The organism is Nocardia sp. NPDC050717, assembly GCF_040654275.1.
Classification (GTDB): domain Bacteria; phylum Actinomycetota; class Actinomycetes; order Mycobacteriales; family Mycobacteriaceae; genus Nocardia.
Genome location: NZ_JBFAHR010000019.1, coordinates 1 through 94,582, shown reverse-complemented (window position 1 = coordinate 94,582; position 94,582 = coordinate 1). Strand labels below are relative to the sequence as shown.

At 70.2% G+C, this 94,582-nt stretch carries 95 protein-coding genes and 2 pseudogenes; 62 read left to right on the top strand and 35 right to left on the bottom strand.

Annotated elements, in window-relative coordinates:
• Window positions 1-190: 190 nt before the first annotated feature.
• A complete protein-coding gene (locus tag AB0H56_RS28510) occupies window positions 191-667 on the bottom strand; it encodes a YbaK/EbsC family protein (RefSeq protein WP_357168841.1) in 477 nt (158 codons plus the stop codon).
• A 106-nt stretch (window positions 668-773) separates the two neighbouring features.
• Here AB0H56_RS28510 and AB0H56_RS28505 point away from each other — a divergent pair, with 106 nt between their 5' ends.
• From AB0H56_RS28505 to AB0H56_RS28485, 5 genes are all read left to right on the top strand, one after another.
• On the top strand, window positions 774-1,595 hold the full coding sequence (locus AB0H56_RS28505) for a crotonase/enoyl-CoA hydratase family protein (protein ID WP_357168839.1): 822 nt from the start codon (window positions 774-776) through the stop codon (window positions 1,593-1,595).
• Window positions 1,596-1,686: 91 nt separating this feature from the next.
• Window positions 1,687-2,181, top strand: coding sequence for a MarR family transcriptional regulator (locus AB0H56_RS28500; RefSeq protein ID WP_357168837.1), 495 nt, complete (start codon window positions 1,687-1,689; stop codon window positions 2,179-2,181).
• On the top strand, window positions 2,178-3,857 hold the full coding sequence (locus tag AB0H56_RS28495; RefSeq protein ID WP_357168835.1) for an MDR family MFS transporter: 1,680 nt from the start codon (window positions 2,178-2,180) through the stop codon (window positions 3,855-3,857). The genes AB0H56_RS28500 and AB0H56_RS28495 overlap by 4 nt, the downstream gene beginning before the upstream one ends.
• A gap of 123 nt (window positions 3,858-3,980) precedes the next feature.
• On the top strand, window positions 3,981-4,208 hold the full coding sequence (locus tag AB0H56_RS28490) for a hypothetical protein (protein WP_357168833.1): 228 nt from the start codon (window positions 3,981-3,983) through the stop codon (window positions 4,206-4,208).
• Window positions 4,209-4,330: 122 nt separating this feature from the next.
• The gene (locus tag AB0H56_RS28485) at window positions 4,331-7,294 is read left to right on the top strand and encodes a BTAD domain-containing putative transcriptional regulator (protein ID WP_357168831.1); all 2,964 of its coding nucleotides are present in this window, start codon (window positions 4,331-4,333) and stop codon (window positions 7,292-7,294) included.
• 193 nt (window positions 7,295-7,487) lie between these two features.
• Here AB0H56_RS28485 and AB0H56_RS28480 read toward each other — a convergent pair whose 3' ends face one another.
• Window positions 7,488-7,976 (bottom strand): inorganic diphosphatase, encoded by a 489-nt coding sequence (locus AB0H56_RS28480; protein WP_357168829.1) that lies wholly within the window; start codon window positions 7,974-7,976, stop codon window positions 7,488-7,490.
• A 162-nt stretch (window positions 7,977-8,138) separates the two neighbouring features.
• On the opposite strand from AB0H56_RS28480, the gene AB0H56_RS28475 reads away from it, so the two are divergent.
• The 4 genes from AB0H56_RS28475 (at window position 8,139) to hpt (ending at window position 12,599) form a co-directional block, all read left to right on the top strand.
• Entirely contained in the window at window positions 8,139-9,587 is a 1,449-nt protein-coding gene (locus AB0H56_RS28475; RefSeq protein WP_357168827.1) for a D-alanyl-D-alanine carboxypeptidase, read from the top strand.
• Between the two features lie 12 nt (window positions 9,588-9,599).
• Window positions 9,600-10,658: a zinc-dependent metalloprotease gene (locus tag AB0H56_RS28470; RefSeq protein ID WP_357168825.1), complete on the top strand. Its 1,059-nt coding sequence runs from the start codon at window positions 9,600-9,602 to the stop codon at window positions 10,656-10,658.
• 252 nt (window positions 10,659-10,910) lie between these two features.
• The gene (gene tilS, locus AB0H56_RS28465; protein WP_357168823.1) at window positions 10,911-12,026 is read left to right on the top strand and encodes a tRNA lysidine(34) synthetase TilS; all 1,116 of its coding nucleotides are present in this window, start codon (window positions 10,911-10,913) and stop codon (window positions 12,024-12,026) included.
• Window positions 12,027-12,047: 21 nt separating this feature from the next.
• Window positions 12,048-12,599, top strand: coding sequence for a hypoxanthine phosphoribosyltransferase (gene hpt, locus AB0H56_RS28460; RefSeq protein ID WP_110041409.1), 552 nt, complete (start codon window positions 12,048-12,050; stop codon window positions 12,597-12,599).
• Between the two features lie 110 nt (window positions 12,600-12,709).
• Here the strand turns inward: hpt and AB0H56_RS28455 are convergent, their stop codons facing one another.
• The gene (locus tag AB0H56_RS28455) at window positions 12,710-13,297 is read right to left on the bottom strand and encodes a TetR/AcrR family transcriptional regulator (protein WP_357168821.1); all 588 of its coding nucleotides are present in this window, start codon (window positions 13,295-13,297) and stop codon (window positions 12,710-12,712) included.
• A gap of 121 nt (window positions 13,298-13,418) precedes the next feature.
• Between AB0H56_RS28455 and AB0H56_RS28450 the strand changes: the two genes are divergently transcribed.
• A complete protein-coding gene (locus tag AB0H56_RS28450) occupies window positions 13,419-14,246 on the top strand; it encodes an SDR family NAD(P)-dependent oxidoreductase (RefSeq protein ID WP_357168819.1) in 828 nt (275 codons plus the stop codon).
• Between the two features lie 3 nt (window positions 14,247-14,249).
• Here AB0H56_RS28450 and AB0H56_RS28445 read toward each other — a convergent pair whose 3' ends face one another.
• Window positions 14,250-16,163 carry a serine/threonine-protein kinase gene (locus AB0H56_RS28445; protein WP_357168854.1) on the bottom strand — a complete coding sequence of 638 codons (1,914 nt, stop codon included), beginning with the start codon at window positions 16,161-16,163 and terminating at the stop codon, window positions 14,250-14,252.
• A gap of 97 nt (window positions 16,164-16,260) precedes the next feature.
• Complete coding sequence (locus tag AB0H56_RS28440) at window positions 16,261-18,573, bottom strand: serine/threonine-protein kinase (RefSeq protein WP_357168852.1); 2,313 nt, start codon at window positions 18,571-18,573, stop codon at window positions 16,261-16,263.
• 283 nt (window positions 18,574-18,856) lie between these two features.
• Here AB0H56_RS28440 and AB0H56_RS28435 point away from each other — a divergent pair, with 283 nt between their 5' ends.
• Window positions 18,857-20,191: an amidase family protein gene (locus AB0H56_RS28435; RefSeq protein WP_357168850.1), complete on the top strand. Its 1,335-nt coding sequence runs from the start codon at window positions 18,857-18,859 to the stop codon at window positions 20,189-20,191.
• Here the strand turns inward: AB0H56_RS28435 and AB0H56_RS28430 are convergent.
• The 3 genes from AB0H56_RS28430 to AB0H56_RS28420 form a co-directional block, all read right to left on the bottom strand.
• Window positions 20,188-21,084 (bottom strand): LysR substrate-binding domain-containing protein, encoded by an 897-nt coding sequence (locus AB0H56_RS28430; RefSeq protein WP_232996226.1) that lies wholly within the window; start codon window positions 21,082-21,084, stop codon window positions 20,188-20,190. The two genes, AB0H56_RS28435 and AB0H56_RS28430, sit on opposite strands and share 4 nt — an antisense overlap.
• Window positions 21,085-21,471: 387 nt before the next feature.
• On the bottom strand, window positions 21,472-23,022 hold the full coding sequence (locus AB0H56_RS28425; protein ID WP_357168817.1) for an aldehyde dehydrogenase family protein: 1,551 nt from the start codon (window positions 23,020-23,022) through the stop codon (window positions 21,472-21,474).
• Window positions 23,023-23,070: 48 nt separating this feature from the next.
• Window positions 23,071-23,343, bottom strand: coding sequence for a DUF2277 domain-containing protein (locus AB0H56_RS28420; RefSeq protein WP_110041402.1), 273 nt, complete (start codon window positions 23,341-23,343; stop codon window positions 23,071-23,073).
• 62 nt (window positions 23,344-23,405) lie between these two features.
• On the opposite strand from AB0H56_RS28420, the gene AB0H56_RS28415 reads away from it, so the two are divergent.
• On the top strand, window positions 23,406-24,263 hold the full coding sequence (locus AB0H56_RS28415; RefSeq protein WP_110041401.1) for a DUF1266 domain-containing protein: 858 nt from the start codon (window positions 23,406-23,408) through the stop codon (window positions 24,261-24,263).
• 24 nt (window positions 24,264-24,287) lie between these two features.
• Here AB0H56_RS28415 and AB0H56_RS28410 read toward each other — a convergent pair whose 3' ends face one another.
• Window positions 24,288-25,223 carry a hypothetical protein gene (locus AB0H56_RS28410; protein ID WP_357168814.1) on the bottom strand — a complete coding sequence of 312 codons (936 nt, stop codon included), beginning with the start codon at window positions 25,221-25,223 and terminating at the stop codon, window positions 24,288-24,290.
• Window positions 25,224-25,499: 276 nt separating this feature from the next.
• On the opposite strand from AB0H56_RS28410, the gene ftsH reads away from it, so the two are divergent.
• From ftsH to AB0H56_RS28315, 19 genes are all read left to right on the top strand, one after another.
• The gene (gene ftsH / locus AB0H56_RS28405; protein ID WP_357168812.1) at window positions 25,500-27,857 is read left to right on the top strand and encodes an ATP-dependent zinc metalloprotease FtsH; all 2,358 of its coding nucleotides are present in this window, start codon (window positions 25,500-25,502) and stop codon (window positions 27,855-27,857) included.
• Between the two features lie 178 nt (window positions 27,858-28,035).
• Window positions 28,036-28,626, top strand: coding sequence for a GTP cyclohydrolase I FolE (folE, locus tag AB0H56_RS28400; RefSeq protein ID WP_357168848.1), 591 nt, complete (start codon window positions 28,036-28,038; stop codon window positions 28,624-28,626).
• The gene (gene folP / locus AB0H56_RS28395; RefSeq protein WP_357168810.1) at window positions 28,623-29,492 is read left to right on the top strand and encodes a dihydropteroate synthase; all 870 of its coding nucleotides are present in this window, start codon (window positions 28,623-28,625) and stop codon (window positions 29,490-29,492) included. The genes folE and folP overlap by 4 nt, the downstream gene beginning before the upstream one ends.
• The gene (gene folB / locus AB0H56_RS28390) at window positions 29,489-29,911 is read left to right on the top strand and encodes a dihydroneopterin aldolase (RefSeq protein ID WP_357168808.1); all 423 of its coding nucleotides are present in this window, start codon (window positions 29,489-29,491) and stop codon (window positions 29,909-29,911) included. The genes folP and folB overlap by 4 nt, the downstream gene beginning before the upstream one ends.
• Complete coding sequence (gene folK, locus AB0H56_RS28385; RefSeq protein WP_357168806.1) at window positions 29,908-30,435, top strand: 2-amino-4-hydroxy-6-hydroxymethyldihydropteridine diphosphokinase; 528 nt, start codon at window positions 29,908-29,910, stop codon at window positions 30,433-30,435. The genes folB and folK overlap by 4 nt, the downstream gene beginning before the upstream one ends.
• Window positions 30,429-30,902 carry a DUF3180 domain-containing protein gene (locus AB0H56_RS28380; RefSeq protein ID WP_357168804.1) on the top strand — a complete coding sequence of 158 codons (474 nt, stop codon included), beginning with the start codon at window positions 30,429-30,431 and terminating at the stop codon, window positions 30,900-30,902. The genes folK and AB0H56_RS28380 overlap by 7 nt, the downstream gene beginning before the upstream one ends.
• Before the next feature lie 68 nt (window positions 30,903-30,970).
• The gene (locus AB0H56_RS28375; RefSeq protein WP_357168802.1) at window positions 30,971-32,134 is read left to right on the top strand and encodes a DUF6779 domain-containing protein; all 1,164 of its coding nucleotides are present in this window, start codon (window positions 30,971-30,973) and stop codon (window positions 32,132-32,134) included.
• A 205-nt stretch (window positions 32,135-32,339) separates the two neighbouring features.
• Window positions 32,340-33,254 (top strand): DUF2520 domain-containing protein, encoded by a 915-nt coding sequence (locus AB0H56_RS28370; protein ID WP_357168800.1) that lies wholly within the window; start codon window positions 32,340-32,342, stop codon window positions 33,252-33,254.
• The gene (panC, locus tag AB0H56_RS28365; RefSeq protein WP_357168798.1) at window positions 33,254-34,210 is read left to right on the top strand and encodes a pantoate--beta-alanine ligase; all 957 of its coding nucleotides are present in this window, start codon (window positions 33,254-33,256) and stop codon (window positions 34,208-34,210) included. Before AB0H56_RS28370 ends, panC begins: the two co-directional genes overlap by 1 nt.
• A gap of 14 nt (window positions 34,211-34,224) precedes the next feature.
• Window positions 34,225-34,644, top strand: coding sequence for an aspartate 1-decarboxylase (panD, locus tag AB0H56_RS28360; protein WP_218720630.1), 420 nt, complete (start codon window positions 34,225-34,227; stop codon window positions 34,642-34,644).
• Window positions 34,645-34,663: 19 nt separating this feature from the next.
• Window positions 34,664-35,446 (top strand): type III pantothenate kinase, encoded by a 783-nt coding sequence (locus AB0H56_RS28355; RefSeq protein ID WP_357168795.1) that lies wholly within the window; start codon window positions 34,664-34,666, stop codon window positions 35,444-35,446.
• A 162-nt stretch (window positions 35,447-35,608) separates the two neighbouring features.
• Window positions 35,609-36,205, top strand: coding sequence for a cysteine dioxygenase family protein (locus AB0H56_RS28350; RefSeq protein WP_357168793.1), 597 nt, complete (start codon window positions 35,609-35,611; stop codon window positions 36,203-36,205).
• A gap of 8 nt (window positions 36,206-36,213) precedes the next feature.
• Window positions 36,214-36,636, top strand: coding sequence for a rhodanese-like domain-containing protein (locus AB0H56_RS28345; protein ID WP_110041447.1), 423 nt, complete (start codon window positions 36,214-36,216; stop codon window positions 36,634-36,636).
• Window positions 36,637-36,905: 269 nt separating this feature from the next.
• A complete protein-coding gene (lysS, locus tag AB0H56_RS28340; protein ID WP_357168846.1) occupies window positions 36,906-38,372 on the top strand; it encodes a lysine--tRNA ligase in 1,467 nt (488 codons plus the stop codon).
• 115 nt (window positions 38,373-38,487) lie between these two features.
• A complete protein-coding gene (locus tag AB0H56_RS28335; protein ID WP_110041387.1) occupies window positions 38,488-38,850 on the top strand; it encodes an Lsr2 family protein in 363 nt (120 codons plus the stop codon).
• Between the two features lie 253 nt (window positions 38,851-39,103).
• Window positions 39,104-39,718, top strand: a complete 615-nt coding sequence (locus AB0H56_RS28330) for an FHA domain-containing protein (RefSeq protein ID WP_110041446.1) — start codon at window positions 39,104-39,106, stop codon at window positions 39,716-39,718.
• 117 nt (window positions 39,719-39,835) lie between these two features.
• Window positions 39,836-40,438 carry an anthrone oxygenase family protein gene (locus AB0H56_RS28325; protein WP_357168791.1) on the top strand — a complete coding sequence of 201 codons (603 nt, stop codon included), beginning with the start codon at window positions 39,836-39,838 and terminating at the stop codon, window positions 40,436-40,438.
• Window positions 40,439-40,518: 80 nt separating this feature from the next.
• Entirely contained in the window at window positions 40,519-41,460 is a 942-nt protein-coding gene (locus AB0H56_RS28320) for a lipase (RefSeq protein ID WP_357168789.1), read from the top strand.
• A 250-nt stretch (window positions 41,461-41,710) separates the two neighbouring features.
• A complete protein-coding gene (locus AB0H56_RS28315) occupies window positions 41,711-44,278 on the top strand; it encodes an ATP-dependent Clp protease ATP-binding subunit (RefSeq protein WP_280304095.1) in 2,568 nt (855 codons plus the stop codon).
• Window positions 44,279-44,384: 106 nt separating this feature from the next.
• On the opposite strand, the gene AB0H56_RS28310 is transcribed toward AB0H56_RS28315, so the two are convergent.
• Window positions 44,385-45,185 (bottom strand): LLM class flavin-dependent oxidoreductase, encoded by an 801-nt coding sequence (locus tag AB0H56_RS28310; RefSeq protein WP_357168787.1) that lies wholly within the window; start codon window positions 45,183-45,185, stop codon window positions 44,385-44,387.
• A gap of 8 nt (window positions 45,186-45,193) precedes the next feature.
• A complete protein-coding gene (locus tag AB0H56_RS28305; RefSeq protein WP_357168786.1) occupies window positions 45,194-45,457 on the bottom strand; it encodes a hypothetical protein in 264 nt (87 codons plus the stop codon).
• Between the two features lie 133 nt (window positions 45,458-45,590).
• Between AB0H56_RS28305 and AB0H56_RS28300 the strand changes: the two genes are divergently transcribed.
• The gene (locus AB0H56_RS28300) at window positions 45,591-46,427 is read left to right on the top strand and encodes an AraC family transcriptional regulator (protein WP_357168784.1); all 837 of its coding nucleotides are present in this window, start codon (window positions 45,591-45,593) and stop codon (window positions 46,425-46,427) included.
• 1 nt (window position 46,428) lies between these two features.
• Here the strand turns inward: AB0H56_RS28300 and AB0H56_RS28295 are convergent, their stop codons facing one another.
• The 3 genes from AB0H56_RS28295 to AB0H56_RS28285 form a co-directional block, all read right to left on the bottom strand.
• The gene (locus AB0H56_RS28295; RefSeq protein WP_357168782.1) at window positions 46,429-47,619 is read right to left on the bottom strand and encodes an MFS transporter; all 1,191 of its coding nucleotides are present in this window, start codon (window positions 47,617-47,619) and stop codon (window positions 46,429-46,431) included.
• A 77-nt stretch (window positions 47,620-47,696) separates the two neighbouring features.
• Window positions 47,697-48,161, bottom strand: coding sequence for a YfbM family protein (locus AB0H56_RS28290; RefSeq protein ID WP_357168780.1), 465 nt, complete (start codon window positions 48,159-48,161; stop codon window positions 47,697-47,699).
• Window positions 48,162-48,188: 27 nt separating this feature from the next.
• The gene (locus AB0H56_RS28285) at window positions 48,189-48,647 is read right to left on the bottom strand and encodes a DUF1877 family protein (RefSeq protein ID WP_357168778.1); all 459 of its coding nucleotides are present in this window, start codon (window positions 48,645-48,647) and stop codon (window positions 48,189-48,191) included.
• Between the two features lie 123 nt (window positions 48,648-48,770).
• Here AB0H56_RS28285 and AB0H56_RS28280 point away from each other — a divergent pair, with 123 nt between their 5' ends.
• A complete protein-coding gene (locus AB0H56_RS28280) occupies window positions 48,771-49,415 on the top strand; it encodes a vWA domain-containing protein (protein ID WP_357168776.1) in 645 nt (214 codons plus the stop codon).
• Between the two features lie 15 nt (window positions 49,416-49,430).
• Here AB0H56_RS28280 and AB0H56_RS28275 read toward each other — a convergent pair whose 3' ends face one another.
• Together AB0H56_RS28275 and AB0H56_RS28270 are read right to left on the bottom strand one after the other, a co-directional pair.
• On the bottom strand, window positions 49,431-50,111 hold the full coding sequence (locus AB0H56_RS28275) for a response regulator transcription factor (protein WP_357168774.1): 681 nt from the start codon (window positions 50,109-50,111) through the stop codon (window positions 49,431-49,433).
• The gene (locus AB0H56_RS28270; RefSeq protein WP_357168772.1) at window positions 50,108-51,547 is read right to left on the bottom strand and encodes a histidine kinase; all 1,440 of its coding nucleotides are present in this window, start codon (window positions 51,545-51,547) and stop codon (window positions 50,108-50,110) included. Before AB0H56_RS28270 ends, AB0H56_RS28275 begins: the two co-directional genes overlap by 4 nt.
• Window positions 51,548-51,772: 225 nt before the next feature.
• On the opposite strand from AB0H56_RS28270, the gene AB0H56_RS28265 reads away from it, so the two are divergent.
• The gene (locus AB0H56_RS28265) at window positions 51,773-52,672 is read left to right on the top strand and encodes an ABC transporter ATP-binding protein (RefSeq protein WP_357168770.1); all 900 of its coding nucleotides are present in this window, start codon (window positions 51,773-51,775) and stop codon (window positions 52,670-52,672) included.
• Window positions 52,669-53,529 carry an ABC transporter permease gene (locus AB0H56_RS28260; protein WP_357168768.1) on the top strand — a complete coding sequence of 287 codons (861 nt, stop codon included), beginning with the start codon at window positions 52,669-52,671 and terminating at the stop codon, window positions 53,527-53,529. Before AB0H56_RS28265 ends, AB0H56_RS28260 begins: the two co-directional genes overlap by 4 nt.
• Before the next feature lie 70 nt (window positions 53,530-53,599).
• Here AB0H56_RS28260 and AB0H56_RS28255 read toward each other — a convergent pair whose 3' ends face one another.
• A complete protein-coding gene (locus AB0H56_RS28255; protein WP_357168766.1) occupies window positions 53,600-54,193 on the bottom strand; it encodes a helix-turn-helix domain-containing protein in 594 nt (197 codons plus the stop codon).
• 109 nt (window positions 54,194-54,302) lie between these two features.
• Between AB0H56_RS28255 and AB0H56_RS28250 the strand changes: the two genes are divergently transcribed.
• The 4 genes from AB0H56_RS28250 (at window position 54,303) to AB0H56_RS28235 (ending at window position 56,276) form a co-directional block, all read left to right on the top strand.
• Window positions 54,303-54,956 (top strand): NAD(P)H-dependent oxidoreductase, encoded by a 654-nt coding sequence (locus AB0H56_RS28250; protein WP_357168764.1) that lies wholly within the window; start codon window positions 54,303-54,305, stop codon window positions 54,954-54,956.
• Window positions 54,953-55,273 (top strand): multidrug efflux SMR transporter, encoded by a 321-nt coding sequence (locus tag AB0H56_RS28245; RefSeq protein ID WP_110041373.1) that lies wholly within the window; start codon window positions 54,953-54,955, stop codon window positions 55,271-55,273. The genes AB0H56_RS28250 and AB0H56_RS28245 overlap by 4 nt, the downstream gene beginning before the upstream one ends.
• Before the next feature lie 124 nt (window positions 55,274-55,397).
• Complete coding sequence (locus AB0H56_RS28240) at window positions 55,398-55,778, top strand: SRPBCC domain-containing protein (protein ID WP_357168845.1); 381 nt, start codon at window positions 55,398-55,400, stop codon at window positions 55,776-55,778.
• A 60-nt stretch (window positions 55,779-55,838) separates the two neighbouring features.
• Window positions 55,839-56,276, top strand: coding sequence for an OsmC family peroxiredoxin (locus tag AB0H56_RS28235; protein ID WP_357168762.1), 438 nt, complete (start codon window positions 55,839-55,841; stop codon window positions 56,274-56,276).
• 60 nt (window positions 56,277-56,336) lie between these two features.
• Here the strand turns inward: AB0H56_RS28235 and AB0H56_RS28230 are convergent, their stop codons facing one another.
• The 4 genes from AB0H56_RS28230 to AB0H56_RS28215 all read right to left on the bottom strand — a co-directional run bounded on the left by AB0H56_RS28230 (window position 56,337) and on the right by AB0H56_RS28215 (window position 58,337).
• Window positions 56,337-56,807 (bottom strand): hypothetical protein, encoded by a 471-nt coding sequence (locus AB0H56_RS28230; protein ID WP_357168760.1) that lies wholly within the window; start codon window positions 56,805-56,807, stop codon window positions 56,337-56,339.
• A 36-nt stretch (window positions 56,808-56,843) separates the two neighbouring features.
• Window positions 56,844-57,626, bottom strand: coding sequence for a CbtA family protein (locus AB0H56_RS28225; protein WP_357168758.1), 783 nt, complete (start codon window positions 57,624-57,626; stop codon window positions 56,844-56,846).
• Window positions 57,617-57,817 (bottom strand): CbtB-domain containing protein, encoded by a 201-nt coding sequence (locus AB0H56_RS28220; RefSeq protein WP_067977397.1) that lies wholly within the window; start codon window positions 57,815-57,817, stop codon window positions 57,617-57,619. Before AB0H56_RS28220 ends, AB0H56_RS28225 begins: the two co-directional genes overlap by 10 nt.
• Before the next feature lie 196 nt (window positions 57,818-58,013).
• Complete coding sequence (locus AB0H56_RS28215; protein WP_232996257.1) at window positions 58,014-58,337, bottom strand: antibiotic biosynthesis monooxygenase; 324 nt, start codon at window positions 58,335-58,337, stop codon at window positions 58,014-58,016.
• Between the two features lie 71 nt (window positions 58,338-58,408).
• On the opposite strand from AB0H56_RS28215, the gene AB0H56_RS28210 reads away from it, so the two are divergent.
• On the top strand, window positions 58,409-59,152 hold the full coding sequence (locus tag AB0H56_RS28210) for an alpha/beta hydrolase (RefSeq protein ID WP_357168756.1): 744 nt from the start codon (window positions 58,409-58,411) through the stop codon (window positions 59,150-59,152).
• 235 nt (window positions 59,153-59,387) lie between these two features.
• On the opposite strand, the gene AB0H56_RS28205 is transcribed toward AB0H56_RS28210, so the two are convergent.
• Window positions 59,388-60,263 (bottom strand): A/G-specific adenine glycosylase, encoded by an 876-nt coding sequence (locus AB0H56_RS28205; protein ID WP_357168754.1) that lies wholly within the window; start codon window positions 60,261-60,263, stop codon window positions 59,388-59,390.
• A gap of 90 nt (window positions 60,264-60,353) precedes the next feature.
• On the opposite strand from AB0H56_RS28205, the gene AB0H56_RS28200 reads away from it, so the two are divergent.
• Window positions 60,354-60,977 carry a carbonic anhydrase gene (locus tag AB0H56_RS28200; protein WP_110041365.1) on the top strand — a complete coding sequence of 208 codons (624 nt, stop codon included), beginning with the start codon at window positions 60,354-60,356 and terminating at the stop codon, window positions 60,975-60,977.
• A gap of 59 nt (window positions 60,978-61,036) precedes the next feature.
• Window positions 61,037-61,726 carry a hypothetical protein gene (locus tag AB0H56_RS28195; RefSeq protein ID WP_357168753.1) on the top strand — a complete coding sequence of 230 codons (690 nt, stop codon included), beginning with the start codon at window positions 61,037-61,039 and terminating at the stop codon, window positions 61,724-61,726.
• Window positions 61,727-61,892: 166 nt separating this feature from the next.
• Here the strand turns inward: AB0H56_RS28195 and radA are convergent, their stop codons facing one another.
• A complete protein-coding gene (radA, locus tag AB0H56_RS28190) occupies window positions 61,893-63,293 on the bottom strand; it encodes a DNA repair protein RadA (RefSeq protein WP_357168751.1) in 1,401 nt (466 codons plus the stop codon).
• Between the two features lie 77 nt (window positions 63,294-63,370).
• Window positions 63,371-64,042, bottom strand: coding sequence for a hypothetical protein (locus AB0H56_RS28185; RefSeq protein ID WP_357168749.1), 672 nt, complete (start codon window positions 64,040-64,042; stop codon window positions 63,371-63,373).
• A gap of 372 nt (window positions 64,043-64,414) precedes the next feature.
• Between AB0H56_RS28185 and carD the strand changes: the two genes are divergently transcribed.
• The 6 genes and pseudogenes from carD to AB0H56_RS28155 all read left to right on the top strand — a co-directional run bounded on the left by carD (window position 64,415) and on the right by AB0H56_RS28155 (window position 69,186).
• Window positions 64,415-64,903: an RNA polymerase-binding transcription factor CarD gene (gene carD / locus AB0H56_RS28180; RefSeq protein WP_019044685.1), complete on the top strand. Its 489-nt coding sequence runs from the start codon at window positions 64,415-64,417 to the stop codon at window positions 64,901-64,903.
• 1 nt (window position 64,904) lies between these two features.
• Window positions 64,905-65,582, top strand: a pseudogene (ispD, locus tag AB0H56_RS28175) (2-C-methyl-D-erythritol 4-phosphate cytidylyltransferase); the annotation flags it as partial.
• 170 nt (window positions 65,583-65,752) lie between these two features.
• Entirely contained in the window at window positions 65,753-66,226 is a 474-nt protein-coding gene (ispF, locus tag AB0H56_RS28170) for a 2-C-methyl-D-erythritol 2,4-cyclodiphosphate synthase (protein WP_357168747.1), read from the top strand.
• A gap of 126 nt (window positions 66,227-66,352) precedes the next feature.
• A complete protein-coding gene (cysS, locus tag AB0H56_RS28165; RefSeq protein WP_357168745.1) occupies window positions 66,353-67,756 on the top strand; it encodes a cysteine--tRNA ligase in 1,404 nt (467 codons plus the stop codon).
• A complete protein-coding gene (rlmB, locus tag AB0H56_RS28160; RefSeq protein WP_357168743.1) occupies window positions 67,756-68,742 on the top strand; it encodes a 23S rRNA (guanosine(2251)-2'-O)-methyltransferase RlmB in 987 nt (328 codons plus the stop codon). The genes cysS and rlmB overlap by 1 nt, the downstream gene beginning before the upstream one ends.
• Window positions 68,743-68,907: 165 nt before the next feature.
• Window positions 68,908-69,186, top strand: coding sequence for a DUF4190 domain-containing protein (locus AB0H56_RS28155; protein WP_357168741.1), 279 nt, complete (start codon window positions 68,908-68,910; stop codon window positions 69,184-69,186).
• Window positions 69,187-69,190: 4 nt separating this feature from the next.
• Here the strand turns inward: AB0H56_RS28155 and AB0H56_RS28150 are convergent, their stop codons facing one another.
• The 7 genes from AB0H56_RS28150 to kstR all read right to left on the bottom strand — a co-directional run bounded on the left by AB0H56_RS28150 (window position 69,191) and on the right by kstR (window position 77,384).
• Window positions 69,191-69,997, bottom strand: a complete 807-nt coding sequence (locus tag AB0H56_RS28150) for an enoyl-CoA hydratase-related protein (protein WP_357168739.1) — start codon at window positions 69,995-69,997, stop codon at window positions 69,191-69,193.
• Between the two features lie 40 nt (window positions 69,998-70,037).
• A complete protein-coding gene (locus tag AB0H56_RS28145; RefSeq protein WP_357168737.1) occupies window positions 70,038-71,210 on the bottom strand; it encodes an acyl-CoA dehydrogenase in 1,173 nt (390 codons plus the stop codon).
• 65 nt (window positions 71,211-71,275) lie between these two features.
• Entirely contained in the window at window positions 71,276-72,142 is an 867-nt protein-coding gene (locus AB0H56_RS28140; protein WP_357168735.1) for a metal ABC transporter permease, read from the bottom strand.
• Window positions 72,142-72,987 (bottom strand): ATP-binding cassette domain-containing protein, encoded by an 846-nt coding sequence (locus AB0H56_RS28135; protein WP_357168733.1) that lies wholly within the window; start codon window positions 72,985-72,987, stop codon window positions 72,142-72,144. The genes AB0H56_RS28140 and AB0H56_RS28135 overlap by 1 nt, the downstream gene beginning before the upstream one ends.
• Window positions 72,988-72,996: 9 nt before the next feature.
• A complete protein-coding gene (locus tag AB0H56_RS28130; RefSeq protein WP_357168843.1) occupies window positions 72,997-73,860 on the bottom strand; it encodes a zinc ABC transporter substrate-binding protein in 864 nt (287 codons plus the stop codon).
• Window positions 73,861-74,013: 153 nt separating this feature from the next.
• On the bottom strand, window positions 74,014-76,584 hold the full coding sequence (otsB, locus tag AB0H56_RS28125; RefSeq protein ID WP_357168731.1) for a trehalose-phosphatase: 2,571 nt from the start codon (window positions 76,582-76,584) through the stop codon (window positions 74,014-74,016).
• Between the two features lie 185 nt (window positions 76,585-76,769).
• Window positions 76,770-77,384: a cholesterol catabolism transcriptional regulator KstR gene (kstR, locus tag AB0H56_RS28120; protein ID WP_019044699.1), complete on the bottom strand. Its 615-nt coding sequence runs from the start codon at window positions 77,382-77,384 to the stop codon at window positions 76,770-76,772.
• A gap of 124 nt (window positions 77,385-77,508) precedes the next feature.
• On the opposite strand from kstR, the gene AB0H56_RS28115 reads away from it, so the two are divergent.
• The 6 genes from AB0H56_RS28115 (at window position 77,509) to AB0H56_RS28090 (ending at window position 84,566) form a co-directional block, all read left to right on the top strand.
• Window positions 77,509-79,632, top strand: a complete 2,124-nt coding sequence (locus tag AB0H56_RS28115; protein ID WP_357168729.1) for an acyl-CoA dehydrogenase — start codon at window positions 77,509-77,511, stop codon at window positions 79,630-79,632.
• 4 nt (window positions 79,633-79,636) lie between these two features.
• Entirely contained in the window at window positions 79,637-80,716 is a 1,080-nt protein-coding gene (locus AB0H56_RS28110; RefSeq protein WP_357168727.1) for an acyl-CoA dehydrogenase family protein, read from the top strand.
• Entirely contained in the window at window positions 80,701-81,864 is a 1,164-nt protein-coding gene (locus AB0H56_RS28105; protein ID WP_357168725.1) for an acyl-CoA dehydrogenase family protein, read from the top strand. Before AB0H56_RS28110 ends, AB0H56_RS28105 begins: the two co-directional genes overlap by 16 nt.
• A gap of 14 nt (window positions 81,865-81,878) precedes the next feature.
• On the top strand, window positions 81,879-82,838 hold the full coding sequence (locus AB0H56_RS28100; RefSeq protein WP_357168723.1) for a bifunctional MaoC family dehydratase N-terminal/OB-fold nucleic acid binding domain-containing protein: 960 nt from the start codon (window positions 81,879-81,881) through the stop codon (window positions 82,836-82,838).
• Between the two features lie 106 nt (window positions 82,839-82,944).
• The gene (locus AB0H56_RS28095; RefSeq protein WP_357168721.1) at window positions 82,945-83,367 is read left to right on the top strand and encodes a MaoC family dehydratase; all 423 of its coding nucleotides are present in this window, start codon (window positions 82,945-82,947) and stop codon (window positions 83,365-83,367) included.
• On the top strand, window positions 83,364-84,566 hold the full coding sequence (locus tag AB0H56_RS28090) for a lipid-transfer protein (protein WP_357168719.1): 1,203 nt from the start codon (window positions 83,364-83,366) through the stop codon (window positions 84,564-84,566). Before AB0H56_RS28095 ends, AB0H56_RS28090 begins: the two co-directional genes overlap by 4 nt.
• A 5-nt stretch (window positions 84,567-84,571) precedes the next feature.
• Here the strand turns inward: AB0H56_RS28090 and AB0H56_RS28085 are convergent, their stop codons facing one another.
• Window positions 84,572-84,790, bottom strand: a complete 219-nt coding sequence (locus AB0H56_RS28085; RefSeq protein ID WP_357168717.1) for a DapH/DapD/GlmU-related protein — start codon at window positions 84,788-84,790, stop codon at window positions 84,572-84,574.
• Between the two features lie 54 nt (window positions 84,791-84,844).
• On the opposite strand from AB0H56_RS28085, the gene AB0H56_RS28080 reads away from it, so the two are divergent.
• A complete protein-coding gene (locus tag AB0H56_RS28080; protein WP_357168715.1) occupies window positions 84,845-85,279 on the top strand; it encodes an NUDIX domain-containing protein in 435 nt (144 codons plus the stop codon).
• 96 nt (window positions 85,280-85,375) lie between these two features.
• Here the strand turns inward: AB0H56_RS28080 and AB0H56_RS28075 are convergent, their stop codons facing one another.
• Complete coding sequence (locus AB0H56_RS28075) at window positions 85,376-85,978, bottom strand: transcriptional regulator (protein WP_357168713.1); 603 nt, start codon at window positions 85,976-85,978, stop codon at window positions 85,376-85,378.
• A 65-nt stretch (window positions 85,979-86,043) separates the two neighbouring features.
• On the opposite strand from AB0H56_RS28075, the gene zapE reads away from it, so the two are divergent.
• The 6 genes from zapE to AB0H56_RS28045 all read left to right on the top strand — a co-directional run bounded on the left by zapE (window position 86,044) and on the right by AB0H56_RS28045 (window position 91,370).
• Window positions 86,044-87,000: a cell division protein ZapE gene (gene zapE / locus AB0H56_RS28070; RefSeq protein WP_357168711.1), complete on the top strand. Its 957-nt coding sequence runs from the start codon at window positions 86,044-86,046 to the stop codon at window positions 86,998-87,000.
• A gap of 130 nt (window positions 87,001-87,130) precedes the next feature.
• Window positions 87,131-88,069 (top strand): DUF4129 domain-containing protein, encoded by a 939-nt coding sequence (locus AB0H56_RS28065; RefSeq protein WP_357168709.1) that lies wholly within the window; start codon window positions 87,131-87,133, stop codon window positions 88,067-88,069.
• 70 nt (window positions 88,070-88,139) lie between these two features.
• A complete protein-coding gene (locus AB0H56_RS28060) occupies window positions 88,140-88,634 on the top strand; it encodes a hypothetical protein (protein ID WP_357168707.1) in 495 nt (164 codons plus the stop codon).
• A 17-nt stretch (window positions 88,635-88,651) separates the two neighbouring features.
• Complete coding sequence (locus AB0H56_RS28055; protein ID WP_110041341.1) at window positions 88,652-89,614, top strand: MoxR family ATPase; 963 nt, start codon at window positions 88,652-88,654, stop codon at window positions 89,612-89,614.
• Complete coding sequence (locus AB0H56_RS28050; RefSeq protein WP_357168705.1) at window positions 89,611-90,885, top strand: DUF58 domain-containing protein; 1,275 nt, start codon at window positions 89,611-89,613, stop codon at window positions 90,883-90,885. Before AB0H56_RS28055 ends, AB0H56_RS28050 begins: the two co-directional genes overlap by 4 nt.
• A complete protein-coding gene (locus AB0H56_RS28045) occupies window positions 90,882-91,370 on the top strand; it encodes a hypothetical protein (protein ID WP_357168703.1) in 489 nt (162 codons plus the stop codon). The genes AB0H56_RS28050 and AB0H56_RS28045 overlap by 4 nt, the downstream gene beginning before the upstream one ends.
• 59 nt (window positions 91,371-91,429) lie before the next feature.
• Here AB0H56_RS28045 and AB0H56_RS28040 read toward each other — a convergent pair whose 3' ends face one another.
• Window positions 91,430-92,290, bottom strand: a complete 861-nt coding sequence (locus AB0H56_RS28040; RefSeq protein WP_357168701.1) for a MaoC/PaaZ C-terminal domain-containing protein — start codon at window positions 92,288-92,290, stop codon at window positions 91,430-91,432.
• An 84-nt stretch (window positions 92,291-92,374) separates the two neighbouring features.
• Window positions 92,375-94,057 carry a 3-oxosteroid 1-dehydrogenase gene (kstD, locus tag AB0H56_RS28035; RefSeq protein WP_357168699.1) on the bottom strand — a complete coding sequence of 561 codons (1,683 nt, stop codon included), beginning with the start codon at window positions 94,055-94,057 and terminating at the stop codon, window positions 92,375-92,377.
• Window positions 94,058-94,322: 265 nt separating this feature from the next.
• Here kstD and AB0H56_RS28030 point away from each other — a divergent pair.
• Window positions 94,323-94,582: pseudogene (locus tag AB0H56_RS28030) on the top strand (2-keto-4-pentenoate hydratase); the annotation flags it as partial.

Genomic DNA, 94,582 nt, shown 5'->3' with positions numbered 1-94,582 from the left:
GCCGGGTGGTTTGCACGTGGGTGGGCACCCCCCGGCGCCCGGAGCGGCGGGACGGCCGCGACCCGCCGACTGCGTCGGCGGACCCTCCTCGAGGTCGGGTCGTGGTGGTTGCTAGGGCGCGAGCGGCTGCGAACGGCCGCCGCCGTCTCGGCTGCCGAGGCTGCCTGCGCCCGTCGGCCGCCGTGACGGCTCAATCCACCTGGATCGGCAGACCCGCGGTGATGCGGACGAGTTCGCGGAAGTTGGTGCGGAACACCGTGTTCGGGTGGCCGCCCGCGGCCCAGACCTCCGTGTGTTCGGAGAGGGCGGTGTCGACCCAGGTGGGCAGGTTGGTCGGGTGGCCGACGGGGGCGGTGCCGTCGATCGGCTGGCCGGTGACCCGCTCGACGAGTTCGGCGGGGGCGGGCCGGAGGGTGCCTTCCAGGCGTTTGCCGGTGCGGACCAGGTCGACGGTGTGATGGCCGGCGACCAGGAGCAGCACCGGATCGTTGTCGAGCAGGAAGACCTGGGAGGTGGTGATCGCGGTCGGGTGGGCGCCCAGCGCGCGGGCGGCATCGGCGGCGGTGGGCGCGGGCGTCTCGGGCGAGACGATGACGCCGTGATGCCCACGGGCGATGAGCGTGTCGGCGACGCGGCATGCGACCGCCGGAAGAGACGACCTGCGCATGAATCCAGAGTAGGTGGATTGCGGGAAAGATGCCGGGGGAGTGGGAATTCGGGGTGCCGGGCAGGGCACACGCGCACAGCTGACCTCGCGCCAATAGACTCCTCGCATGACTGATTGGCAGGCCTTCACCGTCGAGATCGCCGACCACGTTGCCCAGCTCACGCTGACCGGGCCGGGCAAGGGCAATGCGATGGGACCCGACTTCTGGCGCGAGCTGCCGGAGATTTTCCGCGAGCTCGACGCCGACCCGCAGGTGCGCGCCGTCGTGCTCACCGGCGCGGGCAAGCACTTCTCCTTCGGGCTCGACCTGGCGGCCATGGGCGGCATGCTCGCGCCGGTGCTGGCCGACGACGCGAAGGCCGCGCCGCGCACCGAGTTCCTCAAGGTGGTTCGCGGCATGCAGGATTCGGTGACGGCGGTCGCCGAGTGCACCAAGCCGGTGATCGCCGCGGTCTCGGGCTGGTGCATCGGCGGCGGCCTCGACCTGATCGCGGCCGCCGACATCCGGCTCGCCAGCGCGGACGCCAAGTTCAGCCTGCGCGAGGCGAAGGTGGCGATCGTCGCCGACATCGGTTCGCTGCAGCGCCTGCCCGGCATCATCGGCGAGGGCAACCTGCGCGAGCTGGCCTTCACCGCCAAGGACATCGACGCGGCGCGGGCCGAGCGGATCGGCCTGGTCAACGAGGTTTTCGACGACCAGGAGGCCGTGGTCGCGGCCGCGCACGCGATGGCGCGCGAGATCGCCGACAACCCGCCGCTGGTCGTGCAGGGCATCAAGGACGTGCTCGAGCACCGCACGGCCCCCGCGGTGGCCGACGGCCTGCGCTACGTGTCGACCTGGAACGCGGCGTTCCTGCCGTCGAAGGACCTCACCGAGGCCATCACGGCGGTGTTCCAGAAGCGCGCGCCCGAGTTCAAGGGCGAGTAAAGGCAGATCCAACGGTTGCCCCGGCAGCCGTTCTGTCTACATACTTGCATCACACAACTATTTGATTGATGCAAGTAAAGGTGAGATCAACGTGAGTGAGCACGAGCCGGCGATCGACGCGATCGCGATCCAGCTCGTCCGGCTGCACCGGCTGCGCGATCGGGCACTGGCCCAGATCAAGGACCATTCCGGCATCGACCCCGCGGGTTTCGTCGTGCTGTTCCGGCTGGTCTGTGACGGACCGATGCGCTCGGGCGCGCTCGCCGAGGCGGTCCATTCGGACGCGTCGACGGTGAGCAGGCAGGTCGCCCAGCTGGTGGAGCGGGGCCTGGTGCGCCGCACCGCCGATCCCGACGACGGCCGCGCCACGGTACTCGAGGCGACCGAAGCCGGCCGCGAGACCGCCGACCGGATCCGGGCCAGACGCCGCGAGTCGATCGCCGTCGTCACCGAGGACTGGTCGAGCGAGGATCGCGCGGCCTTCGCCGCGCTGCTCACCCGCTTCGTCGCCGACTACGACGCGGCCCGCCCTGCCCTGACCCGCTCGCCCGCGCTGAGCGCGACCACCGGGGAGGACGAGTCGTGACGACCACCGTCGATCCGGCGACCGACTCGCCCGCGGGCTTCACCCATCGCCAGATCCTGACCATCCTGTCCGGGCTGATGCTCGGCATGCTGCTGGCCTCGCTCGATCAGACGATCGTGTCGACCTCCATCCGCACCATCGCCGACGATCTGCACGGCTATTCGCTGCAGGCGTGGGCGACCACGGCCTACCTGATCACCGCCACGATCAGCACCCCGCTCTACGGCAAGCTCTCGGACATGTTCGGCCGCAAGCCGTTCTTCCTCGCCGCGATCGGGCTGTTCGTGCTCGGCTCGCTGCTGTGCTCGCTGGCCACCTCGATGTATCAGCTGGCGGCGTTCCGCGCCTTCCAGGGCCTCGGCGCCGGCGGCCTGATGTCGCTGGCGCTGGCGATCACGGGTGACATCATCAGCCCGCGCGAAAGGGCCCGCTACCAGGGCTATTTCCTCGCGGTGTTCGGGATCTCGAGCGTGCTCGGCCCGGTGCTCGGTGGTCTGCTGGCCGGGCAGGACGCCATCCTGGGCGTCACCGGCTGGCGCTGGGTGTTCCTGGTGAACGTGCCGCTGGGCCTGCTCGCGCTGGTGGTGGTGACCAGGGTGCTAAAACTGCCGCGCAATCCGCACGCCACCCACCGGATCGACTTCCTCGGCGCGGTGATCCTGGCCATCGGGCTGGTGCCGCTGCTGATCGTCGCCGAGCAGGGTCGCGAATGGGGTTGGGGCAGTACCGGATCGGTGATCTGCTACGTCGTCGGTGCGCTCGGCCTCGCCGGTTTCGTCGCGGTGGAGAAGTTCATGGGTGATGCCGCGCTGATCCCGCTGCGCATCTTCGGCAACGGCACCTTCGCGCTCGGCGTGGTGATCTCGTTCGTCGTCGGCTCGGCCATGTTCGGCGGCATGCTGTTGCTGCCGCAGTACCTGCAGGTCGTGCGGGGCGCCGGCCCCACCGAAGCGGGGTTGCAGATGCTGCCGCTGGTGCTCGGGCTGATGCTCGGTTCCATCCTGTCGGGCCGGTTGATCTCGAAAACCGGCCGCTACCGGGTGTTCCCGGTGATCGGCGCGGCGACGCTGACCGCCGGGCTGTTCCTGCTGCACCTGCTCGACGCGACGAGCCCGCTGGGCCTGGCGATGGTGTACATGGCGATCACCGGCTTCGGCCTCGGCAACCTGATGCAGCCGCTCACGCTGGCCCTGCAGAACGCGTTGCCGCCCAGGGACATGGGCGTCTCCACGGCGGCGGCGACCTTCTTCCGGCAGATCGGCGGCACCCTGGGCGCCGCGGTGTTCCTGTCGATCCTGTTCTCCCTGCTCACCCCGAACATCACCGAGCAGATGGAGAAGGCGGCGAGCGATCCCGCCTATCAGCAGGCCGTCGTCGCCGGCGCGCAGAGCGCCGACCCGGCCGACGCCGCGCTGTCGAAAGGTCTGCTGGCCCACGACACCTCGGCCGCGGGCACGGTCCTGAGCGACAGCTCGATCATCCAGCAGCTGGATCCGACCCTGGCGAAGCCGTTCCAGGTGGGCTTCGCCGACGCGATGTCGACGGTGTTCCTGGCCGCGACCGGGGTCGCGCTGCTCGCCCTGATCCTGGTGCTGTTCTGGAAGGAGGTGCCGCTGCGCATGCAGGGCGGCATCCAGGCGGCGGGTCGGCGCGAGGACACCGGGGAAGGGAGCTGAGCCGGGGTGGGGAAGGTGGTAGTGCCCATGGTGGGGTGAAAGTCCCCCTAGGGGTGGCTGTTTCGGAGCGTCCGGGTCCATAGCGTTCGTTACGTCGAAAACGAACACAGAGGAGTACCCGAAATGCGTATCAATAACACCATCGCCGCCGGACTGCTGGCCCTGGCGACCGTCGCCGGGGTGTCGACGGTCGCCGCGGGCACGGCGTCCGCCGGACCGGAGGGCACCTACTACGGCACCTACGCGACCCTCGCCGCCTGCCGGGCGGACGGCGAGTCGTCCTACACCGGCGGCTACTACTGGGAGTGCGTCGAATACTGGGACGGCTGGGACCTCTATATCTGGTACTAGTCCTCCGTGCGAAGGGGCATCCGGCGCGACGCCGGGTGCCCCTTCCCGCGTTCGGTGGGACCGGAACCTGGGCAATTGGCTAGATTGTCGGTCTGAGTTCCCCCGGAGAGAGATTTGTCCGCATGCTGAAGTTCGCCGTGCTCGGTGAGATCCGTGCCTGGCGCGGCGGGACCGAGCTCGACCTCGGCTCCCGCCAGCAGCGCGCGCTCCTGGCCGCACTGCTGCTGCGGACCGGTCGATCGGCGACCGTCGACGAACTCATCGACGACGTCTGGGGCGAGAACCCCACCGCCAGCGCCGTCGGCGCGCTGCGCAACCACATCCTGCACCTGCGCCGGGTGCTCGAACCCGAGCGGGCGGCTGGCGCGCCGCCGAGCGTGCTCGTCGCCCTCGGCGGCGGCTACGCGCTGCGGGTGCCCGCCGGCTGCGTCGACATCGAAGAGGTCGACGAACTGCTGGCCGACCTGCACACCTCCGATCCGGGTGCCGCGCGCGAGGTCGTCGACGCCGCCCTGCGACGCTGGACCGGAACACCGCTGGCGGGCCTGCCCGGTCCGTTCGCCGAACGGCAGCGTGCCCACCTCGTCGACCGGCGCCTGCTCCTGCGCGAGCAGCGCGCCGAACTGGACCTGCGGCGCGGCCGCTATGTCGAGGCGGTCGCCGAGCTCACTCCGCTGTGCGCCGAACACCCGCTGCGGGAACGGCCGCGCGGCCTGCTGATGACGGCGCTCTACCACTCCGGCAGGCAGGCCGAGGCGCTGCGCGTCTACGCCGACACCCGCCGCGACCTGGTCGACCAGCTCGGCATCGAACCGGGCCCCGAACTCGCCGAGCTGCACCGCCGCATCCTCGCCGGTGAGCTGGCCGCACCCGTGACGCCGACGCGGCCGCGGGTGACGCAGCGGGTGGCGCAACTGCCCGCCGACGTCGTCGACTTCACCGGGCGCGGCGACGTGGTCGACCTGCTCGCCGAGCGGCTCACCGCCGTCGGCACCGGCGTTCCGGTCTGCACGATCGGCGGCATGGGCGGCATCGGCAAGAGCGCGCTGGCCGTGCACGTGGCGCACAAGGTGCGTGACCGGTTCCCGGACGGACAGCTGCACGTCGACCTGCACGGCTTCGCCGCCGACCGGGCGGGCGGGGCCACCGCCGCCGACACCCTCGGCGATTTCCTGCGCGCGCTCGGCGTGCCGGAGGGCGAGCTCGCCGGTGGCGCGGCGGAGCGGGCCGCGCAGTTCCGCAGCAGGCTCGACGGCAAGCGGGTGCTCGTCGTCCTCGACAACGCCCGCTCGGTGGACCAGATCGCGCCGCTGATCCCGGGCACGGCGGGGTCGGCCGTGCTGGTCACCAGCCGGTCGGCGCTGCCGGAGCTGCCGGGCAACACCGCCGTGCGGCTGGACGTGCTCACCGACGCGGAGGCGCACAGCCTGCTGGCGGGTATCGCGGGTCCGTGCCGGATCGCCGCCGAACCGGAGGCCGTCGCCGCGGTGCTGCGCGCGTGTGGCGGGCTGCCGCTGGCTGTGCGGATCGTCGGGGCCAGGCTCGCCGCGCGCCCGGCCTGGACCGTGCACACCCTGGCCGAGCGGCTGCGCGACACCGAGCAGCGGCTCAGCGTGCTGCGCACCGGCGAACTCGCCGTGGAACTGGCTTTCCGGATCAGCTACGACCAGCTCGACGCCGGGCACGCGCGCGCCTTCCGGATGCTGGCGGTGCCCGAGGTCGGCGAGATCTGTACCGAGGGCGCGGCCGCGATCCTCGGCGTCGACGTGCTCGACGCCGAACAGGTGTGTGAGGACCTGGTCGATCTGAATCTGCTGGAGACCACCGCGCCGGGCCGCTACACCTATCACGATCTGCTGCGCCTGTTCGCCAGGGAACTGCCGGCGACCGGGCAGGCCGATCCGCCGCTCACCGCGCTGCGCAGGCTGCTCGACTTCTACCTGGCCACGGTGAAACACACGGTGGCCGTGTGCAATCCGGGCACCCGGCTGCCCGAGCACCTGCGGCCCACCACGGCGCGGGGCATCCGGTTCGCCGACGAGCACGCCGCCGGGGCCTGGCTCGTCGAGCAGCGCCACAACCTGGTCTCGCTGTATCGCCAGTGCGCTCAGACCGGCGGGCCCGTCCTGGCCCCCGCCGCCGATATCGCCTGGGCCACGGCCGAACTCATCGATGGTGGCGCGAACTGTCTGGAAGTCGCGCGGGCGCTGGAGGAACTGCTCGACGCCGCCCTGCGCACCGGCGACCGCTCGGTGGAGTGCCGGGTGCGGGTCGCCCTCGGCGCGCTGTTCGCCTATTCGCTCGGCGCGCTGCGGCAGGGACGCGACCACCAGCGGATCGCGCTGTCGCTGGATCGCGGCACCATCAGCGACGCCAGGCTCACCGCGTTCGCCGCGCAGCTGTTGTCGTCCTCGACCCGGCGCGGCACCGAAACGGCCGCCCCGCTCGCGCATTCGGCCAGGGCGATCCGGCTGGCCAGGCGGATCGGCGACCGGGCCATCGAATGCGCCTGCCTGGTGCACGAGGTGAAGACGCTCTCCGACGCGGGCGAGTACGCGGCGGCCCGCGAACGCGCGATCACGGCCAAGGCGATGGCGGCCGAGCTGGGCAATCGTTCGCTGGAGGTGATGGCGACCCACGAACTCGGCGTCACCCTGGTCTATCAGGGCGAGACGGCCGAGGGCGTGCGGCTGTGCACGGAGGCGGTCGCCTCGGCGCGGCGCGGCGGGATCGAACTGCGGCTGGGCTGGGCGCTGTCCCGGCTGGCGCACGTGCTGTTGATGGCGGGCCGGGCACCGGAGGCCGAGCCGGTGGTCGACGAGGCGATCGAGGTGCTCACCCGGGCCATCGGCCCGCTGACCAGGGCGCGGGTCCTGGTGCTGCAGGGGCTGATCAAGCAGGCGATCGGCAGGCCCGCCGCGGCCGAGGAGTCGTTCCTCGCCGCGGCGGAGGCGTTCGAGTCGATGCAGGACCCCCACCTGACCCACGAGCGCCTCGACGCCGAGCTGGAGGCTCCGGTGATGGCCCTGCTGCACGACCACCTCGCCGCGCTGCGCGCCCGCCGCGACATCATCGCGGCGTCATAGTGGCATCATCGCGGGCCCGAATCGGGTTGCGGCGGTGGCGAACATCTGTGTTCACGCGATAGATTGGGTTACGTACACCGGTATTCGCGCAGGCGAGCCGCGTCGTCGCCGGGGGGTCGGCGGCCCGGACCGGGTAACGAGAACGGGAAGCCCGAACCAGGTTCGGACTTCCCGTTTTTCGTACGAGCTCGGCTCAGTGGCCGGATTCCTTCAGCCGCGCGAAGGACTCGTCGATGATCTTCTCGGCCTCGGCGCGGTCCAGCCACTCCGAACCCTGGACGTACTTGCCCGGCTCGAGATCCTTGTACCGCTCGAAGAAGTGCTTGATCGCGGACAGCTCGAACTCCGAGACGTCGGACAGATCCTGGATGTGATCCCAGCGGGGGTCGCCCGCGGGCACGCACAGCACCTTGTCGTCGCCGCCCGCCTCGTCGGTCATCCGGTACACGCCGACCGGGCGCGCCTCGACGATCACGCCGGGGAACACCGACTCCGGCAGCAGCACCAGCGCGTCCAGCGGGTCGCCGTCCTCGCCGAGGGTGTTCTCGATGAAGCCGTAGTCGGCCGGGTAGCCCATGGAGGTGTACAGGTACCGGTCGAGCTTGACCCGGCCGCTCTCGTGATCGACCTCGTACTTGTTCCGAGAGCCCTTGGGGATCTCGATGGTGACGTCGAACTCCACGCCATCTCCTTGCTTCGAGTGCTTGTCGTAGCCGAATCGCCAGATCGTTCTGGGGAACCGTTGCGCAACGAGGATAGTGTGGTGTGCTGGTACACCGGTGCGGCAGGCGGCCAAGGCGCGCAGTCGAGCAGTGTCGGACGGCGTTGAGGGAGAGCGACGGGCGTGATCGGTCGAAGCGAGGAGAATTCGGGACCGCGCTCGCGCGGTACCCGCTGGATCTGGCTGTCCGCGGTGGTGGTGGCGTTGTTGCTGATCGCAGGGGGTTTCGCCGCGATCGCCAAGCCGTGGACCCCGGAGTTCCGGCACGGTGGGCTCACGATCGCGGACGCGCCGAGCACCGAACTGCCGGGCGCCGCGGTAGCCCCGGCCCGATCCGACGCCCCCGCGCCCACGGTGGCCGGGATCGCCGCCGCGCTCGCCCCGGTGGTCGGCAGCCCCGATCTGGGCGCGTTCGCCGGACAGGTGACCGATCCCACCAGCGGCACGGTGCTGTGGAGCCAGGATCCCGCCAAGGCGATGATCCCGTCGTCGACGGCCAAGATCATGCTGACGGCCGCCGCGCTGCTCACCCTGCCCGACGACCAGCGGGTGGCCACCAAGGTCCTCGCGGGCGCGCCGGGCGAGCTGGTGCTCGTCGCCGGAGGCGACCCGACCCTGACCAACACCACCGACGGCGGCTACTACACCGACGGGCCACGGATCGCCGATCTGGCCGCCCAGGTGAAGGCCGCGGGCAGGCAGGTCAGCGCGATCGTCGTCGACACCACCGCCTACACCGGGCCGACCCTGGCCTCGGGCTGGGACCCGATCGACATCCCCGAGGGCTCGATCACCCCGATCGAACCGATCATGCTCGACGGCGGCCGCTTCGATCACACCGCCGACTACTCGCCGCGCACCTCGACGCCCGCGCTGGACGCGGGCCGGGCACTGGCCGCCGCGCTCGGTGTCGATCCTGGCGCGGTGCGGGTCGGCCCGGCGGACCGCACGGGTGTGGAGATCGCGAAGGTGGAGTCGGCGCCGCTGCGAGTCCGCCTGCACGACATGATGATCCACTCCGACAACGTGCTCGCCGAGACCATCGGCCGCGAACTGGCCGTGGCCACCGGGCACGAGGCCTCCTTCGCCGGCGCCGTCGCGGCCACCACCGCCGCGCTGACCAGCGCCGGATTCGATGTCAGCGGACTGCATCTGGCCGACAACAGCGGCCTCTCGGTCGACGATCGGGTGCCGCCGCGGCTGCTCGACTCCATCGTGGCCACCGCGGCCGAGCCCACCGGCGCCGCCGCCGTCGTCCCGGCGGGCACCCAGGCCAGGCCCGAAACCGATCCGCGCGCAGCGGCTCTCGCGCCGCTGCTCGACGACCTGCCCGTCGCCGGTGGCACCGGCACGCTCGCGCCGCGCTTCGTCACCCAGAACCGCCAGGGCGCGGGGTGGGTGCGGGCCAAGACCGGAACTCTGAGCGTCGCCAGCGCGTTGGTCGGGTATGTGCTCGACCGTGACGGCCGGGTATTGACCTTCGCGCTCATGTCCAACGACCGGCTGCCGGAGGTCAGCAGGCCCGCCCTCGACGCGGTGGCGGGCGCCCTGCGCGACTGCGGTTGCAACTGAGAGCGGGTGGCGATGACCGAGGACATGCGCACGAACTCCGGCTTCAGCGGTGCGGTGGACTGGCGGCTGGCCGCCCGCACCGGCGCCGTGCTCGCGCCCGCCGGACCGCGCACCTCCCGCCGCAACGCCGAACAGATCGTCGCCGAACTGGCCGAGGCCTCGGTGCGGGCCGAGGGCCCGGTGCGCGAGGTGAGCGGACTGCTCGACGACCGGCCGGTGCCCGAGGCCAGGATCGTCGACCGGGCGGGCTGGATCTCGGCCGCCGCGGAGTCGATGGCCGTGCTCACCGGCACCGAGGCCACCAGCGCCACCGGCAAGCTCGTCGGTAAACCGGCGGGCGTGCAGGCCGGGACCATGCTGGCCTTCCTGTCGACCGCGATCCTCGGCCAGTACGACCCCTTCACCGGCGCGGACGGCACGCTGCTGCTGGTCGCGCCCAACATCCTGCACGTGGAGCGGGCGCTCGGCGTCGATCCGTCGGACTTCCGGCTGTGGGTCTGCTTGCACGAGGTGACCCATCGGGTGCAGTTCTCCTCGGCGCCGTGGCTGGCCGACTACATGCGCACCAATGTCGACATTCTCAGCGAGGTCGGCGAGGAACCGATGAGCGAGCTCCTCGGCCGCCTGCTCACCGAGGTGAAGGCCCGGCGCACCGGTGAGAACGCCGACGACCCCAACAGTCGCGGCGTCGTCGGCCTGCTGCGTGCCGCGCAAGCGCCGCCGCAGCGCGAGGCGCTCGACCGGCTGCTGATGCTGGGCACCCTGCTCGAAGGGCACGCCGATCACGTGATGGACGCCGTCGGCCCCGCCGTGGTGCCCACGGTCGCCGACATCCGCGCGGCCTTCGACCAGCGCAGGAAGAAGCCGACCAACCCCATCCAGCGGCTGCTGCGCGCGCTGCTCGGCGTGGACGCGAAGGTCGCGCAGTACGTGCGCGGCAAGAAGTTCGTCGACGCGGTGGTCGAGCGGGTGGGCGTCACGGAGTTCAACACGGTGTGGACGAACGCGGAGACGCTGCCGCGCCTGGACGAGGTGGACCATCCGGAACGCTGGATCGCCCGGGTGCTGTAGCCGGGACCGTGGCGAGCACCGTGTCGGTGGGACCTGAGCCGACGTCCGCCGGTCGCATCGAAACAGCGCCGCGGACCCTGTGTGTGGCGCGCAAAAGCCGCTCGGGCGCTGCCGCCGTCTTCGTGATGGATCTCGGTAACCTGCTCACATGAGGATGCCGGTGTGCGCGACCGTGGCGGCGCTTCGTCGCTGGGGTTCGCCCCGCGGCGGCGGGAACCCGGATGTCGCCGATCCGGCGACAGAGGTCGGTCGATGACGGTGCGGCTGCCGGAGACCCCCGCGGTGTTGGCTGTGCGGCGGGGGGTGCGGGAGTGGGTGGCCGCGCGGGGTGGGCGAGTGCCCGTTGTCGTCGGGCTCTCGGGTGGAGCGGACTCGCTGGCGTTGGTCGCGGCCGCTGTCGTGGAGGCGGGGGAGGTGACGGCCGTGGTGGTCGACCATCAGTTGCAGGACGGGTCGGGGGAGGTGGCCGCGGGCGCGGCCGCGCAGGCGGTGGCGCTCGGCTGTGTGGACGCGGTGGTTGTTCCGGTCGAGGTCGGGCGGAACGGGGGAGTCGAGGCGGCGGCGCGGGCGGCTCGGTACGCGGCGCTGGAATCCGCGCGGGCGGGGCGGCCCGTACTGCTCGGGCACACGCTCGACGATCAGGCCGAGACCGTGCTGCTCGGGCTGGCCCGCGGGTCGGGTGGGCGGTCGATCCAGGGGATGGCGGCGTGGAACGAGCCGTGGGGGCGGCCGTTGCTCGGTGTGCGGCGGGCGCAGACACGGCGGATGTGTGTCGACCTGGGGATCGAACCCTGGGAGGACCCGCACAATCTCGACCCGGCCTACACCCGGGTGCGGCTGCGGACGGAGGTGTTGCCGCTGCTCGAAGACGTCCTCGGCGGCGGCGTGGCGCAGGCGCTGGCCCGCACCGCCGATCAGCTGCGCGACGACGGTGAGGTGCTCGACGCGCTCACCACCGACCTCCTGCGCGCCGCGAAAGCCGGCCGCACGGAGACCGAAGGCGGGCGCGATTCCGGTGCGGGCGGACCGGTCGAGTCCGGGCGTGGCGGCCGCCCTCGCAGCGATGGGACATCGGTGACCGCCGCCGGCAGTGGCCCCGCCGACACCGATCGCCCGAGGCTCTCACTCGAGATCCTGACCACTGCGCCCGCGGCCCTGCGCCGCAGGACGATCCGGGCGTGGCTCGCCGAACAGGGGGTCAGCGGGTTGTTGAACGCCCATTTACAGGCGATCGACGAGCTGGTGAGCGACTGGCGCGGGCAGGGCGGGGTCGCCGTGGCGGGTGGGGGCAGGGACCACAGGTTGGTCGTGGCGCGCGAGCATGGCACGCTGACGGTACGCGCGCAGCCGCGTCTCGATGCCACATAACACGAAGGGACACCCACTTCCGTGTACGGAGACGACATCGCTTCGGTGCTGATCACCGAAGACCAGATCAAGGCCAAGATCGAGGAACTTGCCGAGCTGGTCGCCAAGCGGTACCCGCCGGACGCGCCCGAAGGCGATCTCCTGCTGATCGGTGTCCTCAAGGGCGCGATCTTCTTCATGACCGATTTCGCCAGGGCCCTGCCGATCCCGACGCAGCTCGAGTTCATGGCCGTGTCGTCCTACGGTTCGTCCACCTCGTCCTCCGGTGTCGTGCGCATCATGAAGGACCTGGACAAGGACATCGCCGGGCGCAATGTGCTGATCGTCGAGGACATCATCGACTCCGGCCTCACGCTGTCGTGGCTGCTGCGCAACCTGGCCACCCGCAACCCGGCCTCGCTCGAGGTGGTGACCCTGCTGCGCAAGCCCGACGCGCTGCGCACCCCCGTCGAGGTCGCGCACGTGGGCTTCGACATCCCGAACGAGTTCGTGGTCGGCTACGGCCTCGACTACGCCGAGCGCTACCGCGACCTGCCCTACATCGGCACCCTCGACCCGAAGGTCTACTCGTAATTTTGGAGCGCTGGCGCGCTCGACGGGACGGCCGCGACCGCCGCTGGCGCGGCGGACCCTCCTCGAGGTCGGGTCGTGCGGGGCTGGGTTGGGTGGTGCGTCTCGGCCGGTCAGGTGAACGCGCGCAGTACCGAGTCGACCAGGGCGTCGGCGAAGGCTTCGTCGAGCGGGCCGGAGCGCGGTAACCAGCGCTGGGTGATCGGCCCGTAGAGCAGGTCGACCATCAGATCCAGGTCGGCGTCGGCGCGGATCTGGCCGGCGTACCGCGCCTTCGCCAGCCGCCGGACCTTCGCGGCGTGCACCGGCTGTTCCAGCTGCTCGCGATACTGCGCGGCGAGCCCGGGGTCGTTGATGACCTCGGTGAGCACCGCGCGGATGGGCGCGTCGAAGGCGGGGTCGGCGAACTCCGCGACCGTGGCGCGCAGCACCGTCTTCAGGTCGGCGGCGAGGTCGCCGGTGTCCGGCAGTTCGATGGCGCCCTCGGCGTCCGCGCTCTGCGCGAGGATCGCGTCGAAGACCACCGCGCCCTTGGACGGCCACCACCGGTAGATCGTCTGCTTGCCGACGCCGGCGCGAGCGGCGATGGCCTCGATGGTCAGCTTCGCGTAGGCGACCTCGCCGACGAGTTCGCGGGTCGCGCTCAGGATCGCCGAGCGGGACCGCTCGCTGCGGCGGGTGCTGTCCGGGGTGCGTGCCATGGCCGCGAGTCTAGCCCGAATTGAAACGAGACGTTCCGTCTTGACAAGCGAACGACCGCGCGGCATCCTTGGTGACATCGAAGCGAGACGAACCGTCTCGTCGCACTCGAAGGAGACTCGCATGACCCGCGCAGCCGAAACCCGCACCTGGTTCATCACCGGCGCCTCGCGAGGGCTCGGCCGGGCCTTCACCGAGGCGGCCCTCGCGTCCGGCGACCGCGTCGTCGGTGTCGCCCGCGATGTCGCCCCGCTGGCCGATCTGGTCGCCGCCGCCGACGGCAGACTGGTCACCTTCCCGCTCGACGTCGCCGACCGCGCCGCCGTCTTCGCCGGGGTGCGCAAGGCGTTCGACACGTTCGGCCGCCTCGACGTGGTCGTCAACAACGCGGGCGGGGTGGTGCTCGGCATGCTCGAGGAACTCACCGAGCGGCAGGCCCGCGACCACCTCGACGTCAACTTCTTCGGCGCCCTGTGGGTGAGTCAGGCGGTGGTGCCGCTGCTCCGCGAGCAGGGCTCCGGCCACATCCTGCAGGTCTCCTCGATGGGCTCGGCCGGCGGCTTCGCGGCGACCGGCGTGTACGGCGCGGGCAAAGCGGCCCTCGACGCCATGACCGAGGCGCTGGCCATGGAGGTCAAGCGGTTCGGCATCGCCGTCACCATCCTGCAGCCCGGCGGCTACGAGACCGGCCTGTTCACCAGCGGACTCACCATGACCGAGCACAACCCCGCCTACGCCGAACTGCGCACCTGGCTGGAGCAGATGTGGAGCGAGTCGAAGGACGCCGACCCGGCCCTGGCCGCCGAGGTGGTCCTGCGCATCGTCGACATGCCCGAACCGCCCAAACGCGTCATCCTCGGCGACGCGGCCTTCGGCATGGTCGCCGACCTGACCGCCGCCCGCACGGCCGAACTCACGAAGTGGGAGCACCTGAGCAGGCAGGCGGGGTGAGGATCAGGTTCCGACCACGCGCAGCAATGCGCGGATGTCGGCCTCGATGAGGCGGAAGACGACATAGGAGAACACGAAACCGATCACCCCGCCCACGCAGATCGTGCGGAGCGGGGTGATCGTCGTCAACAGGTCCGGGACGGGCAGAAAGGTCGCGCTGGCGACGATGAGCAGCGGAATCGACGCCGCGACAACGAGGTAGCGACGACACCGCTCGGCCAGTGCGATCAGTGATCGACCGTCGTCGCGAAAGTCCTTGCCGTGGTGCAGAAACAGCGGATAGACGCAGCGCACCAGGTACAGCGTGATCAGGAAGAGCGGATAGGTCATGGCCACCGCGGCGCAGATCGCGGCCACCAGCAGCAGATGCACGACGATGCGCACCGGCAGCGCTCCGTCGGCCACCCCGATCGTGACGGCGTAGATCACCCCGGCGGCGACCCAGAGTGCGAACACCACCGCGACGGCCATGTGCCCGAACCGGAGACAGTCCCGGCGCGCGCGCTCCAGCGCCCCGGGTGCGCAGGCGAGGCCCGCGCGGAGCCTTCGCGGAATCGTCAACAGCCGTCGTCCCAGGTAGATCAGGGCCGCGCCACCCGCGGAGAAGAAGACCAGATTGGTGAGATCGGAGACCTCGCGTTGCGTCGCACGGGTGGCGGGGTCGAGCCGGCTGTGGATCAGCGCGGTGTTCAGCTCACGCTGGTAGTAGGCGGCCAGCACATTCGGGACAGCGATCGACAGCGCCAGGATCAGAAACAGATACGGCCGCAACCGCATTCGCCAGCTGCTCGTCGGGGGATCGGTGAGCCCGCGGGCGTGCTCGTCAAGGCACAGTTCGAACTGCATCGCCAGCGCGCCACCGTCGGCCCAGCGGTCCGCACGATCGAAGGCCAGGCAGGTCAGCAGGACTCGCAACAGCGCAGGCGGGCAGTCGGCGGGCACTCGGTCCAACGCTTCCCGCGGTACACCCGCGGTACGGAGGCGCAGTGCCGTTCCCAGGGCGAAGGCACCGACGGCATCGGGCTGAGCGGCGGTGGCGTGCGGGAGCGCCGTCGCGGTGACGGTGGATGGACCGCCGGCGAGAAACGCGGACCGCGCGACGGCGTCGATGGCGATCGTGTCGTCGAAAGGTTTGCTGCCGGTAAGTAATTCCCACAGCAGCACGCCGAGGGAGTAGATATCGGCGCGCGTGTCCAGGTCGGCCGCGGATCGGGGACAGGCGGGGTGCGCGGCTTCGAGCTGTTCGGGTGCCATGTAGGTCAGCGACCCGCCGAAATAGGCGGCCGGGCAGCTGTCGGCGACGGCGCGGTTGTAGCTGATGTTGAAGTCGGCGAGCTTGGGCACGCCCTCCGCGGTGAGCAGGACATTGGCGGGTTTCACATCGCGGTGCAGCACGCCTTTTCCCGCGGCGTAGCCGAGCGCCGCCGCCAGCTTGCTGCCCAGCCAGGCGACGGTCTCCGGCCAGCTCAACCCCGCGATCTCGGCGCGTACGGCCGAATCGGTCGGCCGGATCTCCCCTTTCTCGGTCATCGCGGAGTCGACCGCGTCGAGCAGCAACCGGCCGCTCCGTTCGGCGGGCGGCGTGGCGCGCACCCAGCGCAGGACACCCAGCAGGGTGCCGCCGGGCAGGAACTGCATGTACAGCAGCCGCAGATCCGGGGAATCGGCGACGGGCGAGTCGAGGGTGTCCTGATCGAACACCCGCACGATGTAGTCGTGGTCGAGCTGGGCCAGGGTTTGCGGCTCGTCGCCGCTGTCCGCGGAGATCTTCACCGCCACCAACCGCTGCATCGACCGCTGCCGGGCCAGGAACACCCGTGCGAACGAACCCGCTCCCAGTTCGGTGAGCAGCTCGAAATCACCGATCCGGCCGCCGACCTCGATGCGGTCGAGTCCACGGCGATCGGTCGGGTGCATGTCCGCGGTGCGGTCGAGTGCGGGCCTGGTCGCTTCGGTGGTACTCGTCGGGCTCACGGACGGGGGTACGGGGCGGACGCGCCCGTGGTTCATCCGATCAGCTGACAACTCGCTCGAGCGCGGCGAGGTCGGCCTCCAGGGCGCGGAACAGCAGGTAGGAGCCGATGAAGGCGACGATGCCGCCGACACAGAGCACCCGGACGGCGACGATCACCTGCGGGATGTCGCCCGGCGGCAGGAACGTGACGCCCGCGACCGCGAGCAGCGGCACCGAGGCCGCGATGGCCAGGTACCAGGTGCAGCGCCTGGTCAGCGCGCGCAGCCAGACGCCGTCGTCGACGCTGATCTCGCCGTGCCGCAGGAAGATCGGATAGATGCAGCGCACCAGATAGAACGTGACGAGGAAGAACGGGTAGGCCACCGCGATCGCGCCACACACCAGCAGCGACGCGAGGAAGTGGACGACGGCGCGGCTGGGCACATCACCGGACGACAGCCGCAGGGCGATCGGGAAGGTGATCCCGGAGATCGCCCACAGCGAGAACGCCACGATGACGAACTGGTCGCCGAGCCGCAGGGTGTCGTGTCTGGTCCGGCGCAGCGTCGCCGGGTCGTAGCGTTTCCCGTGCCGCATGCCGCGCGGCACCGACAGCACGAACCGGGCCAGATACAGCAGCACGACGGTGCCCAGCGGGAAGAACACCAGGTTCACCCCGGCGGTGATCACCACGAACGACTGCTGCGCGGTCTCGCTGAGCCTGCTCACCACCAGCGTCTGGTTGTGCACGATGTTGTACCAGGAGGCCAGCGCGTTCGGCACGCCGACGGCGAGCACCATCACCAGCAGCGGCACCCGGCGCATCCGGAACTGCCAGCTCCGCGGCGGTGGGTCGACGAGGTTGCGGGCGCGCTCGTCCAGGCACAGGTCGAACTGCTTGGCCAGGACGGCGCCGTCGGGCCAGCGCCGGTCCCGATCGGGTTCAAGGCAGGTCAGCAGGACGCGGCGCAGGGCGGCGGGGCAGTCGGGCGGCAGCCGGTCGAGCGCGGCGGTCTCGACGCCGCCGGTGCGCCGCTCCAGCATCGCCTCGAGGGTGGTCTCGTCGCCGCTGCCCGCGGCCGCGGCGGTGCTGTCGTCGAACGGTTTCGCGCCGGTGAGCAGCTCCCACAGGACGACGCCGAGGGAGTAGATGTCGGAGCGGGTGTCCAGGTCGGCGGCCGAACGTGCCAGGCCGGGATGGCACGCCTCCAGCTGCTCGGGCGACATGTACGACAGCGAGCCGCCGAAATACGACACCGGACTGGTGCCCTCGATCTCCCGGCTGAAGCTGATGTTGAAGTCGGCCAGCTTCGGCACGCCCTCGGCGGTGAGCAGGACGTTCGCGGGCTTCACGTCGCGGTGCAGCACGCCGTGCGCGGCGGCGTAGTCCAACGCCTCGGCCAGGCGCCTGCCCAGCCAGGCGACGGTCTCCGGCCAGGTCAGCTCGGCCAGCTCGGCGCGCACGCTCGAGTCGGTCGGCCGGATCTCGCCCTTCTCCTCCATGGCCGCGTCGACCGCGTCGAGCAGCAGTTTGCCGCTGCGTTCGGCGGGCGGTGTCGCGCGGACCCAGCGCAGCAGGCCGAGCAGGGTGCCGCCGGGCAGGAACTGCATGTACAGCAGCCGCAGCCTGCGCTTGTCCGAGGGCGCGGCGCCGGTGTCGAGCAGCCGCTGATCGAAGACGCGCACGATGTAGTCGTGGTCGAGCTGGGCCAGGGTCTGCGGTTCGGTGCCGCGATCGGCGGAGATCTTGACCGCGACCAGCCGTTGCATCGAGCGCTGCCTGGCCAGGAAGACCCGGGCGAACGCGCCGGTGCCGAGCCCGGTCAGCAATTCGAAATCGTCGATGCGCTGGCCGATTTCGATGCGGTCCAGCGGCGCGAACACACCCGGCGAGGAGTCGGCGGCGGTCGCCACCGACGTCGCTGTCGCGGTGAGATCGAGCTCGGGCGTGGTCACCTCAGTAGTACGAGTCACCTCGGCCGGATGGTTCACGGTGGGGTCGGCGCGGTGCGTGCTCTGCTCGAGTTCGTCGGTGTTGAGCAGCCCGCGCAGGCTCGACGCCTGATCCGGGTATTCGCGCAGGCACTCGCGGGGGTCGACGCGCTCACCGCTGTGCCTGCGGATCACGAATTCCTCGAACACCAGTCCGGCGGGCAGCGACGCACGGTCGAGTTCGGGGAACTCGGCGCAGTAGGTGTCGAGGCGCTTGCGGACGATGTCGGCGCCGGCGTGGTGCAGCCAGCGATTGCGCAGGTCGACGCGGATCAGCTCGTGCAGCGCCTGCCTGCGCAGGGTGCGCGCGTCGGGGAGGAATTCGGCGATCTCGGGCGGCCGCTCGGCCGAACCCCACGCCTCGGCGAACGCCTCGACCATGTCGGCGCGCACATTCGTCGTCCGACCGTCGGACTGGTCGCCGTTTCCGGTGTTGTCGCTCATGCCCGCACCTCGCTGGCGCTCGCCTCCGGCATGACCGGTTCGCGCCACACCGTCACCATCGGCCCCCAAGCCCTCTCCGAATGATAACTTGCGCATTCACGGCAGATCACCCGAATCTCGAGACCATGCGACGGGGGCGAATCCGCAGATGCACGAAGACCTCACAGCGGTAGCATGGGAGTCCGTCGACGACGACGGCGTGACAGACGCTGAGGTGACGATGGGTGCCCAGGCCTATCCCATCGGCGGCCCGGCGGCGGCGCTGGCCGCCCGGGTACGCGCGGGCACGATCACGCCTGTCGACGTGGTGACCGAGGCCTTGACGCGCATCGCGTCGGAGAATCGAAAAATCAACGCGTTCACCGTCGTCCGCGCCGAGCAGGCGCGCGCCGAGGCGCTGGAACTTGCCGCGCGCGACGACCTGGACGAGCTGCCGCTGGCCGGGGTTCCGATCGCGGTGAAGCAGAACATCGGGGTGGCGGGGGTGCCCACTCGGACGGGTTCCGCGGCGACCGCCACCGATGCGGTGACCGCCGATCATCCGGTGGTGGCGCGGCTGCGGGCCGCGGGCGCGATCGTCGTCGGGGTGACGGCGATGCCCGAGCTGGGCCTGTGGGCCACCACCGACGAGGACGGCACCGTCACCCGCAATCCGCGCGATGTCGGGCGGTCGGCCGGTGGCTCCTCCGGCGGCGCGGCGGCGGCGGTGGCCGCGGGGCTGGTGCCGATCGCGCACGGCAACGACGGGCTCGGCTCGATCCGGGTGCCCGCGGCGGCGTGCGGTGTCTTCGGGATCAAGCCGGGCAGGCAGGTGGTGCCCGCCGGGATCGGCGCCGACTCGTGGGCGGGCATGGCCGAGAACGGCGTGCTCGCGACGACCGTCTCCGACGCGGCGCTGGCCCTGTCGGTGCTGGCCGAACGCTCCGACCTGGCCGAGCTACGCGCACCGCACCGACTACGCATCGGACTGGCCGTGGCTCCGCCGTCGCGGCTGGTCCGGATGGATCGGCACTGGACGGCGGCCGCGCGCACCGCGGGCGCGCGGGCGGCGGCGGCCGGGCACCTGGTGGAACCGATCGACCTGCCTTACGGTGACTCGGCGCTCGCCATGCTGCTGCGCTGGCCGAGCGTCGGGTTGGCCGACGCCGAGCGACTACCGAATCCCGACCTGCTGCAACGCCGGACCAGGCGGCACCTGGCCGTGGGCCGGGTGATCCGCAGGCTGCGCCTGGTCCGGCCGGGGCAGGTCGACCGGATCGAAGCGGGCATGGTCGACTTCTTCGAGAACTTCGACGTGGTGATCACTCCGACGCTCGCCGCGCCGCCACCGAAAGCCAAGCGCTGGAGCACCCGCGGCTGGGCCGCGAACGTCCTCGCCTCGGCGCGCTACGCGCCCTTCACCGGCGTCTGGAACCTGCTGGGCTGGCCCGCCGCCTCGGTGCCGATGGGCACCCATCCCGAGGCGCACACCCCACTGGCGGCGCAACTCGCCGGCCCGCCGGGAAGCGAGGCCACCTTGCTCGGCCTCGCCGCCCAACTGGAGCTGACGAACTAGACCGCGATGGCCTGCGGCTGCTGCTGCGGCTCGGAGAACCCGCCGTCGACGGCGCGACCGGCGAATTCCAGGATGGTCGGGCGGGTGTCGTCGGCCCGCCACGCGACCGCGAGCTCACACGGGGTGAGGCCGGTGACCGGACGCGCGGTCAGGCCGGGCCAGCGGTACATCGGCACGTTGTTCTCGGCGAGCAGGCAGACACCGAGGCCGAGGCTCACGGCCTCGAGCTTGTCCTCGGGGGTCGCCGCCTCGGCGCCGATCTTGGCGGCGCGGCCGCCGCGGGCGTCGTTGCCGAGCCAGAAGTCGCGCACCGCGCCGGCCTCGGTGGGCAGGGCGATGAACGGCTCGTCGAGCAGGTCGGCGAAGTCGATCGCCTCCTGCTCGGCCAGGGCGTGGTTCTCCGGCAGCAGCACCCAGCGCGGCTCGGTGCGCAGCACCTGCCAGCGGTAGCGGTTGGGGTCGGGCAGCGGCAGCCACACCAGGGCCAGGTCGGCCTGGCGGCCCGCCAGGCCGCTGGACGGGTCGTTCCAGGAGGCGGCGTGCAGGGCGAGGCGGTGGCCGCTGGCGCTCTCCAGGTCGTTGAGCAGACCGCGGCCGAGCGCGGACTGGATTCCCACGCGCAGCACCTCACCGGCCTCCTGCAGGGAGACGTTGGTGACCTCCCAGAGTTCCAGGATCTTGCGTGCGCCTTCGAGCAGTTCCTTACCGGCGACGGTGAGGGCGACACTGCGCTGGTTGCGGTCGAACAGGACCACGTCGAGCTGGCGTTCGAGCTGGCGGATCTGGCGTGACAGCGTCGGCTGAGCGATGTGCAACCGCTGAGCGGCGTTGGTGAAATGCAGTTCCTCAGCGACGGCGACGAAATACCGCAGATCGCGCAAATGCGGGTCCATAGCACCTTGCTATCAGAATCGGTCGGGAAATTCCAGCCAAAACGGGCAAGGAAGTTCGCGGAAGTGGATCAAAACAGTCACCAGGTTGGTATCGGACAGCATATGGCCTGGCATGTAGCACTGCATCATTGAGGCGTCATTGTTGTGCGATGCCCGAGGATCGGTCGGCGTCGCGCGCGGGGCTGGGCGTTTGACCAGCAAGAATGCGGCCGGACTCACAGGAATCGGCGGCGCGGAGCGGGTGCTCCGGGGCCGGGTCCGCGCGGCAAAACGTACCGCTGACCACTGTTCTCGCCGCCATCAAGATCAATGAGTGACTTTGGTCACAAAGAGGTTTTGCGGCTGGGAATCCGGCCGCGACGAGCGATCGCCGCGGCCGGATCGCGACTACCGCTCCTTCTTCAGCCGCAACACCGCGGGCAGGTCGATGCGGCGTATACCGCGCGCGCCCGCCGCCCGCATCGCCGCCACCGCGACGACCAGCTTGTTCATGTCGTACGGGTACCAGAACAATTCCTTGCTCATGGTCGGCAGCTTCGGCTTGGTCATCGCCTGCGCGCGGCAGTACTTGCGCAGACCGGCCGCGCCGCCCCAGCGCGCGCCCACACCGGAGAGACCCCAGCCGCCCATCGGCATCGCCGGGTTGAACAGGTTGGCGAACACGTCGTTGATGTTCACCGCGCCCACGTTCAGCTGCCTGGCCACCCGCTCGCCACGCGCCTTGTCGCCGGTCCACACCGAGGCCGACAGGCCGTAGATCGAGTCGTTGGCCAGCCGGACCGCCTCGGCCTCGTCGGCCACCTTCATCACCGGCAGGGTCGGCCCGAAGGTCTCCTCGGCGACACAGGACATCGAATGGTCCACGTCGACCAGCACGGTCGGTTCGAAGAACGTGCCGACCCCCGTGCGCTTGCCGCCCGTGGTGACCCGTGCGCCCGCGGCGACGGCCTCGTCGACGTGGCGCTGCACGATCCGCACCTGGTTCTCGTTGGCCAGCGCGCCAACGTCGTGCTTCGACGCGCGGCCGTCGGCGCCTTGGCGCAGGGCCGCGACGGCATCGGTGAGCTTGGCGACGAACTCGTCGTAGACCGGCGCCTCCACGTAGACGCGCTCCACCGAGATGCACACCTGACCGGCGTTGAACATGCCGCCGAAGGCGATGCCGTGCGCGGCGCGGTCGATGTCGGCGTCGGCCAGTACGATCGCCGGGTCCTTGCCGCCCAGCTCGAGGCTGTAGGGCACCATGCGCTCCGCGCAGGCGGCGGCGATCCGGCGACCGGTGGCGGTCGATCCGGTGAACTGGATGTAGTCGGCGTTCTCGACGACGGCGGCACCGGTCTCACCCGCGCCCGTGACCACCTTGAACACCGGCGGAGCGCCGATCTCGGCCCAGCCGCGCGCCAGCTCCACCGCCGACAGCGGCGTCACCTCCGAGGGCTTGAGGATCACCGCGGCGCCCGCGGCCAGCGCGGGGAACACGTCGATCGCCGGCATCGCCAGCGGGAAGTTCCATGGGGTGATCACACCGACCACCGGATACGGGCGGTAGGCGACGGTCAGCGACTTCACCCTGGCCAGCGGGCTGTGCGGGGACGGGTGCTCGTCGGCGAGGAACTTGCCCGCACGGCGCGCGTAGTAGCCGAGCAGGTCGACCGCGAAGGCCGGATCGATGAGCGCGTCGACGCGCGGCTTGGCCGTCTCGGACTGCAGCACCTCGGCGAGCCGCTCGGTGTTGTCGATGAGCCAGTCCTGCATCTTCAGCAGCCAGCGCTTGCGGCCCTCGGGACCGATCGCCTCCCATTCCGGCTGGTACAGGCGCAATTCGCGAACCGCCGCCGCGACCTCCTCTGGCGCGACGATCGGGACGGTGCCGGTGCGCTCACCGGTCGCCGGATTGCGTACTTCGATCACGGCCGCGGTCTGGTCGAGTTCAGTCACTGGAGTGCTCCCACTGCGTTGTGTGCTTCAGTTCACTTCACTAAAGCACTATCCCGCTTCCTGTGCCGCGGCGTCTCTGGCCGCGATCCGGCGCAGCGGCGGCTCGGTGGGCGGCGGCACCCGGCGATCGGGAAGTTCGGCGAGCAGTGTGGTCGTCGCCGCGGCGATGGCGGCTACGGCCTTGTCGACGGCGGGCTTGGTGGTGCTGCTCAGCCCGGAGATGCCGCCGACTTTGCGAACATATTGCAAGGCGGCAGCGTAGATCTCCTGCTCGGTGGCGGCAGGCTCCAGACCACGCAAGACGGTGATATTTCTACACATGTCAGAACCATAGACCTGTGTGACAGGTCACGCGAGGCATCCGCGGCACTAGACTCGGCCCCATGCCTGCCAGGGGAGTACCAGCGCTGACCACCTTTCCGTATCCGGAACTAGACGAGCGCGAGGAAGACCACTGGTCCGGCGCCGGTGTGAGCGACGACGAACTGCGCGCGCTGGCGCTCGGCGCCTTCTACTCCACGCGCTGGGACGCCTTCCACGACGCGATGCTGCTCGGCCCCGAACGCGAGCATCCCCTCGGCGACCGCCGTGAACTGGCCATCGACACGCTCACCGGCGCCTGGGGCATCACCGACGGCACCGAGGCGCGCGCGTCGATGGAACAGCTGCTCGAGGGCATGCACGCCCCGCTCTACGCGCTGGTGCACCCGCTGGTGATGGCCTCCATCAACGCCAGCGAACGCGACCGCTTCGGCGAACGCGCCGACCGGCACCGCGCCTTCCTGCGTCAGGTCGGTTCGTTTCGGGGGATGGACAACCCGGAGGCACTGGTCCGCGACTACGACATCTGGGCGCAGGCCATCAAGATCGGGTTCACCGAGCACCTGGCCCGTCCGCTGCCCAACGACATCCACGCCTGGGACCTCGCCCGCGTCGTCGCCGTCGCGCGGATGGCGTTCACCGCCGGCTACCTCGAGGCCGATGTGGCCTGGGAGTACGTCATGCGCGCGCTCCCGCCCGCCCAGCGCCGCTACCGCAACTGGCGCCAGTTCGGCGACGCCTACCTGGCCGGCTGGACCTACTGGCAGGCCACCGAGGACCTGGCCGAACTGAAGAACGGCGGCGTCGACCGCCGGATGGAACTGCTACGCCTGTGGACCCGCCCCACCAGCCCGTGGCGCCGCATCGAGCTCAACGAGCCGGAGCAGAAGACGGAGACCGAGGTGACCGAACCGAACTGACCGCAGTCCGGTTCGGCCCGGTCGCTACAGGCTGCGCAGGATGCCGCGGCCGTAGCGCTGGAACTGGGTGTCGTCGACCATCCCGAGCGAGTGGCGTTCCACCAGCAGCTCCCACTCCGCGTAGAGCTGGGACACGCCCGGGTCGGCCGGGCCCGCCGCACCGTCGGCGGCCTGCCTGCGCACCGCGAAGTTGACCGCGCAGGTCACCCGCTCGGTGTCGGCCCGGTCGACGCCGGCGAAGTGCAGCGTGCGATTGCCGTCGCTGACGTCCATGCCCGAGCCGCCGCCGTGCCTGGTGTCGATCTCGCCGGGGGCGGAGCGTGCGCCTTCGACGGTGCGCGCGCCGAGAATGGCCGGCACGGGCAGTTCGTGCGCGTAGCGCTCGCCGCCGATGGCGATGAACAGCAGGCGCGTCGTCGTCGCGGCCAGCAGACCGGTGCCGTTGCCCGCCGGGGGCGCCGCCACGGCGATCGCGGTCTCCAGCACGTACTCGTCCGGGGTGACGTACCTGTTCAGCGCGTTGACGGCGGCGCGCGACTCCCGGCGCGGCGCCATCCTGCGCACCGCGCGCTCGACATCGGCCCTGGTCGGCCCCGACTTGCCCCACTCCGGCGGGGGCGGGGTGAGATCGGGCGCGGCCACGTCGATGCGCTTGGTCGCCATGATCTGGTCGTTGATCCGGTCGACGATGCCCAGTGCGGCGGGCACGTCGTGCTCGGCGATGAGGACCGGCAGCGGGGTGCGGTCGGCGGGCACGCCGGTGAGCACCGGGGTGGGATACCGCAGGTAGATCTCGATCACCACCGCGTCGTCGGCGCGGCGGTTCAGCCGCACCTTGAGCAGGTCGGCGATGGGAACATCGAGTACCCGCTCGCCGTCGGTACCAGGGCGGAGAACGGTGAGCCGTCCGCGTCCGTGGCGCAGAATCGCTGTGGGTGTGCGTAGCTCGACGATGTCCATACCCCCTGCGCTGTAGTTGTGTCGTCGCCCACGATATGGCGGGCATGACATGATTGTGGCCACTTGCAACAACACGTCCGAGGTATTCGGGAACCTCCCTCGTGCCTCGAGCGTTTACCAGTGCAACTGCACCAGCAGCCGAACTGCGCGATGTATCGAACTAGACCGTACGCGGTAACGTGGCATGTCCGCATCCGAAACCCGCCGATCTCGACGCTTCGCTAGGAACACCCGGAGAAATAACCGGAAAGGACTGGGCCGTCCGGCCGACGCTCTATGAACCGCAAGACAGTGTTTCGCACTTTGGCGATCATCTCGGGCATCATGCTCATGATCTGGCTGTTCAGCTTTCTCAGCGATGACACGCGCGGCTGGGAGAGTGTCGACACTTCCGTGGCGCTCAGCCAGCTGGAAGACAAAGCCAACGTCAAGAACGTGCAGATCGACGACAAGGAGCAGCAGCTCCGGGTCGAACTGAACAATGGCAACGAGGCGACGAACAACAACAGCAAGATCGTCGCCAAGTACCCGGGCGGCGGTGAGAACTCGGCCAAGGTCCTCGATGCCGTGCAGAAGTCCGGCGCTCCGTACGACACGGTCGTCAAGCAGGAGAGCTGGCTTTCCCAGCTGCTGCTGTTCATCGTGCCGATGGTGCTGCTGGTCGGCCTGTTCATCTTCGTGATGTCGCGGATGCAGGGCGGTGGCCGCGGCGGCATGATGGGCTTCGGCAAGTCGAAGGCCAAGCAGCTGTCCAAGGACATGCCCAAGACCACCTTCGCCGATGTGGCCGGCGCCGACGAGGCCGTCGAAGAGCTGTACGAGATCAAGGATTTCCTGCAGAATCCGGCCCGCTACCAGGCCCTCGGCGCCAAGATCCCGAAGGGCGTGCTGCTCTACGGCCCGCCCGGTACCGGTAAGACGCTGCTCGCGCGCGCCGTGGCAGGCGAGGCGGGCGTCCCCTTCTTCACCATCTCCGGTTCGGACTTCGTCGAGATGTTCGTTGGTGTCGGCGCCTCCCGCGTGCGCGACCTGTTCGAGCAGGCCAAGCAGAACAGCCCCTGCATCATCTTCGTCGACGAGATCGACGCGGTCGGCCGCCAGCGCGGCGCCGGCCTCGGCGGCGGCCACGACGAGCGTGAGCAGACGCTGAACCAGCTGCTCGTCGAGATGGACGGCTTCGGCGACCGCACCGGCATCATCCTGATCGCGGCGACCAACCGCCCCGACATCCTCGACCCCGCGCTGCTGCGTCCGGGTCGTTTCGACCGGCAGATCCCGGTCGGCAACCCCGACCTGGCCGGTCGCCGCGCGATCCTGCGGGTGCACTCGCAGGGCAAGCCGATCGCGCCCGACGCCGATCTCGAGGGCCTGGCCAAGCGCACCGTCGGCATGTCCGGCGCCGACCTGGCCAACGTCATCAACGAGGCCGCGCTGCTCACCGCGCGTGAGCACGGCGCGGTGATCACCGGTGAATCGCTGGAGGAATCGGTCGACCGCGTGATCGGTGGTCCGCGCCGCAAGAGCCGGATCATCAGCGAGCACGAGAAGAAGATCACCGCCTACCACGAGGGCGGCCACACCCTGGCGGCCTGGGCGATGCCCGATATCGAGCCTGTCTACAAGGTGACCATCCTGGCCCGCGGCCGCACCGGCGGCCACGCCATGACGGTGCCCGAGGACGACAAGGGCCTGATGACCCGCTCGGAGATGATCGCCAGGCTGGTGTTCGCGATGGGTGGCCGCGCGGCCGAGGAACTGGTGTTCCACGAGCCGACGACCGGCGCGTCCTCCGATATCGACCAGGCGACCAAGATCGCCCGCGGCATGGTCACCGAGTACGGCATGAGCGCGCGCCTCGGCGCCGTGCGCTACGGCCAGGAGCAGGGCGATCCGTTCCTCGGCCGCTCGATGGGCACCCAGTCCGACTACTCGCACGAGGTGGCCCGCGAGATCGACGAGGAGGTGCGCAACCTGATCGAGGCCGCGCACACCGAGGCCTGGTCGATCCTGAGCGAGTACCGCGAGCAGCTCGACGCGCTGGCGTCCGCGCTGCTCGAGCGCGAGACCCTGCACCGCAAGGACCTCGAGACCATCCTCGCCGGTGTCGAGAAGCGGCCGCGGATCACCGCGTTCAACGACTTCGGTGACCGGCTGCCCTCGGACAAGCCGCCGGTGAAGACGCCGGGCGAGCTGGCCGCCGAGCGCGGCGAGCCGTGGCCGCCGGTGCAGCCGGTGCCGCCCGCGCCGGTGCCTGCCGGCGCGCCGCTCGAACCCGCCAACGGTTACCCGGCCCAGCCGCCGCAGTACGGTCAGCCCGCGCCGCCGGCCAGCGGGTACCCGCTGCCCGCCGGCGCGCCGACCCAGGCGTTCCCGCGCCAGGGCGGTACGCACGGTTCGCGCCCCGACTACGGCGCACCGGCCGGTTGGTCGGCGCCGGGGTGGCCGCCGCGCGAGGAACAGCCGCAGCAGCAGCCGCCGCAGGGGCAGAGCGGTGCGTGGGCGCAGCCGGAGCAGCCGCGGCACGGCGGCGGCTTCCAGCCGTGGGGCGAGGCGCCCGCCGCGCCGCCGCAGCAACCCGCGCCCGGCACCGAGCCGGAGAACAAGGACTGGGAAGGGCCGAACGGCCGTCGCTGACGGACGGCCGACTACGCTCGACCGTCTGACGCCGGACAGGACCGGCGGAAAAGCCGGAACGATCCGGCGGTGTGGAGGTACGGAGAAGGTGTCGGCCGACAAGAAGGTCGCTGAGCCAGTGCGGAACGGCCAGCTCGCCGATCCGGCGGGCGAACTCGGCGCGAACAGCCCGGCGGAGCTGACGGCGCTGGCGACGGGACGACAGTTCGACCAGGCCAGGGCCGAGGCAGCGGTCAGGGAACTGCTGCTCGCCGTCGGCGAGGACCCGGACCGGCCCGGCCTGCTCGACACCCCGGCCCGGGTCGCGCGCGCGTACCGGGAGATGTTCGCCGGGCTCTACACCGAGCCCGACGAGGTTCTGGCGACGACCTTCGACGAGGGTCATCAGGAACTCGTGCTGGTCCGCGACATCCCGATGTTCTCCACCTGCGAGCACCACCTGGTCTCCTTCCACGGCGTCGCGCACGTCGGGTACATCCCCGGCACGCACGGCCGCGTCACCGGTCTGTCCAAGCTGGCCCGCGTCGTCGACCTCTACGCCAAGCGCCCGCAGGTGCAGGAGCGGTTGACCAGCCAGATCGCCGATGCCGTGATGCGGCGGCTGGATCCGCGCGGCGCGATCGTCGTCGTCGAGGCGGAGCACCTGTGCATGGCCATGCGCGGCATCCGCAAGCCGGGCGCGAGCACCACCACCTCGGCGGTGCGCGGCCTGCTGCAGACCAACGCCGCCTCGCGCGCCGAGGCGCTGGACCTGATCCTGCGCAAATGAGCCAGCACCTGGTGACCGCGCGGGACGGCCGCTCGTGTGTGGTCATGGGTGTGGTGAACGTGACCGGCGATTCGTTCTCCGACGGCGGCCGCTATCTCGATCCCGAGCTGGCCGTCGCGCACGGCATCGCGCTGTACGAGGCGGGCGCCGACATCGTCGATGTGGGCGGTGAGTCGACCAGGCCGGGCGCCGACCGCGTCGACCCGGCCACCGAGGCCGCCCGGGTGGCGCCGGTGATCCGCGCGCTGGTCGCCGCAGGCGTGCCGACCAGCGTCGACACCATGCGCGCCGAGGTCGCCGCTGCCGCGCTGGACGCGGGCGTGTCGGTGATCAACGACGTCTCCGGTGGTCGCGCCGATCCGAACATGGTGAAGGTCGTCGCCGAGTCCGGCGCGCCGTGGATCCTGATGCACTGGCGCGCAGGCGCCGACTACCGGCACACCGGCCCCGCCGATCACTACGACGACGTGGTCGCCGAGGTGCGCGCCGAACTCGGCGCCCAGGTCGAGCTCGCCGTCGCCGCAGGCGTCGCGCCGGAGCGCCTGATCCTCGACCCCGGCCTCGGCTTCGCCAAGAACGCCGAACACAACTGGGAACTGCTCGCCGCGCTGCCCGAGCTGGTCGGCGCGGGTCTGCCGATCCTGATCGGCGCCTCCCGCAAGCGGTTCCTCGGCGCACTACTGGCCGACGCGTCCGGCCCGCGCCCACCGGACGGCAGGGAAACCGCCACGGCCACCGTCTCCGCGCTGGCGGCGACGCACGGCGCGTGGGGTGTGCGGGTGCACGATGTGCGTGCCTCGCTGGACGCGATCGCCGTCGTCGACGCGTGGCGCCGCGCCACCGCCGCCCGAGGAGTCGCCCGATGAACTCACCGTTGCTGCCACCGCCCGCGGGCCGCCCCGCGACCTCGCGCATCGAACTGCGCGGACTGCGCGTCTTCGGCAGGCACGGCGTCTTCGACTTCGAGCGCCGCGACGGCCAGGAATTCGTCGTCGACCTGACGGTCTGGGTCGATTTCGCGGCGGCCGCCGCCTCCGACGACCTCGCCGACACCGTCGACTACGGCGCCCTCGCCGAGCGAGCGGTGCGCATCGTGGCCGGTCCGCCGCGCGATCTGATCGAGACGGTGGTCTCCGAGATCGCCGACGATGTGATGGCCGATCCGCGGATCGAGGCGGTGGAGGTGGTGGTGCACAAGCCGTCCGCGCCGATCCCGCACACTTTCGCCGATGTCCGCGTGGTCGCCACCCGCTACCGCACGGTGCAGCCGGGGTCGCGTCGATGAGTCGCGCCGTGCTGTCGATCGGGTCCAACCTCGGCGACCGGCTCGCGCATCTGCGCGGCGTGGTCGCGGCGCTGGGGGAGCGGGTGTGCGCGGTCTCGCCGGTGTACACCACGGCCCCGTGGGGCGGTGTCGAGCAGGACGACTACCTCAATGCCGTTGTGCTGGCCGAGGATCCGGCCTTCGACGACTACGCCTGGCTGCGCTTCGGCCAGGATCTGGAGCAGGCGGCGGGCCGGGTCCGCGAGGTGCGCTGGGGTGCGCGCACCCTCGATGTCGACGTGGTGAGCTGCACCGACGCGAGCGGCGCCGCCATCGTCCGCGACAGCGACCCCGCGCTGATCCTGCCGCATCCGCAGGCCAACAACCGGGCCTTCGTGCTGGTCCCGTGGCTCGAGGTGGAGCCGTCGGCGGTGCTGAACGATGTCCCGATCGTCGACCTGCTCGCCGGGCTCGATCCGGCCGAGCGCGCCGGTGTGGTGCGCACCGATCTCGTGCTGCGCGACGAGAGCGCCCGCCCGTGTTGAAGCCGACCCGGGTCCTCGACCTCGCGCTGAACGTCGTGGTGGCCGCCGCGGTCGCGTGGATCGGCACCCGCTTCGCGTATTCGACGTTCCCGTCCATCTCGGTGGCGGCGGGCGCCTCGCTGCTGCCGGTCGCCGCGATCGAGGCGGCGCTCGGGTTCGTCATCAAAGCCAAGATCGCCGAGGAGAAGATCGGCGACGGCCCGAAGGAACTGCATCCGATCAACGTGGCGCGCACGGTCGCGCTGGCCAAGGCCTCGCTGCAGGTGGGTTCGCTGGCCGCCGGGGTGTGGCTGGGATTCCTGCTGTGGGTATTCCCACAGCGCGGCACGCTGACGGCGGCCGCCGCGGATTCGCCGGGTGCCGTGGTCGGCATGTTCGCCGGTTCTGCCCTGGTTGCTGCGGCCTTGTGGTTGGAGTATTGCTGTCGCGCGCCGGAGGAACCGCCGGACGAGCCCGCTACCACCTAGCAATTTGCGAATGGAATCACCGCGATCTTTGGTGGGCCGACCAGCAGTTTCCGGCTACCCTGGCCCACATGGTTTCACCCTCCCGTAGCTCAACGCCCCGTCGACGGCGGGACGACGCGGGAAAGCTCTTCATCGGCGTGCTCATCCTGCTCGGTCTGACAGCAAGCGTTTTCCTGATCTTCAGCGAGAACGTCCAATATGTACGCGTAGGCCTGGTAGCGGCGCTGTGGGCGGCCGTGATCGGCGCGCTCGCGGCCACCAGGTACCGCAAGGAAGCAGCGGTCGACCAGGCCAAGGCGCGCGATCTCCAGACGGTGTACGAGTTGCAGCTCGAGCGTGAGATCAACGCGCGGCGCGAGTACGAGATGGGCGTCGAGGCGCGGGTGCGCGCCGAGGTCGGCGCCGACGCCTCGGAGATCGCGGCCCTGCGCGCCGAGCTGGCGCTGCTGCGCCAGAACCTGCAGGCCCTCTTCGACGGCCCGCTCCCCGAGGAACAGCCCGCTCTGCAGGCCGACGCGGTCCGGATCGATGCCCTGCCCGCCGCCGATTTCGACGCCTTCGACGACGCGGATCAGGAATTTACGGATAGCCCGGTGGATGCCAACGCCGCCTGGTTCGGCCCGTGGCAGCAACCGCCCAGCGCACTGAAACCGGTGTTCATGCAGCCGGTTTCGGCCAACTTCGCCGACCCCTACGACGACCCGGTGACCGCAGAGACCTCCGCGGTCCAGCTCGACGACTACGCGGAGGCCCAGAAGGCCGAGCAGGCGTCGCAGCCGGCGGCCAACGGCAAGACTCCGCCCCCGCGACTGTCGGCGCCGAACACCCGCAGGGTCGACAACGACGGCAATCCCATCGCCGACCCGGAGACCGACGGCAAGCCGGCGTCCGCCCCGGCCACGGGCGACTTCCCGGTGACGCCCGCCCAGGTCACGGGCGACTTCCCCGCCGCATCCGTCCCGACCGCTCCCGCTCCGACCGCGGCAGGCGGCGCAGCGGCTTCGGCCCCCGCGGCACCTACGCCGGTCGAGGACGCACCGACTCCCGGCACGAGTACCGCCACCCCCGCCGAGGGCGACGCGGTGGCACCGGCCCCGAAGCCGACCGCCGCCACCCCCACCGTGGGCACCAGCTCCCGCCGCCGCCGTCGAGCCGAAGAGGAAGGCGCCCCCCGCCTCTCGGTCGCCGACATCATGGCCAACCTGCAATCGGAGTCCAGCTCGCGGTCCTGACCAGCCGGAACGGGCGAAGTCCTGGTCGGCGGGCTCCCGTGCGCCGCGGGGCAAGAGCGTCGTAGATCACGTGATGGCCCCATGGCGGCGCCCGGGCACCGCCCGATATCCTCGATCCGTACGTCCGGTACCCGCCCAGCGGGACTGGAACGCAATCGAGAGGACAACGTTGACCTCGAGAAGTGTCAATTCCGATGGCGCGAACGTGGGTGTCGACCCAGCGCCCGCACGACTGACGGTGGGAATCGTCTCGGCGGGACGAGTGGGTTCGGCGCTGGGTGTCGCGCTCGAGCGAGCCGGCCACGTGGTGTTCGGTGTCGCCGCGATCTCCGATGCCTCCGTGCACCGGGCGCGGACGCGGCTGCCCGATTCCCAGATCCTGCCGGTGGAGCAGATCGCCCAGCGCAGTGAGCTGTTGCTGCTCGCCGTCCCCGACGCCGAGCTGGCCGGGCTGGTGCGCGGACTCGCCGCGGCGGATGTCGTGCGCCCCGGCACGATCGTGGCGCACACCGCGGGCGCGCACGGTGTCGGCGTGCTGGCCCCGCTCACCGACAAGGGCGCGCTCGGGCTGGCCATCCATCCGGCGATGACCTTCACCGGCCACGACGAGGACATCGACCGCCTCGCCAACGCCTGCTTCGGCGTCACCGCCGCCGACGAGGTGGGGTACGCGATCGGGCAGGCCCTGGTGATCGAGATGGGCGGCGAACCGGTCCGGGTGCCGGAGGAGCAGCGCACGCTGTACCACGCGGCGCTCGCGCACGGCGCCAATCACCTGGTGACGGTGATCGTCGACGCGGTCGCCGCACTGCGCTCTGCCCTCGACGGGCCGGGCCTGCTCGGCCAGCCCCTGGTCGACGAGCAGCCCAACGGCCTGCCCGAACGCCTGCTCGCCCCGCTCGTCTCGGCCGCGCTCGACAACGCGCTGCGCCGTGGCGGCGCCGCGCTGACCGGTCCGGTGGCCCGCGGCGATGTCGACGCGGTCGCCGCGCACCTGTCCGCACTCGAGTCGGTGGACGAGCGCCTGGCCGCGGCCTACCGTGCCATGTCGCTGCGCACCGCCGAACTGGCAAAGACCAATCCGGCCCTGCTGGAGCTGCTCGCCGAGAAAGGCCACTGATGGAACCCAGGCAAGTGCATCACCACGAGGGTGGCGCCAGGGCGACCGGCGCGTACCAGCCCGGCGTGCTCACCGTCCACCACGACCCCGAGGTCCTGGCGACGATCACCAAGACCCTGCGCGGCGCCGGCCGGACCATCGGTTTCGTACCGACCATGGGCGCGCTGCACGAGGGCCATCTACAGCTGATCCGCCAGGCGAAGCTGACCAATCAGGTCGTGCTGGTCTCGATCTTCGTCAACCCGCTGCAGTTCGGCGTGAACGAGGATCTCGACGCCTACCCGCGCACCCTCGACGCCGACCTCGAACTGCTCCGGTACGAGGGCGTCGACCTGGTGTTCGCGCCGTCCGCCTCCGACATGTACCCGGAGGGCCCGCGCACCACGATCATGCCCGGCCCGCTCGGCGCCGAGCTCGAGGGCGAGACCAGGCCCACCCACTTCGCCGGGATGCTCACCGTCGTCGCCAAGCTGCTCAACCTGGCGCACGCCTCGGAGGCGTACTTCGGCGAGAAGGACTACCAGCAGCTCACGCTCATCCGGCAGATGGTGCGCGACCTGAACATGGACGCGAAGATCGTCGCCTATCCGACGGTCCGCGAGCCCGACGGCCTCGCGCTGTCCTCCCGCAACCGCTACCTCGACGCCACCCAGCGCGAGGCGGCGCTCGGCATCTCGGCCGCGCTGGCCGCCGGTCGCCACGCCGCCGGCCTCGGCCCCGAGGCGGTCGTCCGGGCCGCGCGCGGCGTGCTCGACGCCGTCGACGGCATCGAGGTCCTCTACCTCGAACTGCGCGACTCCAACCTCGGCCCGGCGCCGGAGAACGGAAACGCTCGGCTGCTCGTCGCGGCCAAGGTCGGGACGACCCGGCTGATCGACAACGCCCCGATCGTCCTGGGCGCCCAGCTCGACGGGCACCCCGACGCGAACTCCCTGCCTGCCTCGCAGGCGCACTGAGAAAGGCCACCACGATGTTGCGCACCATGATGAAGTCGAAGATCCACCGCGCCACGGTGACCCACGCCGACCTGCACTACGTGGGCTCGGTGACCGTCGACCAGGACCTGCTCGACGCCGCCGATCTGCTCGAGGGCGAACAGGTCTGCATCGTCGACATCGACAACGGCGCCCGCCTCGAGACCTATGTGATCGCGGGCGAGCGCGGATCGGGCGTGATCGGCATCAACGGTGCCGCCGCCCACCTCGTGCATCCCGGTGACCTGGTCATCCTCATCGCCTACGGCCAGCTGGACGAGCAGGAACTGCGCGACTACGACCCGAAGGTGGTCTTCGTCGACGACCGCAACCGCCCGGTGGAGCTCGGTTCGGACCCGGCGCACGCGCCCGAGGGCTCCGGCCTGACCTCCCCGCGCTCCCTGTCGTTCGCCTGAGCGCGGCGGGGGGACAGCGATGCTGCTGACGATCGACGTCCGCAACACCGGTATCGAACTCGGCCTGTTCTCCGGCAGCGGCGAGCACGCGAAGCTGGTGCGGCACTGGCGGATCCACACCAATCCGCTGCTCACCGCCGACGAGTTCGCCATGCAGGTGCGCGGCCTGGTCGGTGACGAACTCGACCAGGTGGTCGGCGTCTCGGCCCTGTCGACGGTGCCTCCGGTGCTGCGCGAATTGCGCACGATGCTGGCGCGCTACTGGGCGCATGTGCCGCACGTGCTGGTGGAACCCGGTGTGCGGACGGGCATTCCGCTGCTGGTGGACAATCCGAAGGAAGTCGGCGCCGACCGCATCGTCAACTGTCTCGCCGCGTTCCGCCGCTTCGGCGGTCCGGCGATCGTCGTCGATTTCGGCACCGCGATCTGTGTGGACCTGGTCTCGGTGAAGGGCGAGTTCCTCGGCGGGGTGATCGCGCCGGGCGTGGAGATCTCCACCGAGGCCCTGGTCGAGCGCAGCGCGCTGCGCCGGGTGGAGCTCACCAGGCCGCGCTCGGTGCTGGGCAAGAACAGCATGGAGTGCATGCAGTCGGGCGCGGTGTTCGGTTTCGCGGGCCTGGTCGACGGCCTGATCGACCGCATTCGCGACGAGTTCGACGCCTTCTCCGGCTCCGATGTCACCGTGGTGGCCACCGGGGCGGGCGCGCCGCTGATCGTCCCGGAGTCCGAGACGATCGACCAGCACGAGCCGCATCTGACCCTGACCGGCCTGCGGCACGTCTACGAGCGCAACAAGAAGTAGGTGTGGCGCAGCTCATTTTCGCCGTGGCGCGCGAGAGCTGCTAAACTCACGCTCGTGTATTTCCGTGTGAGCACCCAGGAGTGTTGTCGAGGCTGACCTGCCTCGATCGTTCGAGGCTGACGTTTTCCCCTCGACCGATTCACACCTCCTGGAGATTCGCTCATGCGTTCTTCTGTCCTTTCCCTTTCCTCCGCGCGCGACGGCTACTCCGCGACACCCCCGCTCGACCGGGCGGTGGCTTCCGCGTTGCCGACCCGCCTGCGCCCCGCTGACCTGCTGCGTCTCACCGACGAAGGCGCCGAAGACGTCCTCGCGGGCCGCTACGACCACCTGCTGCCCGCCGACGGGCTCTGGCCGACCGAGGAACGCTGGGCGACCCGCCTGATCGCCGACGACGAGGTCGATGTCTGGCTGATCAGCTGGACGCCGGGAAAATCCACGGAATTGCACGATCACGCCGGTTCGCTCGGCGCGCTCACCGTCCTGTCCGGCGCGCTCTCGGAATTCCGCTGGAATGGCACGGAGTTGCGCAGGCGCACGCTGGCCGCCGGTGATCAGGCCTCGTTCCCGATCGGCTGGGTGCACGACGTGGTGCGCGCGCCCGCCGCCGTCGAATCCGTCGGTCCGCTCGATCCCACGCTGAGCGTGCACGCCTATTCCCCGCCACTGTCGGCGATGTCCTATTACGAGGTGACCGGCCACGGGACGCTGCGCCGCACCAAAACCGTCCTCACCGACCAGCCCGAAGGTGACCTGTGATGAGCCGTTTGACTATTGATCAGATGCTCGAGAACGCCCGTGCCGAGCTGCGCAGGCTCTATGTCTACGACCTGCCCGCCGCATTGGCCAGGGGCGCGATTCTGGTCGACATCCGCCCGGCGGCGCAGCGGGTTCGGGAAGGTTCACTCCCCGGCGCGCTGGTCATCGAGCGCAATGTCCTGGAATGGCGACTCGATCCGACCTCGTCGGCGCGTTTGTCGCTCGCCGTCGATCACGACGTGGAATGGATCATCTTCTGCTCCGAGGGCTACACCTCGTCGCTGGCCGCGGCGTCGTTGCAGCAGCTCGGTCTGCACCGGGCCACCGATCTCATCGGTGGCTATCAGGCACTGAAGTCGGCGGGGATGACCTCGGTCGCCGTCGCCGCGCCGCATTTCGCCCGCGAGCTGAATGCGCTCGCCGCGCTCTAGCGTGTACCGCCTCGCGGCGCCGGTCCGAGTTGCGGTGTCCACGTGCGGGTTCGGGCCCCGCTGAGCTGGGATTGTATTTCGGTTGTGTGACGTGGATTGCACTGCGCCGAGGAATGGTCGGGGCGTTGTCGGCCGACCGCCGAGATCGGTGCGGGCGGGGCGCATAGCATTTGCGTGACACGCTACTGTTATCGGATGTGAGCACCCCTAACCCCGCCGAATCCGGCCGCGCCGTCAGTTCCGCCGTGGACAGTGATGTCCCCGAGCAGATGCGGATTCGCCGGGACAAGCGGGAACGGCTGCTCGCCGAGGGCGGCGAGGCCTATCCGGTGGTGGTGCCGCGCACCCACACGCTGGCCGAAATCCGCGCCGCCTACCCGGATCTGGAGCCCGATACCCAGACCGGTCTGCAGGCCGGGATCGCGGGCCGCGTCATTTTCGTCCGCAATACGGGCAAGCTGTGTTTCGCCACCCTGCAGGAGGGCGACGGCACCAAGCTGCAGGCGATGATCAGCCTCAACGGTGTCGGCGCCGACGCGCTGGCGGCCTGGAAGTCCGACGTGGACCTCGGCGACTTCGTGTACGTGCACGGCGAGGTCATCTCCTCGCGGACCGGTGAATTGAGCGTCATGGCCGACTCCTGGTCGATGGCGGCCAAGTCGCTGCGCCCGCTGCCGGTGGCGCACAAGGAGATGAACGAGGAGTCGCGCGTCCGACAGCGCTATGTCGACCTGATCGTGCGTCCAGAGGCCAGGGAAATGGCCCGCACCCGGGTGAACGTGGTCCGCGCCCTGCGCACCGCGCTCGAGCGCCGCGGTTTCCTCGAGGTCGAGACCCCGATGCTGCAGACCATCCACGGTGGCGCCGCCGCGCGCCCCTTCGTCACCCATTCCAATGCGCTGGACATGGACTTGTTCCTGCGTATCGCGCCGGAGCTGTTCCTGAAGCGCTGCGTGGTCGGCGGCCTGGAGAAGGTCTTCGAGATCAACCGGAACTTCCGCAACGAGGGCGCCGACTCCACGCATTCCCCGGAGTTCGCGATGCTGGAAACCTACGAGGCTTACGGCACCTACGACGACTCGGCGACGATGATCCGGGAATTGATCCAGGAAGTCGCGCAGGAAGCATTCGGCACCCTCGTGGTGACCCTCGCCGACGGTACGGAATATGATCTCGGCGGCGAGTGGACGACCGTCGAGATGTATCCGTCCCTGTCGGAGTCCATCGGTGTCGAGGTGACCCCGGAAACGAGTGTGGAGGAATTGCTGGCGCTCGCCGATCGGGTGGGTCTGGAAATTCCGGCGGGCAAGGGCTACGGCCACGGCAAACTTGTCGAAGAACTGTGGGAACACGCGTATGGCGACAAGCTGTACGCGCCGACTTTCGTCCGGGACTTCCCGGTGGAGACCTCACCGCTGACCCGTCAGCATCGCAGCAAGGCCGGCGTCACCGAGAAGTGGGACCTCTATGTGCGCGGCTTCGAGTTGGCAACGGGCTATTCGGAGTTGGTCGACCCGGTGATCCAGCGCGAACGGTTCGTCGATCAGGCGAGGCTGGCCGCCGCCGGTGACGACGAGGCGATGGTCCTCGACGAAGACTTCCTCGCGGCGATGGAACACGGCATGCCGCCGACCACCGGAACCGGTATGGGAATCGACCGGTTGTTGATGGCACTGACCGGTTTGGGAATCCGGGAAACGATCCTGTTCCCTATTGTCCGGCCGAGTAGTCGCTGACCAGTAGATTTGCGAGCCGATGGGCTCGTGTTGGAATTTTCGTATTTAGAGGTATTCTTGCCTCGGGTATTCGGCCTGGAGGCAGGCTTGACGATTTCGAGAGGACGTTCATCTCATGGCAAAGAAGGTCACCGTTAGCCTGATCGACGATGTCGACGGTGAGTCCATCGCGGACGAGACCATCGAGTTCGCTATCGACGGTGTGTCGTACGAGATCGACCTGTCCGAGGCCAACGCGGCCCGGCTGCGCGAAGGCCTGGACGAATGGGTCGCCAACGCCCGTCGGGTGAGTGGCCGTCGCCGCACCAAGGCGGCAGGCGCCCCCGCTCCGCAGGGCAAGAGCCGCGTTTCCATGGATCGGGAACAGAGCGCCGCAATTCGTGAATGGGCTCGTCGCAAGGGCCACAAGGTCTCCGCTCGCGGTCGTATCTCGGCCGATATCACCGAGGCCTACAACAAGGAAGTCGGCAAGGCCTGAGCTCGACCGCGGTCCGGGATCGCTTCGGCTCGATCCCGGACCGGCCTCGCGGAGCCGATGCCCACTCCGGTCGGGGCAGGCGACGGGTCTCTCTCGTGGAGATAGACTGATGTTCGTGCGCAAGGTTTTTCAAGTCGGCCGCGGCCGACCATCCGACCTGGTCCGGCGAGTACATGGGTAACTCGTCGGGCAGGGGCGATCTCGCACGGGACCGGCCTGATTCGTGGAGAGGCGGGATGACGCTGTGACCGCGATGGCCAGTTCTTTTCTCCGGTATACCGATGACACGGGGCGTCAGCACGAATTGTCCCTCGACCCGGAACGGCAGCGTTTCACCATCGGCCGCAATGTGCAGGCCGATCTCGTCCTCGGTTGGGACGCTGAAGTCTCGAGGCTGCACGCCGCGGTGGAATATCTCGGCGCGCACTGGACCATCGTCGACGACGGACTTTCCCGCAACGGCACCTTCGTCAACGGCGAACGGCTGATCGGCCGCCGCCGCCTCAGCCCCGGTGACCGCATCCGGGTCGGCACCACGCTCGTGCACTTCTTCGATTTCGGCGGCGTCGTCGACGACGCGACGCACACCTCCTCCGGTTCGATACCCACCATGCGTTCGCTCACCGATACCCAGCGCGCGGTGCTGATCGCGCTGTGCCGTCCGTACAAACACGGCACCGGTTTCGCGACGCCCGCCTCGAATCAGCAGATCGCCGAGGAATTGTTCCTCTCGATCGATGCGATCAAGACCCATCTGCGCGCCCTGTTCGCGAAGTTCGGGGTGGAGAATCTGCCGCAGAACCAGAAGCGCACCCGGCTGGCCGCGCTGGCGATGCAGAGCGGGATGATCTCCGACCACGATCTGTGAGGCGGCGACGCTCGCGCAGGTTCGTGAGCGTCTGAACGATGTCGGTGTGGCGCGTGACACGGTTGACTTGGTCGTAACGCCGGAGCGGGGCTCCGGGACGACGAGTCAGGAGACATCATGTTCGCAGTTCGGATGGCCGCCATCGTGCTGGCGGTGCTCAGCACCGGGCTGATCGCCGGCGTGTTCTACGCCTACGCGATCTCGGTGATGCCCGCGCTCGCCCGGACCGGGGATCGCACGCTGATCGAGGTCATGCAGAAGGTGAACGTCGTGATCATCAATCCGTGGTTCATGCTCGGGTTCATGGGCACGGTCGGCTTCACCGCGCTGGCGACGGTGCTGAGCCTGGGATCGCAGCATCGCGCCACGCTGGTCTGGCTCGGAATCGCCTTGGCGCTCAATGTGATCGCCTTCGGCGTCACCGTCGCGCTGAACGTGCCGCTCAATGACGCGCTCGACGCGGCGGGCGACCCGGCCGCGATCATCGACGCCGCCGCCGTGCGCGCCGACTACGAGGCGGCGTGGGTGCGCTGGAACATCCTGCGGGCCGTGCTGCACACCGCGGCCTTCCTGGTGCTGTGCGGCGCGCTGTTCGCGGCGGGGGTGCAGCAGGGCAAGTCCAGCATCTCGGCCACCGGTGTCGTTGCCGCGCAGCCGGTTTCGCAGACGATGACCGCACCCCAGGCCGGTGGCTACGGCACCGCGCCGTACCGGCGATGACGGCAATCGGCCGATAGTGCCCCGCGATCGCTAGAACGTGTTCCAGAATGCTGGAACACGTTCTAGTGAGGAGTCGTCGCATGCGACGTAGTTCGAGATCGTTGCTGGTTCTTGCCGCCGCCGCCCTGCTGACCTGGGCGAGCGCGCACACCGCCACCGCCGAGACGTACCCGGTGGACTACAACTTCTTCGCCGGCATCGCGCCGGAACTCGCCAACCCCGGCGGATCACTGCCCGGCGCGAATGATCCGGACTGCGTGCCCTCGGCCGAGCATCCGAATCCGGTGGTGCTGTTGCACGGCACCGGCGGTGGGGCACAGACGAATTGGGGTGTGTACGCCCCGCTGCTGGCCAACGAGGGGTACTGCGTGTACTCGCTCACCTATGGCCAGTACGGGCTGCCGTGGCCCGTCTCGGCGATCGGGGGCATGCGGCCGATCGAGCAGAGCGGCCGCGAGGTGTCGGCGTTCGTCGATGACGTGCTCGCGCGCACCGGCGCCGCGAAGGTCGACTTCATCGCCCACTCGCAGGGCAACATCGTCGGCAACTACTACATCAAGCGGCTCGGTGGCGCCGCGAAGGTCGACAAGCTGGTCGGCATCGCCCCGCCCTGGCTCGGGACCAACGCGTTCGGCGCCGGCGACATCGCCACCTTCAGCCGGGCGCTGGGTGCCGGGCCCGCCTTCGACGCGGTGTCCTCGTCGCTGTGCCAGGCCTGCGGGCAGATGTTCAGCGGCTCGCCCTTCCTGACCGCCCTCAACGCCGACGGGGTGTACAGCCCGCAGGTCAGCTATACCAACATCGTGTCCTCGATCGACGAATTGGTCGTGCCGTACACCTCCGGCCTGGTGCCGGGGCCGAACGCCACCTCGATCGTCGTCCAGGACGGGTGCGCCCAGGACTACTCCGAGCACATGGCCATCGCGGGCAGTCCGCGGGCCGCCGCGCACGCGCTCAACGCCCTCGATCCGGCCAGGCGGGCACCGGTACCGTGTGAGTTCGTGCCGCCGTTCACCGGCTGAGCCGTCACCCGTCCGCCATATTTCGCTGTAGGCAAAACTCGCGGGGAAACGAATGCCGCGACGTGCGCGTTATGAGTGAATGACCATGTTGCCGCCGGTCATCAATAGGGTGGACCGGCGGCGGCGGAATCCCCTGCCAACTAGAGTGGATGGCGGGGGCCGCAACCCCCGGGCTTCATGGCAGGCTGACGGCGACAGTTGTCGGTCGGCGTCTGTTGCCAGAATGTCGGAGCAGGAGAGTGAGGGAGCGATGTTCGAGAGGTTCACCGACCGCGCGAGGCGTGTCGTTGTCCTGGCCCAAGAAGAGGCCCGGATGCTCAACCACAACTACATCGGCACCGAGCACATCCTGCTTGGGTTGATCCACGAGGGCGAGGGCGTGGCGGCGAAGTCGCTGGAGTCCCTTGGCATCTCGCTGGAGGGTGTGCGCAGCCAGGTCGAGGAGATCATCGGTCAGGGCCAGCAGGCGCCGTCCGGTCACATCCCCTTCACCCCGCGCGCGAAGAAGGTGCTGGAGCTGAGCCTGCGCGAGGCGCTGCAGCTCGGCCACAACTACATCGGTACCGAGCACATCCTGCTCGGTCTCATCCGCGAGGGCGAGGGCGTCGCCGCCCAGGTTCTGGTCAAGCTCGGTGCCGACCTGAACCGCGTCCGTCAGCAGGTCATCCAGCTGCTGTCCGGGTACCAGGGCAAGGAGCCCGTCGAGGGTTCCGGCTCGCGCGGTGAGGCGGGCACTCCGTCCACTTCGCTGGTGCTCGACCAGTTCGGCCGCAACCTCACTCAGGCCGCGCTCGAGGGCAAGCTCGACCCGGTCATCGGCCGCTCGAAGGAAATCGAGCGCGTCATGCAGGTGCTGAGCCGCCGCACCAAGAACAACCCGGTCCTGATCGGTGAGCCCGGTGTCGGTAAGACCGCGGTCGTCGAGGGCCTGGCGCAGGCCATCGTCAACGGCGAGGTCCCCGAGACCCTCAAGGACAAGCAGCTCTACACCCTCGACCTGGGTTCCCTGGTCGCGGGCAGCCGCTACCGCGGTGACTTCGAAGAGCGCCTGAAGAAGGTGCTCAAGGAGATCAACACCCGCGGCGACATCATCCTGTTCATCGACGAGCTGCACACGCTCGTCGGCGCGGGTGCCGCCGAGGGCGCCATCGACGCGGCCTCGATCCTGAAGCCGAAGCTGGCCCGTGGCGAGCTGCAGACCATCGGCGCGACCACCCTCGACGAGTACCGCAAGTACATCGAGAAGGACGCCGCCCTGGAACGCCGCTTCCAGCCGGTGCAGGTCGGCGAGCCGACCGTCGAGCACACCATCAACATCCTCAAGGGTCTGCGCGACCGCTACGAGGCGCACCACCGGGTCTCCATCACCGACGGTGCCCTGGTCGCCGCCGCGACGCTGGCCGACCGCTACATCAACGACCGGTTCCTGCCGGACAAGGCGATCGACCTCATCGACGAGGCGGGCGCGCGCATGCGCATCCGCCGGATGACCGCGCCGCCGGACCTGCGCGAGTTCGACGACAAGATCGCCGACGCCCGCCGCGAGAAGGAAAGCGCGATCGACGCGCAGGACTTCGAGAAGGCCGCGCGCCTGCGCGACAAGGAGAAGCAGCTCGTCGCCAAGCGCGCCGAGCGGGAGAAGCAGTGGCGTTCGGGTGACCTGGACGTCGTGGCCGAGGTCGACGACGAGCAGATCGCGGAGGTGCTGGCCAACTGGACCGGTATCCCCGTCTTCAAGCTCACCGAGGAGGAGACCACCCGTCTGCTCCGCATGGAGGACGAGCTGCACAAGCGGATCATCGGCCAGGAGGATGCCGTCAAGGCCGTCTCCAAGGCGATCCGCCGCACTCGCGCCGGCCTGAAGGACCCGAAGCGTCCGTCCGGCTCGTTCATCTTCGCCGGTCCGTCCGGTGTCGGTAAGACCGAGCTGTCCAAGGCGCTGGCGAACTTCCTGTTCGGCGACGACGACGCGCTCATCCAGATCGACATGGGCGAGTTCCACGACCGCTTCACCGCCTCGCGCCTGTTCGGTGCCCCTCCCGGGTACGTGGGCTACGAGGAGGGCGGCCAGCTCACCGAGAAGGTGCGCCGCAAGCCGTTCTCGGTGGTGCTGTTCGACGAGATCGAGAAGGCGCACCAGGAGATCTACAACACCCTCCTGCAGGTGCTCGAGGACGGCCGTCTCACCGACGGCCAGGGTCGTACGGTCGACTTCAAGAACACCGTGCTGATCTTCACCTCGAACCTGGGCACCTCCGACATCTCGAAGGCTGTCGGCCTGGGCTTCACCCAGTCCAACGCCGAGGGCTCGAACTACGAGCGGATGAAGCTCAAGGTCAACGACGAGCTGAAGAAGCACTTCCGCCCCGAGTTCCTCAACCGCATCGACGACGTGATCGTCTTCCACCAGCTCACGAGCGAACAGATCGTGCAGATGGTGGACCTGATGATCGGCCGCGTCGCCAAGCAGCTGAAGAACAAGGACATGGCGATCGAGCTCACCGACCAGGCCAAGGCCCTGCTCGCCAAGCGCGGCTTCGACCCGGTCCTCGGTGCCCGTCCGCTGCGTCGCACGATCCAGCGCGAGATCGAGGACCAGCTGTCGGAGAAGATCCTCTTCGGCGAGATCGGCCCCGGCCAGACCATCGAGGTCGACGTCGAGGGCTGGAACGGCGAGGGCCAGGGCGAGGACGCCAAGTTCACCTTCGCGGGCAAGACGAAGCTGACCAAGGCCGCCGCGGGCGACGACAAGCCCGAGGTCGTCCTCACCGGAGCAGGCGAGGGCACCGCGCCCGATGCCGCCGCCTCCGGCGAGTAAGTCAGCGGAACTCGAAAGGCCCGCCCCTGGAATTCCAGGGGCGGGCCTTTTCGTCGTGCCGGGGGCTAGCCGCAGGAACCTTCTCCCGTTGATCTCGTCGAAACTGTCAGCGGGCGCCGACACGGGCGGCCGCCATGATCGGGGCGAACGCGTCGGCCAGTTCGCCGGGCACGATCAGTTCGTCGACTCCGTACCGGGTGCGGCGGGAGCGCAGGACGTCCACAGCTTCCTGGGGATCACTGGGGAGAAGTCCCACGGCACCCGCCGCGCGCAGGGCGTGCGCGGTGTGGCCGAGCCGGGCACTGAGCCACACCGGCAATCGCTCGCCGATCCCGACGGCCTGGAGGGTGAACCGCACCTCGCGGTCGGTGTGCGCGGTGACCGTGGCGACCATGCGGGCGAGGTCGTCCTCGGTGGCGTCGGGCGCCGCGGCCAGCAGGATCCGATCGGCGGTGCCGGCCGCCGTGGCCAGCATGCGCGGACCGCCGGCGGCGATCACGATCGGCGGCGCCGGGTCAACTTCGGCGCGCACGGCCGCGATCGTGCGGACCATGTGTTCGCGCCGCTCGCCCGCCGAACCCCAAGGCAGACCGAGCCTTTCGGCCTCGCGCTGGGCATCGGGGCGACCGCTGCCGATGCCGAGCTCGAACCGGCCGTCCGAAAGCAGTTGCAGCGCGGCCACTTCCCGCACGGTCGCGCCGGTCGTACGCAACGGGTCGGCCAAGACGTTGGGCCGCAGCCGCAGCGTGGTGGTCACCGCGGCCGCCGCCGCGAGGGCGGGCAGTGGCGAGGGGGTGAACAGGGTGTCCGGCAGCAGCACGGTGTCGTAGCCCTGCTGCTCGGCCTCGGCCACCGCGCGCGTCCACTGGGTTCCGGGGCTGGGCGTGAGAATGATGCCGAATCGCATGGCGGGCCCTAACTCTTCTTGCGCGGCTCGGTGAGCACCGCGAGTCGGCTCCGGTACTCGGTCTCGCTGATCTCACCGCGAGCGAATCCGGTGCGCAGTGCCTCGATGCCGCCGCCGCGGTGGGCGTATCGCCTGCGCGCGAAGAAGATCAGCGCGACCACGGTGAGCCAGAACAGCAGCGGGAAGATCCAGAAGAACGGCCAGGGGTGCCAGCCGCCGTCGTAGTGGTCGGCCAGCAGGGTCAGTGTCGTGGTGGTGTCGAAAGTGTTCATGTCCTCAGCCTGCTCGCGCCCGCGGCCGGTGACATCGGCCGCGCGGCGCGATCCGGGGTACGTCAGCGGGCGTAGCGCGCGTGCGCTCACCCGGCGAATCAGCTTGGTACCGTGAGGCGGTTGGAGGTGTGTGGTGACGCTGATCGAAACCGGTGCCGATGGCCTCGACGAGGTACTCGCCGCGCTGCAGTGGCGGTATACCGGACGCGACGAGTTCGTGCTGCCGGACGGCGGGGTGGCGCATCTGGTGGGCGAACCGGTCGCCCTGCTGGTGCTCGACGGGCTGATCCGCGTCGAGGGGCTGACCGCCACCCGCGATCTGGCGACCGGAGACTTCCTGTTCGTCCCCCGCGCCGAACGTTTCGCGATCACCGCGCCCGCGGCATCGACCGTGCTGTGCGTGCGGCTCGCCTCGCTCGGCGCGGACAGCGTGCTCGCGGCGCTGCCGTCGCGGATCTGGCTCACCGATCTGCCCGGCCAGGTACCGCTGGTGGCGACGATGTTCGGCCATCTGGTGCGGGAGTGCCCCGACCCGGCCGGCGTGCAGGGCGATCGGGTCGTCACCTTGATCGCGTCGATGGCGATCGAGAACTGGTACGCGCGCGGTTGCGCGCCGGAACAGTGGTTGCTGCGGGTGGACGAGCCAGGGGTGGCGCGGGCCGTCGCCGCCCTGCACGCCGATCCGGGAAAGGACTGGACGGTGGAGGCGCTGGCCAAGGTCGCCCTGGCCTCTCGCTCCGGGTTCGCCGCGCGCTTCCAGGCGGCGACCGGACTCACGCCGGGGCGGTACCTGACGCGCCTGCGTGTCGAGCGCGCCCAGCGGTTCCTGGCCCAGCCGGACGCGTCGGTCGGCGCGGTGGCGCGCCGCCTCGGCTATCGCTCGGAGGCCGCGTTCGGGCGCGCCTTCCGACGGCACACCGGCCGCACACCGTCGGAATGGCGGCGTGCGGCCGTGCGGTCCGCAGGGTAGGTCAGCGGGCGGCGCGGGGCAGCGAGCTCCGGATGAGGACGCCGCCGACCAGCGCGGCGATCGCCGCCAGCGTGTAGGTGGCGGTCAGCCCGACGGTGTCCACGCCGAGCCCGCCGACCGCGGAGCCGAGGATGATGGCCAGCTGGAACCCGCCCACCACCAGCCCGCTGCCCGCCTCCACCCGGTCGGGCTGTACCCGCGACAGCCACACCTGGATGACGTTCAGGATCCCGCCGAACGCGGCACCCCAGATCAGCACAGCGGCGTAGCCCAGAGCAGGCACGGCGGCGGAGGCGATGACGGCGAGCAGGGCGGCACCGATCGTCGTCGGCACGGCGAGCAGCAGGACGTTCAGATACCGATCGGTGAGCGCGCCGAGCACGAAGTTGCCGATCAGCCCGCCGACACCGAACAGGGCGAGCAGCACGGGAATCACCGTCGGACCAGCGCCGAGCAGTTCGGCGAGCGCGGGCCGGATGTAGGTGTAGCCCGCGAAGTGTCCGCCGATCACCGCGACCACGCTGACCAGCCCCAACGCGACACTCGGCACCCTCAGCACCGCGCCCATGGCGGCGAAGCCGACGCCCTTGCTCGGCGCGATCGGCGGCAGCATCAGCCGCGCGGCCACGGCGGCGGCCACGGTGACCACGGCCGCGACGACGAAGGTGGTCCGCCAGCCCGCGTACCCGCTGAGCAGCACCCCGATCGGCACCCCGGCGACGGTGGCGACGGTGGTGCCGCCGTTCACGATCATCATCGCCTTCCCGAGCCGTGCCGCGGGCACCAGCTGGGCGGCGATCACCATCGCCATCGACCAGTACCCGCCGACGGCCACCCCGAGCAGCAGCCGCGCGAGCAGCAGCGTCGCGATGTTCGGCGCCAGCGCCACCACGATGTTCGAGATCGCGGCGCCGACGGTGAGCACCACCAGCAGGGTCCGCCGATCCACCCGGGGGAACAGCGCGCCGAGGCCGAGGGCCGCGAGCAGCGCGGTCAGCGCCGTCACGCTCACCGACAGCCCGACGACGCCCTCGCGTACACCCAGGTCGTCGGCGAGCACGGTGAGCACACCGGGCGGCAGGAATTCCGCGGTCACCAGCGAGAAGCTGCCGAGGAACATGGTCAACAGCGCGGGCCACGCCCGGCGCTGGGTCTCCGGTGCCGCCGGGGCGGCCGTCGTCGTTGTCGTCATGCCTGATGCAACAAGGACGCGTCCCGCCGCTCCCGCCCCAAACGCCGACGCGGCCGCCTCAAACGCCAGAGTTGGTGTCAGCCGAAGTGCTGGAGGAATCCGGACCCGCGGTCGGCCGCGTACGCGAACACGTCGACCAGCCCGTAGTAGTGATGCCGGAGGTACCGCAAGCCGTCGTCACCGTCCCTGACCCAGATGTTGGGGTACAGACGCGCGGCGTCCATCGCCGCCGGGTCGTAGAAGAGTGCGAGTTCGTCGAAGGGGAACTTGTTCAGCCGCCGCGACGCGTCGGCGACGTCGTCGGGGCTCCACGCGAAGTAGTTGTCCCTGGCGAGCGGCCTGCCGGTATAGAACAGGTCGACGCCGACGCGAGCTTCCGTCAAGAGGTATTCCAATCCCGCCCAGGCCTTGTCCAGATACCCGCTCGGCTCGCCCTGCGGGCTTTCCAGCTCATCCAGAAACTCGTCGAGCACCTCTGTCACCGCGCTGATCCGCTCCAGATCCGCCGCGCTCACCCTGGTGAACGACATGATCAACCCCATACCATTTCTCCTTGTCGCCAGTAGTAACTATTCGAATCGGGCCAGCGCCGCCGAATCGGTGGTGGCGGCGTGGGTGAAGAAGATGCGCAGGACGTCGTAGGCGTCGCGCAGATAGCCCAGGCTCCACTCCTGGTCCCAGATGTCGGGGAGCGCGCCCTCCTCGTCCATCAACTCCGGCGAGAAGTGTTCGGCCAGCTGGTCGAAGGGCGTGGCGGCGAGAACCGCCGCGGCGATGGCGATCTCGTCGGGCGACCAGACCGTGAGGCAGTCCTCGCGGGTGCTCGTCTCGTCTTCGCGCAGCAGGTCGAAGTCGAGGGCCGCGGTCAGCAGGCAGCGCAGCCCGTCCCAGGCCTTGTCGAGGTCGCCGCTGGGCAGATCGTCACGCTCGTGCAGTGATTCGAGCAGCTCGTCGGCGGTGTCGGGGGCCTCGGCGAGCAGGGCCGCCTCGGCTCGGGTGATGCGGGAGAAGACATAGACCAGGCCCATGGGAACGACGGTCGCAACGGGTGCTTGGCGATACCTTTTCGCCCGCTTGCGGTGGCATTCGCGGGTCGGTGGTCCGGCGTACGGTGGGAATCGTTCACGGAAAACAAGCACGGGGGTGTGGGTATGACGGATTCCAATCGCTCGCTGATCGCGGTGCTGCTCGACCGGTCCGGGTCGATGCAGACGATCAAGGCCGATACCGAAGGCGGGCTGGCCGCCTACTTCGAGCAGCAGCGGGCTGTGCCGAAGACCATCGACGTGACGCTGGCGCAGTTCGACACCAGCTACGAGGTGGTCTACGCCAATCGTCCGCTGGCCGAGGTGCCGCCGCCGAATCTGGTGCCGCGCGGGGGAACGGCGCTCTACGACGCGATCGGCAAGCTGGTCACCGATGTCGGCGCCGAACTGGCCGCGCGGCCGGAGCACGAGCGGCCGGGCACGGTGATCGTCGTCGTCCTCACCGACGGCCACGAGAACTCCAGCCGGGAGTGGACCAACGAGGCCGTGCGCTCGCTGATCAAACAGCAGGAGGAGCGCTACGACTGGACCTTCCTGTTCCTCGGCGCGAACATGGACGCGGTCGCCATCGGCACCAATCTCGGCATCGCCCCCGGTCAGGCCATCACCTACGCCGCCTCGCCCGCCGGCGTGGCAGGCGCGTTCGGCGCGGCCGCCGCGTACTCGCGCCGGGCACAGGCCGCCGCGCCCGGAGCGCCGCGCGCCGAGTTCACCGAGGAGGAGCGGCGCGGGGCGAACCCCGGGGTCTGATTCCCGGTCGCGCCGCTACTGCCAGCCCGGCCGGACCAGGCCGGATTCGTAGGCGAGGACGACGAGCTGGGTGCGGTCGCGGGCACCCAGCTTGGTGAGAATGCGGCTGACGTGGGTGCGCGCCGTGGCCGGGCTGAGGTAGAGGCGCGCGCCGATCTCGGCATTGGTCAGGCCCTCGGCCACCAGCGCCATGACTTCGCGTTCGCGGTCGGTGAGCTCGGCCAGTGCGGCGGGCGGCGGCTGCTTCGCGTGGGTCGCGAACTCGGCGAGCAGCCGCCGGGTGACGCCGGGGGAGAGCAGCGCGTCGCCTGCCGCGACCACGTGCACCGCGCGCAGCAGATCCGCGGGTTCGGTGTGCTTGACCAGGAATCCGGCGGCGCCGGAACGGATCGCCTCGAAGACGTACTCGTCGAGCTCGAAGGTGGTCAGCACGACCACGCGCACCTCGGCGAGCTGCGGGTCGTCCGCGATCATCCTGGTGGCGGCGAGACCGTCGAGGATGGGCATGCGGATGTCCATCAACACCACATCGGGCACGAGCGCGCGCGTCATCCGCACGGCCTGCTCCCCGTTCTCGGCCTCGCCGACGACCTCGATGTCGTCCTGGGCGTCGAGCAGCGCTACGAATCCGCCGCGCACCAGCGCCTGGTCGTCGGCGACCAAGACCCGGACTGGCTGGGGCGGAGGCTGGTTCATGCGGTCGGCTCCCCGCTCGCGGAGGCGCCGGGGACCGAACGGGCCGTGTCCGACCGGCGCGCGGCCGTATCCCGGGTCGCGCCCGGCTGACTCGCGTTCTCCGCTCGGCCCGCGCTCGCTGCCGTGCCGGTACCCGGTTCGCCCGCGGCCTTCCCCGGACCGGGCGGCGTCGTCTGTTCGGTCACGTCCGGCGCCGACATCGCCCGCGTGGGTAATCTGGCCGCCACCCGGAATCCGCCGGACGGTTTGGGCCCCGCGGTGAGCGCGCCGCCGAGGGCGTGGGCGCGCTCGCGCATCCCGATGATGCCGTTTCCACCCGGCCCACCTCGGGGCGCGACACCGGTGGGGCGGGTGTTGTCGACGGTGATGTCGACCGAGGTGGGGGTGTAGCGCAGGGTGATCAGCGCGCTCGCGCCCGGCGCGTGCCGCACCACGTTCGTCAGCGATTCCTGGATGATCCTGGCTCCGGCCACATCGATCACGCTCGGCAGCTTCTTGGGGGTGCCGATGATCTTGGTGTCGACGCTGAGCCCGGCCGAGCGCGTGCGCGAGAGCAGCGCCTCGAGGTCTTCGAGGGTGGGGGCGGGCATGCGCGGCGCCGGGCGCGGCGGCTCGGGCGCTGCGGTGGGCGCCTGCGCCTCGGCCGCGGGGGCGATCTCGTCGACGACGGGCGCGACCGGTGCGCCGCTGCGGATCGCGTGCAGCAGCGTGTGCACCTCGGTGAGCGACTCCTTGGAGGTGGTCTTGATGGTGGCCAGCGCGGCGGCGGCCTGCTGCGGCTTGCGGTCGAACAGTTCCAGCGCCACCGAGGCCTGCACGTTGATCAGCGAAAGGCTGTGCGCCAGAACGTCATGCAGTTCCCTGGCGATCGCGAGACGTTCCTCGCTGGCCGCTCGCGCCTGCTGGGCCTGTTTGTCCCGTTCGGCGGCCTCGGCGCGCTGCCTGCGCGCGAGCACCACCGCCCGGCGGGACCGGATCCCCTCGGCGATGCCGATCAGCACGCCCAGCCAGGCGAGCAGGCCGAAGATCGGCCAGGCGCCGGTCTCGTGGCCGAGCAGCGCCGGCACCGGCCACACCATCGTGAGGAAGCCGATGGCCACGATCGGATACGTGCGCCAGCGCGACCCCTGCACCGCGGCGGTGAGGAACGCGATGACCAGCGAGAGGAAGATCGGTCCGTACCCGTAGTCGCGCAGCACGTAGACCACGGCGGCGAACAGGGCCACCAGCAGCACCGGTTCGGGCAGCAGTCGCCGGAACCCGAGGGCGATGGGACCGGCGAGCAGCAACAGATACGCGAACGCGTCGAGGGAACGCACACCCGTCTGATGCGCGTTGGCGCCGGAACTTCCGGCGAGCTGGATCACCGCAACCACCGCCGCGAGGCCCCAGTCGACGACGACCGAGCCACGCTCCCATTTCGCAGACGCTCCCACCCGATTCACCCTATTGCGTAGCGGCCGCGCTCGCGTCGGCCTGCGCGCGTAATTCCGGGGCAGCTCCGTACCGGGGCCGGTCGGCGTGGCGAACGGCCGGCATCGAGCCGGGGCCGGCCCGTGGTGTCGGTGGCATACGCCGACATCGCCTGCGCCGCGCGGCGTAGTGCCGAAGCCGCTCGGCGACGGATGTGGTGGACCGGGTCGGGCGCCGATTCTGAGTCCATGAACGATTCCCTCGTGGTCACCGACGGGCTGACCAAACGCTACGGCGAACACCTGGCCGTCGACGCGGTGAGCATGCGTGTCGCGGCCGGCGAGATCTACGGCTTCCTCGGACCCAACGGCGCGGGCAAGACCACCACCCTGCGCATGCTGGCCGGACTCATCCGGCCCACCTCGGGGACAGCGACCGTGCGCGGCCGCACGCCGGGCGATCCGGCCGTGCTGCGCCGGATCGGCGTCCTCATCGAGGGCCCCGGCTTCTATCCGTACCTGTCCGGCCGCGACAACCTGCGGGTGCTCGCCCGCTACCGCGGCCACGACGGCGCCGCGGTCGAGGCGGCGCTCGCGCGGGTCGGCCTCGCCGACCGGGCGGACGACCGCTTCCGCACCTACTCGCTCGGCATGAAACAGCGCCTCGGGGTCGGCGCCGCCCTGCTCGGACACCCCGACCTGCTGATCCTGGACGAGCCGACCAACGGCCTCGACCCCGCCGGACTGGCCGAGATGCGCACGCTCATCGTCGATCTCGCCGCCGACGGTCACACGGTGCTGCTGTCGAGTCATCAGCTGGCCGAGGTGCAGGAGATCTGCCATCGGGTCGGCGTGATCTCCGGCGGCAGGCTGCTCGCCGAGTCGACGGTCGCCGAATTGCGCGGCACCGCATCGCTGCTCGTGCGCGCCGAGCCGGTGAGTGTCGCCGCCGCGGCGATCGGCGCCGTGGTCGACGCGCCGGTGCGCCCGGCCGGTGCCGGCCTCCGGGTCGAGACGACGGCCGCGGCGGCTCCTGCCGTGGCCCGCGCGGTCCTCGCGGCGGGCGCGGACCTGCTGGAACTGCGCGTCGATGAGAAATCCCTGGAAGAAGTGTTCTTCGAGATGACTGCCGCGGAGGTGGCGAAATGACCGGTGTGCCGAACGAACTGTGGTCGACCATGCGCGCGGAGGCGGTGCGGCTGGGCCGATGGCCCGCGTTCTGGATCATCCTGGGCACCTGGGTGCTGCTGAACCTCACCTTCGCCTACCTGTTCAACTACCTGGCCTACACCTCGGGGGAGAGCGGCGGGATGTCGGACGGCCTGCCGCGCGATGTGCTGCTCGGCCGGCTGCTCCCCGCCGCGGTGCCCGAGGTGTTCACCCAGGGCATGGCCATGTTCGGTGGCGCTTTGATGCTCATCCTCGGCGCGCTGGCGGTGGGCAGCGGGTACGGGTGGGGCACCTGGAAGACGGTGTTCACCCAGGGACCGCGGCGCGCGAGTGTGGTCGGCGGGTTGCTGCTGAGCCTGCTCGTGGTGGTGTTCGCGCTGGTCGGCGTGGCCTTCGTGGTGGACGTGGGGGTGGCCTCGCTGATCGCCGTCACCGAGGGGCAGGCGATGACGTTGCCTTCGGTCGACCGGTCTCTGCTCGGAATCGCCACGGGCACAGCCATTCTGAGCATGTGGACGTTGGCGGGCGGCCTGATCGGCGCCATCGCCCGCGGCCCCGCGCTGGCGGTGGGCCTCGGGTTGGTCTGGGTGCTCGTGGTCGAGAATCTGCTGCGCGGGGTGGCGGGCATCTTCGGCCCGATCGAGGTGGTCACCGACCTGCTGCCCGGAACCGCGGCCGGTTCGCTGGCGGGTGCGATGCGTTCGGTCGACGGCCCGGCGACACCCGGGGTCCTCGACATCCTCACGCGGGGAGAGTCTTTCGTGGTTCTCGCGGTGTACCTCGTCGTCTTCGCCGGCGGCACCGTCTGGCTGGTGAGCCGCCGCGACCTGGCGTGAAACGCGCGAACTGCTGGGCCGCTGCTACCCGGTGCGAGCTGCGCGGGTCGTGGCGGCCCGGCCCGGCGGGTCAGCCCAGTAGCCGGTGGGCAAGGGTGTGCAGACCCTCGGTGATCTGTTCGGGGGTAAGCCCCCGCTCGCGCTGATGCAGATAGACCTCGGCGGCCAACGGCGCGAGCACCGCGTCGACCAGCGAATCAGGCTGTGCGACATCGCCGTCGACGAGCAGCGCGCGCACGTGCGCGGCCCAGAATCCGTACGCCCCGGTGGCGAAGCGCGCACCACCGGTTTCCGCGCCGAGTACCAGATGCGCGTGGGCTGTGAGCAATTCGATCATCGCCGCGTAGAAGGCGGCGAGCCGCTCACCGGGTGGCGCGCCGGGGCCGAGGGGCGGCGCGCCACGCATGAGCTGTTCCTGGAGGGCGCGCTCGTGCTCGTCGAGCAGGGCGACGGCGATCGCGGTGCGGTCGGGGTAGCGGCGGTAGAGGGTGCCGCGGCCGACGCCCGCCGCCTTGGCGATGTCGTCCATGGTGACCGTGCGCGGGTCGTTGGCGGCGAAGAGTTCGGCCGCCGCGCTGAGCACCTTGGCCCGGTTGCGGGCCGCGTCGGTGCGCTCGGCGGGCGGGGGCGCGGCGCCGGTGAGCAGGTCGGATCGGGGCTCCATGGCTTCGACTGTAGCCCAGCGGAGAATATGTGGACAAGGTGTCCACTTGTCGTCTATCGTCGTGGAATCAGCGAAGTGGACGTAACGTCCAGTTATGGGAAGGGTTCCGATGACTCACCTCCTGCACCTCGACGCCAGCGCGCGCACCACCTCGGTCAGCCGTCGGCTCGGCGCGGAATTCGTCCGCGCCTGGCGGGCCGCGGCGCCCGGGGGCGAATACACCTACCGCGATCTGTCCGCCGAGCCGACGCCCTTCATCGGCGCCGGGTGGACCGAGCTGTGCGACGCCGTGCTGGCCGCGGGCGCGACCGACCTCGACCGGCTGCCGGAGCTCGCGAGCACGCCCGCGGCGCGCGCGGCCTGGCGGATCGTCGAACCGCTGCTGGCCCAGCTGCTCGCCGCCGACGTGGTCCTCATCGGCACGCCGATGTACAACTACTCGATCCCGGCCGCGCTCAAGGCCTGGCTCGACCAGGTCACCTTTCCGCGAATGTCGTTGGGGCACCGCAGGTTCGTGGTGGTCAGCGCCCGTGGCGGTGCCTACTCGCCGGGCGCGCCCAAGGCCGCGTTCGACTACCAGGAGCGCTACCTGCGCGACTTCTTCGCCGGGCACTTCGCGGTGACCGACACGGTGTTCGTGCACGCCGAGCTCGCCAATGCCGTCCAGGACCCGAACCTGGCCCACCTGCGCGCCGAGCACGAGTCCTCGCTCGCCGCCGCCCTCACCGAAGTCACCACGCTGGCAAAGGATTACGTGCGATGAGTTGGATCGTGCTCGGACTCGCGGGTCTCGTCGAGATCATCTGGTCCCAGACCATCAAGCCCACCGAGAACTTCACCAAACTCGGCCCGACCCTGCTGTGCGTCGCCCTCGGCTCGTTCGCGGTGTACCTGCTGGCCAGGGCCATGCAGACGCTGCCGGTCGGCACTGCCTACGCCGTGTTCACCGGGATCGGGGCGCTCGGCGCGATCAGCCTCGGTGTCGTCGTGCACAAGGATCCGCTCAGCGCGGGCCGGATGCTGGCGCTGGCGCTGATCCTCGGCGGCATCGTGCTCGCCCGCGTCACCAATCCCGAGTGACGCTGGCGCGCACCCGATGCGGTGATCGGCCGGTCGCGGCCGGTAAGGTCGGCTGATGGACCAGTCAGCCGTTCGCCCCCCGGACCTGTCTGCGCGACCGCACGAGCTCACGGTCGAGCGCGTGATGAAGGCACCTCCCAGCCTCCTCTACGCGGCCTGGACCAAGGGCCTCGACCTGTGGCTGGCCGTTCCCGGATCGGTCCTCGGGCGACCCGGCGTGAACGAACCGCTCTACTTCGACACCGGCACCGCCGACAAGCGCAACCCGCACTACGGCCGTATCCTGCTGCTCGAGCCGGATCGCCGGATCGAGTTCACCTGGGTCACCGCCGCCACCGAGGGCGTGGAGACCGTCGTCGCCGCCGAATTCCGGAAACAGCCCCGCGGCATCCGCCTGCGGCTGCGGCACTCCGGTTTCCCCACCGAAGCCATACGCGACCTGCATCAACAGGTGTGGCCGGAGAAGCTGGAACGGCTCGACGAAATCACCAGCACCGCACCCTGAGCCACGCGCCGGCGAGTACCTTCGGACACGTCCCACACCGCACACACGAAGGAAGTTGATATGCCGACTCGTAGCGCACGCACACTCTGGGCAGGCGGGCTGCAGGATGGATCGGGGCAGGTCGAGCTGGTCAGTTCCGGTGCAGGCAAGTTCGATGTGAGTTTCCCGCGGCGCGTGGCCGACGCGGCCGACGGCACCAGCCCGGAGGAGCTGCTCGGCGCGGCGCACGCGTCGTGCTACTCGATGGCGCTCTCGGCCGAGATCGCCAACGTGGGCGGGACGCCGGAGAGCCTGGACGTGACCGCCGACGTCACCCTCGGGCCCGACCCGGCGGGCGGCTTCCGGATCAGCAAGATCAAGCTCACCGTGCGGGCCGTCGCCGCCGGTCTCGACGCCGAGGGCTTCTACACCGCCGCGACCGCAGCCAAGAACGGCTGCCCGGTCAGCAAGGCCCTCGCGGGTGTGGCCGAGGTGGAGCTGGACGCCGAGCTGATCTGATCCCTGATCGGTGACCAGACTCTGGCGCAGCCGGCAGACCGGCTGCGCCAGGGGAATCGGTCAGCGCTGGGTGAACCAGCGGTGCGCGGCCGGGGTGTACATCGCGGGGATCGCGATCACCACCGCCACGATGTGCACGGCCCGGCAGCCCGCCAGCACGGCGGAGGACGGCGCCATGTCGGTGAACAGCGCACCGTAGTCGTCGGTGGACAGCAGCACCGCGAGGGGCTCGATGATCAGCGAGAGCAGCCCCACCACGCCGATCCCGACGGTCAGCAGCGCGCGGGCCACCCGGCTGCCGCGCACCATGTACAGGGCGACGGCCGCGACGACGAGATAGATGGCGAGCCGGGGGAGCAACCCCGCCGCCGTCGCGCCGAACTCGCCACCGCCGCGGGTCGCCCGCAGCAGTCCTTCCGCGGCGCCCGCGGCCAACGCGGTCATCAGCGCGCCGAACGCGACGCCGACCGCGGTGGGCCGGTGGCCGGAAACGGATCGATAGGCGGAAACAGAACGGGCAGTGTCGGTCATGAATCCGACACTGCCCGGCTGGTGTACCGGGGCGAATCACCCCGCGGTAGCGACCGCGCCCGATACGGGAGTGCTACGCCGCGAGGCGAATTCGGTGAGCGCGGCGAAGGCCAGGCCCAATGCCGCCCACAGCGTGGTGGTTTCGGCGAGCGAGGCCACCCGGAAACGCCAGAGCAGCGTCGCGGGGAAGTCCTCGGCCACCTCGTTCACCCCGGGCAGCAGTACATACCCGAGCGTGGTGACCAGCACGAACGCCCCGACTCCCGCGATCAGCCGCAGCGAGTCCAGCTGCCCGGCCAGCGCCCGATACGCCGCGACCGCGGCCGCGACAGCGAGCAGACCGAGCACGACCGCGGCGACCCACAACCAGGTGCGCTCGTTGATCGTCTCCGGATCACCGACCGCGGGCGGGTTCGCCGGGTACTTGAAGAACGGCACCGCCACGATCGCTGCCCACGCGAGCACCGCGGTGGCCAGCGCCAAACGCGGTCCGGGCAGGTCGGTGAACCGGCGCGCGAGATTCAGCACGGCCGCGAACAGCGCGCCGAAGGCCATCCCGGCCAGGCCGAGCGCGAGGAACTGACCCGCCTTCTGCCCGGTCCGGCTGACCAGCGGTTCGTCCTCGCCACCGTGTGAATGCCCGGCCGGCGCTTCCGCACCGCCGTGATGATCGGTGGTGCCCGCCTCTTCGATGGCGATCGCGGCGTCCACCTGGGGCTCGCCGACGAAGTAGCCCACTGTGGCGGCCAGCAGACCGGCGATCAGACCGGCGAGCAGGCCGCGCAACAGCAGGGTCTTGAGTGATCCGGTCAGTGGCACGGAACACCCAGCAGATGACGTCCGTCATGCATCAGCTCATGCAGAAACATCCCGCTACGCGAGACGGCGCCCTGATCGAAACCGACCAGGTACAGGGTGAGCAGTGCGAGCAGAACGACACCTGCCGTGACGAGCACGGTCGCCAGGGTGTCCAGGCCGGTGGACCGGCTGGGTGAATGCGCGATGGCCATTCGGGTTCCTCCTCAGGGATACGCGTCCCATGGTCGAGCGATACGCGGGTGCCGGTGTCTGGCTTTACAGTGGCGCGACCGCTCCGGATTCACACCGGAATTACCGCGCACCCACGCGTGTTTTCACCCGAACTGTGACAGTCGCGGACCATGCACGTCAATACGCGCACCCGCGTGCCCTGGGGAAACGCCGTCGTCAGGCCTTGGCGGGCACGTCGAGGACGACCTCGAATTCCAGCAGCGAGGCACCGGTCGACACCGGCTTGGGCCGCTCGCCCTCGCCGCCATGACCCGCGTGCGCGGCCCGCGCTGGCCCGTCGCGCCACGCCGCGAAGGATTCCTCCGAATCCCACTGGGTCACCACGAAATACCGGTTCTCGCCCGCGGTCGGACGCAGCAACTGGAAGCCGAGGAAACCGGGGGAGTTCTCCACCGCGTGCGCACGCGCGGCGAAGCGCTTCTCCAGCTCCGGGCCGGCGCCCTCGGGGATCTCGATCGCATTGATCTTCACAACAGCCATGCCGCCGACAATACGACCGCTCGGCGAACAACCCGGTTCCGGTATGCGCCTGCGCTGGCACAATCGGGCGGGTGTTGTACGACGAAGGTGGGACCGGCGTCCCGATCCTGCTGCTGCACGGCCTGATGGGCAGCGCGCGCACCTGGACCGATCAGCTGCCGTGGCTGCGCGACTTCGGCCACGTGTACACCGTCGACGCCGCGGGCCACGGCCGGACGCCGCCCGCCGAGCTCACCACCGAGGCGTTCGTGGCCGATCTCGCCGAGCTCACCGCGGGGATCACCGAACCGATGGTCGTGATCGGGCATTCGATGGGCGCCATCCATGGCTGGGTCTTCGCCGCCACCCACCCCGAGCGGGTACGCGCGCTCGTCGTCGAGGACATCGCCCCTGATTTCACCGGACGCACGGCCGCGCACTGGGCCGAGCTGATCCACTCCTGGCCCCAGCCCTTCCCCGACGACCGCGCGGTGCTGGACTATTTCGGACCGGTCGCGGGCGCCTACTTCCTGCGCGCGTTCACCTCCGCCGCCGACGGTTATCGTCTGCACGGCGAGGTCGACACGTTCCGCGCGATCTCCGAGGAGTGGGGCGTGCGCGACTTCTGGGCCGAATGGAAGTCCCTGCGCATGCCCGCGCTGCTGATCGAGGGTGAGTACACCATCACCCCGCCGGGCCAGATGCGCACGATGGCGGAGCTGAACCCCGCCGCCGAGTACGTGCTGGTCGAGGGTGCCGGTCACCTGGTGCACGACGAGCGGCCGGATGTGTATCGCGAGCATGTCAGCGGGTTCCTGCAATGGGTGCTCGACTGACTTGCTCACCCGATTCAGCCGGGCGCTCGGGTGCACGACCAGCACCCTTCCACCGGGAGCACCCGGATCTGGTCGCGGAGATCGACGCGTTCGGCCCCTGGGCGGCGGTGTTCGGTCGGCGTAGACGAGACGATCGGTGGATTCTCAGCCGAGCGCACGGAGTCAGCGGGACCGGCGCGGTCGCGGCGTCGGGTTGCGCGCGAACCGGATCGCCGCGCTCGGACCTCGCTCGCGGCTAATTCGCTCCGCCCTCGCCTGCCAGGGCGAACAGTCCGTCGTCGGTCTGCTCGATCAACCCGTCGACGAGCAACGAGTCCAATGCCCGCGCGCGCTGGCCGGGGTCGCGGGTCCAGGCCAGATCCAGACGCACCCGCTCGACCGGACCCGACGCGTCGCGCAGCACATCGAGCAGCCGCCCGCGCGCTTGCCGGTCGGTGCCCTCGTACTTCTGCACCTTGCGGACCACTTCGCCGACCGGCTTGCCCGCGCTGACCCACGCGCAGGTGGGCAGCGGGCAGGCGGCGCAGTCGGGGTTGCGCGCGGTGCAGACCAGCGCGCCGAGTTCCATCAGCGCGGCGGAGAACTTCGCGGCGCGCGGCACCGAGGCAGGCAGCAGTGCTTCGGTCTCGGCGAGGTCGCGCGAGGACGGGTTGCCGACCTCGCGGCCGTGCACGGCGCGGGCGACGACGCGTCGAACATTGGTGTCCACCACCGGAACTCGCTGTCCGTAGGCGAAGCAGGCCACCGCGCGGGCGGTGTACGCGCCGATTCCGGGCAGGCTCAACAGCACATCGACGTCGGCGGGCACCACATCACCGTGCTCGGTCGCCAGCACCCGCGCGCACTCGTGCAGCCGCAGCGCCCGGCGCGGGTACCCGAGCTTGCCCCACGCCCGCAGCACCTCGGCCTGCGAGGAGGCCGCCATGGCCGAGGGCACCGGCCAGCGCGCCACCCACTCCCGCCAGATCGGCTCGACCCGCACCACCGGGGTCTGCTGCAGCATGATCTCGCTCATCAGGATGTGCCACGCGGTCGCCTCCGGCTTGCGCCACGGCAGATCGCGCGCCGTCTCGCCGAACCAATCCAGCAGGACTTCCGCGTCGATACTCACTGTTCCCGTTCCGCCTCGGCCAGGCACTCGTTGCCGACGCGTAACGCGCCGGACTCGCTGGTAACCCACGGCCTGTGCACAATGGTCGCTATGCCTGGTTCCAATCCGATAAGTGCCTGGAAGTCGCTGCGCGAAGGCAACGAACGCTTCGTCAACGGCACTCTGATGCATCCTAGCCAGGGCGCCGCCGACCGGGCCAAGCTCGTCAGCGGCCAGCATCCGCACGCGATCCTGTTCGGCTGCGGTGATTCCCGCGTCGCCGCCGAACTGATCTTCGACCAGGGGCTCGGCGACATGTTCGTCGTGCGCACCGCCGGTCACGTGGTGGACAGCTCCGTGCTCGGCTCGATCGAGTACGGCGTCGAGGTGCTCAACGTGCCGCTGATCGTCGTGCTCGGCCACGACAGCTGCGGCGCGGTGAAGGCCACCATCGACGCGCTCGACGGCGGTGAGGTGCCGGGCGGATTCATCCGCAGCGTCGTGGAGCGGGTCACGCCGTCGATCCTGGTCGGGCGCCGCGAGGGCCTGTCCTCGATCGACGAGTTCGAGGCCAGGCACGTGGTGGAGACCAGCAGGCTGCTCATGCAGCGGTCGATGATCATCTCGCAGAAGGTCGCCACCGGGCAGTGCGCGATCGCGAGCGTCACCTACAAACTCGAGGACGGACGCGTGCACCTGCGCCGGGTCGTCGGCAATATCGGCGAGACGGTCTGAAACCCCGACACGCCGAGGTCATCGAGCGCTCGTCCGCGCGGTGCGCTTACCGTTGAGGCGTGCTGGAACCGAATGGACCGTTGCCTCCCGAGATCTACTGGCGTCGCCGGGCACTCGCCATCGGCGTCATCGTCGTCGCGCTCGCGATCGTGATCTGGCTCGTCACGATGGTCGCGCGTGGCGGGGACTCCTCGGGGGACAACGCGGCGGCCACCACGACCTCGGCCACGACGAGCAGTGCCGAGTCGAGCACCAGCGCGACCGAGTCGAGCAGCACCACCGCGACCAGCGGTTCGGCGACCAGCTCGGCCACCAGCGGCGCGCCGGCCAGTTCGACGGCGGCGCAGCCGGCCGCCGAACCCTGCGGCGATCAGTCGCTGGCCTTGAAGGTGACGGTCGGCCAGCCGACCTACCGCGTCGGCGACCAGCCCGCCTTCGGCACGGTGATCACCAACATCTCCTCGGCGGCCTGCTCGCGGGATCTGGGGCCCGGCCCGCAGTTCCTGGTGTACACGCTCGACGGCCAGCGCCGCCTGTGGGCGAGCAACGACTGCAATCCCGACGGGCCGCCCGAGGTGAAGACGCTCAAGGCGGGCGAGCAGCTGTCCTACAAGGGCACCTGGTTCGGCACCACCTCCCAGCCGGAGTGCGCGGGCGAGCGGCTGCAGGTGCCCGCGGGCGCCTACATGGTCGTCGCTCAGCTCGGCGCCGTTCGCAGCGCGGCGGAGCCTTTCAATCTGGCCGACTGAACGGGCCACGCACCCGCTTCTCCAGCGGGACCTGGCATTGTGCGGGTGCGCTATAACTCACATGTTCGAGTTCGGTTGATTTGCAGGGTTCGCAAGATCGGTGTCGACGTCAACCGTCGTTGGCGGGGAATTGTGCGATTTCACCGATAACGGAGGTTTGCCCGGGTTATTCCACCGGGACGGCTTCTTTGGCTGCGCGGGATTTGCGGAGCGAGGCCAGTCGCAGTGCCGAGCGCAGATCGCCGACCTCGTGGATGCGCATGGAACCGATCTTGGTCCGCTCCGATCCGGGCGGAACGAGGGCGGTCGTGAAGCCCAAGCGCTCGGCCTCGGCCAGCCGCCTGGTGAGCCCGGTGACCTTGCGGACCTCCCCGGCCAGCCCGACCTCGCCGAGGATCACCCAGCCCGCGGGCAGCGCGATATCGGCCTCCGCGGAGGCGATGGCCAGCGCGATGGCCAGATCGGCGGTCGGCTCGACCAGGCGCATGCCGCCGACCGTCGCCGCGTAGACGTCGTGCTTGCCGAGGAACACCCGGCCCCGGCTCTGCAGCACGGCCAGCACCATCGCGACGCGGTTGTAGTCCAGGCCGCTCACGGCCCGGCGCGGCTGCGGGATCTCGGTCTTCACGGTGAGGCCCTGCACCTCGGCGACCAGCGGCCGCTTGCCGTCCATCGCGACGGTCACCGCGGTGCCCGGCACGGTGTCGGTGCGGTGGTGCAGGAACAGCCCGGACGGATCGTCGACGCACGCGATGCCGTCCTCGTGCAGTTCGAAGCAGCCCACCTCGTCGGCGCTGCCGAACCGGTTCTTGATGCCGCGGATCATCCGCAGCGTGGAGTTCTTGTCGCCCTCGAATTGCAGCACCACGTCGACGAGATGCTCGAGCGTGCGCGGCCCGGCGACGTTGCCGTCCTTGGTGACGTGCCCGACCAGCAGTACGGCGATGCCGCTGGCCTTGGCCAGTGACGTCAGCGCCGCGGTCACCGCGCGGACCTGGGTGACACCGCCGATCACCCCGTCCACCTCGGGGGCGAGCATCGTCTGCACCGAGTCGACCACCAGCAGCGTCGGCCGCACCTGCTCCACGTGGCCGAGCACGATCGACAGATCCGACTCGGCCGCCAGGTACACCCGGTCGTGCACGGCCCCGGTGCGGTCGGCGCGCAGCCGCACTTGGCCCGCCGACTCCTCGGCGGTCACATACAGCGAGGTCTCGCTGCGCTGCGCGGCCCACCGGTGGGCGACCTCGAGCAGCAGGGTCGACTTGCCGACGCCCGGCTCACCCGAGAGCAGCACCACCGAGCCGGGCACCACGCCGCCGCCGAGCACCCGGTCCAGTTCGCTGACCCCGGTCGAGCGCGCCTGGGTGACCTTCGCGTCGATCTGCGACAGCGGCGCCGCCGCCGTGCTCGGCAGCATCGCCCGCCGCCCTGGCGCCGCGGCGGCCGCCGACACGGCCACCTCGTTCACGGTGCCCCAGGCGCCGCACTCCGGGCACTTGCCCACCCATTTGGACACCTCGTGCGAGCACGAGGTGCACCGGAAGACAGCTTTGGTCTTGGCCACACGCGCACCCTACGGACCGGCTCCGACAAAAAGAAAAGCCGCCGCGATCACCGCGACGGCTTTCCTCGTACGGGGAATCAGTGCCCGCCCGCGCCCTCGGGGGCCGGGCCGGACAGCTCGTTCTCGACGCGCTCGCTGGCGGCGGCGTCGACCGGGACGGCCACCTGCACGGTGCCCGCGTCCTTGAAGTTGAAGGTGACGTTGTAGGTCAGGCCCGGGTGGATCTTCTGGGTCAGACCGGTGATCTCGATCGTGCCGGGCTTGGCGGCCGGATCGTTGGACGGTGTGTCACCGGCCGTGGTCGGCGCGGCCGAGGTGGTCGGGGCGGCCGAGGTCGTGGTGCCGTGGTCGTCGGCGGGCTTGGCGCCTGCCGCGGTGGTCCCGGCGACCACGGTCTGCTGCGGCGCCAGCACGAACTTGGTGTCGCCGCTCGGGCCGGTCAGCTTCACCGGGCCCAGGTCGGTGGTGACGCTGGTCAGCTCGTCGGTGACCGTCTCGCTGTCGTTGATGATCGACAGCGCGATGACGGCCTTGCCGCCCTTGTCGTGCTCGGCGGACGCCTCGGGGTACACGATGTGCACGTTGCGCAGGGCGATCGCGCCGACCTCGGCGTTGTTGCCGTTGATCGCGGCGGCCTGCGACGAGGTCTGGGTGTGCTGGCCGGCACTGCAGCCGCTCAGGGCGATGCCCGCGGCAGCGGCGAGGGCGGCAACCGTCGCCATGCGACGTCGCGCCGACGTGGCGGTCACAGCTTTCAGGGCAGTCACGGTTTGTCCTCCATGTCGACCGGGCTCACTCCGTCCACCGGGGGTGGATCGGAGGGTAGTAACTAGGCAGCGTAGTAGTTCGCTTCGCGCGCGTGGCGTCCGGGCTCGCGACGCGCGGGCGCGGAAGTAACAGTTCGGTGTCTCGGGGCCGATTGCCGGATCGATGCCGGACGGGCGGTGCGCGAGGACGACCCGCTGTGCTGGTGGTTAACCCGTTCTGGCACAACGTGATGCACAACAAATTCGGGTTGTCAACCCCTACGATGGCCTCGTTGTGGCCCTGACCTGCACAGTTGATCGCGCCGTTATCGAGTCGCATGTTAAACTGTGAACATCGAAAGGGGCACGGGACACATGATTTTTAAGGTCGGAGACACCGTCGTTTACCCCCACCACGGAGCGGCGCTGATCGAAGCAATCGAGACCCGCACCATCAAGGGTGTGCAGAAAGAGTATCTGGTCCTGAAGGTCGCGCAAGGCGACCTGACCGTTCGGGTTCCCGCGGAGAACGCCGAATATGTCGGCGTCCGCGACGTCGTCGGCCAGGAAGGTCTCGACCGCGTCTTCCAGGTGCTGCGCGCGCCACACACGGAGGAGCCGACCAACTGGTCCCGCCGTTACAAGGCCAACCTCGAGAAGCTCGCCTCCGGCGATGTGAACAAGGTGGCCGAAGTCGTGCGCGACCTGTGGCGTCGTGAGCAGGACCGCGGCCTGTCCGCCGGTGAGAAGCGGATGCTGGCCAAGGCCCGTCAGATCCTCGTCGGTGAGCTCGCGCTCGCCGAGGGCACCGACGACGGCAAGGCCGAATCGCTGCTCGACGAGGTCCTCGCCGCGGCTTCCTAGAGTGCGATCTGTCGTAGCACTGGTTCCTGCCGCCGGTCGTGGCGTGCGCCTGGGTGAATCCACCCCGAAGGCGTTCGTCCCGGTCGGCGGCATACCTATGGTCCGATTGGCTGTCGACGGGCTGATCGCGTCCGGTGCCGTGCACCGCGTCGTGGTCGTCGTGCCCGCCGACCTGGTCGAATCCGCGACCGCTCTGCTGCCCGCCACCTCACTGACCGGCGGTTCGATGCCCCCTGTGCCGGTGCAGGTCGTTGTCGGCGGCGCCGAGCGCACCGACTCGGTGCGCGCCGGGATCGCGGCCGCGCCCGATGCCGCGTTCTATCTCGTGCACGACGCCGCTCGCGCGCTCACCCCGCCGGCGCTGATCGCGCGGGTGGCGGCCGAGCTGCACGCCGGCAGTCCCGCCGTCGTCCCCGCCCTGCCCGTCGTGGACACCGTGAAATCGGTCGACGACGCGGGCGTGGTGACCGGCACTCCCGACCGCGCGCACCTGCGCGCCATCCAGACACCCCAGGGCTTCGACGCCGAGCTGCTGCGCCGCGCCTACGCCACCGAGGTCGGCGCCACCGACGACGCGGGCCTGGTCGAACGCCTCGGCGCGGCCGTGCGCACCGTGCCGGGCGACCCGCTCGCGTTCAAGATCACCACTCCGCTCGACCTGCGACTGGCCGAATCGCTGTGCGCCGATCGGTCCGCCACCGCGGTCGACCCCGCTGGTGTGGCCGAGACCGCTTCGTCGACCGGCGCGGATGCGCCTGCGATCGAGGGCGGTGCCCCGCTCCGGGGGGAGTCCACGGGCGTGGCGGCCACCGCCGACGCCGCGGATCGCGGTACCGAGGCGGTCGCGCGATGAGAGTCGGTATCGGCAGCGATGTGCACCCGATCGAGCCGGGTCGCCCCTGCTGGATGGCCGGTCTGCTGTTCGAAGACGCCGACGGCTGCGCGGGTCACTCCGACGGCGATGTCGCCGCGCACGCGCTGTGCGACGCGTTGCTCTCCGCCGCCGGCCTGGGTGACGTGGGCGCCGTCTTCGGCGTCGGCCGCCCGGAGTGGGCCGGTGTCACCGGCGCCGCCATGCTCACCGAGGTCCGCAGGCTGCTGGCCGAGGAGGGTTTCACCGTCGTGAACGCCGCCGTGCAGGTCATCGGCAACCGCCCGAAGATCGGCCCGCGCCGCGCCGAGGCGCAGAAGGTGCTCGGCGAACTGCTCGACGCGCCGGTCTCGGTCTCCGGCACGACCACCGACGGCCTCGGCCTGACCGGCCGCGGTGAGGGCGTCGCCGCCATCGCCACCTGTCTGCTGGCGGACTGTCCGCGGCCCTGACGGGCTCCGGCAAATCCGCCGCCACACCCGCTGCTCCGCCCGGCCCCACCGCGCTCGCGGATTTCCGGTGAGCCACGAACCGGCCGGTCATCCGCACGCCCATCCCACCGACTAGGATCGAATGCCGTGACCTTGCGCCTTTTTGACACCGACACGCGGACCCTGCGGGAATTCACCCCGCTGGTCCCCGGCCGTGCCTCGGTGTATCTGTGTGGGGCCACCGTGCAGGGCCAGCCCCATATCGGGCATGTGCGCAGCGGCGTCGCGTTCGACGTGCTGCGCCGCTGGCTGCTCGCGCACGACTACGACGTGTGGTTCATCCGCAATGTCACCGATATCGACGACAAGATCCTGAACAAGGCCGCCGAGGCGGGCCGCCCGTGGTGGGAATGGGCCGCCACGCACGAGCGCGCCTTCGATTCGGCCTACGAGGTGCTCGGCGTGCTGCCGCCCTCGGCCGAGCCGCGCGCCACCGGCCACATCACCCAGATGGTCGGGCTGATGGAGCGGTTGATCGAGCGCGGGCACGCCTACGCCGCCGACGGCGACGTCTACTTCGACGTGCTGAGCTGGCCGAACTACGGCGAACTGTCCGGCCACAAGCTCGACGACGTGCACCAGGGCGAGACCCCCACCCGCGGCAAGCGCGACCCGCGCGATTTCACGCTGTGGAAGAGCGCCAAGCCGGGCGAGCCGAGCTGGCCCTCGCCCTGGGGTCCCGGCCGGCCCGGCTGGCACCTGGAATGCTCGGCGATGGCCGAGTTCTATCTCGGCCCCGAATTCGATATCCACTGCGGTGGAATGGATTTGATTTTCCCGCACCACGAGAACGAGATCGCTCAGTCCAAGGCGGCCGGCGACGGGTTCGCGCGTTACTGGCTGCACAACGGCTGGGTGACGATGGGCGGGGAGAAGATGTCGAAGTCGCTCGGCAATGTGCTCTCGGTACCGAATGTGCTCAGCCGGGTGCGCCCGGTGGAATTGCGTTTCTATCTGGGCAGCGCGCATTACCGCTCGATGCTCGAATACTCCGACAAAGCACTCGACGACGCGGTCGCCTCGTATCAGCGCATCGAGGCATTCGTCCATCGCGTGCTCGATCGCGTCGGCGAGGTCCCGATCGGTAAATGGACCGATGCATTCGCGGCCGCGATCGATGACGATCTCGCGATTCCGAAGGCGCTGGCCGAAATTCACCACGTGGTGCACGAGGGCAATCGCGCGCTGGAGGCGGGCACGGTGGACACGGCGGCCGAATTGGCCGGTCAGGTCCGCGCGATGCTCGGCATCCTCGGCGTCGACCCGCTCGACCCGCACTGGTACACCGCCGCCGACAATTCGGCGGCGCTCGACGCGCTCGATGTGCTGGTCCGCTCCGAGCTGGATCGCCGGGCGAGCGCTCGGGCGGAGAAGGACTGGGCAGCAGCCGATGCCGCACGGGATCGGCTCGTCGCAGCGGGTATCGAGGTCACCGATACCCCGCAGGGGCCGGAATGGTCGCTGGGCGCATCTAGCGGAAAGGCGAACTGATGGCAGGCAATTCACAGCGACGCGGAGCGATCAGGAAGGGCGGCACCAAGAAGGGTGCCGTCGTCGGCTCCGGCGGCAAGCGCCGTCGCGGCCTCGAGGGCAGGGGCGCGACCCCGCCCGCCGAGGCGCGCACCAAGCACCCCGCCGCCAAGCGGGCCGCCGCCGCGGCGAAAGCCAAAGCGGCGCAGCAGAACCGGCCGTCCGGCAAGTCCGGGGTGCCGCGCGTCGGGCGCAAGTCCGACGACGGTCCCGAGCTGGTGCTCGGCCGCAACCCGGTGCTCGAATGCCTGCGCGCCGATGTCCCGGCGACCGCGCTCTACGTGGCCGTCGGCACCGAGAACGACGAGCGGCTCACCGAGAGTGTGCAGCGCGCCGCCGACATGGGCATCTCGATTCTCGAGGTGCCGCGCACCGATCTGGATCGGTTGAGCGCCAACGGCATGCACCAGGGCCTGGCCCTGCAGGTGCCGCCGTACCGCTACGCCCACCCCGACGACCTGATGGACCGCGTGAAGACCTCCGGTGAGCCGGGGCTGCTCGTCGCGCTCGACAACATCTCCGATCCGCGCAACCTGGGCGCCGTCATCCGCTCGGTCGCCGCGTTCGGTGGCCAGGGCGTGGTGATCCCGCAGCGCCGCAGCGCCAGCGTCACCGCGGTCGCGTGGCGTACCAGCGCGGGCGCCGCGGCCCGGCTGCCCGTCGCCAGGGCCACCAACCTGACTCGCACCCTGAAGGACTGGGCCGCGCAGGGCTTCCAGATCGTCGGCCTCGACGCGGGCGGCGACACCACCCTCGACGACTTCGACGCCAGCGTGCCGACGGTCGTGGTGGTCGGTTCCGAGGGCAAGGGCCTCTCGCGCCTGGTCCGCGAGAACTGCGACTCGATCCTGAGCATCCCGATGGCGGGCCCGGTGGAGTCCCTCAACGCCTCCGTCGCGGCGGGCGTAGTCCTCGCCGACATCGCCAGACAGCGCAGGGCTATCTGAGCGCTGGCGCGGCCGCGACCCGCCGCTGACGCGGCGGACCCTCCTCGAGGTCGGGTCGTGCGGGGCCGGGTTTTCGTCGTCGTGTGTCGCGGCCTCGATCGGGGTGAGTTCCGTTCCGCGCGTAGTACCGCGTCAGCGGCCCTCGTGCACAGTAGAATTCGGTGCGTGGCGATTCCGAATCAGCCGATCGGTGAGACGGTCGAGCACCCGCAGGCGAACCTGATCCTCGTGCTCGGGCTGCTCAGCCCGTTCTGCTGTGGGATCTTCGGGCCGATCGCGTGGGTGCTCGGGAAGCGGGCGCTCAACCAGATCGACGAGTCCTATGGCGCGCTCAGTGGGCGTTCGCAGGTGATGATCGGCTACATCGCGGGCATCATCGGCACCATTCTCATGGTGCTGTTCGCGATGCTGTACCTGGCCGGGTCCTGCAACGGAAACTTCTGACGCGTCAATCCAACCCGGGGCGCTCGGTGACGGCGTCGCCGGCGGGCCACTCGGCGCTGATGCTGCCGGACCACTTCGGCGCGCGTCGTTCCTTGAACGCGGCCATGGCCTCGCCGCCGTCGACGCTCTTGGCGACGTGCGCGTTGAGTTCGGTCTCGAGCTGACCGACCATCGTCGGCGTCGTCATCCCGAGGCTCTGCCAGATCAGCCGCTTGGTCAGCGCCACCGGGAGCGGGGCCGGTCCGGTGGCGATGTCGTGGGCCACGGCCATGGCGGTGGGCAGCACCTCGCCCGCGGGCAGGCTCGCGTTGGCCAGACCCATCGACTTGGCCTCGTCGCCGTCGAAGGTGCGGCCGGTGAGCATGATGTCGGCGGCGTTGGCCAGGCCGGCCAGGCGCGGCACCGTCCAGTGCGCGTAGCCGTCGGCGAGCACGCCGCGGCGGACCTGGCTCAGGCCGTAGACGGCGTCGTTGGCGAAGTAGCGCAGATCGCACTGCAGGGCCAGCGCCAGGCCGATACCGACGGCGTGCCCGTTCACGGCGGCGATCACGGGCTTGCGGACCTGCCACGGCGGCGGATCGAGGGTCGCGCTCACCTCGCCCGCGCGGGCCGACAGATCCGCGCCCGCGCAGAACGCGGGCGCGGTGCCCGTGATCACGACGGCGCGGATCGCGTCCTCGAGGTCGCACCGGCGCAGCGCGGCGCTCAGCTCGGCCGCCATCGTCGGCGTGACCGCGTTCTGCTGCGCGGGACGGTTGAGGGTGAGCACGGCGACACCCGCCGCGACATCGACGAGCAGTTCCGAACTCATGGGGCGAATGGTACTAGCCGCCGCCGGATCGGAGGTGGCTTCACTCCCGCAGCAGGTGCCGTCCGATGGCGTATTTGTGCACCTCGGTCGGCCCGTCGTAGAGGCGGAAGGCGCGCATGTCGCGGAACAGCATCTCCACCACCGTCTCGTCGCTGATGCCGATCCCGCCGAGCACCTGCACGCAGCGGTCGGTGACCTTGAACAGCTCCTCGGACACGTACGACTTGGCCATCGAGGACTCGTGTCTGGCCTGCTCGCCCTTGTCCATCAGCCAGCAGCTGTGCCAGATCGTCAACCGGCACTGGTGCAGGGCCACCTCGTTGTCGGCCAGCATGAACGACACGCCCTCGTGCTCGCCGATCGGCTTGCCGAAGGCGGTGCGGGTGCGCGCGTAGTCGAGGGCGATGCTCTGCGCCCGTTCGGCCGCGCCCAGCCAGCGCATGCAATGGGTCAGCCGGGCGGGCGCCAGCCGCAGCTGGGCGTAGCGCAGGGCCTGCCCGGTGCGGCCGAGCACGGCCGAGGGCGGCAGGGTGAGGTTCTCGAAGCGCACCACGGCGTGCCCGCCGACGTAGTTGCGGTCCATCGTGTTCATGACCCGCTCGATCACGATGCCCTCGGCGCCGCCGTCGGCGAGGAACAGCGTTGGCCCCGCCGGCACGTGCGGGTTTTCCGCGAGCTTGGCCATGATGATCCAGGTCTTGGCGCCGTCGGCGCCGGTGATCAGCCATTTGCGCCCGTTGATCACGTAGTTCTCGCCGTCGAACACGGCCTCGGTGCTGAGCTGACCGGGGTCGGAGCCCGCGCCGCCCGGCTCGGTCATCGCGAACACCGAGCGCTGCTCGCCGCGGATCACCGGCATCAGGAACTCGTCGACCTGCTCCGGGTCGGCGATCTTGCCGAGCAGGAACATGTTGCCCTCGTCGGGCGCGGCGCAGTTCATCGCGACCGGTCCCAGCGTCGACCAGCCCGCGGCCTCGTAGACGACGGCCTGTTCCACGTGCGAGAGCCCGAGGCCGCCGTATTCGACCGGCGCCTGCACTGTCAGCAGCTTCTCCGCCCGCGCCAGCTCCACCAGCTCGGCGCGCAGATCGTCGGTCGGCCCGTGTGCGGTCAGGCGCGGGTCGCGTTCGAACGGCACGATCCGATCGGCGACGAACGCGCGGACACGATCGCGCAGGGCGGCCAGGTCATCCGGAATGCTGAAGTCGATCATGAGGTGTAGTTTGCGCGCTGACCATCGGCGCCCGGGGCATTTCGGCCCCGAGTGACACCAAATTCTCAGCGGGCCGGTGTCAGCCGCCGGTTGCGGTGCCCGACCACCCGGCACACCAGGTAGATGGTGAACGAGATCGCGGTGACGAAGGTCGACACCGGCACGCCGGGCGCCAGCGAGAGCAGCAGCCCGCCCACCGCCGCGACCTCGGCGAAGAGCACCGACAGCAGCGCCGCCCGCAGCGGACTCGCCGTCACCTGCGCGGCCGCGGCGGCCGGGGTGATCAGGATGGCCAGCACCAGCAGCGCGCCCACGATCTGCACGCCGAACGCGGCGGTGATGCCGAGCAGTACCGCGAACACCACCGACAGCGCCCGCACCGGAACGCCGCGCGCCACCGCGACCTCGGGATCGGCGCTGGCGAACAGCAGCGGGCGGTACACCACCGAGAGCACCGCGAGCACGCCCGCGGTGCAGGTGAGCAGCAGGGCGAGGCCGTCGTAGCCGACGCTGGCGACCTGCCCGGTCAGCAGCGAGAACTTCGACCCCGCCCGATCGGGCGCGAGCCAGAGGAAAAGCACCGACAGGCCGAGCCCGAACGAGAGCACCACCGCGATCACCGAATCACGTTCGCGCGCACGGGAACCCAGCCAGCCGAACAGGATCGCGGCGACCACCGAACCGGCGATCGCGCCGAACCCGACCCCCACCCCGGCCAGCAGCGCGGCCGAGGCGCCGGTCAGCGACAGCTCGCTGGTGCCGTGCACCGCGAACGACATCTGCCTGCTGACGATCAGCGGCCCGATCAGCCCGGCCAGCAGCCCGAGCAGGGCGCTGGCCAGCAGGGCCTGCTGGACGAAGTCGTAGGTGAGCAGGTCGGCGGTGGTGCCGATGTCGAACATCTGCTGCCAGACCTTGGTGAGCTTGTCCATCAGGCGGTACCGCCGAGCGCGTCCATGTCGTCGCCGGTGCCGACGACGACCAGCCGGTCGCGCACCCGCAGCACCTCGACCTCGGTGCCGTAGAGCTCCGAGAGCGTGGCCGAGGTCATCACCTCGTCGGGGGTGCCGATCCGGAACTCGCCGTCGACCAGGTACAGCACCCGGTCGACCAGCGGCAGGATCGGATTGATCTCGTGGGTCACGAACAGCACGGCGGTGTCGTGCTCGCGGCGGCGCCGATCGACGAGTTCGGCGACCAACCGCTGATTGGCCAGGTCGAGGCTGAGCAGCGGCTCGTCGCACAGCAGCACCGACGGATCGCCGACGAGCGCCTGCGCGACCCGCAGCCGCTGCTGTTCGCCACCGGAGAGCGTTTCCAGCGGCGCGTGCGCGAACTCCTGCGCGCCGACCGCGGCCACCGCGGCCTCGACCTTGCGGGCCCGCTCGCCACGCCCGCGCCAGCCCAGGCCCCACCGATGCCCGTCGACGCCGAGGCCGACCAGGTCGACCCCGCGCAGCTGCACGCCTGCGTCGATGGTCTTCTGCTGCGGGATGTAGCCGATGCCGGGGTTGCCGACATCGGCGCGCCTGCCCGCGATCTCCGCGGTGCCCGCCGTCAGGCCGAGCCTGCCCAGCAGCACCCGCAGCAGCGAGGTCTTGCCGGAGCCGTTGGGACCGAGGACGGCGATGAATTCGCCCGGTGCGACGTCGAGGTCGAGCTCGCGCCACAGGGTGCGCTCGCCGAAGGACAGCGTGGCGCCGCGCAGCCGGATGGCCGCGGCGGTGTCGTCCGCCGGTGCGGTGGCGGCCGGTGCCGCTTCCTCAGTCGTCGACATGGGCGATCCTCAGCGCAGTGCCGCGGCGAGCGCCTTGGCGTTCGCGGTCTGCCACTGCACGTAATCCATTCCGGCGGGCAGGGTTTCGGTGACCTCGACGACCGCGACACCGGCACCCTGGGCCGCGGCGCGCAGGTCCTGGGTCACCTTGTCCTCGGTCTGGGTGTTGTAGATGAGCGCCTTGACCTGCTTGCCGGTGATCAGGTCGCGGGTGGCGGCGACGGCGGCCGGGGCCGGGTCGGTCTCCTGCTCGATCGCTTCCTGGAACTCGTGCGGCGTCTTGTCCTGCGCGGTGGCGGCCACCAGCAGGTAGTGCGCGAGCGGCTCGGACTGGGCGACCGGCGCGTTGGGATGCTGGGTGGCGATCGTGCCGGTGATCGTGCTGACGCCGATCAGCTGGTTCTTGAAGGTCGTCGCGCGCTCGGTGTAGGCGGCGGCGTTGGGGCCGTCGAGCTCGCCGAGCTGGGCGGCGATCCGGTCGGCGACGGCGGCGACGGTGGTCACGTCGTACCAGACGTGCTCGTTCTCGTCGCTCTTGTCGGTGCGCTGCTCGAACGCCTCGACGGTCCGCTTGTCCTTGCCGGAGATGGCCTTCTCGATGAACTCGTCGTAGTGCCCGCCGTTGAACACCACCAGGTCGGCGTCGCTGATCTTGGCGGTATCGGTGGCCGAGGTCTCGAAGGAGTGCGGATCAGCGGCGGGATCGCTGATGATCGAGGTCACCTCGACATCCGGCCCGGCGACGGCGGTCGCGATGGAACCCCACACATTGGTGGAGGCGACGATCGCGAGCCCCTCGGAATCCTTGGACCCGTCCCCACAGGCAGTGAGCCCGACCGCGACGGCCGCCCCCACCGTGAGACCAGCACACATGCGGACGAATCGACTGTTCACGCGGTACTCCTGCAAACCCGAAAACTCATAATGGAAATCGTTACCGTTTTAGATTAGCAGGACCGAGTACCCAGCACGAACCGCATCGAAAAGCCGGGCTCGGGAATCGAGCCCGGCTTCGTCGACGGTTCGTCAGACCAGCACGTCGGCGGGCTGGCTGAGCAGTTGGGCGCAGCGCAGCAGGCCGAGGTGGCTGTAGGCCTGCGGGTGGTTGCCGAGGGAACGCTCGGCGACCGGGTCGTACTCCTCGCTCAGCAGGCCGGTGGGGCCGGCCGCGGCGACGAGCTGGGCGAACAGTGCCTCGGCGTCGGAGCGTCGGCCGATGAGCAGGTAGGCCTCCACCAGCCAGGCGGCGCACAGGTGGAAACCGCCCTCGCCGCCGGGCAGGCCGTCGTCGTGGTGGTAGCGGTAGACCGTCGCGCCGCTGCGCAGCTCGGCCTCGGTCGCCACGACGGTCGCCGCGAAGCGCGGGTCAGCCGGGTCGATCAGGCCGCTCAGGCCGATGTGCAGGGTCGCGGCGTCCAGGTCGGTGCCGTCGTAGGCGGCGGTGTAGGACTGCACCTCCTCGTTCCAGCCCTTCGCCTTCACTTCCTCGGCGATGGTGTCGCGCAGCGGAGCCCACTCGGGGTCGGCCGGGCGGTCGAACCGCTCGGCCAGGGTCAATGCGCGATCGATCGTGAGCCAGCCCATCACCTTCGAGTACACGTGGTGGCGCGGGTTGCCGCGGATCTCCCAGATACCGTGATCGGGCTCGGTCCAGCGCCGCTGCACCGCCGACACCATGGCGTGCACCAGCTCCCAGTCGGCGTCGGGCAGTGCCTTGGTGGGCTCGGTGATGCCCTGACGTTCCCGCTCGTGCGCCATCGTGGTGATCAGGTCGACGATCGGCCCGAACACGTCGAGCTGCACCTGCATGTTGGCCGCGTTGCCCACGCGAACCGGCCGCGAGCCCGCGTAACCGGGCAGCAGGTCGATGACGGCTTCCGGCGGCAGCGTCTCGCCGTAGATCGTGTACAGCGGGTGCAGCCGCTCGGGGCCGGGGATCGTGTCGAGCACCCGGTGCACCCAGCCGAGGAACTCGTCGGCCTCGGTCAGCGAGCCGAGGTGCACGAGCGCCTGCGCGGTGAGCGAGGCGTCGCGCAGCCAGCAGTAGCGGTAGTCCCAGTTGCGCACGCCGCCGATGTCCTCGGGCAGCGAGGTGGTCGCCGCGGCCAGGATGGAGCCGGACGGGCGGTGCACCAGGCCGCGCAGGGTCAGCGCCGAGCGCTTCATCAGATCGGGCTTGAGCGGGGGCAGCTGCAGCCCGGCCGCCCACTCCGACCAGTACTGCTCGGCGAGCTGCCTGCGCTGGTGTTCCGGCGTCATCGACGGCGCCAGATCGGCTGTGCCGCAGCGCAGTTCGAGGACGACGGGCGCGGCCGACGGATCGACCACCGCGCGTGCCTGCTCGCTGACGCCGTCGAACAGGATCTCCCACTCCACGCCGGGGGAGCGCAGCACCATGGGTTCGTTGGTGCCGCTCACCCGCAGGCCACCGGTCACCGCCTCGATGCGCACCGGCACCTGGCCGAACTCCGGCCGCGGCGCGAAGGTGACGACGGCCTTCGCGTCGCCGGTGATCACGCGGGTCAGGTCGGTGCGGTCGGCGGGCACGTCGTGCGGCAGATAGTCCATCACCTGCAGGCTCGACCAGCGCGTCTGGACGGTCATCGTGCCGTCCACGTAGCGCTGCGACAGCGGCAGGCCCGCGCGTTCGGGCGCGACCGTGAAGTGTCCGGCGGCCGCGCCGCCGAGCAGGTGCGCGAACACCGCCGCCGAGTCGGGCTCGGGGTGGCAGAACCAGGTGACCGTCGCGTCGGGGGTGAGCAGCGCGACCGAGCGCGGGCTGGCCAGCATGGTCAGCCGCTCGATGCGGGGCGCGCTCGCGCCGGCGAGCCAGGTGCGGCGCTCCTCCACGAGGAAGGCCAGCGCGCGGGCGACGTCCTCGGTGGAGCCGACGCGCAGCTTCGCCAGGCTCTCGCCCTCGCCGACCTTGATGCCCACGTCGGGCCCGGACAGCACGCGGAAGGCCTTCTCGTCGGTGACGTCGTCGCCGAAGAACACCGCCGCCGAGGCACTCTCCTGGTGCCGGATGGTGTCGAGCGCGGTGCCCTTGTCGGTCGGGATCACCGCGAGCTCGATCACCGCCTTGCCCTCGGTCACCTGGACGCCGACCCAGCAGGCCGGGCCCTGACGCACGGAATTCAGTGCGCGCCTGCCGATCTCGGGGCTGGCGTTGCGCACGTGCAGCGCGGCGCTGGCCGGCTTGGTCTCGACGGTGACGCCGGGGTTCTCGGCGGCGATCTGGGCGAAGGCGGTCTGGATCTCGGCGAGCAACTGCTTGGCGTCGTTGTCGATCGCGTGCACGAAGCCCACGTCGAACTCCGAGCCGTGGCTGCCGATCAGCTGCACCTCGACCGGTAGGCGCGAGAGCGCGGCCAGATCACGTAGCGCGCGACCGGAAATCACCGCGGCGGTGGTGTTGGACAGACCGGCGAGCGCGCGTAGCGCGCTCACCGATTCCCGATGGGGAAACGCCTTCGTCGGGTCGGACACGATCGGGGCGATGGTCCCGTCGTAGTCCGAAGCAACCAAGAGCCGTGGCACGCGCGCAACCGACGCCAGTGCACGGCGGACATCCAAGGGCAGATCCTGTGCGCTCACGCATCCAACCTAGTGATCGGGGGAGTTGATCAGGGGGCGCGAAAAACAATACTGCGTCAATTCTGGCGCACCGGCGGCGCGGCGGGTTGTGCGCGCGGTGTCTCGCAAATCCTGGGCATATGCACGAACGGCCATACATCCTCCGTAGGAGGGCATATGGCCGTTCGGCGCGCTGGGGGTATGGGTTACCCGCGATCACCCAGCAACAGGTCGACGGTGAGCTCGAGGCGCTCTGTGACGTCGGTCGCCGAGGCACGGCGGGTGAGCCAGGCCACCAGGTTCGACAGCCACACGTCGGAGATGACCCTGGCGATGGCGAGCTGACGCTCGTCGGGCTCGCCGTCGCTCATCGCGCGGGCGAAGACGCGGTCCATCACCTTGCCGACGCGATCGACCTCGGCGGCCGCGGACGCGTCGGCGAACATGAACGCGCGCGTCATGGCCTCGGTGAGCAGCGGGTCGCGCTGCATCATCCGGGTGATCTGGGTGAGCAGGCCGTGCATGCGCTCGGACGGGCCGTCGCCGGGTAGGGGGCGACGCTTGCCCTCGAACTGCTCGAACTCTCTGGCCAGGGCGGAGACCAGCAGGTGCACCTTGGACGGGAAGTAGCGGTAGAGGGTGCCGACGGCGACGTCGGCGCGCTCGGCCACCGCGCGCATCTGCACGGCGTCGTAGCCGCCCTTGGAGGCCAGTGCCAGCGTGGCGTCGAGGATGCGCTTGCGCCGTTCGCGCTGCGCGTTGGAACTCAGCTCGTCCTCGGACAGTGTCGTCACGGTGGGCGTGGGGGCGGGACTGTCCATCGTGGAAACCCTTTCGCTGAGTGCACCTGAATCGTCTGCCGAGCAGGTCTCTTGACTTATACCCGGCCCGGATATTAGAACATGTTCTAGGAGTGGGAGCCACGCCGGAAGGGCGGTTTTTCTTGTGACCATCGCCACCACTGACGAGCATAAAGCCGCCGCGGAGTCGCTGCGGGGCTGGGCGAGTTCGGTCGCGCCGATTGCAACAATGCGGGCCGGCGGTGCCGGAAGCTGGCACACGTACTGGCCCGCGCTCACCGAGTTCGGCCTCTTCGAGGTCGCGCTCGACGAGGAGCACGGCGGCCTCGGCGGAACGGTCGCCGACCTGGCCGTGTTCCTGGAACAGACCGCCGACGACCTGGTCGCCGGACCGGTACTGGCCACAGCGCTGGCCGGGTTGATCACCCAGGGCGCGGTGACCGGCGCCGAGCCGTGCGGTGTCGCCGTGCCGACCGACGAGGTGGCGGCCAAGGCGGTCGACACCGACGACGGCTGGACCGTCACCGGGACATGGGAATTCGTCTACGGCGCCGACGCCGAGACCCAGGTGCTCGTCCCCGCGAACACCGTCGACGGGGTGCGCTGGCTGCTGATCCCGGCCGCGTCCGTCACCATCTCGCCGCTGTCGAGCTCGGATCACACCGTCTCGCTGGCCCAGGTCGCGGCGACCGGGGTCGCCGTCCCCACGGCGCGCGGCTTCGCCCCCGACGTGGACGTCGCCGACCTGTTCGTCGCCCTCGTGGTGGCCGAGCTGGCCGGCGTCGCGGGCTGGTGCCTGCGCACCGCGGTCGACTACGCCAAGGTCCGTGAGCAGTTCGGCAAGCCGATCGGCAGCTTCCAGGCGATCAAGCACATCTGCGCGTGGATGCTGTGCCGCACCGAGCTGATCCGCGCGGTCGCCGCCGACGCCGCCGCCGCGATCGACGAGGGCGGGGCGGAACTGCCGATCGCCGCCGCCGTCGCCGCGGCCACCGCGCTCGACGCCGCGGTCGACACCGCCAAGGACGCCATCCAGGTGCTCGGCGGCATCGGCTTCACCTGGGAACACGACGCGCACTTCTACCTGCGCCGGGCCAGCGCCCTGCGTCAGCTGCTGGGTGGCTCGGCCCGCTGGCGGGCCAGGGTCGCCGAGCTCACCAGGGCCGGGCAGCGCCGCACGACCGGTGCCGAGCGTGTCCTCGGTGACGTGGCCGGCGATTCCGCGCTCACCGCCGAGATCGCCGCCATCGCCGCGCTGGCGCCCGAGCAGCGTCGCCGGGCCCTGGTCGAGGGCGGGTTCGTGATGCCGCACTGGCCGAAACCGTATGGGCGCGAAGCCGATCCGATGACATGCCTGCAGATCGCCGAACAGCTGCGCCGGGCCGAGCTCGAGGTCCCCGATCTCGCGGTCGCCGGCTGGGCGGTGCCGACGCTGCTGCGCTTCGGCACCGAGGCGCAGATCGAGCGCTATGTCTGGCCGACGCTGCACGGCGACGTCACCTGGTGCCAGCTGTTCAGCGAGCCGGGCGCGGGCTCCGACCTCGCGGCGCTGCGCACCACGGCCGAGAAGGTCGACGGCGGCTGGGTGCTGCGCGGCCAGAAGGTCTGGACCTCGCTGGGCTCGGAGGCGAACTGGGGCATCTGCCTGGCGCGGACCGACCCGACCGCCGCCAAGCATCGCGGGATCAGCTACTTCCTGGTCGACATGCACGCCGCCGGTGTGCAGGTGCGCCCGCTGGTGACGATCACCGGCGAGGCCCGCTTCAGCGAGGTTTTCCTCGACGAGGTCTTCGTCCCGGACGACTGCCTGGTCGGCGCGCTGAACAACGGCTGGAAGATCGCGCGCACCACCCTGTCGGCCGAACGGGTCGCCATGGGCGGCGGCGGCATCGGCGGCGCGCTGGAGGCGCTGCTGGACCGTTTCCCGGTCGGTGGATGGGGAACAGAGTTGCGTGAGGACCGGTTCGGCGCCCTGATCTCCTCGTCGATTGCTGGCTCGTTGCTGGAACAGCGCATCGCCGAGGCGACGATGGCCGGAGTGGACGCGGGCGCCCAGGCGAGCGTGCGCAAACTCGTCGGTGTCCGGCACCGGCAGGACCTGGCGGAATACGCCTTGGAACTTTCTGGCGAAGAAGGCTCCCTGGAAGATGACGCTCTGAAAGAATTCTTGCTCACACGCTGTCTCTCCATCGCGGGCGGTACCGAGCAGATCCTGTTGACCGTGGCCGCCGAACGGATTCTCGGCCTGCCGCGCGATGCGGACAGTTAGCTCGATGAGGGAGGACGCCGTGGACTTCACCCGCGACGAAAGCGCCGACGCTGTTGCCGAGGTGGTCGTGAGCCTGCTCGAACGCGAGCAGGCCCGAGATATGGAATTGTGGCCGAGCCTGATCGACTCCGGCCTGCTCGCGGTGCCGGTACCCGAGCGGTTCGGTGGCGACGGCATGGGTCTGCTCGAGGTGTCGGCCCTGCTCATGGAGCTGGCCACCGACGCGGTGGCGGTGCCCGCGCTGCCGACCTTCGGATTCGGCGTGCTGCCGCTGGCGCCGGTGCTGCCCGACGACCTGGCCGGGCTGGTGCTCGCCGAGGTCGGCAAGGGCACCGTGCTCACGGCCGCGCTCAACGAGCCCGGCGCGCCGTTCACCACCGCGCCGAGTACCAAGGCCGTGCGCGACGGCGACACCGTGCGCATCACCGGTCGCAAGGTCGGCGTGATCTACGCCGAGCAGGCGCGCTGGATCCTGGTGCCCACCGACGCGGGCGTCGCGCTCGTCGAATCGGTGGCGCCCGGTCTGGAGATCGTCCCGGTGGCGGGCTCGGCGGGCATCCCCGAGGCGTCGCTGGTGCTCGACGAGGTCGAGATCCCGGCCGCGCAACTGCTGCCCGATCTGCTGCCCAGCCTGCACCGGCACGCTCTGGCCACCCTCGGCGCGGTCGCCGACGGGCTGCTCAAGGGCGCGCTCACGCTCACCGCCGAACACGTCCGCACCCGGGAACAGTTCGGCAGGCCGCTGGCCGAATTCCAGGCGGTGGCGCAGGAGATCGCCGACCTGTACGTGGTCTCGCGGACCCTGCACGTGGCCGCCGAGTCGGCGTGCTGGGCACTGGCCCAGGACGATTCCTCGCCCGCGCACCAGCGCCGCATCGACGAGGACCTCGACGTGCTCGCCTACTGGGCGGCCGCCGAAGTTCCGCGCGCCATGCAGCAATGTCACCACCTGCACGGTGGACTTGGTGTGGATATCACCCACCCGATGCACCGGTACTACTCACAGGCCAAAGACCTCGCCCGTCTGCTCGGCGGCGCGGGCCTGCGCCTCGACCTTCTGGGAGCAAGATGTTCATCGATCTGACCGCCGAACAGCGGCGGTTGCGCGAGGAATTGCGTTCCTATTTCGCCGATCTCGTCACCCCGGCCGAACACGCCGAGATGGCGGTCAACCGGCACGGCGACGCCTACCGCGAGGTGGTGCGCCGGATGGGCCGTGACGGCTGGCTCGGCGTCGGCTGGCCGAAGGAATTCGGCGGCCAGGGCTTCGGCCCGATGGAACAGCAGATCTTCTTCAACGAGGCGGTGCGCGCCGACGTGCCGCTGCCGCTGGTGACCCTGCTGACCGTCGGCCCGACCCTGCAGAAGTACGGCACCGAGGCGCAGAAGCAGAAGTTCCTGCCCGGAATCCTCTCCGGCGACATCCATTTCGCCATCGGCTACTCCGAGCCGGAGGCGGGCACCGACCTCGCCGCGCTGCGCACCACCGCGGTCCGTGACGGCGACGGCGACTGGATCGTCAACGGGCAGAAGATCTTCACCACCGGCGCGCACGAGGCCGACTACGTGTGGCTGGCCTGCCGCACCGGCTCGGTCGAGTCGCGCCACCGCGGCATCACGATCCTGATCGTCGACACCACCGACCCCGGCTACTCGTGGACGCCGATCATCACCTGCGACGGCGCCCACCACACCAACGCCACCTACTTCGACGACGTGCGCGTGCCAGCGGAGATGCTGGTCGGCGAGGAGAACCGCGGCTGGCGGCTGATCACCACCCAGCTCAACCACGAGCGGGTCAGTCTCGGCCCCTCGGGCAAGATCGAGCAGCTCTACGACCGCCTGCACGACTGGTCGGCCGCGCACCGGGTGCTCGGTGAGCCCGAGGTGCGTCGCGCGCTGGGCCGGGTGCGCACCATGGTGCGGCTCAACGAACTGCTGAACTGGCAGGTCGCGGCCGCCGACCCGGCCGCCGCGCAGAACACGGTGATCGCCGACGCCTCGGCCACCAAGATCTTCTCCACCGAATCCCTGCAGGAAGCGGGCCGGGTGGTCGAGGAGATCATCGGCCGCTACGGCGATCCGGCCGAGCCGGACACCGCCGAACTGCTCGGCTGGCTGGACCGGCGCACCAAGCAGAACCTCGTCGTCACCTTCGGCGGCGGCGTCAACGAGATCATGCGCGAACTGGTGGCCTCGGCCGGCCTCGAACTGCCGCGCGTCCCCCGATGAGCAAGGAGCCGGGCGTGCCGGAGAGCATCACCCCAGAAGACATCCCAGAGGCATTGGCGAAGCTGGCCGCGGCCGGCGAGTCGGCGCCGCGGGCCGGGCGCGACCCGGTGAACCAGCCGATGATCAACAACTGGGTCGAGGCGATCGGCGACACCAACCCGATCTACGTCGACGAGGCCGCCGCCAAGGCCGCCGGGCATCCGGGCATCGTGGCGCCGCCCGCCATGGCCCAGGTGTGGACGATGAACGGCCTGCACGGTCAGCGCACCGCCGACGACCCGCTCGGCCTGGCGACGCAGCTGCTGGACGAGGCGGGCTACACCTCCGTCGTCGGCACCAACTGCGAGCAGACCTACCACCGCTACCTCCAGCCCGGCGAGGAGGTGACCGTCACCAGCAGGCTCTCGGAATTCAAGGGCCCCAAGCGCACCGGGCTCGGCGACGGCTGGTTCCTCACCTTCACCACCACCTGGTCGGTGGGTGACGAGGTGGTCACCGAAATGCTGTTCCGCATCCTCAAATTCGCGCCTGCCGCCAAGGACGCGCCCGCGCCCGCGGCGAGCGACATCGAGCTCGCGCCCGAGGGCCGGGTGGGCCCCGTGATCTCGAAGGACACCGAATTCTTCTGGGCCGGTACCGAAATCGGCGAGCTGCGCATCCAGCGCCTGCCCGACGGCTCGCTGCGGCACCCGCCGGTGCCCGCCCTGTGGCAGGACAAGGCCGAGACCACCGACTACGTGGTCGCGGCCGGCACCGGCACCGTGTTCAGCTTCGTCGTGCACCACGCGCCGAAGGTGCCCGGCCGTGAACTGCCGTTCGTCGTCGCGCTGGTGGAGCTCGACGAGGGTGTGCGCATGCTCGGCGAGCTGCGCGGCATCGATCCGTCCGAGGTCGCGATCGGGGCGCCGGTGCGCGCCGCCTTCGAGAAACTCCCCGACGGCACGGTGCTGCCGTACTGGCGGGCCGTGCGGTGACCACCGCCTCCGACAGTTCCCGCGACGGCCTCGGCGTCGGCGCGCGGTACCCCGTCGGTGATCGTGCCGTGCCGCCGCGTTCTGCCCGTCCGGAAAGGACCCGCTAGTGACTACGACTTTCGACCCCGCCGCCATCGCGGTGGGCACCGCGCTACCGGAGCTGGTGATCCACGCCGATCCCACCTTCGTGATCAGTACCGCCCTGGCGACCAGGGACTTCCAGGACGTGCACCACGACCGCGACAAGGCGGTGCAGCGCGGGTCAGACGACATCTTCGTCAACATCCTCACCGACACCGGTCTCGTGCAGCGGCTGGTCACCGATTGGGCCGGGCCGCGCGCGCTGGTGAAGTCCATCGCGCTGCGCCTTGGCGTGCCGCTGTATTCCGGTGACACCCTGACGCTTTCGGGCACGGTCACCGCGATCGACGGCGCGCGGATCACCATCGATGTGCGCGGGCGCGACAGCCTCGGCGAGCACATCACGGCCACGGCCGTCATCGTCCACCCCGATCTGGAGCAGCAATGAGCACAGCAGCACGCGGCGGATCAGCGACGGGCGCCGGCCTCTCCGGGCGAGCCGCGATCGTCGGCATCGGTGCCACCGATTTCTCCAAGGACTCCGGCCGCAGTGAGCTGCGGTTGGCGGCCGAGGCGGTCAGCGCCGCGCTCGCCGACGCCGGCCTCACGCCGGCCGATGTCGACGGCCTGACCACCTTCACCATGGACACCAACACTCAGGCCGCCGTGGCCAGGGCGGTGGGCATCCCGAGCCTGAAGTTCTTCAGCCACATCGGTTACGGCGGCGGCGCGGCGTGCGCGACCGTGCAGCAGGCCGCCATGGCGGTGGCCACCGGCGTGGCCGACGTGGTGGTCGCCTACCGCGCGTTCAACGAGCGCTCCGGCGCCAGGTTCGGCCAGTTCTCACCCGCGCTCGCCGCCGCGCCGACGTCCTCCGGGATCGACGCGGGCTGGGCCTACCCGCAGGGCCTCGGCACGCCCGCCGCGCAGGTCGCGATGGTCGCGCGCCGGTACATGCACGTCACCGGCGCGACCAGTGCCGACTTCGGCGCCGTCGCGGTGGCCGACCGCAAGCACGCCGCGGTGAACCCGAACGCCTTCTTCTACGGCAAGCCGATCACCCTGGAGCAGCACCAGGATTCGCGCTGGATCGCCGAACCGCTGCACCTGCTCGACTGCTGCCAGGAGTCCGACGGCGGCGTCGCCATCGTTGTCACCAGCGCCGAGCGCGCGCGTGACCTCCCGCAGCGACCCGCGATCATCGCGGCCGCCGCGCAGGGCAGCGGCGCCGACCAGTACGTGATGACCAGCTACTACCGCGACGCCATGACCGGCCTGCCGGAAATGGGTCTTGTCGGCGATCAGCTCTGGGCGCAGAGCGGACTGAGCGCCGCCGACATGCAGGCCGCGATCCTCTACGACCACTTCACCCCGTTCGTGCTCATGCAGCTCGAGGAGCTGGGGTTCTGTGGCCGCGGCGAGGCCAAGGACTTCATCGCCGACGGTGCCATCGAGATCGGCGGCAAGCTGCCGCTGAACACGCACGGCGGTCAGCTGGGCGAGGCCTACATCCACGGCATGAACGGCATCGCCGAGGGCGTGCGCCAGATTCGCGGCACCTCGGTGAACCAGGTCGACGGGCTCGAGCGCATCCTCGTCACCGCGGGCACCGGCGTCCCCACCTCGGGCCTGGTCCTCACCGCCTAGCGCGGTCACCAGGTGCGGCGCACACCGCCCTTCGGTCCGGCGACCAGACTCGCCGCGGGCACGTCCTCGGCGACGACGGCGCCCGCGGCGATCACGGCATCACGCCCGATGCTGACGCCGGGCAGGATGGTCGCCCCCGCGCCGATCCACACGTTCTCCGCGATATCGATCTGTCCGCCGGTGAGGAATTGCCGCCGCTCCACCGGGTCGACGGGATGGCCCAATGGTGATCATCGTGACCTTGGGCGCGATCATCACGGTTTCGTAGGCTCGGTGCCGTGCTCCCACGCCACGTCGTCGATGTTCACCTGCTCCTGATCCGCGAGGGCAGGCTGCTGCTGAGCCTGCGCCGCAGTGGGGACGAGTTCGACCATCGCTGGCACCTGCCGTCGGGAAAGCTGGAACCCGGCGAGTCCGCCACGGCCGCCGCCGTGCGCGAGGCGAACGAGGAGGTCGGTGTCGACATCGACCCCGCGGCCCTGCGGCTGATCCACGTCGCCCATGTCACCGCACCCGGCCGGGACGCGCGGCTCGGCCTGTTCTTTCGCGCCGACGATTGGCAGGGTGAGCCGGCTAATCGGGAGCCCGACAAATGCTATGCACTGCGCTGGTTCGGGCTCGATGAGCTGCCCGACGACGTGATCGAATATTCGGCACTCGGCATCGCCGCGCTGAATTCACACGCGCCCTATTCGGAGTTCGGCTGGCGGTAGGCCGGTGCGGGATCGCGCTCGCCGGGTCGTCGAATTGAAATATGCTGTGCCGCACTACGTCAGATGAGTCTTTCGGAATGGTGGCGAGCCCGCGCGTCAATTCGTTGGCGCAGACGAGCGCGCCGGTCCGGCACGCTCCAGAAACCGGGCGAGCGGGCGGGTGAGCTGTTCGACGTTGTGATCGGTCCCAGCGGGCTCGTCGGCGCGCAATCCGGCGAGCCGGTCGAAGACAAGACCCTCCAGCAGCGCGAGGAAGTCGGCGGCGCGGGCCCGTGGCTCGGGGTCGCCGAGGCCAGCGAACAGGTCGGTGGCGGCGGTCATCGAGAACAGGCTGTTCGCCAGGCGCGCGTGGAGGTCGGCATCGCCGCGCACCTCGATGATCAGCGCGTGCCTGGCGACGAGTTCGTCGCGGCGCCGCGCGAGGAGCTCGTCGAGCCAGGTGGCGATCCCGTGCGCGATGTCGGCCGTCGAGCTGATCTCCGCCGTTCTCAGCGCGACGAAGTCGGCGTGGGAGCGCGCGGTGATGCCGTCGGCGACCGCCGCGATCAGTGCCTGTCGCGTGCGGAAGTAGTACGAGGTCGAGCCCGCGGGCAGGGCGAGCGCGGTGTCGACGGCGCGGTGGGTGAGTGCGCGGATGCCGTGTGCAGCGATGAGCTCGATCGCGCCCGTCACGATCCGCGCTCTGCGGTCTGTGGACATCGTCACCTTCCCTGGTCAGCCGACTCCGCCTGCCTCTACAACTGTAGAGGAACGAGGAGGTCGGTATGACGGTGACACTCGACCCGGCGCAGGTCGCCGCGGCGGACAGGCTCGCGGCGCTGCTCGATCGGCACGGCAGGCCGCGCAGGCGGCAGCGCGGTGTCTACCTGCACGGCAGGCCGGGGCGCGGCAAGACGATGGTGATGGACCGCTTCTTCGCCACGGCCGATCCGGAACACAAGCGCCGCTTCCACTTCCATGCCTTCTTCGCCGAGCTGCACACCGCCACACACGTTCTCGGCTCGATCGACCGGGCCGTCGACAGCCTGCTCGGCACCGCCGAGCTGGTGTGCTTCGACGAGTTCCACGTCAACGACATCGGTGACGGCATGCTCATCGCCCGCCTGCTCGACGCCCTGTTCGCCCAGCGCCGCACCCTCGTCGTCACCTCGAATCAGGCGCCCCGCGAGCTGCTGCCCAACCCGCTGTTCCACGACCGTTTCGTGCCGAGCATCGAACGCATCCTGGCGCACCTCGACGTCGTCGCGCTCGACGGCCCGCTGGACTACCGCACCCTCGGCCCCCGGCGCGGCAGCGGTTTCGGCTCGGGCGCCTACCTCCTCGACCCGGCTTCCCCGCTCGGCGGTGACATCACCGTCGACCTGGGCGACGGTCGCTCGGTCCGGGCACTGGCCGTCGACGCCGACGCGGTCACCTTCGACTTCGCCGACCTCTGCGGCGCGCCGACCGGCGCCGCCGACTACCTGCGTCTCACCGGACGCTTCCGGCGCTGGACCCTGCGCGCGGTCCCGCGCCTGCGCGAGGTGCCGCCCGATCAGGCGATGCGCCTGGTCAACCTGATCGACGTGCTCTACGACGCCGACCTGCCCTGCACCGTGCACGCGGCCGCGCCCCTCGCCGAGCTGACCGCCGGGGTACCCGCGGTGCCCGACCTGGCCCGCACGGCCAGCCGACTCAGTGAAACGTCACATATCGCCGATACAGCCATTCGTACCGTGTAACACCGGCGGAGAGGACAATAAAAGGGAGGTCATCCGAAGTATCGATTTCCTCCCGGGCACACCACCCGGCGTGTAACTATGTGGCTGTTTTGTGCAGGCTCTTGGGTTTGGTGGTACAGCAGTGATCGGGGTGAGTCAGCCCATTACGCGGGCGATCGTCGTGATCGCGCTACTCGTCGCTGCCACGATCGCGCTGCACGGATATCTGCCAGGCGCCGAATCCACCGAATCGTCGAACAGCACGCCCTCGCCCCTGCTGGTGGCGGTGATGCCGGTGTTGCTGCTGGTGTCCATCGTCATCCTGGTCGCCGGGGTGATCGCGAGCCAGCATCGGCTGCCGCTGGCCATGCCGCAGGTCGAACGCGAGGCGACACCGCCCTTCAACTGGCGGCGCCTGGCGCTGCTCGGCCCCCTGGTCCTCGCCGCGATCACCCTGGTCTTCGCTGCCGGCGTCGCCGCGCTGTTCCTGCTGCCCGGCGCGCGGACCACGCGGCCGGGCACGGCGACCAGGCCCGAGGGCTCCGGCCCGGTGCCGACCCCCACCGACGCGCCCGCCCCCGACCCCGGCACCGGACCCGCCGAACTGACCGGCACCGCACTGCTGATCGCGGCCGCCCTGGCCATCGCGCTGATCGTGCTGGCGCTGCTCGGGCTGATCGTCGTCGCGGCCGCCGCGCGCCGCGAACCCTCCGCCGCCACGCCCGCGCAGGCCGAGACCCCGCCCAGCGCCGTCGACTCGCTCACCAGGGCCGCCGAGATGGGCCTCGCCGCGATGAACGCGCCGGGCCAGGATCCACGCACCGCCATCATCGCCTGTTACGTGGCCATGGAACGCGGGCTGTCCAGTGACCGCGCCGCCCGTCCGCTCGCCTCCGACACCCCGATGGAAGTGCTCGCCCGCGCCTTCGAAAGCGGTGTGCTGCACGACGCTTCGGCCCGCGAGCTGGTCGCGCTGTTCGAGGAGGCGCGGTTCAGCCCGCACTCGATGCTGGAATGGCAGCGCATGCGCGCCGAACAGCTGCTGCGCATCGTGCTCTCGGATCTGCAGCGAAGGTTGGTGCCGGCATGAGCGGTCAGCGCCCGGAGGCGGTAGCTTGCGTGACCACGCAGGGCGCCCGAGCATGCCGAGAGGACACAGCGTGAACCGATCCGGAGTCGTCTGGACCGCGGTGATCGTGGTGGCCGCGCTCGAAGTGCTGCTGGTGCGCACGGCCCGCGACGCGGTGCTGCTCGCGGTGGCCCTGCCGGTCGCGGTCGCGCTGGCCATGCTGGTCTGGTCGATGCGGCAGCGGGTGGTGCGCGAGGAACCGCTCACCGAGTACATCGACAACGGCCCGGCCGAGATGCTCGGCCGCTGGCACGCGCGCGCGTCCATGCTGACCGCCCGTGCCGACGGCACCAGGGCCGACTGGGACCGGCACCTGCGGCCGTTGCTCGCCAAGGAGTTCGAACTGTCCACCGGCCTGCGGGTCGCCAAGAACCGGCGCGCCACCGAGGCCGCCGGACAACTGCAGTTCGGTCCCGAATTGTGGCGCTGGGTCGATCCGGCGAACTCGGCACTGCGCGACCAGGTCGGTCGCGCACCGGGTAGGGCGGCGCTGGATGAGATCCTGCGCCGATTGCAGACGATGTGAGGGGTTAGAGGCCACCGATGACCATGCCGTTGAACGTGACCGTCCAGCGCTCCGACGCCGTGCTGCGTGAGCTGGGCCGAGTCGTGGTCGGCAAGCGAGATGAGCTGCAGCTCATCATGATCGCCGTCCTGTCCGGAGGACACATCCTCATCGAGGACCTGCCCGGCCTCGGGAAGACGCTGATCGCGCGGTCCTTCGCCGCCGCGCTCGGCCTCGATTTCACCCGCGTGCAGTTCACACCCGATCTACTGCCCGCCGACCTGCTCGGCTCGACGATCTACGACATGTCCTCGGGCCGGTTCAACTTCCGGCGCGGCCCGGTGTTCACCAATGTGCTGCTCGCCGACGAGATCAACCGCACCCCGCCCAAGACCCAGGCCGCGCTGCTGGAGGCGATGGCCGAGGGTCAGGTGAGCATCGACGGCGAAACCTTCCTGCTGCCACAGCCTTTCATCGTGCTGGCCACCGACAACCCGATCGAGTACGAGGGCACCTACCCGCTGCCGGAGGCCCAGCTCGACCGGTTCGCCATCCAGCTGCGCCTCGGCTATCTCTCCGAGCAGGACGAGACGCAGATGATCCGGCGCAGGCTCGAACGCGGGTCCACCCCGCCGCAGGTCGGGCAGGTCGTCGACGCGCAGGGCCTGATGGAGATGCGGCAGTCGGTCGAATTCGTCACCGTGCACCCCGATGTCGTGAACTACGTGGTGGCGCTGGCCTCGGCGACCCGCAGCCACCCGCAGGTGGAGGTCGGCGCGAGTCCGCGCGCCGAGCTCGACCTGGTGCAGATGTCGCGGGCGCGAGCGCTGCTGCTCGGGCGCGACTACGTGATCCCCGAGGACGTCAAGGCGCTCGCGGTGCCCGCCATGTCGCACCGCATCACGCTGCGCCCCGAGATGTGGGTGCGCCGGATCCGCGGTGAGGACGTCATCACCGAGCTGCTACGCCGTCTACCGGTGCCCCGCGCCACCAGCACATGAAGCACCGCGACGAATCCAGGACCGTCGAGGTCGACCTGCGGTGGCGACCGGCGCCGCTGGTGTTCATCCTGGCCGGGTGCGCGGCGGTCGCGCTGGTCGTCGCGGTCCTGCGCGGGCAGTGGCAGCTCGTCGTCTTCGCCGCGCCGATGCTCGGGGTGCTGGTCACCGCGCCGTGGCAGCGGAACCCGACCAGGATCCAGGTCGACGGCAGCGGCACGGTGCGCTGTTTCGAGGGCGAGGTGGTCGGCTGCAACGCGGTCGCCTTCGTCGAACAGGGGCACGCGCTGCTGCGGATGACCACGGTGCCGCTGACCGGACTCGACATCGAGGTCGAGGAGGCGCACGATTCGGGCACCGCGCCCGCGGGCATGCGGCTCGGCCTGTCCGCGACCCGCTGGGGCCGATATCCCGTGCAGGTCAAGGTTTCCGCGCTGAGCCCGGCCGGGCTCGCGGTCGCCACCGCCGAACTGCCCGCCGCCAAGCTGTACGTGTACCCGATCGCCGATCCGCAGCGAATGCGCTTGCCGCGCACGGAACTTCCCGACCGGATCGGCACCCATCTCACCCGCAAGCACGGCCCCGGCGTCGAATACGCCGACATCCGCGCCTTCGCCCCCGGCGATCAGCTGCGCACCGTGAACTGGCCGGTCAGCGCGCGTCGCGGCAGGCTCTATGTCACCGAACGCTTCACCAATCGGTCCGCCGACGTGGTCGTGCTGGTCGACACCTCGCAGCAGGCGCCGGGTCCGGCCACCGCGTCGCTGGAACTGTCGGTGCGCGGCGCGGCCCAGGTGGTGCAGTCCACGCTGCAGGCCGGCGACCGGACCGCCGTCGTGTGCCTCGGCGATTCGCCGCGCTGGCTGCGCCCCGACATCGGCCGCAGGCAGTTCTACCGGATCGTCGACACCGTGCTCGGCGTCGGCGACGAGCACGTCCCGACCACCGGCACCCTGGCCCCGCACGCCGCGGTGCCGATCGGCGCGATCGTGGTCGCCTTCTCCACCCTGCTCGACACCCAGTTCGCGCTGGCCCTGATCGACCTGCGCAAACGCGGGCACGTGGTGGTCGCCGTCGACGTCCTGCGCGGCACCCCGTTCGAGGACGGGCTCGACCCGACGATGGCCAGGATGTGGCAGCTCGAGCGCGCGTCGATGTATCGCGACATGGGTTCGGTCGGCGTCGACATCATCGCCTGGCCCGCCGAGACCAGGCTCGACCAGTCCATGCGGCTGCTGCCGCAACACCGCCGGACGGTGCGGGTGCGCCGATGACCAGATTCCTCGCCCTGCTCGCCGGCCTGCTGCTGGTCGCCGCGGTCGCGCTGATCCAGCCGCTCGCCGGGATTCTCGCGCTGGCGCTGGTCATCGCGAGCTGGTGGTGGCGGCCCGCCTCGGTGGGCGCCGTCCTCGTGGTGATCGCGGTGCTCGCCTTCGCGGAGGTGGGTGTGATCGCCGCCGCGGCGACCGGGCTGGTGGCGACCACCTATCTGCTCAACGCCGCCGTCCTGCACGCGCCGGAAGGCGTTGTGCCGACGACGATTCCGTCGGTCGGCGGCGCGGTGCTGTTCACCATCGCCGCCGCCACCGCCGCGCTCGTCCCGGTGGAGCTCGTGTGGGCGCCGCTGGCCGCGCCGGTGTTGATCGTGCTGATCTACGCGCTGCTGGTCGGCGGGCTCGCGGGCAAGGGCGCGACCGATCCCGAGGTGCACAGTGACTCCGGACGCGACGATGCCGCGATGGCGGACGGGCCCGCGTAGGCCGCTGGGGCACAAGAATGCCCGCCGGTCGGGGGAACCGGCGGGCATCCGCGTGGGGGTCAGGCGATCGTCAGGGCGACCTCACCCAGGACCGGCGCGTCCTCGCGCTCGACCACGGTGACGGCGCCGATCAGCTCCTCGCCCACGCGCCAGACCTTGATCCGCAGCGTCTCGCCCGGGAACAGCACCCCGGCGAACTTGGCCCTGAACCCGCCGACCCTGCTCGCGTCACCGTCGAGCAGTTCGTCGGTGAGCGCCTTGCACACCACGCCGTAGGTGCACAGGCCGTGCAGGATCGGGGCGGGAAAGCCCGCGCCCTTGGCGAATTCGGGATCGGAGTGCAGCGGGTTGCGGTCACCGCAGAGGCGGTAGAGCAGGGCCTGCTGGGGCAGCGTGGGCGTCAGGATCTCCGCGTCGGGCGCGCGCTCCGGCAGCGCGGCCTTGGCGCCGGGCCCGCGCTCGCCACCGAAACCGCCTTCGCCCCTGGCGAAGATCGAGGAACGCACGGTCCACAGCGGTTCGCCGTCGGAGCCGACGACGGTGTGCTCCTGCACGATCACCGCATTGGCGCCCTTGTCCCAGATCTCGCTGATCCGGCCGGTGCTGGTCGCCTTGCCGCTGGCCGGAATCGGCTTGTGCACCACCACTTCCTGGTGCCCGTGCACGACCTTGGCCAGGTCGATCTCGATGCCGGGGAAGCTCACCTTCGGCGGTTCGGTCTCGCCGAGGGTCGGCGCCACCGTCGCGAAGGTGGGCAGCACCTGCGGCGCGTTGTCGTCGAGGTAGGTCAGCTCCACCGGGTCGGTCTGCCGCGCGCCCGCGCCGAGACCGAGGTGGTAGAGCTGCACGTCGGTGGGCGTCCAGCTGAACTCCCGCGCGGGCAGCTCGGCACCGAGTGCGATGGCTGGATCAATGGGCACGGTTGTCTCCTGTCTCGTTCGCCGACCCGCTCGCGGTGATGTCGAGGACGGCGAGATAGCCGATCGTGATCATGGGGCTCACGTTCATGCTCTCGCCCCGGTCTTCCTGGCGACGATGTCGAGCACGGCCAGGTAGGCGAAGGTGATCGCGGGGCCGATGGTGGCGCCGGGGCCCGCGTAGGTGTGGCCCATCACCGGGGCGCTGGTGTTGCCCGCGGCGTAGAGGCCCTCGATCACCGAATCGTCTTCGCGCAGCACGCGTCCGGCGGTATCGGTGACGAGGCCACCCTTGGTGCCGAGGTCGCCGGGGACGATCTTGGCCGCGAAGAACGGGCCCTGCGAGATCTCGGCCAGGCACGGATTCGGCTTCACGGTCGGGTCGCCGTAGTAGCGGTCGTAGTGGCTGTTGCCGCGGCCGTAGTCCTCGTCCTTGCCGGTGGCGGCGAAGCCGTTGAACCGGGTGACCGTCGCGGCCAGGTTCTCGGCGGGCACACCGATCCGCTCGGCCAGCTCCTCGATGCTGTCGGCCTTGACGATGTAGTCGTTCTCCAGCCACCGCGAGGGGAACCGCTGACCCGGCTGCAGGCCCGCGAAGATGTAGCGGTTGCGGTAGCGCTGATCGAACACCAGCCAGGCCGGGATGTTCTCGCCCGGTCCCGCGCCCTGCCCGTACTCGCCGCCGTACATGGTGTGCACGGCCTCGACGTACGGCGCCGACTCGTTGCCGAACCGCTCACCGCGGTCGTTGACCATGATGGTGCCCGGCAGATTGCGTTCGGCCAGCGCGAACCAGGGCTTGCCACCCTTGAAGATGGTGGGACCCCACCAGGCGTCCTCCATGAACCCGACCGTCGCGCCCGCTGCCATACCCGCGACGATGCCATCTCCGGTGTTGGCCGCGGCACCGGTTGTCCACTCAGTGGTTATCGGCTGTCGCTGGTACTTGGCGCGCATGTCGGCGTTGTGCTCGAAGCCGCCGCTGCCGAGGACAACGCCGTGGCGCGCGGTGAAGGTCACCGGCTCGCCGTCGACGGTCGCCTTGACACCGGTGACCCGGCCGTCGGTGACGACGAGGTCGGTGAGCGGGGTGTTCAGCAGCACCGGAACGCCCGCGTCGAGCAGGCCCTTGCGCATGGCGGCGATGATCGCCTGGCCCATGCCGAGCAGGTGCTTACCGGTGAACTTGGCCAGGTAGGTGCGCGCGCCGACGCGTAGCGCGCGCATCATGCCCTTCGGGTGGCGCTTGATCAGGTTGAGGCGCACGAAGTCGGCCTGCATGACGACCACGTTCAGCGGCGCCTTGGCGTACGGCGGTTCCAGATTGGCCAGTTCAGCGCCGAGCACCTTGCCGTTGAACGGCGTCGGCTCGCAGGAGCGGCCTTGAGCGAGCCCGCCCGGCGCCTCGGGGTAGTAGTCGGAGTAGCCGGGAACCCACTTCATCTTCAGCGGGGTGTGGTCCAGGACGAAGTCGAACGCCTCGGCACCGCGATCGAGGTAGGTGTCGATCTTCTCGACGGGCACCACGTCACCGATGATGCTGTGCAGGTAGGTGCGGGCGTTCTCGCGATCATCGGGGCGGCCGGACGCCTTCAGCGCCTTGTTGCCCGGAATCCAGACGCCACCGCCGGATCGGGCCGTGGAGCCGCCGTAGTGGGCGGCCTTCTCGAGCACGACCACACTCAGTCCGTTGTGTGCCGCGGCGAGGGCGGCGGTCATCCCGGCGGCGCCGCTACCGACGACCACCACATCGTATTCCCGATCACTCATGTGGAACACGTTATAGAAGGGTCCGCCCGTTCGACAGTCAAAACTGGAACTTGTTCCAGTGGCCTCGGCGTTTCGCCTACACATACTGGAACGTGTTATAGAAATCACCTCCGGTCGCGTTGTATGGTCAGGTGAACGGCTGACGCAACGATGCGCAACCCGTTACAGTTTTGACGTCCGGAACCTCCGGGCTGTGCTGCTCGGTCCATGGGCCGCGGCCCGGCTCGACCGGGCCACCATTGACCGTGCTGCCAAGGAGGTCCGCGTGCTGCCCGACGCGGTACGAACCCAACTCGCCGATGAACTCGCCGATGCCGAGGAGAAGCGTGTCGCCGTGGCGCCGCTCGTCGACCGGTATCCCGATATCGATGTTGTCGACGCCTACGAGATCCAACTGCTCAACATCCAGCGTCGCCTGAAGGCCGGCGCCAAGGTGGTCGGGCACAAGGTGGGTCTGTCGTCGAAGGCGATGCAGCAGATGATGGGCGTGGACGAACCCGACTACGGTCACCTGCTCGCCGAGAT

Bases quoted from the DNA above. Each gene is read 5' to 3' on its own strand.
- AB0H56_RS28055 (WP_110041341.1), top strand. From the start codon at position 88,652: ATGACCATGCCGTTGAACGTGACCGTCCAGCGCTCCGACGCCGTGCTG.
- AB0H56_RS28235 (WP_357168762.1), top strand. From the start codon at position 55,839: ATGCCGACTCGTAGCGCACGCACACTCTGGGCAGGCGGGCTGCAGGAT.
- folB (WP_357168808.1), top strand. From the start codon at position 29,489: ATGAACTCACCGTTGCTGCCACCGCCCGCGGGCCGCCCCGCGACCTCG.
- AB0H56_RS28150 (WP_357168739.1), bottom strand. From the start codon at position 69,997: ATGAGTTCGGAACTGCTCGTCGATGTCGCGGCGGGTGTCGCCGTGCTC.
- AB0H56_RS28505 (WP_357168839.1), top strand. From the start codon at position 774: ATGACTGATTGGCAGGCCTTCACCGTCGAGATCGCCGACCACGTTGCC.
- lysS (WP_357168846.1), top strand. From the start codon at position 36,906: ATGCGGATTCGCCGGGACAAGCGGGAACGGCTGCTCGCCGAGGGCGGC.
- AB0H56_RS28110 (WP_357168727.1), top strand. From the start codon at position 79,637: ATGAGGGAGGACGCCGTGGACTTCACCCGCGACGAAAGCGCCGACGCT.
- AB0H56_RS28275 (WP_357168774.1), bottom strand. From the start codon at position 50,111: ATGAACCAGCCTCCGCCCCAGCCAGTCCGGGTCTTGGTCGCCGACGAC.
- AB0H56_RS28335 (WP_110041387.1), top strand. From the start codon at position 38,488: ATGGCAAAGAAGGTCACCGTTAGCCTGATCGACGATGTCGACGGTGAG.
- AB0H56_RS28510 (WP_357168841.1), bottom strand. From the start codon at position 667: ATGCGCAGGTCGTCTCTTCCGGCGGTCGCATGCCGCGTCGCCGACACG.
- AB0H56_RS28485 (WP_357168831.1), top strand. From the start codon at position 4,331: ATGCTGAAGTTCGCCGTGCTCGGTGAGATCCGTGCCTGGCGCGGCGGG.
- panC (WP_357168798.1), top strand. From the start codon at position 33,254: ATGGAACCCAGGCAAGTGCATCACCACGAGGGTGGCGCCAGGGCGACC.
- AB0H56_RS28430 (WP_232996226.1), bottom strand. From the start codon at position 21,084: ATGGACCCGCATTTGCGCGATCTGCGGTATTTCGTCGCCGTCGCTGAG.
- AB0H56_RS28245 (WP_110041373.1), top strand. From the start codon at position 54,953: ATGAGTTGGATCGTGCTCGGACTCGCGGGTCTCGTCGAGATCATCTGG.
- AB0H56_RS28290 (WP_357168780.1), bottom strand. From the start codon at position 48,161: ATGGGGTTGATCATGTCGTTCACCAGGGTGAGCGCGGCGGATCTGGAG.
- AB0H56_RS28140 (WP_357168735.1), bottom strand. From the start codon at position 72,142: ATGGACAAGCTCACCAAGGTCTGGCAGCAGATGTTCGACATCGGCACC.
- AB0H56_RS28325 (WP_357168791.1), top strand. From the start codon at position 39,836: ATGTTCGCAGTTCGGATGGCCGCCATCGTGCTGGCGGTGCTCAGCACC.
- AB0H56_RS28330 (WP_110041446.1), top strand. From the start codon at position 39,104: ATGGCCAGTTCTTTTCTCCGGTATACCGATGACACGGGGCGTCAGCAC.
- AB0H56_RS28445 (WP_357168854.1), bottom strand. From the start codon at position 16,163: ATGCACCCGACCGATCGCCGTGGACTCGACCGCATCGAGGTCGGCGGC.
- carD (WP_019044685.1), top strand. From the start codon at position 64,415: ATGATTTTTAAGGTCGGAGACACCGTCGTTTACCCCCACCACGGAGCG.
- AB0H56_RS28435 (WP_357168850.1), top strand. From the start codon at position 18,857: ATGGGTGCCCAGGCCTATCCCATCGGCGGCCCGGCGGCGGCGCTGGCC.
- ispF (WP_357168747.1), top strand. From the start codon at position 65,753: ATGAGAGTCGGTATCGGCAGCGATGTGCACCCGATCGAGCCGGGTCGC.
- AB0H56_RS28045 (WP_357168703.1), top strand. From the start codon at position 90,882: ATGACCAGATTCCTCGCCCTGCTCGCCGGCCTGCTGCTGGTCGCCGCG.
- folK (WP_357168806.1), top strand. From the start codon at position 29,908: ATGAGTCGCGCCGTGCTGTCGATCGGGTCCAACCTCGGCGACCGGCTC.
- AB0H56_RS28490 (WP_357168833.1), top strand. From the start codon at position 3,981: ATGCGTATCAATAACACCATCGCCGCCGGACTGCTGGCCCTGGCGACC.
- AB0H56_RS28135 (WP_357168733.1), bottom strand. From the start codon at position 72,987: ATGTCGACGACTGAGGAAGCGGCACCGGCCGCCACCGCACCGGCGGAC.
- zapE (WP_357168711.1), top strand. From the start codon at position 86,044: ATGACGGTGACACTCGACCCGGCGCAGGTCGCCGCGGCGGACAGGCTC.
- AB0H56_RS28295 (WP_357168782.1), bottom strand. From the start codon at position 47,619: ATGACGACAACGACGACGGCCGCCCCGGCGGCACCGGAGACCCAGCGC.
- AB0H56_RS28215 (WP_232996257.1), bottom strand. From the start codon at position 58,337: ATGGCTGTTGTGAAGATCAATGCGATCGAGATCCCCGAGGGCGCCGGC.
- AB0H56_RS28255 (WP_357168766.1), bottom strand. From the start codon at position 54,193: ATGGAGCCCCGATCCGACCTGCTCACCGGCGCCGCGCCCCCGCCCGCC.
- AB0H56_RS28260 (WP_357168768.1), top strand. From the start codon at position 52,669: ATGACCGGTGTGCCGAACGAACTGTGGTCGACCATGCGCGCGGAGGCG.
- folP (WP_357168810.1), top strand. From the start codon at position 28,623: ATGAGCCAGCACCTGGTGACCGCGCGGGACGGCCGCTCGTGTGTGGTC.
- AB0H56_RS28375 (WP_357168802.1), top strand. From the start codon at position 30,971: ATGGTTTCACCCTCCCGTAGCTCAACGCCCCGTCGACGGCGGGACGAC.
- AB0H56_RS28130 (WP_357168843.1), bottom strand. From the start codon at position 73,860: ATGTGTGCTGGTCTCACGGTGGGGGCGGCCGTCGCGGTCGGGCTCACT.
- AB0H56_RS28470 (WP_357168825.1), top strand. From the start codon at position 9,600: ATGACCGAGGACATGCGCACGAACTCCGGCTTCAGCGGTGCGGTGGAC.
- AB0H56_RS28440 (WP_357168852.1), bottom strand. From the start codon at position 18,573: ATGGTCGAGGCGTTCGCCGAGGCGTGGGGTTCGGCCGAGCGGCCGCCC.
- AB0H56_RS28410 (WP_357168814.1), bottom strand. From the start codon at position 25,223: ATGGACATCGTCGAGCTACGCACACCCACAGCGATTCTGCGCCACGGA.
- AB0H56_RS28240 (WP_357168845.1), top strand. From the start codon at position 55,398: ATGAAGGCACCTCCCAGCCTCCTCTACGCGGCCTGGACCAAGGGCCTC.
- kstD (WP_357168699.1), bottom strand. From the start codon at position 94,057: ATGAGTGATCGGGAATACGATGTGGTGGTCGTCGGTAGCGGCGCCGCC.
- AB0H56_RS28305 (WP_357168786.1), bottom strand. From the start codon at position 45,457: ATGAACACTTTCGACACCACCACGACACTGACCCTGCTGGCCGACCAC.
- AB0H56_RS28285 (WP_357168778.1), bottom strand. From the start codon at position 48,647: ATGGGCCTGGTCTATGTCTTCTCCCGCATCACCCGAGCCGAGGCGGCC.
- AB0H56_RS28415 (WP_110041401.1), top strand. From the start codon at position 23,406: ATGCCTGCCAGGGGAGTACCAGCGCTGACCACCTTTCCGTATCCGGAA.
- AB0H56_RS28355 (WP_357168795.1), top strand. From the start codon at position 34,664: ATGCTGCTGACGATCGACGTCCGCAACACCGGTATCGAACTCGGCCTG.
- AB0H56_RS28075 (WP_357168713.1), bottom strand. From the start codon at position 85,978: ATGTCCACAGACCGCAGAGCGCGGATCGTGACGGGCGCGATCGAGCTC.
- AB0H56_RS28350 (WP_357168793.1), top strand. From the start codon at position 35,609: ATGCGTTCTTCTGTCCTTTCCCTTTCCTCCGCGCGCGACGGCTACTCC.
- AB0H56_RS28420 (WP_110041402.1), bottom strand. From the start codon at position 23,343: ATGTGTAGAAATATCACCGTCTTGCGTGGTCTGGAGCCTGCCGCCACC.
- ftsH (WP_357168812.1), top strand. From the start codon at position 25,500: ATGAACCGCAAGACAGTGTTTCGCACTTTGGCGATCATCTCGGGCATC.
- AB0H56_RS28250 (WP_357168764.1), top strand. From the start codon at position 54,303: ATGACTCACCTCCTGCACCTCGACGCCAGCGCGCGCACCACCTCGGTC.
- AB0H56_RS28090 (WP_357168719.1), top strand. From the start codon at position 83,364: ATGAGCACAGCAGCACGCGGCGGATCAGCGACGGGCGCCGGCCTCTCC.
- panD (WP_218720630.1), top strand. From the start codon at position 34,225: ATGTTGCGCACCATGATGAAGTCGAAGATCCACCGCGCCACGGTGACC.
- AB0H56_RS28315 (WP_280304095.1), top strand. From the start codon at position 41,711: ATGTTCGAGAGGTTCACCGACCGCGCGAGGCGTGTCGTTGTCCTGGCC.
- rlmB (WP_357168743.1), top strand. From the start codon at position 67,756: ATGGCAGGCAATTCACAGCGACGCGGAGCGATCAGGAAGGGCGGCACC.
- AB0H56_RS28280 (WP_357168776.1), top strand. From the start codon at position 48,771: ATGACGGATTCCAATCGCTCGCTGATCGCGGTGCTGCTCGACCGGTCC.
- AB0H56_RS28450 (WP_357168819.1), top strand. From the start codon at position 13,419: ATGACCCGCGCAGCCGAAACCCGCACCTGGTTCATCACCGGCGCCTCG.
- kstR (WP_019044699.1), bottom strand. From the start codon at position 77,384: ATGGACAGTCCCGCCCCCACGCCCACCGTGACGACACTGTCCGAGGAC.
- AB0H56_RS28145 (WP_357168737.1), bottom strand. From the start codon at position 71,210: ATGATCGACTTCAGCATTCCGGATGACCTGGCCGCCCTGCGCGATCGT.
- AB0H56_RS28265 (WP_357168770.1), top strand. From the start codon at position 51,773: ATGAACGATTCCCTCGTGGTCACCGACGGGCTGACCAAACGCTACGGC.
- AB0H56_RS28220 (WP_067977397.1), bottom strand. From the start codon at position 57,817: ATGGCCATCGCGCATTCACCCAGCCGGTCCACCGGCCTGGACACCCTG.
- AB0H56_RS28105 (WP_357168725.1), top strand. From the start codon at position 80,701: ATGTTCATCGATCTGACCGCCGAACAGCGGCGGTTGCGCGAGGAATTG.
- AB0H56_RS28230 (WP_357168760.1), bottom strand. From the start codon at position 56,807: ATGACCGACACTGCCCGTTCTGTTTCCGCCTATCGATCCGTTTCCGGC.
- AB0H56_RS28455 (WP_357168821.1), bottom strand. From the start codon at position 13,297: ATGGCACGCACCCCGGACAGCACCCGCCGCAGCGAGCGGTCCCGCTCG.
- AB0H56_RS28310 (WP_357168787.1), bottom strand. From the start codon at position 45,185: ATGCGATTCGGCATCATTCTCACGCCCAGCCCCGGAACCCAGTGGACG.
- tilS (WP_357168823.1), top strand. From the start codon at position 10,911: ATGACGGTGCGGCTGCCGGAGACCCCCGCGGTGTTGGCTGTGCGGCGG.
- AB0H56_RS28050 (WP_357168705.1), top strand. From the start codon at position 89,611: ATGAAGCACCGCGACGAATCCAGGACCGTCGAGGTCGACCTGCGGTGG.
- AB0H56_RS28320 (WP_357168789.1), top strand. From the start codon at position 40,519: ATGCGACGTAGTTCGAGATCGTTGCTGGTTCTTGCCGCCGCCGCCCTG.
- AB0H56_RS28200 (WP_110041365.1), top strand. From the start codon at position 60,354: ATGCCTGGTTCCAATCCGATAAGTGCCTGGAAGTCGCTGCGCGAAGGC.